Origin of the sequence: Paenibacillus taichungensis (genome assembly GCF_050994985.1) — a bacterium.
Classification (GTDB): Bacteria; Bacillota; Bacilli; order Paenibacillales; family Paenibacillaceae; genus Paenibacillus; species Paenibacillus taichungensis.
Genome location: NZ_CP194720.1, coordinates 3,056,054 through 3,171,396, shown reverse-complemented (window position 1 = coordinate 3,171,396; position 115,343 = coordinate 3,056,054). Strand labels below are relative to the sequence as shown.

Annotated in this window: 77 protein-coding genes, 2 pseudogenes and 1 other annotated feature (1 of these 80 cut by a window edge); of the genes and pseudogenes, 61 read left to right on the top strand and 18 right to left on the bottom strand. The window is 45.8% G+C overall.

Going from position 1 to position 115,343, the window contains the following annotated elements:
* Together ACR1R9_RS13985 and ACR1R9_RS13980 are read left to right on the top strand one after the other, a co-directional pair.
* A protein-coding gene (locus ACR1R9_RS13985; RefSeq protein ID WP_063563476.1) for an ABC-F family ATP-binding cassette domain-containing protein crosses the window boundary here: on the top strand, positions 1-1,040 show its 3' portion. The gene continues 517 nt to the left of window position 1, outside the view; 1,040 of the gene's 1,557 nt are visible here — the last part of the coding sequence; its start codon lies beyond the left edge, outside the window; it ends in the stop codon at positions 1,038-1,040.
* A 419-nt stretch (positions 1,041-1,459) separates the two neighbouring features.
* Positions 1,460-6,646: an S-layer homology domain-containing protein gene (locus ACR1R9_RS13980; protein WP_433923383.1), complete on the top strand. Its 5,187-nt coding sequence runs from the start codon at positions 1,460-1,462 to the stop codon at positions 6,644-6,646.
* A gap of 161 nt (positions 6,647-6,807) precedes the next feature.
* Here ACR1R9_RS13980 and ACR1R9_RS13975 read toward each other — a convergent pair whose 3' ends face one another.
* Complete coding sequence (locus tag ACR1R9_RS13975) at positions 6,808-7,368, bottom strand: NAD(P)H oxidoreductase (protein WP_063563477.1); 561 nt, start codon at positions 7,366-7,368, stop codon at positions 6,808-6,810.
* Between the two features lie 177 nt (positions 7,369-7,545).
* On the opposite strand from ACR1R9_RS13975, the gene ACR1R9_RS13970 reads away from it, so the two are divergent.
* The 4 genes from ACR1R9_RS13970 (at position 7,546) to ACR1R9_RS13955 (ending at position 12,693) form a co-directional block, all read left to right on the top strand.
* Complete coding sequence (locus ACR1R9_RS13970) at positions 7,546-7,935, top strand: winged helix-turn-helix transcriptional regulator (protein ID WP_099852609.1); 390 nt, start codon at positions 7,546-7,548, stop codon at positions 7,933-7,935.
* A 213-nt stretch (positions 7,936-8,148) separates the two neighbouring features.
* Positions 8,149-9,990: an assimilatory sulfite reductase (NADPH) flavoprotein subunit gene (locus tag ACR1R9_RS13965; RefSeq protein WP_433923713.1), complete on the top strand. Its 1,842-nt coding sequence runs from the start codon at positions 8,149-8,151 to the stop codon at positions 9,988-9,990.
* Between the two features lie 54 nt (positions 9,991-10,044).
* Positions 10,045-11,766 (top strand): assimilatory sulfite reductase (NADPH) hemoprotein subunit, encoded by a 1,722-nt coding sequence (gene cysI / locus ACR1R9_RS13960; RefSeq protein ID WP_099852601.1) that lies wholly within the window; start codon positions 10,045-10,047, stop codon positions 11,764-11,766.
* Positions 11,767-11,976: 210 nt separating this feature from the next.
* Positions 11,977-12,693: a YebC/PmpR family DNA-binding transcriptional regulator gene (locus tag ACR1R9_RS13955; protein ID WP_064640900.1), complete on the top strand. Its 717-nt coding sequence runs from the start codon at positions 11,977-11,979 to the stop codon at positions 12,691-12,693.
* An 85-nt stretch (positions 12,694-12,778) separates the two neighbouring features.
* Here the strand turns inward: ACR1R9_RS13955 and ACR1R9_RS13950 are convergent, their stop codons facing one another.
* From ACR1R9_RS13950 to ACR1R9_RS13935, 4 genes are all read right to left on the bottom strand, one after another.
* Positions 12,779-13,264, bottom strand: coding sequence for a DMT family transporter (locus ACR1R9_RS13950; RefSeq protein WP_433923714.1), 486 nt, complete (start codon positions 13,262-13,264; stop codon positions 12,779-12,781).
* Positions 13,265-13,282: 18 nt separating this feature from the next.
* Entirely contained in the window at positions 13,283-13,981 is a 699-nt protein-coding gene (locus ACR1R9_RS13945) for a Crp/Fnr family transcriptional regulator (protein ID WP_076291072.1), read from the bottom strand.
* Between the two features lie 34 nt (positions 13,982-14,015).
* Positions 14,016-14,441, bottom strand: a complete 426-nt coding sequence (locus ACR1R9_RS13940; RefSeq protein WP_024633836.1) for a DMT family transporter — start codon at positions 14,439-14,441, stop codon at positions 14,016-14,018.
* A gap of 159 nt (positions 14,442-14,600) precedes the next feature.
* Positions 14,601-15,398 (bottom strand): Nif3-like dinuclear metal center hexameric protein, encoded by a 798-nt coding sequence (locus ACR1R9_RS13935; protein ID WP_326064432.1) that lies wholly within the window; start codon positions 15,396-15,398, stop codon positions 14,601-14,603.
* Between the two features lie 335 nt (positions 15,399-15,733).
* On the opposite strand from ACR1R9_RS13935, the gene ACR1R9_RS13930 reads away from it, so the two are divergent.
* The 15 genes and pseudogenes from ACR1R9_RS13930 to ACR1R9_RS13860 all read left to right on the top strand — a co-directional run bounded on the left by ACR1R9_RS13930 (position 15,734) and on the right by ACR1R9_RS13860 (position 43,252).
* On the top strand, positions 15,734-16,339 hold the full coding sequence (locus ACR1R9_RS13930) for a biliverdin-producing heme oxygenase (RefSeq protein ID WP_326064431.1): 606 nt from the start codon (positions 15,734-15,736) through the stop codon (positions 16,337-16,339).
* A 46-nt stretch (positions 16,340-16,385) separates the two neighbouring features.
* On the top strand, positions 16,386-18,926 hold the full coding sequence (locus ACR1R9_RS13925; protein ID WP_433923384.1) for a diguanylate cyclase domain-containing protein: 2,541 nt from the start codon (positions 16,386-16,388) through the stop codon (positions 18,924-18,926).
* Positions 18,927-19,135: 209 nt separating this feature from the next.
* Entirely contained in the window at positions 19,136-20,719 is a 1,584-nt protein-coding gene (locus ACR1R9_RS13920) for a TerB N-terminal domain-containing protein (RefSeq protein WP_433948938.1), read from the top strand.
* 7 nt (positions 20,720-20,726) lie between these two features.
* Positions 20,727-22,067: an ATP-binding protein gene (locus ACR1R9_RS13915; protein WP_310852813.1), complete on the top strand. Its 1,341-nt coding sequence runs from the start codon at positions 20,727-20,729 to the stop codon at positions 22,065-22,067.
* Complete coding sequence (locus ACR1R9_RS13910; protein WP_433923386.1) at positions 22,064-24,277, top strand: DEAD/DEAH box helicase; 2,214 nt, start codon at positions 22,064-22,066, stop codon at positions 24,275-24,277. Before ACR1R9_RS13915 ends, ACR1R9_RS13910 begins: the two co-directional genes overlap by 4 nt.
* Before the next feature lie 336 nt (positions 24,278-24,613).
* On the top strand, positions 24,614-25,567 hold the full coding sequence (locus ACR1R9_RS13905; RefSeq protein ID WP_076291079.1) for an EamA family transporter: 954 nt from the start codon (positions 24,614-24,616) through the stop codon (positions 25,565-25,567).
* A gap of 203 nt (positions 25,568-25,770) precedes the next feature.
* A complete protein-coding gene (locus ACR1R9_RS13900; protein WP_076291080.1) occupies positions 25,771-26,196 on the top strand; it encodes a cupredoxin domain-containing protein in 426 nt (141 codons plus the stop codon).
* A gap of 97 nt (positions 26,197-26,293) precedes the next feature.
* On the top strand, positions 26,294-27,316 hold the full coding sequence (locus tag ACR1R9_RS13895; RefSeq protein ID WP_433923387.1) for an SDR family oxidoreductase: 1,023 nt from the start codon (positions 26,294-26,296) through the stop codon (positions 27,314-27,316).
* Between the two features lie 30 nt (positions 27,317-27,346).
* Positions 27,347-27,982 (top strand): prolyl oligopeptidase family serine peptidase, encoded by a 636-nt coding sequence (locus tag ACR1R9_RS13890; RefSeq protein WP_326101785.1) that lies wholly within the window; start codon positions 27,347-27,349, stop codon positions 27,980-27,982.
* Positions 27,983-28,154: 172 nt separating this feature from the next.
* Positions 28,155-35,684: a fibronectin type III domain-containing protein gene (locus tag ACR1R9_RS13885; RefSeq protein ID WP_433923388.1), complete on the top strand. Its 7,530-nt coding sequence runs from the start codon at positions 28,155-28,157 to the stop codon at positions 35,682-35,684.
* 120 nt (positions 35,685-35,804) lie between these two features.
* Positions 35,805-36,514: pseudogene (gene treR / locus ACR1R9_RS13880) on the top strand (trehalose operon repressor).
* A 362-nt stretch (positions 36,515-36,876) separates the two neighbouring features.
* On the top strand, positions 36,877-37,809 hold the full coding sequence (locus tag ACR1R9_RS13875; protein ID WP_433923715.1) for a glycoside hydrolase family 5 protein: 933 nt from the start codon (positions 36,877-36,879) through the stop codon (positions 37,807-37,809).
* A gap of 249 nt (positions 37,810-38,058) precedes the next feature.
* On the top strand, positions 38,059-40,128 hold the full coding sequence (locus ACR1R9_RS13870) for a bifunctional aldolase/short-chain dehydrogenase (RefSeq protein ID WP_175382638.1): 2,070 nt from the start codon (positions 38,059-38,061) through the stop codon (positions 40,126-40,128).
* 18 nt (positions 40,129-40,146) lie between these two features.
* Positions 40,147-41,418 (top strand): L-rhamnose isomerase, encoded by a 1,272-nt coding sequence (rhaA, locus tag ACR1R9_RS13865; protein ID WP_326064424.1) that lies wholly within the window; start codon positions 40,147-40,149, stop codon positions 41,416-41,418.
* A gap of 160 nt (positions 41,419-41,578) precedes the next feature.
* Entirely contained in the window at positions 41,579-43,252 is a 1,674-nt protein-coding gene (locus ACR1R9_RS13860) for a ribonuclease J (protein ID WP_433923389.1), read from the top strand.
* A 142-nt stretch (positions 43,253-43,394) separates the two neighbouring features.
* Here ACR1R9_RS13860 and ACR1R9_RS13855 read toward each other — a convergent pair whose 3' ends face one another.
* A complete protein-coding gene (locus ACR1R9_RS13855) occupies positions 43,395-44,477 on the bottom strand; it encodes a bifunctional 3-deoxy-7-phosphoheptulonate synthase/chorismate mutase (protein ID WP_076291089.1) in 1,083 nt (360 codons plus the stop codon).
* A 578-nt stretch (positions 44,478-45,055) separates the two neighbouring features.
* Here ACR1R9_RS13855 and ACR1R9_RS13850 point away from each other — a divergent pair.
* The 3 genes from ACR1R9_RS13850 to ACR1R9_RS13840 all read left to right on the top strand — a co-directional run bounded on the left by ACR1R9_RS13850 (position 45,056) and on the right by ACR1R9_RS13840 (position 49,678).
* The gene (locus tag ACR1R9_RS13850) at positions 45,056-46,039 is read left to right on the top strand and encodes a LacI family DNA-binding transcriptional regulator (protein WP_099854535.1); all 984 of its coding nucleotides are present in this window, start codon (positions 45,056-45,058) and stop codon (positions 46,037-46,039) included.
* A 169-nt stretch (positions 46,040-46,208) separates the two neighbouring features.
* Positions 46,209-47,684, top strand: a complete 1,476-nt coding sequence (locus tag ACR1R9_RS13845) for a glycoside hydrolase family 32 protein (protein WP_433923390.1) — start codon at positions 46,209-46,211, stop codon at positions 47,682-47,684.
* A 26-nt stretch (positions 47,685-47,710) separates the two neighbouring features.
* Entirely contained in the window at positions 47,711-49,678 is a 1,968-nt protein-coding gene (locus ACR1R9_RS13840; RefSeq protein ID WP_433923391.1) for a sucrose-specific PTS transporter subunit IIBC, read from the top strand.
* A gap of 105 nt (positions 49,679-49,783) precedes the next feature.
* Here ACR1R9_RS13840 and ACR1R9_RS13835 read toward each other — a convergent pair whose 3' ends face one another.
* Positions 49,784-50,230: a hypothetical protein gene (locus ACR1R9_RS13835; protein WP_076291093.1), complete on the bottom strand. Its 447-nt coding sequence runs from the start codon at positions 50,228-50,230 to the stop codon at positions 49,784-49,786.
* A gap of 420 nt (positions 50,231-50,650) precedes the next feature.
* Between ACR1R9_RS13835 and ACR1R9_RS13830 the strand changes: the two genes are divergently transcribed.
* Complete coding sequence (locus tag ACR1R9_RS13830) at positions 50,651-51,046, top strand: hypothetical protein (RefSeq protein ID WP_433948940.1); 396 nt, start codon at positions 50,651-50,653, stop codon at positions 51,044-51,046.
* Positions 51,047-51,183: 137 nt separating this feature from the next.
* Here ACR1R9_RS13830 and ACR1R9_RS13825 read toward each other — a convergent pair whose 3' ends face one another.
* On the bottom strand, positions 51,184-52,911 hold the full coding sequence (locus tag ACR1R9_RS13825) for a cellulase family glycosylhydrolase (protein ID WP_433923393.1): 1,728 nt from the start codon (positions 52,909-52,911) through the stop codon (positions 51,184-51,186).
* Between the two features lie 256 nt (positions 52,912-53,167).
* Positions 53,168-53,758 (bottom strand): TetR/AcrR family transcriptional regulator, encoded by a 591-nt coding sequence (locus ACR1R9_RS13820; protein ID WP_076291097.1) that lies wholly within the window; start codon positions 53,756-53,758, stop codon positions 53,168-53,170.
* Positions 53,759-53,933: 175 nt separating this feature from the next.
* On the opposite strand from ACR1R9_RS13820, the gene ACR1R9_RS13815 reads away from it, so the two are divergent.
* From ACR1R9_RS13815 to ACR1R9_RS13800, 4 genes are all read left to right on the top strand, one after another.
* A complete protein-coding gene (locus ACR1R9_RS13815; RefSeq protein WP_433923394.1) occupies positions 53,934-54,704 on the top strand; it encodes an SDR family NAD(P)-dependent oxidoreductase in 771 nt (256 codons plus the stop codon).
* A gap of 389 nt (positions 54,705-55,093) precedes the next feature.
* Entirely contained in the window at positions 55,094-56,536 is a 1,443-nt protein-coding gene (locus ACR1R9_RS13810; RefSeq protein ID WP_433923395.1) for a 6-phospho-beta-glucosidase, read from the top strand.
* A 286-nt stretch (positions 56,537-56,822) separates the two neighbouring features.
* Positions 56,823-57,653: a BglG family transcription antiterminator LicT gene (gene licT, locus ACR1R9_RS13805; RefSeq protein ID WP_433923716.1), complete on the top strand. Its 831-nt coding sequence runs from the start codon at positions 56,823-56,825 to the stop codon at positions 57,651-57,653.
* 214 nt (positions 57,654-57,867) lie between these two features.
* Entirely contained in the window at positions 57,868-59,757 is a 1,890-nt protein-coding gene (locus tag ACR1R9_RS13800) for a beta-glucoside-specific PTS transporter subunit IIABC (protein ID WP_433923396.1), read from the top strand.
* 70 nt (positions 59,758-59,827) lie between these two features.
* Here ACR1R9_RS13800 and ACR1R9_RS13795 read toward each other — a convergent pair whose 3' ends face one another.
* From ACR1R9_RS13795 to ACR1R9_RS13785, 3 genes are all read right to left on the bottom strand, one after another.
* Entirely contained in the window at positions 59,828-61,375 is a 1,548-nt protein-coding gene (locus ACR1R9_RS13795) for a helix-turn-helix domain-containing protein (protein ID WP_433923397.1), read from the bottom strand.
* 90 nt (positions 61,376-61,465) lie between these two features.
* Entirely contained in the window at positions 61,466-62,512 is a 1,047-nt protein-coding gene (locus ACR1R9_RS13790; protein WP_433956450.1) for an ABC transporter substrate-binding protein, read from the bottom strand.
* Positions 62,513-62,669: 157 nt separating this feature from the next.
* Positions 62,670-63,260: a biotin transporter BioY gene (locus tag ACR1R9_RS13785; RefSeq protein WP_072732639.1), complete on the bottom strand. Its 591-nt coding sequence runs from the start codon at positions 63,258-63,260 to the stop codon at positions 62,670-62,672.
* Between the two features lie 130 nt (positions 63,261-63,390).
* Between ACR1R9_RS13785 and ACR1R9_RS13780 the strand changes: the two genes are divergently transcribed.
* The 7 genes from ACR1R9_RS13780 (at position 63,391) to ACR1R9_RS13750 (ending at position 69,043) form a co-directional block, all read left to right on the top strand.
* Positions 63,391-64,236, top strand: coding sequence for an ATP-binding cassette domain-containing protein (locus ACR1R9_RS13780; protein WP_433923399.1), 846 nt, complete (start codon positions 63,391-63,393; stop codon positions 64,234-64,236).
* Positions 64,221-65,972, top strand: a complete 1,752-nt coding sequence (locus ACR1R9_RS13775; protein ID WP_433923400.1) for an ATP-binding cassette domain-containing protein — start codon at positions 64,221-64,223, stop codon at positions 65,970-65,972. Before ACR1R9_RS13780 ends, ACR1R9_RS13775 begins: the two co-directional genes overlap by 16 nt.
* Positions 65,973-66,069: 97 nt before the next feature.
* On the top strand, positions 66,070-66,375 hold the full coding sequence (locus ACR1R9_RS13770; RefSeq protein WP_076291104.1) for a hypothetical protein: 306 nt from the start codon (positions 66,070-66,072) through the stop codon (positions 66,373-66,375).
* A gap of 174 nt (positions 66,376-66,549) precedes the next feature.
* The gene (locus ACR1R9_RS13765; RefSeq protein ID WP_433923401.1) at positions 66,550-67,125 is read left to right on the top strand and encodes a GNAT family N-acetyltransferase; all 576 of its coding nucleotides are present in this window, start codon (positions 66,550-66,552) and stop codon (positions 67,123-67,125) included.
* An 82-nt stretch (positions 67,126-67,207) separates the two neighbouring features.
* Positions 67,208-67,756, top strand: a complete 549-nt coding sequence (locus ACR1R9_RS13760; protein WP_433923402.1) for a hypothetical protein — start codon at positions 67,208-67,210, stop codon at positions 67,754-67,756.
* Between the two features lie 65 nt (positions 67,757-67,821).
* Complete coding sequence (locus ACR1R9_RS13755) at positions 67,822-68,409, top strand: GNAT family N-acetyltransferase (protein WP_433923403.1); 588 nt, start codon at positions 67,822-67,824, stop codon at positions 68,407-68,409.
* A gap of 43 nt (positions 68,410-68,452) precedes the next feature.
* Complete coding sequence (locus ACR1R9_RS13750; protein WP_433923404.1) at positions 68,453-69,043, top strand: HAD-IA family hydrolase; 591 nt, start codon at positions 68,453-68,455, stop codon at positions 69,041-69,043.
* Between the two features lie 157 nt (positions 69,044-69,200).
* Here the strand turns inward: ACR1R9_RS13750 and ACR1R9_RS13745 are convergent, their stop codons facing one another.
* Both ACR1R9_RS13745 and ACR1R9_RS13740 read right to left on the bottom strand, forming a co-directional pair.
* Positions 69,201-70,718 carry a sensor histidine kinase gene (locus ACR1R9_RS13745; protein WP_433923405.1) on the bottom strand — a complete coding sequence of 506 codons (1,518 nt, stop codon included), beginning with the start codon at positions 70,716-70,718 and terminating at the stop codon, positions 69,201-69,203.
* Positions 70,718-71,401, bottom strand: a complete 684-nt coding sequence (locus ACR1R9_RS13740; protein ID WP_433923406.1) for a response regulator transcription factor — start codon at positions 71,399-71,401, stop codon at positions 70,718-70,720. The genes ACR1R9_RS13745 and ACR1R9_RS13740 overlap by 1 nt, the downstream gene beginning before the upstream one ends.
* Before the next feature lie 203 nt (positions 71,402-71,604).
* Between ACR1R9_RS13740 and ACR1R9_RS13735 the strand changes: the two genes are divergently transcribed.
* The 13 genes from ACR1R9_RS13735 (at position 71,605) to ACR1R9_RS13675 (ending at position 90,636) form a co-directional block, all read left to right on the top strand.
* Complete coding sequence (locus ACR1R9_RS13735) at positions 71,605-73,860, top strand: glycosyltransferase family 39 protein (RefSeq protein WP_433923407.1); 2,256 nt, start codon at positions 71,605-71,607, stop codon at positions 73,858-73,860.
* 33 nt (positions 73,861-73,893) lie between these two features.
* The gene (locus tag ACR1R9_RS13730; RefSeq protein ID WP_433923408.1) at positions 73,894-74,880 is read left to right on the top strand and encodes a glycosyltransferase family 2 protein; all 987 of its coding nucleotides are present in this window, start codon (positions 73,894-73,896) and stop codon (positions 74,878-74,880) included.
* Positions 74,873-75,310 carry a GtrA family protein gene (locus ACR1R9_RS13725; protein ID WP_433923409.1) on the top strand — a complete coding sequence of 146 codons (438 nt, stop codon included), beginning with the start codon at positions 74,873-74,875 and terminating at the stop codon, positions 75,308-75,310. The genes ACR1R9_RS13730 and ACR1R9_RS13725 overlap by 8 nt, the downstream gene beginning before the upstream one ends.
* Before the next feature lies 1 nt (position 75,311).
* Positions 75,312-76,184: a UTP--glucose-1-phosphate uridylyltransferase GalU gene (galU, locus tag ACR1R9_RS13720; RefSeq protein ID WP_433923410.1), complete on the top strand. Its 873-nt coding sequence runs from the start codon at positions 75,312-75,314 to the stop codon at positions 76,182-76,184.
* A 146-nt stretch (positions 76,185-76,330) separates the two neighbouring features.
* The gene (locus ACR1R9_RS13715) at positions 76,331-77,176 is read left to right on the top strand and encodes a class I SAM-dependent methyltransferase (protein WP_433923411.1); all 846 of its coding nucleotides are present in this window, start codon (positions 76,331-76,333) and stop codon (positions 77,174-77,176) included.
* A 191-nt stretch (positions 77,177-77,367) separates the two neighbouring features.
* Positions 77,368-77,649: a binding site (T-box leader), on the top strand.
* A gap of 117 nt (positions 77,650-77,766) precedes the next feature.
* Positions 77,767-78,852, top strand: a complete 1,086-nt coding sequence (asd, locus tag ACR1R9_RS13710; RefSeq protein ID WP_433923412.1) for an aspartate-semialdehyde dehydrogenase — start codon at positions 77,767-77,769, stop codon at positions 78,850-78,852.
* Between the two features lie 375 nt (positions 78,853-79,227).
* Positions 79,228-79,488: a hypothetical protein gene (locus tag ACR1R9_RS13705; protein WP_433923413.1), complete on the top strand. Its 261-nt coding sequence runs from the start codon at positions 79,228-79,230 to the stop codon at positions 79,486-79,488.
* A 295-nt stretch (positions 79,489-79,783) separates the two neighbouring features.
* Positions 79,784-80,656 (top strand): ABC transporter permease, encoded by an 873-nt coding sequence (locus ACR1R9_RS13700; protein WP_246318169.1) that lies wholly within the window; start codon positions 79,784-79,786, stop codon positions 80,654-80,656.
* A 30-nt stretch (positions 80,657-80,686) separates the two neighbouring features.
* Positions 80,687-81,574 (top strand): carbohydrate ABC transporter permease, encoded by an 888-nt coding sequence (locus tag ACR1R9_RS13695; RefSeq protein WP_076291116.1) that lies wholly within the window; start codon positions 80,687-80,689, stop codon positions 81,572-81,574.
* Positions 81,575-81,663: 89 nt separating this feature from the next.
* The gene (locus ACR1R9_RS13690; protein WP_310852842.1) at positions 81,664-83,382 is read left to right on the top strand and encodes an extracellular solute-binding protein; all 1,719 of its coding nucleotides are present in this window, start codon (positions 81,664-81,666) and stop codon (positions 83,380-83,382) included.
* 83 nt (positions 83,383-83,465) lie between these two features.
* Positions 83,466-85,040, top strand: coding sequence for a response regulator transcription factor (locus tag ACR1R9_RS13685; RefSeq protein ID WP_433923414.1), 1,575 nt, complete (start codon positions 83,466-83,468; stop codon positions 85,038-85,040).
* Between the two features lie 3 nt (positions 85,041-85,043).
* A complete protein-coding gene (locus ACR1R9_RS13680) occupies positions 85,044-86,792 on the top strand; it encodes a sensor histidine kinase (protein WP_433923415.1) in 1,749 nt (582 codons plus the stop codon).
* 145 nt (positions 86,793-86,937) lie between these two features.
* Positions 86,938-90,636 carry a discoidin domain-containing protein gene (locus ACR1R9_RS13675; RefSeq protein ID WP_433923416.1) on the top strand — a complete coding sequence of 1,233 codons (3,699 nt, stop codon included), beginning with the start codon at positions 86,938-86,940 and terminating at the stop codon, positions 90,634-90,636.
* Positions 90,637-90,742: 106 nt separating this feature from the next.
* On the opposite strand, the gene ACR1R9_RS13670 is transcribed toward ACR1R9_RS13675, so the two are convergent.
* The gene (locus ACR1R9_RS13670; protein ID WP_113052277.1) at positions 90,743-91,711 is read right to left on the bottom strand and encodes a bile acid:sodium symporter family protein; all 969 of its coding nucleotides are present in this window, start codon (positions 91,709-91,711) and stop codon (positions 90,743-90,745) included.
* A gap of 141 nt (positions 91,712-91,852) precedes the next feature.
* Here ACR1R9_RS13670 and ACR1R9_RS13665 point away from each other — a divergent pair, with 141 nt between their 5' ends.
* A complete protein-coding gene (locus tag ACR1R9_RS13665) occupies positions 91,853-92,329 on the top strand; it encodes a DUF6376 family protein (protein ID WP_433923417.1) in 477 nt (158 codons plus the stop codon).
* A 112-nt stretch (positions 92,330-92,441) separates the two neighbouring features.
* On the opposite strand, the gene ACR1R9_RS13660 is transcribed toward ACR1R9_RS13665, so the two are convergent.
* The gene (locus ACR1R9_RS13660; protein ID WP_180287060.1) at positions 92,442-92,879 is read right to left on the bottom strand and encodes a MarR family winged helix-turn-helix transcriptional regulator; all 438 of its coding nucleotides are present in this window, start codon (positions 92,877-92,879) and stop codon (positions 92,442-92,444) included.
* A gap of 209 nt (positions 92,880-93,088) precedes the next feature.
* On the opposite strand from ACR1R9_RS13660, the gene uvrA reads away from it, so the two are divergent.
* The 6 genes from uvrA to ACR1R9_RS13630 all read left to right on the top strand — a co-directional run bounded on the left by uvrA (position 93,089) and on the right by ACR1R9_RS13630 (position 104,651).
* On the top strand, positions 93,089-95,593 hold the full coding sequence (gene uvrA / locus ACR1R9_RS13655) for an excinuclease ABC subunit UvrA (RefSeq protein ID WP_433923418.1): 2,505 nt from the start codon (positions 93,089-93,091) through the stop codon (positions 95,591-95,593).
* A gap of 27 nt (positions 95,594-95,620) precedes the next feature.
* The gene (locus ACR1R9_RS13650; RefSeq protein ID WP_433923419.1) at positions 95,621-97,150 is read left to right on the top strand and encodes an MDR family MFS transporter; all 1,530 of its coding nucleotides are present in this window, start codon (positions 95,621-95,623) and stop codon (positions 97,148-97,150) included.
* Positions 97,151-97,216: 66 nt separating this feature from the next.
* Complete coding sequence (locus tag ACR1R9_RS13645; RefSeq protein WP_433923420.1) at positions 97,217-97,972, top strand: SDR family NAD(P)-dependent oxidoreductase; 756 nt, start codon at positions 97,217-97,219, stop codon at positions 97,970-97,972.
* 466 nt (positions 97,973-98,438) lie between these two features.
* Entirely contained in the window at positions 98,439-99,236 is a 798-nt protein-coding gene (locus ACR1R9_RS13640; RefSeq protein WP_433923421.1) for a sulfite exporter TauE/SafE family protein, read from the top strand.
* A gap of 189 nt (positions 99,237-99,425) precedes the next feature.
* Entirely contained in the window at positions 99,426-101,810 is a 2,385-nt protein-coding gene (locus tag ACR1R9_RS13635) for a polyprenyl synthetase family protein (protein WP_433948941.1), read from the top strand.
* A gap of 201 nt (positions 101,811-102,011) precedes the next feature.
* The gene (locus tag ACR1R9_RS13630; RefSeq protein WP_433923422.1) at positions 102,012-104,651 is read left to right on the top strand and encodes a PAS domain S-box protein; all 2,640 of its coding nucleotides are present in this window, start codon (positions 102,012-102,014) and stop codon (positions 104,649-104,651) included.
* Between the two features lie 105 nt (positions 104,652-104,756).
* Here ACR1R9_RS13630 and ACR1R9_RS13625 read toward each other — a convergent pair whose 3' ends face one another.
* Positions 104,757-106,523 (bottom strand): ABC transporter substrate-binding protein, encoded by a 1,767-nt coding sequence (locus ACR1R9_RS13625; RefSeq protein WP_433923423.1) that lies wholly within the window; start codon positions 106,521-106,523, stop codon positions 104,757-104,759.
* A gap of 148 nt (positions 106,524-106,671) precedes the next feature.
* Here ACR1R9_RS13625 and ACR1R9_RS13620 point away from each other — a divergent pair, with 148 nt between their 5' ends.
* The 4 genes from ACR1R9_RS13620 to ACR1R9_RS13605 all read left to right on the top strand — a co-directional run bounded on the left by ACR1R9_RS13620 (position 106,672) and on the right by ACR1R9_RS13605 (position 112,752).
* Positions 106,672-107,892 (top strand): MDR family MFS transporter, encoded by a 1,221-nt coding sequence (locus tag ACR1R9_RS13620; protein WP_433923424.1) that lies wholly within the window; start codon positions 106,672-106,674, stop codon positions 107,890-107,892.
* Between the two features lie 480 nt (positions 107,893-108,372).
* Entirely contained in the window at positions 108,373-109,104 is a 732-nt protein-coding gene (locus tag ACR1R9_RS13615) for a Stf0 family sulfotransferase (RefSeq protein WP_433923425.1), read from the top strand.
* Positions 109,105-109,240: 136 nt separating this feature from the next.
* A complete protein-coding gene (locus ACR1R9_RS13610) occupies positions 109,241-110,986 on the top strand; it encodes an ABC transporter ATP-binding protein (RefSeq protein ID WP_175382673.1) in 1,746 nt (581 codons plus the stop codon).
* Positions 110,983-112,752 carry an ABC transporter ATP-binding protein gene (locus ACR1R9_RS13605; RefSeq protein WP_433923426.1) on the top strand — a complete coding sequence of 590 codons (1,770 nt, stop codon included), beginning with the start codon at positions 110,983-110,985 and terminating at the stop codon, positions 112,750-112,752. The genes ACR1R9_RS13610 and ACR1R9_RS13605 overlap by 4 nt, the downstream gene beginning before the upstream one ends.
* Positions 112,753-112,856: 104 nt before the next feature.
* Here ACR1R9_RS13605 and cyoE read toward each other — a convergent pair whose 3' ends face one another.
* Positions 112,857-113,780 carry a heme o synthase gene (cyoE, locus tag ACR1R9_RS13600; RefSeq protein ID WP_373561693.1) on the bottom strand — a complete coding sequence of 308 codons (924 nt, stop codon included), beginning with the start codon at positions 113,778-113,780 and terminating at the stop codon, positions 112,857-112,859.
* Positions 113,781-114,177: 397 nt separating this feature from the next.
* Between cyoE and ACR1R9_RS13595 the strand changes: the two are divergent.
* Positions 114,178-115,107 (top strand): annotated as a pseudogene (locus tag ACR1R9_RS13595) (NAD(P)/FAD-dependent oxidoreductase).
* The last annotated feature ends 236 nt before the right edge of the window (positions 115,108-115,343 follow it).

Sequence of the window (115,343 nt, the reverse complement as noted above, 5' to 3'; positions counted from 1 at the left end):
TCGCCAAGCTGCTGCTTGAAAAACCGGATATTCTGCTCCTGGATGAGCCTACGAACTATCTGGATGAATTGCATATCGAATGGCTGAAACGCTATTTGCAGGAATATGAGAATGCCTTTATTCTGATCTCGCATGATATCCCGTTCCTGAACAGTGTAATTAACTTGATCTATCACATGGAAAATCAGGATCTCACCCGTTATGTGGGCGATTATAGTCATTTCCAGGAAGTTCATGAGATGAAAAAACAGCAGCTGGAGTCGGCGTATAAGCGTCAACAACAGGAAATTGCCGATCTTAAGGACTTTGTGGCCCGGAACAAGGCAAGTGTGGCTACACGCAACATGGCGATGTCCAGACAGAAGAAATTGGACAAGATGGATGTCATCGAAATCGCCAAGGAAAAACCGAAACCACAGTTTAACTTCCGTGATGCAAGAACGTCCGGCAAGCTTATTTTCGAAACAAAAGGCCTTGTCATTGGATACAATGAGCCGTTGTCGAGACCACTGGACCTGCGCATGGAGCGTGGACAGAAGATCGCCCTCGTTGGTGCAAACGGTATCGGTAAAACAACGTTGATGCGCAGCATTCTGGGGGAGATTCCAGCTTTGGAAGGAACCGTTCAGCGCGGTGAACATCTGGAGATTGGATATTTCCAACAAGAGATGAAGGATGCGAACTACAATACCTGTATCGAAGAGATCTGGCAGGAGTTCCCTTCCTATACCCAATTTGAAGTACGTGCTGCACTCGCAAAATGCGGATTGACGACCAAGCATATTGAGAGCAAGGTTGCCGTATTGAGTGGTGGCGAGAAAGCCAAAGTTCGTCTCTGTAAACTGATCAATAACGAAACAAATCTGCTCGTACTCGATGAGCCGACGAACCATTTGGACGTTGATGCGAAGGAAGAGTTGAAACGCGCACTCAAAGCATACAAAGGCAGCATTCTGCTGATCTCTCACGAACCTGAATTCTATCGTGATGTGGTTACGGAGACATGGAATTGTGAGTCGTGGACAACGAAGGTATTTTAAAGTAATATGGGCGAGTTTGCGAACAAACTCGAACGGTGATAGAAGACGCGTATTTTGCTTGCATAGCAGGCGGAATACGCGTTTTTTTTGCTTGTTACAGCGAAAAATGTCCGAGCTGAGTTAATGGTTGACAGCTTCAAATACGTAATCATATAATTCGAGAAAGCGATTACATTATATATAATATAAACCTGTTTCACGACATAGGGGCAAAGAAGACGAGGTATTCCGTTTTGGTATCATTGCACTTAGGAGAGAAGACGGGTCTTTTTTTGCTCTGTAATGAAACCGGTTTCATCAAAAAAAGGGAGGTGGAGCGCACTTTTCTACCGCATGCTCACTGCTGAGGACAGGTCGGATAACAACACCGCCTTCAAGAACCATGCTTTCATCTTCCATGTCAAAGGAGAGAATGAACATTGGATAAACTCAGGAAACCCTTGATATTCATGTTATCTGCTACGTTGGCATTGTCTTCAGGACCGTTGATGTTACCAAGCCATGCATATGCCGATGCGGATAGAATGCCTGCTACGTTGTTGCAGGACGATTTTTCTGACGGAGATTACACGGCATCGCCAGTGTGGGACGTAAGCTCAGGTAGTTGGGAGGTAATGGCGGACCCAACGGATACGTCCAACTCTACACTTTTTCAGAGCGATACTGGAGAAGGCATCATTTCAACCGGAGAGGTCATGACTGACATGACGGTTTCCATGCGATTTTACACGGGGGGCGGTCAGGGATTTCCGGGAATTCTATCGCGGTTTCAGGATAAGGGCAACTTTTATTATTTTCAAATGCAGGCCCCTAACAATAAACTTGTCTTTTCCAAGCGGGTAAACGGAACAGATATGACATTGAAATCGGTGGACTATGCGTTGGCCAAAAATACGTGGTATACGCTCAAAATGGTGCTGTCGGGTTCTTCCATTCGCGGGTACATCGCCGAAAACGGTTCGGATCGGTTAGTATTCGATTTGATCGATACTACATACGGGTCGGGTACAGTTGGCATTCGTAATAAGTGGCAGTCGGTACATATAGATGACGTTATCATTGCCGAGCAGCCACCAGGGAACGATCTCCAACTCTCCAACGATGAACAGACGGCGTCTTCGGTTTCACTGCAATGGACCGAGGCAGCAGGTGCAACAAGCTATCACCTGTACCGTTCCTCTACGCCTGATAGTGAATATTCCCTGATTACCAACACCGGGTCTTTGGGTTACGTGGATGAGGGGTTAAGTGCGGATATGGTGTATTATTACAAGCTCGCCTATGAATATGGGGGGATGACCGAATCGTTATGGTCTGCGCCGCTGGAGGTTCGGACGACAGCCGTTGCTCCACAGGGACCAGGCGAATTGAAGGCCTTGGCACTCGATGCCACGAGCGTGAAGCTGTCTTGGCCAGCCGTGGACAAGGCGGCTGGCTACCGTGTGGCTCGGGCTGAGGCTGGCAGCGACCAGTATAATCAGGTGTATGAAGGTACGGCGCTCAGTTACACAGATCAGGGGCTTGATCCCGGCAACAGCTATAGCTATCGCGTAACGGCCTTTAATGCTGCCGGAGAATCTGCGTTCACCGTTGCCGAGGCTACCACATACTCGATTGATTCCCCAGCAGGATTTGCTGCTACAGTCGTAACGGATACGTCGATTTCTCTAGGGTGGAACGAACTTTCTGGATCTGATGTAACATATACGGTGTCCCGTGCAACCAGTGCTGCAGGTACGTATCAGCAGGTGTACAGTGGCAATGAAAGTACGTTTATTGATAATGGTCTGACGATGGGCACGGGGTATTTTTACATGATCCAGGCAACCGTCGACGACATCGTTTCTCCTGCATCTGCACCGCTGGGCGTTGCCACCATTCGTACAAGATTTACGCCGGGGCAGTTATGGCCGGATCAGGACGGCAAGCCGATCGACGCACACGGCGCAGGATTTTTTTACGATGAACAGACTGAAAAGTATTATTGGTATGGCGAATACCATACGGGCGGATGGCCAGCCGCTGGTGTGCGCGTATATTCATCCAAGGATCTGCTGAACTGGACAGATGAAGGCATGGCACTGACGATGATTCAATCGATGGATGATTTCGACAAGAACCCGTTGATCGCCAAGTTGTATGAAGGTCGTGACGACAAGGTGGACATTTGGGCCGATATCCGCAAAGGTCGAATTATTGAACGACCGAAGGTCATCTATAATGACAAAACGAAAAAATATGTGATGTGGGCCCACATGGACGGAGACAAGGACCCCTACAACGATAATGCGAACTACGGTAAAGCGCGGGCCGGCTACGCAATCAGTGACTCCCCGACAGGGCCTTTCGTGTATCAGAAGAGTTACCGGATGGACAGAACTCCCGAAGGGGAGAAAGATTATTTCCCAAGCGATCGGGGCATGGCACGTGACATGACGTTGTTCAAGGACGACGATGGTACCGGATATCTGATCTACTCCAGCGAGGAAAACCTGACGCTGTATATCTCCAAACTGAATGAAGACTACAGTGACGTAACAGGGTGGCATAAGGAAGGACGAACGGATGACAAAGGCAATCCGGTACGTGATTCGACCTATCAGGCGGAATATGGCGTCGATTATGTGCGCGTGTTCCCAGGCGGACAGCGTGAAGCGCCCGCGATGTTCAAGTATCAGGGCAAATATTATATTCTGACCTCCGGCGCGTCCGGCTGGGCCCCTAACGAAAACAAAGTGACGGTGGCGGATAACATTTTTGGTCCTTGGTCAACGATGACCAATCCGTTCGTACGCACATTGCCGAGCGATCCCGATCCGGGTAAGGCGTTCGGTACGCAGACTACGTCGGTCATTCCAGTCGATCCGGAAAAAGGAAAATTCATTTACGTGGGAGACACGTGGAACGGCGGCAATTTCTCAAACGACGGGGCAAAATACGTTTTCTTGCCCATTGAGTTTGGGATAGGATCAGACATCGCTATAAAGTGGTATAACAGTTGGTCGCCTGATCTGCTGAATTCGATGGGCAAGGTAGACATCGTCGATCCGCTGCCGGAAGCTGTGCCGCTCGGGAAAGTACCTTCCCTGCCTACGACGGTCAATGTGCATGACGGAGGTACGCTTGTGTCAACCCCAGCGGTATGGACAGTGGATAACCGGGTCATGACGGCAGAAGATTTTGCGAAACCCGGACCAATCACCCTTCAGGTAACGACACCGGAGTTCGGTAACAAAAAGCAGGCAGTCCGAGTATATGTTATTCCGGAGAACGCACAGTATTTCGTGAACAGCGGTGGATACGAAACGGCTGATTATAAACTGATGGGTGCCTACATGAAAGGCACGCTCGTCAATTCGGATACGGCAGATCAGTTGTACGCTCCGGAGGAGGGACGGAATTGGGGTTATGTCAGCGCAGATGCGCTCGCTTCCGGTTCGAGCGGCGGGGATATTTTCTCGACCGTCCGTTATTTGAACGGCGGCAATGTCAGCAACTCGCCCAAAGGCAGTGATCTGACCTATACCTTCGATGTGCCGAACGGGACATACGATATATACGCCGGGTTCAACGATCCATGGACGAACACATCGCGGAAAGCGAACTTCCTCATCAATGGCACGAATACCGGTGCAGTTACTTATACACCCGCCAGTGTAAGAGCTCACACAGGCATTGTGGCATCTGGCAACAAGTTGGAATTAACGGTACGTAATACGGCATCACAGGACCCGCTGATCAGCTGGATTATAATCGCCAAGTCTGATGCGGTGCCACCTGCGGACGATAGCGCCGGTCTAAATGCTGATATGTCGGCTGCAACAAGTGCATCACTCCACTGGGATGCAATTCTTGGCGCAGCAAGCTACAAGCTCTATCGCTCCGATCGTGAGAAAGGAGAGTACAGTGTCGCCTACAACGGCAGTTTGCGGGAGTATACGGACAACGAACTGAGCCCCGGCACCAGTTATTATTACAAAGTGGAAGCTTTTGACGCGTCGGGGCATTCGATGCGCGGGTTGTCTTCCGCGTATCATGTGATTACGGCCCAACAGACCGCTGCCGATGTGGCTGCAAGCATTACGGTACTGGAGCAACCTTCTGCAGGTGCGAAGAGGTTGAAGTTGCCGACTGTGCCGCAAGGTTTTGCCGTGGAGATCGCTTCTAGTTCGGTGCCGACCGTCATTCAAACCGATGGAACGATCATCCCGTCATCGAAGGAAACATCGGTCATGCTGGAATTGGAGATTACTCGAATTTCTGATGAAAGCAAAGCGATGACTATACCGCTAATGGTAAAGGTACAAGGGTATACACCATCACCAGGCGGCTCGGGTTCCGATGGTTCGGCCGGCGGTAATTCGAGCAGCTCCGGAGGGCAATCAGGAAGTGGTACCCCAAGTACAGAGAATTCATCGCCACGACCAGTATCGCAAAAAGACCGTGCCGTTCTTGAGTTACAAGGTATTGTTGACCAGAAGGGTGTAGTACAGACGAAGGTGGATGCTTCAGCGATTGAAGAGGCATTGAGAGTCGCTCCTGCTAGTAAGAGTCACCTTCTGGTCGAACTTCGGCAGAAACCGGTTTCAGGAGCAAGTGCATATGAACTATTGCTGCCTGTCTCTGCGTTGGTGAGCCAAGGCGACGCACATGTATTCAATATCGTTACGGAATTGGGGACGTTAGAGCTTCCTGCCACACTTTCAATGAAAGACTTAGCAGGGTATGAGACTGTATCAGTGCAATTGATTCGAACTCAGCTGTCACAGACAGTTGCAGATCAACTCGGAACACAGCACGGGGTTCGATTGGAAATTGATCTGGACGGTGATGCTTGGCCAGCAGCAAGTGAACTGACGCTTCGTATGCCCTACGAAACATTGCAAAATGTACAACGGGATATAATCGTAGGGTTTGCCATAGATGCGAATCATGTGGCAACTCCGTTGCCCCAAAGCCGTTATGATCAGAATAGCAGAGAGGTCGTATTCACTGTTACGTCAGCAGTAGGAAATTATGCTGCCGTGTCTGTGCAGCAGACGTTCACTGATCTCGCGAATGTACCATGGGCTAAGAATGCCTTGGAGGCCTTGGCAGCCCGAGGAGTCTTTGATGAAGGTGCAAGCGAGGACTCCCGTCAGTTGTATCCGAAACAGGTGATGACGCGTGGTCAATACGTGCAGTGGCTGATGACCGCACTCAGCTTGAAAACGTTGCGCGGGAATGCGTTCTCCGATGTCAGCGCGGAGGCATCGTATTATGAAGCGGTAACCACGGCGCGTGCGCTTGGCATCACTGGTGGCACCGGGGACGGGCGCTTTATGCCTGAGGCAACCATCACCCGTCAGGAAATGATGACGCTGACCGTGAGGGCACTTGGAGCGGCCGGACTGGTCGAGCCGGAATCAGCTTCGGCGGATAGCCTTGTACAGTTCCGCGATGCTTCCACGATCCGCTCATATGCCCGCGATAGCGTAGCCTTGCTTGTAAAGCTGGGCATCGTCGGTGGATACAACGGAGAGGTGAAGCCTCTTGCCCAAGCGACTCGTGCCGAATCGGCAACGCTGCTGTATGCAATGATGAGTAAATTGGTTTGGCCTAACTGATGATAACAACCATTTTAGCGTAAGAAGAGAAGGCTTACTTCAACCTGGATTAAAGGATGAAGTAAGCCTTTTTCTTTTTGCTTATGCGCCCGGCATGGGGGATAACTGGACGGTGAAGTCCACTCTTAATGAGCCAGTAGCTTTCTTTCCGATTGCAGAGGTTACTTGTAATGTCTACCGATTTGATACGCTTGCTCCAGCAGGCCTTCAATATGCGTTTTGGATTCGGATATGGTTTCATAGAGAAACTCGACTCGGGATTCCTGCAATCCTGCATAACCGGCGATCCCATTATTCAGATAATTCGAAATCATGTTGTAATAATCGTATTTATGGAATGAAGCCTCCGTTCCTCCAGCTAGTGCAATCCAGAGTGCCTTTTTGGAGTTTGCTTTGTTCAGCAGCCCCATGTTCCATACCTTGTCCAGATAAGCTTTGAGCATGGAAGGAACGTTGTACCACCATACCGGGAAAATAAAGACAATGGCATCAGCCGCGAGCACGCGATCCAGCTCTTTGCGAATTACAGGGGCATGCTGCTTATCGGGATTTTGCCAATCTCGCTCATCTTCTACGCTATATAACGGATCGAATCCATCATGGTACAGATCAAGGATATCAATTTCATGGTGATTCTCCTTCAGACCTTCTATAAAACGATTCATCACGGCAAATGTTAGAGAATCCTGTCTTGGGTGAGTAACGACCAGTTTAATTTTCATGTATGAGTGACCATCCTTTTTCCTTCATTTTTTGGTTTAACGTTCTGACCAATGTTATTATAAGTTTCATGACATCTTATTGAGAAGTACGCACCTTCGAGTGCTGTAGATACTTTGAGGTTCTTCGGTTACTTTTAATAATGGGTATACATATATGTGATTTAAGGGGGATTCCCAGTGGAACAGGAACTGAAAAGATATGAGAGTGGTGTGCAGGCAATGTTAGAACTGGTCGGTGGAAAATGGAGGATTCTTATTCTACATCAACTGATATCAGGTAAAAAACGAACAAGCGAACTTCGCAGAGCTATCCCTGGCATTACTCAGAAGGTCCTTACCCAGCAGCTGCGTGATCTTGAAAAGAATGAAATCATCCATCGAATTATTCATCCCGAGATTCCGCCCAAGGTCGAGTATGAGCTGACCGAGTATGGCTTGACACTGCAGGCAATCATCGACCGCATCTGTCTGTGGGGAGAGAATCATCTGGACAGAGTATATGGTGATAAAAACAAAGTGCTGGAGAATCATTTTAGCGAATATATTCCGCTTTTGACTTCGAACTAAACTGCTTCCAGATTTAAAAAACAACAAAAACCTTCCTGAATTGAGGAGGAGGGTATTTGTTGTTTTTTTGTCCTTTATCAGTGAAACTGATAAATACCATAAAATCATCGAAATTGACCCCTACCATCGGGTATGGTAGCTTCAAGAGAGTAGAAATTAATATGATCATTTTAGTAGGAATTAAAATTGACGTAATGCGCGAGGTGGCAAATGGTGGAACTTCAAGTGACAAACAGCCCTTTTAATCAGGAACAGGTTGAGCTGCTCAATCGCCTTATTCCTACATTGAACGATGGACAGAAAACGTGGCTTAGCGGATATCTGACTGCCATTCAGGGATTTGCGGCTGTAGCTGCACCTGCTGGTGTGGAACAACAGCCTGCATCTTCAGCAAGTATTACTCCTGCAAGTGCACCTGCTTCGGTGTCCAGGGAAGTTACGGTACTCTTTGGATCACAAACCGGGAACTCCAGTGGACTATCCAAGAAACTGGCGAAAAAGCTGGAAGAGCAGGGTCTTCAGGTAACCCTGTCGTCAATGGGAGATTTCAAACCGAACGGACTGAAAAAAGTAGAGAATCTTCTCATTATTGTCAGCACACATGGAGAAGGCGAGCCGCCGGATAATGCGATTCCATTGCATGAATTCCTGCATAGCAAACGGGCTCCGAAGCTCGAGGGATTGCGTTACTCCGTATTGGCTTTGGGAGATACTTCGTATGAGTTCTTCTGTAAGACAGGAAAGGATTTTGACATTCGTTTGCAGGAACTTGGCGGTACAGCGCTTGTACCACGTGTGGACTGTGATGTTGATTTTGATGAAGCGGCTGCAGAGTGGATGAATGATGTGCTTGCTTCACTCAGCAGTACACCTGCTGCCGCGGGAGTAGTAACGAGTGAAGCGATTGGAGCCGCAGTAAGCAGCGGTGATTCCGAGTTCAACCGGACGAATCCATTCAAGGCAGAAGTGCTGGAAAATCTCAATCTGAACGGCAGAGGATCGGACCGAGAGACACGTCATATCGAATTGTCTCTGGAAGGTTCCAATCTGGACTACGAACCGGGCGACAGCCTCGGTGTATTCCCTGAGAATCATCCACGCCTGGTCGATGAGCTGATTGCAGCCATGGAATGGAATGCAGATGAGCGCGTTACGGTTAATAAAAGTGGAGACCAGGTTTCTGTACGTGAAGCATTATTGCGTTACTTCGAAATTACTGCTGTCACAAGACCCGTTGTGGAGCAGCTGGCAAAGCTGAGCCCGGGTAGCGGGTTGCCCGCTCTGCTTGCAGATGATTCGGAATTCCGCAAGGTCATGAACAGTTGTGATTTGCTGGATCTGGTACAGGATTATGGGCTTAAAGGTATTCCGACTGCATCGTTCGTAGCTGTGCTTCGCAAAATCCCGGCACGTCTGTATTCGATTGCAAGCAGTTCGAAATCTTTCCCGGAGGAAGTTCATCTTACCGTTCGAACAGTACGTTATGAATCACGTGGCAGAGAGCGCTATGGTGTGTGCTCTGTTCATCTGGCTGAACGAGTTGAACTAGGGGATACATTACCTGTATTTATTCAGCAAAATCCAAACTTCAAACTGCCGGAGAACCCGGATGCTCCAATCATCATGGTTGGACCAGGTACAGGTGTAGCTCCGTTCAGATCATTCCTTGGAGAGCGTGAAGAGACGGGTGCAGAAGGCAAAACGTGGCTGTTCTACGGCGATCAGCATTTCTCCACCGATTTCCTCTATCAGACCGAATGGCAGCGCTGGCTCAAGGACGGCGTTCTTACGAAGATGGATGTCGCTTTTTCCCGTGATGCAGAAGAGAAAGTATATGTGCAGCATCGGATGCTGGAGCATAGCAAAGAGCTGTATCAATGGTTACAGGAAGGTGCAGTTATATATATCTGTGGTGACGAGAAACGAATGGCACATGATGTTCATGCTGCACTCGCGACCATTCTTGAACAAGAGGGTGGCCTAACACCTGAACAGGCAGCGGAATATTTGACACGTTTGCAGCAGGAAAAACGGTATCAGCGGGATGTGTATTAATTACAGATCATATGCCGGATAAGGCATCCCGGAGATACGAGAGGAGAAAGCAGCATGACTTATAATAACTTACTTAACCCACAGCGCACGAACAGTGATGTGGAAGATATAAAGATCAAAAGTGACTACTTGCGTGGAAGTCTGACTGAAACGCTGGCGGATCGGATCAGTGGTGCGATTCCTGAGGACGATAACCGTCTGATGAAACATCACGGCAGTTATATGCAAGACGACCGTGACCTGCGTAATGAGCGGAATAAATCCAAGCTGGAGCCTGCTTATCAATTCATGTTGCGTGTGCGTGCTTCCGGAGGAATTGTTACACCCGAACAGTGGTTGATGATGGATCGTGTAGCGCATAAATATGCGAATGAGACCATTCGTCTGACCACGCGCCAGTCATTTCAACTGCATGGTGTGCTCAAATGGGATCTTAAAAATACCATTCGTGAAGTAAACGATTCGTTGCTCAGCACCCTAGCTGCTTGTGGCGACGTGAACCGGAACGTCATGTGTAATCCGAATCCAGACCAATCGGATATTCATGCTGAAGTATATGAATGGGCATGCCAGGTGAGTAATCACCTGGATCCACGCACTCGTGCTTATCATGAGTTGTGGCTGGATGGAGAGAAAATTATTGATTCACAGGACACGGATGAAGAAGTTGAACCGATTTATGGCAAAGTGTATTTGCCGCGTAAGTTCAAAATCGGGATTGCCGTTCCACCATCCAATGATGTAGATGTGTTTTCACAGGATCTCGGATTTATCGCTATTGTAGAGAACGGCAAGCTGCAAGGTTTTAACGTTTCTGTCGGTGGTGGTATGGGGATGTCTCATGGTGATCCGAAGACTTATCCGCAGGTGTCCAAAGTCATTGGTTTCTGTACACCAGAGCAAATGATTGATGTTGCGGAGAAGACGGTTATGATTCAGCGTGACTATGGGGATCGTGCAGTGCGTAAACATGCCCGCTTCAAATATACAATCGATGACCGTGGCCTTGCATGGTTCGTGGAAGAACTGACGAATCGTCTCGGCTGGAAACTGGATGCGGCGCGCCAGTTCCATTTTGAACATAATGGAGATCGTTACGGTTGGGTGAAAGGCAGTAACGGCAGATGGCATTACACCTTGTTCATTCAAAATGGACGTGTGAAGGATGTGGACGGTTATCCGCTCATGACAGGTCTTCGTGAAATTGCCAAAATTCATACCGGAGATTTTCGTCTCACAGCCAATCAGAATCTTATTATCGGGAACATCAGCAGCCAGAAGAAGAAAAAGATTGAGGCACTGATTGAGCAATACAATCTGACCGATGGTGCTCACTACTCGGCGCTTCGCAGAAGTTCTATGGCTTGTGTGGCGCTTCCGACTTGTGGTCTTGCAATGGCTGAATCCGAACGGTACCTGCCATCACTGATCGACAAGCTGGAGCCTGTGCTGGACGAAGCGGGACTGAGAGACGAAGAGATTGTCATTCGTATGACGGGTTGCCCGAACGGCTGTGCGAGACCGATGCTGGCTGAAATCTCGTTTATCGGGAAAGCTCCGGGAAAATACAATATGTACCTGGGTGGAAGTTTTACCGGACATCGCTTAAACAAATTGTACAAAGAAAATATTGGCGAAACCGAAATTTTGGATACATTGACTCCAATGGTGAATCAATATGCCAAAGAGCGCAATGATGGTGAGCATTTTGGAGATTTCGTCATTCGTGCCGGTTATGTGCCTGAAGTGCTGGATGGGCAGCAGTTTCATGCTTAATTAGATGGATTCGAGAAGAGAAGCATTCCTTAGGGAATTGCTTCTTTGACGTTTTTGGATCGTTTTTCTTTGGGATTTCGGAACGTGGCAAGGTGACATCAACTTGGCTTTTACCATTTTTTCGTGAGTCTAAACTTGTTGAAGTACGCCCAACAAGATATAATGACAAAGTAGAAAGCAGATTATATGTTGAAAGTGAGCGGAAACGATATGGGTCGTAAGTGGAATAATATTAAAGAAAAAAAAGCTTCAAAAGATGCAAATACTAGCCGGGTCTATGCTAAATTCGGCGTTGAGATTTATGTAGCTGCCAAGAAGGGCGAACCGGACCCGGAAGCGAACCGCGCACTGAAAGTCGTGCTGGAACGTGCCAAAACGTATAACGTACCCAAAGCAATTATTGACCGTGCCATGGAAAAGGCAAAAGGCAGCGGGGATGAGAACTATGAAGAGCTGCGTTATGAAGGCTTCGGACCGAATGGTGCGATGGTCATCGTGGATGCCCTCACTAATAATGTGAACCGTACTGCACCGGAAGTGCGCTCTGCTTTTAACAAAAACGCGGGTAATATGGGTGTGAGCGGATCTGTTGCTTATATGTTTGATCCTACAGCGGTAATCGGGGTAGAAGGCAAAAACTCCGAGGAAGTACTGGAACTTCTGCTTGAAGCAGATGTGGATGTACGTGATATCGTGGACGAAGACGATGCTGTGATCGTATATGCAGAACCGGATCAATTCCACGCTGTACAGGAAGCATTTAAAGCTGCCGGTGTTACTGAGTTCACAGTAGCCGAGCTGACGATGCTTGCGCAAAACCACATTGAACTTCCAGAGGATGCACAAGCTCAATTCGAAAAATTGATTGATGCCCTCGAAGATCTTGAAGATGTTCAGCAAGTGTACCATAACGTAGAGTTCGTTTAAGCGAATTAAGCGAAACGTGGTTCGATTGCCAAAAAGAGTGTCTAGCCAATCAACGGATTGGACAGACACTCTTTTTATTGTTCTCCTATGAGTCGGATTGCAATGCACCAGGAGATTTTTTCGATTTTGCAGATTTGCTACCGCCAAACTTGAATAACACAATACCGCCAACGATGACAAGAACGCCCAGAAGCTGGTTCCACGATAATGGGATCTGCTCCAGTCCAAGCCATCCCATGGAATCAAACAGCAAGGCGAAACTTAACTGGGATGTAAGTACGATAGAGATCGCAAATGTGGGACCGAGCAACTTCATGCCCTGAACGAGACAGAAGACTACCCCAACACCGATCGCTCCACTAAGCCAGTACCAGGGCTGCATATGTTGGAAGCTAAACGTATTTTTGCCCTCCACCATTAGAGAAATCAGAAACGATGCAATAAACCCGGTGAACAGCACCATCGTTGTCGTGGACCACGAGCCGGTACGTTCATTTACCTTACTATTAAAGATGGTCTGCAGACTGACAAGAGAACCTGCCAGTAACGCAAGCAAAATACCTGTAATGATCATAGGATAGAGATCTCCTTATTCATAGATGTTGTGACCCGCCACTTCTGCCAGACCTGCCCGATCTTTGACCATAATAAAGCCCTGATCCCGCATGATTAATCCATCTGCACACAGCTTCTGAATCACCCGATTCAAATGCCGATAACTCGTACCGATCAGATTTGCGATATCTGTCAAATTAAAGGCGTCCAGTTCTTCGTGGACAACAGTGCCCGCTTCTTCGGTAGAGATGGAGAGCAAATAGCTGGCTAATCGAACCTCGACCGGATACATCAGGTTGAAGTTGGAGAAGTTCGAATCAATGTAAAACTTGTGGGATATAATTTGGAGCAAAAATTTCAACAGGGGTGCGTAATCGCTGGCAAGTTCAGCTAACCATTGATAATGAATGCGCAGCATCACGACAGGTGAGACCGCCTGTACCGTGTTCACGATGTTACTCTCCCGAACGTACTCGATATCACCAACCACTTCAAGCGGTGTTTTGAAGCAAAGAACGAGTGTTTTATCCTGTGGTGAGGTCGTGAAGATTTTGACTTTCCCCTCGACCAGTACATATAAATATTCGGATGTTTCGCCTTCACGGCAGATTAATTCGCACTTCTCGAAGTGGCATAACGTCATATGCGGACGCAGGGGCTCGTGAAATACCGATTCGAGTTGATATTGTTTTAAATAGTGCAATAATTGATGCTCATTCTGAAACTCTTCCATAATGTATTTCACCCCCGACTTTATACTCGACCAGTTACAGCTTCATAATAATGACGCCCGTAACCATTAATGCTATACCCAGAAATTGCGGTAGTTTCATTTTCTGCTTCACAACACCAAACCATCCGTTACTGTCGACCAGAAAGGTCAGGAACAGCTGTGCAATCAACAGGGCGGAGATCGTAAAAGTTACCCCAATTTGCTGGATAGCCGTGACTTCGCTAAAAATAATTACTGCACCAAACGCGCCTCCTGCCAGGTACATGGGCTTGACTTGCTTCAACCCTTGCAGGTTGATGTCCCGCACGAATACAAGGATCAGAGCCGCCAGAATGAACCCCGTGAGTTGGGTAATGGTTGCGGCTTGCCAGGTTCCCATGTCCGTACTGATTCGGGTATTGGCAACGCCTTGCAGGGTAATGCATGCACCGCCTAATAGTGCAAAAATAATTCCTCTCATGGTTGTACTCTCCTTGTCGCGTCATTACTTCTTCGATTTCTATTAAATGATATATCCACTCAAAAAGCCAAGGACAAATGTCCTCAGCTCAGAAGTCATAGCATTTAGAGTACAATAAACCCTCCGCAAAATCCAGACAGAACCCAGGATGGCTCAAGATCACAATACTTGAAACACCGGTTGCTCACCAATAAAATGAACAGGCAATTCCGGGAAAGCTGTAGCCAATCTTTCTGACAAAAGCTTCATCCCGACAGCTTCACTCTCGGCATGACCGATCATAAGAAGTGCCTTTTGTTTTCCTTGCTGCACAGCATCACGTATGTACTCCGGTGTCTCCCATTCGAATCCTTCACCTGCGATAATCAGATCCAACTCTTCCTGTTGAAGTAAAGGAATGGTCAGATTGCCGTTGCCTCGAAAACCAACAAGCACTGCTGCTCGTCTGCATACCATCTTTGGATCACCAGCTAGGCGTACATATTCGATCCCAAGCGAACGTTTAATATGTTCCGCAATAAGCTGAACTGTCATTCCTTCCGGAAAGGATAGAATGTCAGCTTCCGGTTTACGCTGTACCACATAAGGGGACCATCCTAATGCCTGAACCAATCCCTCCGTAATGCCATCCGGGTGAAAGCGGTGAATTGCATCATGGCAGCGATAGATCGCAATTCCACCGTTATCGATTAGCTTTCTCTTGGTTTCATAAACTGGATCATCAGCCAGCCAATCGGTATGGCTATGATGATTATAGAAGGGAGGTTCATGAGCGATAATCAGATTAGCTCCACGCTGTATGGCATGCTCAATCACATGTTGTGTAGGCATAAAAGTTACAAAAACGCCTGTGATCGTTTGGTTGGGAGAACCCGTAATCAGTTGATCCACGGTGGTTTCTGGAAGTTCAACTTTGGCGGTAAGGTGATCTATTATGTGTTGAATGGTTATATTCATATACTTCATGCCTCCAAGAACAGGATATGCACAGTTTATCATGTTGATTGATGAACAGCATCATAGAATAGATATGGACTTTTTCCTGTTGAAAGAAAGATGGGCGGACAGCTGTGGAATCGATGATAGGTAGCTGGTTAATATAACAACGAACAATCGTATTCAAAATATAACGATGCTGGATTCATATAGTTTTCTCCTACAAGAAAAAGTATACTTACATAGAGTCTTTATCTAGATGAAATGGGTTATCCATTCAAACCTACACTGAACATTTAGTTAAGTATAAGTCTTAATTCTGATGAAGAGATCCGACATAGAAGGGCGATGATTACATGACAGCCAGTACCATTATGGAACGTCTGAAGAGTGAGACAGCTCATTATCACAGACAAGTGGAACAAAACGAGTATGCCAAGGCTATTATGAATCAAACCGTTAGCTTGGGAGAGTATAAGAAATATCTGGAGAAATTTTACGGGTTCCTGAAACCATTGGAAGATCAAGCTGTCCAGCAGCCTTTCTGGGAAAGCACGGGACTGGATATCGGGATTAGAGGAAAAGCGAACTTGCTTGAAAATGACCTGCGGAATCTTGGCGCCAGTGAAGAGGAAATCAGCCAGGTCCCTTTATGTAAGGATCTTCCGGATATCTCGACACCAGCAAGGTTGTTCGGTTATTTATACGTCATTGAAGGATCTACGAACGGAGGTCAGATCATGACCAAACGTTTGTCACAGTTCTTGCCGATTGATGCAGATCGGGGGCTGGAATATTTTAATGCTTATGGTACGGAAACCAGAACGAGATGGGCGGAGTTCACGGAACTACTGCGTCAATCCATCACAGCGGAAGAAGATCACGACATCATGGTGCACACGGCCTCGGAAACGTTCCGATTACTTGATCAATGGATCAATACAGATACAGATCAGTTGTAAGTTGAGAATAAGAGTTATCACATCATGAGAGGGGATTTTTCAGGCTATGCCCGAATCGAAGTCCAAGAAAGAAAATAATTTGCTTAACCGTACATTGCTTAATCAGGGTACGTACACCAATGATCCAATTGATCTAAACAATTGCGACAAAGAACCTATTCATATCCCCGGATTCATTCAACCTCATGGTGTGCTCTTGGCTGTGAGCACCAACAATATACCGACTATTGTACAATGCAGCCAAAATACGGAGGAACATCTCGGTCTTACTACGCAAGAGGTGCTGGGCCTTCCACTCGAACATCTGATTGGCAAGGATAATACAAGGCAGGTACTGGCACGCACCTTCAGTGCATCTGTAACATCAGACCTGCAATATATGGATCTCACGGTTACCGTTTCCGGACATGCTCAGGTCTTCACTTCTGTCATTCATGAAAGTGAAGGCCTGTTAATTTTGGAAATGGAGCCTTCCTATGAAAAAGGAAATATTGAAGTTAATGATTTTGAGTGGATTTCCAGCTTCTTCAGCCGGCTTAAAAGTACTGATAATCGGGTGGAAGCGAGTCAAATTGCAGCCGAGCAAGTGAAAGAAATGCTAGGTTATGATCGGGTCATGATCTATGAATTTGACGAACAATGGAATGGGAAGGTCATTGCAGAAGCGCGTGAGGAAGAGCTCGAGCCGTTTCTCGGCCACCATTATCCTGCGTCCGATATTCCCAAACAGGCAAGGGAATTGTACCTGCGAAATTGGTTGCGCACCATCGTGAATGTGAAATATACACCTGTCGAGATTGTTCCCCTGCTTCAACCTTTAACGGGCAAACCGCTTAATCTGAGCTTGTCGGTTCTGCGGAGTGTATCCCCTTTGCACATTGAGTATTTACAGAACATGGGTGTTGGTGCGACCGTAACCATCTCTCTGATCCATGACAACCAACTGTGGGGCCTGATTACATGTCATCACTATTCAGCCAGATATATACCCCATCGTATTCGTAACTTGTGTAACTTCCTGGGCTCCTTCTTCTCAAATGAACTGTTTCAACGGCAGCAGCTGGATGAATATCAGGCTGAGATCAGGTCACGTGAAGCGGCTACCCAAATTGCTAATATTTTTATTGGGAATACAAGTCCAGCGAGGATTATTGAAGAATTGCAGGGCGAAGAGCGGACCTTACTGAGTCTTATGGATGCTTCGGGAGCTGCGATCTGTTATCAGGATAAGCTGCTGCTATATGGCGATACGCCAGCAAAAGAGCAAGTACGGGAATTGGCTGCATGGCTGGCGGGCAAGTCGGAAGATTACAGTTATCACACCTCCAAGCTGAGTTTGGAGTATGATCCTGCTAAAGCCTACAAGGAAAAAGCATCGGGTATTGTTTATGTTGCCATATCCCCTGGGCAGCATCATTATATCATCTGGTTCCGGCCTGAAGTGGTTCAGCTTGTGGATTGGGCAGGTGATCCAGCCAAAGCGGTGATCAGAACCGATGATGGCATGCGTCTGTCTCCCCGGAAATCCTTCGAAAAATGGAGAGAGGTCGTCCAGTCTACCTCTTATCCGTGGACAACGAAGGAACTGAATGTGCTGCCATTGCTCAAAACCATCGTGCGTCGTCAGACGGAAAACCAGCTCGTTCAGGCGGAAGAGCAAGCGTTGCAAAATGCACGTATTTTACGACAAAATGAGCAGCGCTATTTGCAGTTGATGGAATTTTCACCGGTAGCCTTTTTTACGTTGACGGACGGGTTCATCATTTATTGCAATAACAAGGCAGCCGAACTGCTTGGTTATGAAAATTCCAAATCTCTCATCGGCAAGGATTTCAGGGGATTTGTGCCTGACAAGACGAAAACGATTTTGCAGCAAAACCTGGAGGAACTGAAGCTCAACAATACGCGTTTGTTTACCAACCAGACATACTTTACCACAGCAGCTGGCATGTCCTTACTGCTAGAGATCACACTGGCTTCTGTTACACATGCAGGCAAACCGTCAGTGATGGTGCTCCTGAACAGCGGGGCATCCCATAATGATCAGGAACATTATACGGAGACAACCAGTCAGCTCGAGAACTATCTCAACACAGATCCGTTAACAGACATGCCGCTTCAGACGATATTCAAATCCCAACTTCAGGATGATTGGAATGAATGTTTACAAGAGAAATGCAGTTTGGGACTGTTTATTATAGATATCGATGATTTCCGTTCATATAATGCATCTTATGGACTTCAAGGTGGCGATCTATGCCTCCAGTGGATTGGAGAAGTGCTGGCCGTTGTCAGTGAGCAGAATGATGCCATCATCTCCCGCCTTCGGGGAGGAACCTTCATGTTGAAACTGAAGAATGCAACATCGGAACGTTCAGCAGAGCTTGCCGAAGAAATCAGGCAACATGTGCTTGCACTTCAAATTCAGAGAGATCTGTCCAGTCCAAGTGATGTGGTCACCGTTAGCGTTGGCGGTGTGGTAATGGTACCTGAGGAGACGCTGATGATGTCGAATCTGATTGAAAAAGCCAGCCTAGCCCTTGCTCAAGCCAAGAGTGACGGGAAAAATCGGACGATCGTGGTTTGATATGAAGTTGGACTAACCTTGCTATAAAGGATGCAGATAGGTGTATAAGGGAAGGCATTTAAACTGGATATCAGTTTGAATGCCTCTCTTTTTTCTATCACAAAGGAAAGTATTATTTTCATCACCGCAGGCGCAGGACAAGTGTTATAATGATGAATATGGATACACTTGTTCGTATTCACACGGAGAGGACGGTGAAACGGAATTCAATGAAAGAGGATTCAAGACAACTGGAATTTATGGAGATAGATCTAAGCGAAGAGCCTATCACAGCGGCAGTCCCGGTTCCTGATCGTTCAACGATTGTCCGTGCTGATTTTGATATAAGATTACCTGGCGGCATATTGTCTTCTGAGAAAAGGTTTGTAGAGGAAGCAAGGCAACTCGTTGAAGTGGAAGGGGAGCAGGCTCCCTTTGTTCCTTTTATTAGTTATTGGCCGACTTATGGAGTAATGAACGAACCCCAGCGCCAGTGGTATATGTATTGGAGGACTGAAGTTCGGCAAGGACGTTTCCCTGACACGGATCTGTCCTATCTGTTTGTGCATATTTATGAGCTGATTAACGGAATTGGTTGGCAGGAACCACAGGAAGGCTTCAACCAATTAAAACAACTATGGATGAACTATCGTGAACGGCTTCCGCAGTTGGATGTGTACATGCAGGAATGGATTATTGATTATGATCTCGTACATGAGTTGAACATGTCATTATCCGAGATAGTGGAGCTTTCGAGTGGATTTCTGCCACCGGAGATTCTTGATAAGGAATTGCAACGGCTCTTGAGCAGCAATATATCGGATATCTCGCTAAAGCTGTTACAAAGATATTATGACTATGACATTACACTCAGCAAATTTTACAGAGATGGCGGCATGAAAGTTCTGGAACAGTACATTCCCCGAGTTATGGTTTTGGTGGATTCTTATATGCTGCGTACACGCATGGCAGGCATATTGGATCAGTTTGAGCTAAATCATGAAAGAACTATCGAACGTGCGCTGTTTCGAAAAGCCGTATATGACGAATCCATTTATGGAAAGTCGGTTCGAATGACATATGTTCCGATTGGAGAGCATGCAGATTTTATCCAGTTTGTAACTCGAGTTTTTCGATGCACGGAAAATAAATGCCGTGAACTGCTCGGCTTCAGAGGGCGACTTCGTGGAAAGACCCTTGAACCTGAGCTTGCAAACGTGATTGAACGTTATCTGGACAAGGCCTTTGCCGTCGAGCAAATGCCAGTAGTAGAGCAACCAATAGTTCGAATTGATGCGGAGAAACTTGCATCGCTGCAACAGGAAAGCGAATATGTGCGCAGAGCACTCATGATCGAGGAAAATCATACAACCGAAGATGAGGGTGCGAACAATGCGAGCAGCCAAGCTCCTATGGCGATTCAAAGTTCAACGGATGAAGCTGAAAGAGCTGAGGAGTCTAACCAACCGGAGGTTGGCTTTGAGGGAGCGCTTAAAACTGAAGGAGTTCAAGAAAATGGGAATAGCGAGCCATTATCATTACAATGGGAGGCGGATTTTTCTGCTGATCTGGATGAAGAGTGGATACAGTTCTCTGAAATGCTGTCTCCGCAGCATGTACAGGCAATTTATGCCTTGCTTGGTGTCAACCCGGATACGGAGCTGATGCGGGTGGCTGAGCAATATGGCACGATGCCTGCACTCCTGTTGGATGAAATTAATGATGTGGCCATGGAAACGATTGGTGACCTTCTGATTGATGGTGATCTTATAGTTTCGGATTATATGAATGTGTTTGAACATGTGAAGAGGTGATTGGGAAGTGGCAGAACTTAAAATACCGAAGCGGCTGACTACCGCACTAGTGAATTCGTTGACCGCAGGCGTTGTGCCACGAATCGGACTGGAGCAGATTGCTGTTGGTCGGAAGTCTGAAGTGGACGCGATTTTGCGAGATATGGACAATATTGCAGAAGGCGGGGCAGCGTTTAAGCTGATTACAGGAAGGTATGGGAGTGGGAAAAGTTTTCTGTTGCAGATGATTCGGAACTATGCGATGGATCGGGAATTCGTTGTGGCGGACGCCGACTTGTCACCTGAGCGCAGACTGGTGGGAACCAAAGGTCAAGGGCTCGCAACATATCGTGAGCTGATGACTCGTCTGTCTACTCGTACACGACCGGATGGCGGGGCACTGGAACCGATTTTGCAGAAATGGATCGCTGGTCTTCAGCAGCAAGCGATGCAAAGTCAGGGCTTGCGCCCGGATGATCCGGCCCTTCCTGCTGAAGTCGAAAAGCAGATCTATGCAGTGACAAACGAAATGCAGAATTTGGTGCATGGATTCGATTTTGCCAAGGTGCTAGCTTCGTACTGGAACGGCTATAAATTGGCGGATGATGACCGCAAACAAGCGGCTCTGCGCTGGTTGAGAGGGGAATTCGCAACCAAGACGGAAGCCAAGAAAGAGCTGGCTGTCGGCGTCATCATTGACGATGATAACTGGTATGACTACTTCAAATTATGGTCCGAATTTACAGCGCGGATCGGTTACAAAGGACTGCTGTTGTTCATAGATGAAGCGGTGAATCTGTATAAAATCACAAACAGCATATCCCGGCAAAGCAACTACGAGAAACTGCTTACCATGTTCAATGATACGATGCAGGGTAAAGCAGAACACCTCGGCATTTTTGTGGGCGGTACACCACAATTTGTGGAGGATGAAAGACGCGGACTATTCAGTTATGAAGCACTTCGCTCCAGACTCATCGATGGGCGGTATGCAGCAAGAGAATACGCGAATTATACCGGACCGATCCTGAAACTTTCGATGTTATCCCATGAAGAGATTTTGATTCTGTTGCAGAAGCTGCGTCAGATTCATGCCCTGCATTTTGGGTATAGTGCAAGTCTAACGGATGAGGATTTAGTTGATTTTATGCAAACAGCGGTCAATCGGCTCGGCGCGGATGAGTTACTGACCACACGTGAAGTGGTACGGGACTTCATGGATGTGCTGCATACACTCCATCAGAATCCTGAAGTGACCTATGCTCAATTGCTTGGTGAGCGAGCAGTCAAACCGGAGGAAACAGGAAAAGGAACGAACTCATCATCTACTGATGATCTGGATGATTTTCTAGCGGAGTTTGAATTATGAGTGAGAACCCTTTCTATCGACTGGCACCTTTTGTACAGGAATTTATTTATAAAAAAAGATGGGAATCGCTTCGGCCTGCCCAGATTGAAGCTTGCAACATTTGCTTTCATACCCCGCATCATATGCTGATTGCGGCAGGCACAGCATCCGGTAAGACGGAGGCGGCTTTTTTTCCTGCACTGACCGAGCTGCATGAACGGCCCTCCAAATCCGTGGGAATCTTGTACATCGGGCCGCTTAAGGCACTCATTAACGACCAATTCGAGCGACTAAAGGACTTGCTGTCCGAGGGCAATATTCCGGTATGGCACTGGCATGGAGATGTGCCTCAGGCAGAGAAAACACGTCTCATGCGAAGTCCATCCGGTGTGCTTCAAATTACGCCTGAATCGCTCGAAGGTCTATTGATGAATCGTCCCAATGCCATTCCGGCGTTATTTCATGATCTGCGGTATATCATTATTGACGAGGTTCATGCATTCATGGGAGCGGATCGCGGCATTCAGGTACTGAGTGAGTTGGCGCGAATTGAACGTATGGCTGGATGTAAACCGAGAAGAGTGGGATTATCTGCGACACTAAGTGATTATGATGCTGCTACAGCCTGGCTCGCTGCTGGAACTAACCAGGGGGTGGATGTGGTTTCTTCCCCCGGTGGCCGCAAGCTGCGTCTGCGGGTGGAGCATTTTTCGTTTCCGGATGCACGGGATGAAGAACAGGCGGAACATTTGCATAACGCACGTAAGGTCTATTACGACTTCATCTATGAGAGTACACATCGCAAAAAGGCTTTAATATTCACCAATAGCCGGACGGATGCCGAAGTCACTATACTTGAGATGCGGCGTGTCGCCGCACGGAGACAGGAGCGGGACGTATTCCATGTTCATCATGGGAGCATATCCGCGATGTTGAGAGAAGAGACCGAAGCCGCCTTACGAACCGGATCAGGGCCAGCAGTAGCTGCGGCTACCGTAACGTTGGAACTGGGCATTGACCTGGGTGAACTGGAGCGGGTTGTACAGCTTGGAGCACCTTATAGTGCATCGAGTTTTGTTCAGCGCCTTGGACGGTCAGGCAGGCGTGAGGATATGGCTTCCGAGATGCTTTTTGTATGTCCGGAAGAAGAGGATGAGGAAGCTCAATTGCCTGCTCGAATGCCATGGACACTCATGCGGGCTATTGCTGTTATTGAATTGTATGTAAAGACCAAGTGGGTTGAACCGCTTGAGGCCCGTAAGATGCCGATGGGTGTGCTCTATCATCAGACGATGAGCATGCTGAAAAGCATGGGGGAGGCTGAACCCAAAGAACTGGCGGAGGCTATACTTTCGCTCGCACCATTCGCGCAGATTCGTGTAGATCAATATCAGCTTTTTCTGAATTATCTGATTGAGACCGATCATCTGCAGTGGACAGAAGATCGGACGTTAATCATTGGGCTTACAGGTGAGAAAACCGTGAATAACTATCGCTTTTACGCGGTGTTCAAAGATGATGAAGAGCACAAAGTGCTGAACGGTTCCGAGGAGATCGGGTCGATTACAACCGTGCCGCCACCTGGATACTGTTTCTCTCTTGCCGGGAAACTGTGGAAAGTGGAAGAGGTCGATCATAAGCATAAATCTGTGTATGTGAAGGCGGCCAAAGGCAAAGTGGATACGTTGTGGCTGGGTGCGGGTGGGGACATTCATACGTCGGTTGTCCAGAAAATGCGTGAAGTACTATCAGACACGGTGATATATCCCTATCTGTCCCCGCAAGCGGTAAATCGATTGGAACGCGCCCGTCGACTTGCACGTGAAAGTGGTTTACTGAAGCAGGTTGTCATTCCAGCTGGAGGAGATTCCTTGTATGTATTACCTTGGGTGGGAAGCAAATCTTTCCGCACACTGGAACGTTTGATGAAGCACAATTTGTCTGACAAGCTCGCCTTGCGATCTGTTGTACCTATGGAGCCTTATTATTTTGTCGTGTCAGGCAAAGTGGATGGCCGCACACTTTTGGCCGAGATCATGAGTGAGTGTCGAGCAGCAGAAGACGCATCTGCGTTGCTTTCAGAAGATGAAGCGCCTTATCTTGGTAAATATGACGAATTTGTGGCTCCTCCTTTGATCCGAGAAGCCTTTGCAGTGGACGGATTGGATTTAAATGGTCTCAAAGAAGGGTTGCAGCAAACGTTAACATGGGATTCTTCATCTGTAAAATGACGCAATAACGCATGTTGTTTACTTTGAATTTGAATTAAAAAAATTTAAATTGTGAATCAGGGTTGACACCACCTCACCTCCCATGTAATATATGAAAAGTCGTCACACACGAATCGCAAACAACAAGTGCATATTTCATTTCGTATAACCTCGCAGGCCGAAAGTGTACACAGGGCGAGGGTCTCTACGGGAAGCCTATACTTCCTAACTACGATGCCAGGGAATCATTGTATTCCTTGCTCGTAGTTAGGATTTTTGCATTTGGATGGTGTCTGTGACCTTGGCATGGATCAAACATGCAGACGCATTTTTCGATCATCAGGAGGTTTATCTACAATGAAATATTATCTGTCCGTTCTCGCAGGAGCGATGAGCTATGGCATATTATCCACAATTGTGGTTCTGGCTTACGGCGAAGGGTACAAACTTGGAGAGGTCGTGGGCACACAGCTGATCACGGGCTTCATCCTGTCCTGGATGCTGGCATTATACTCGAAGTTTAGAATGAAACGGAAGTCACAGGCAGATGGAAAACCATCAGCAGCCGTGGCAAAAGCTCTTCAGAAATTAACGTGGAAGCAGCGTCTGCTATTGATGGCTGCAGGGACGCCAACGGTCATTACCGGTCTTGTCTATTATCAGTCTTTGCGGTATATCCCCGCGTCACTGGCTATTATTCTTTTGTTCCAATTCACTTGGATTAGTGTATTGATCCAGGCTGTGAGCAAACGTCAGCGTCCTGACAAGGTAACATTCCTGACTTTGATTATCCTGTTTGGCGGCACATTGCTGGCAGCTGGTTTTCTGGAACAGGGACTCGGAGAGTTTAACGGCTTGGGCATAGCGCTTGGCTTGATGGCGGCTGTAAGTTACTCCCTGTTTGTAATGTTCAGTGGTAAAGCGGTTCCATCAGCACATCCAGCGTTTCGCAGTGCCTGGATGGTTACTGGGGGTCTGATCTTGCTGTGCATCCTGTTCCCACCGACATTCCTATTTAACGGATTGATTTGGAGTCAACTGCTTGTCTTCGGATTGTTGCTTGGCTTCTTCGGAGCTTTTATCCCACCAGTACTGTTCGCAGTAGGTGTGCCTCATATTGGTGGAGACATGGCCGGAATTCTTGGTGCAGTTGAGCTTCCAATCGCGGTGCTGCTCTCATCCATTGTTCTTCACGAGCATGTGAGCCCATTGCAATGGATCGGGGTTATTGTAGTGCTCATTGGTGTAGCGTTGCCAGAGATTTATAAGTTACGGATGAGGCGAAGTCGAAATACACCTATATATTCCTGATTGGCGAATAGATAGAACTATAAAGACAATAACTATAGCTGAAAGAGCCTGAGTGATTCAGGCTCTTTTTTGATGAATATATTTATTGGACTAAGTGGCGTCTCGTCGATATGGCCCATTCGAGTCATTTTCAATTTTAACCGGATGGGGTATGCTGAAGAAGAGTTGCAATTGAATGGGAACATAGACAGAGGAGCGTTGAGATGAAAAGCTGGATTAGCAAAACCTGGCCTTGGCTTACGCTGGGAATTACTGTAGTTGTGCTGCTTGGATCTTTTATGGTGTATTTTATGGGCAAGGACATGTCCCCAGGTTCAGGAAGTGCTGTAACGGCCAAAGCCGAGACGCCGGAGGACTTGAAGGGATATGAAGTTATTGATGTTAATGTAAGTAACGACGGCTTTGAGCCTAATGTTATTGAAGTTAAAGCCGGGGTTCCAACCAAAATTAACTTTATCCTTACTCGTAAGGTTACGCATGTTAAATCGGTAGCGGCTGACAAACTGGGCATGGATCTTTACATGCAAAAAGGAAACAACTATTACACTGTAGACAAGGATGTCCAACCTGGTGAATATGAACTGCACTGCGGTATGTACATGATTTACGGAACAATTAAGGTCATATAATGGACAGGAGCAAAGATTCTTCAATTGAATCTTTGCTCCTCTTTTGTGTGCATGATATCATGGACTAGTGATCAATTTCATCTGGAGGTGGCCAAATATGAAAGCGCTATTTATTGGAGGAACAGGTACCATCAGCACAGCAATTACCGATCAGCTTGCTAAGCAAGGCTATGAACTGTATTTGATCAACCGGGGAAATCAAAATGATAATTTGCCTGCGCAAATCAAAGTGCTGCAAGCCGACATTCACGATGAAGCAAGAGTTGCGGAGCTGATTGCCGACCTGGAGTTCGATGTTGTCGCAGACTTTATCGCATTTGTACCGTCTCAGCTGGAGAGAGATTACCGTTTGTTTAAGGACAAAACGAAGCAGTTTATATTTATCAGTTCGGCATCTGCCTACCAGACACCACTTGCTGATTATCGGATCACGGAAGGTACGCCATTATCCAATCCGTATTGGGAATATTCGCGCAACAAAATTGCATGTGAAGACTATTTGATGAAACAGTATCGTGAAGAAGGATTTCCGGTGACCATTGTGCGTCCAAGCCATACGTATAATGAACGTTCTGTACCTCTTGGTGTGCATGGGGCAGAGGGAAGCTGGCAGGTCCTCAAGCGCATACGTGAAAATAAACCCGTACTTATTCATGGAGATGGCACATCTCTCTGGACCATAACGCATAACCGTGATTTTGCCAAAGGATTTATTGGCCTTATGGGCAACATTCATGCCATTGGTGAATCGGTACATATTACCTCGGACGAGTCAGTAACCTGGAATCAGATCTATGAGATTATCGCAGGAGTGCTTGGTGTCAAACTTCATGCGGTTCATGTATCTTCCGAGTTTTTGGCGGCGTGCAGTGATCAGGATCTTCGAGGCGGTCTGCTGGGAGACAAGGCGAATACAGTTGTATTTGATAACAGTAAATTAAAAAGGCTTGTTCCGGAATTTGTGGCAACGATCAGGGCCGATCAAGGAATCCGCAATACCATAGAATATATTCTTGCACATCCTGAATTGCAGACCGAAGATCCCGAATTTGATGCATGGTGTGACAAGGTGGTCGGAGTATTGGACGAGGCGTTGTTGAAAATTAGAGATGAGAAGTGAGGCGAGCATATGTCCCAAACCGGGCATCGAATGGTAAAGGAAATCACCAAAACCGTCACTTTGGACTATTTGCTGCACATTCCCGAGACGGCGGAACCGCTTGCTGCGGACCAGAAATGGCCTGTCATTTTATTTCTTCATGGTGCTGGAGAACGCGGTAATGATCTGGAAATGCTTAAAGCAAACGGAGTTCCGCTTATTGCTGGTCAGGACAAGAGTTTCCCATTTATCGTGATTTCACCGCAATGTCCGGTGGACGAATTTTGGGGTATGCATCGCGAAGCTGTTATGGCCCTTCTGGAACATGTTTTGGAAAACGAAGCTGCTGACCCGAACCGGGTGTATCTTACAGGTCTGAGTATGGGCGGGTATGGTGCTTGGGATCTGCCACTGTTTTACCCCAATACATTTGCTGCATTGGCACCTGTGTGTGGGGGAGCTGACCCTTCCAAAGCGGAAGAATTGCGTAATATACCGATCTGGGCGTTTCATGGGGCCAAGGATGATGTCGTTTATGTGACGGAATCCGAGAAGATTGTTCATGCGCTTGAAGCGTTGAACGCGGATGTGAAGCTGACGATATACCCTGAAGGCGATCATGATGCTTGGACCGAAACGTATGACAACCCGGAATTGTACAAATGGTTTCTCAGCCATTCGTTATAATCAATCAATCGTAAATTGACAATATTCAGCATTCTTAAGTATTTACTTTCGTTATTTGAATCGTTATAATCAAGAAAAAATGACACTTGTTAGGGGAGGCACCCCAACAGAGGACTTTGTTCCTTTGTTGGGGTGCCTCCTTTTTTTGGTGTGTAGAAAAGGAGAGCAGACGTTGAAGAAATCTGAGAAACGTATTAAAAAACAGGCCGAGCAGCTTACCAAAGTGGTGCTGGCATTTGCCCTGTTGTCACCCCAAGCCTTGTTGGTCGAATGGGGTTCAACGGCCGTTATGGCTGAAGCTGTGGAAACCATCAGTATTGTATCCGATACTTCCAGCATGAAGGCTGTTCAATCCTCCAAGGTGAAAGTGGAGATGAATAGTGATGGCAAATATAGAATTGTGCTGCTTCCAAATACAAACGTATTCTACGGTGGCGATACCGGGAATGTATCCACCATTATTGATCATAATGGAACGCCCGTTAATTTTAAGTCACTACCCCTTAATTATTATCGAATCAATAATAATGTAATCGAAATGTCCAGGCAGAAAGACAACGTTGAGTATATTTTGCGCGTGTCTATCGTTAATGCCACATCTCAGGGCGGTTATATGAAGGTGGAGCTGGAGGCTGTTAATCGCAGCGGCTCTACGCTGAATCTGGGAGGTACGTTCTATTGGGATACGATGGTGAACGGCAACGATGCTTCTCCGTTTGAAGTGATTGAGAACGGCTGGCGCAATTACAGTGGAGGTGTTCAGGTAACCGCTTTTTATGCCAACACGTATAACGTTGTGGACGCAGATCGCATTTTCATGGGGCAGTACAATAGCCCAGACAATGCACAGCTGACAGGTGGTTCCTCTCCGTCTTCCTTTACGCCAGGGCAGACCGTTACCGCAACGGATACCGCTGCGCAGTTCTGGTGGAACGGCAAAGCAACCGCGAACCAGGCTTCACGCAAATTTTCGACGATTGTGGGGATTGGTCCCAAAAATGCACCGCCTTCATTTTCACTATCGGCTCCGTCTTCGGGTCAAACCTATTACAAAGGGGAACAGCTCCAAATTTCCGGTACAACCCGGGATACGGATGTGGGAGATCTTCTGACTGTCAAATGGTCGATCGACGGAGGCTCTGAAAACATTCTGACACAGATGACGGCTACAGGTTCCAATCAGTCATTTAATACGAATTACACATTGCCGGATACACTCTCAGATGGTGCACATACGTTGCAAGTGTGGGTTATGGATGACAAGGGAGGAGTCTCCTCAGCGGGCACTGTCAACTTTACGGTGAAAAGTTTCGTTGTTCCGGGAACACCGTCATTTACATCAGTCAACAATAATAATCTGACGGTCAACTGGGACAAAAAGGCGAATGATGCTTCCGTGACGTATGAACTGAAAAATGTAACGACGAATCAAACGTTTGATACGGGTACAACAAATAGTCGGCAAGTGACCGGCCTTACACCGAATACTCAATATTCTTTTGCTGTACGCGCCAAAAATACAGTCGGTTCGTATACGGGATATTCAAGTTCAACTAGTAAATTTACACTAGCAAATGCACCAAGCGATGCTGCTGTGAGCCAGTCAGGTAACTCCGTTACGGCTAGTTGGAACAATAATGGCAATCCTGCGGGAACGAATTACAAAACGGAAATACGTAACTCCGTCGGACAAGTGCTTGCATCGGGTACAACTTCATCAACTCGTACTGAACTTGCGTTAACTGGACTTGCTGACGGATTATATAACGTATATGTAGCAGCAGTGAATGGAGAAGGCATACAGACTGCATTTACCTCTGCAGGTCAGATCACAAAGGACACGACCGGTCCCACCGCTCCCTCTATAGCAGCGGATCCTTCTTCTTGGACCAAGGAAGATGTCCTGGTTACGATTACAGCAGGCTCGGATGCCTTAAGTGGTGTACAGAAGACGGAGTACAAGCTGGGGATTGGGGGAGAATGGAAGGAATACACTGCTCCCATTACGGTTAATTCTGAAGGAAATACACTCATTATTGCACGCAGCATAGATGCATTTGGCAATACAGGACAGGAGGCTTCGGTTACAGCGCGAGTGGACCGTACAGCTCCGACACCTCCCGTCATCTCGTTAAATCCGACGGAGTGGACCCATTCGGCAGTAACGGTAACGTTAACGGCAGGTATGGATGAAGCAAGTGGAGTGGATCTTACGCAATATAGACTTGGAGGTGAAGGAACTTGGGTCGATTATCGAGAGCCATTTACCATCAATACGGAAGGAACAACCGAGATTCAGGCGCGAAGTGTGGATCGGGCCTCTAATGTCAGTGCATCAACCTCAGCCAATGCCCGGATCGACAAGACAGGGCCTGATGAGCCAAAGGTTACACTCAGTGATGATGAATGGACGAATCAGGATGTATCCTTTGAAATAACCAGCGGTGAAGATACAGGCAGTGGACTTGCCAAAAGCCAATATCGTTTAAACGAACAAGGCCCCTGGATCGATTACACTGGAGAAGTGAAGGTTACCAAAGAAGGACAAACCACAGTATATGCGCGCTCGCTTGACCAGGTAGGGAATGTAAGTACTGTTGCGAAAGCAATCATTCGATTGGATAAGACCGCTCCAACAGAACCGGTTATTACATTAAGTCAGTCTGGCTGGAGCAAGGAAGCAGTGCAATTTACGATTGCTGGCAGCATAGACGAACATGCCATTTCGTATGAATATAGTTTGAACGGCGCCCCATATATTGCAGGAAACTCAGGAGCAGTGAGTTCAAACGGTCCCAACGTAATTCGAGCCAGAGCGAGAGACGCTGTCGGAAATGTTAGCATGGAAATCAGTCGTACGGCTTATGTCGATCAGGTTGCTCCAACGATTACATTTACACCGAATGGACAGGGCTGGAGTGACACTAGTATATCTGCTACCGTTCAATATGAAGATCATGATTCAGGTATCAATGAGATTTCACGATTGTATAGTGTGACGAGCAGTACCGTATCGCCAGACAACTGGAATGAAGCCCGCTCGAATGAGTCTGTAATTTCAATTGAATCCGAAGGCATTTGGTATATCCATGCCAAAACAATGGATGTGGCAGGGAATACATATGAGACCGTATCAGCACCTTATCAGATCCAGCACAAGCCACAGCAGCCGGGAAATGCGAGCGTTACACAGATCAGTGAGACCTCAGCAGAACTTACATGGGATTTGCCGACAGGAGAATGGTATACCGACGGGTATCAGTATGAAATTATAAACCAAACGACGGGCCAGTCGTGGACACTAGATTATCCTAAACATACGCTCATTGATCATTCCCTGAGTGGTGGGCAAGTCTATGATTACGAAGTGAGAGTTCGAAACCATACTGGTATAAGTGATGCAGTATCTGTCCGTGCACTGACAATCCCCGCGGCCCCGGGATCATTACAAGTTCGAAAAGTCGATTCCCAGCCTGAACTGGCAGAAGTGCATTTCGATTCGGTTCAAGGTGCTACTGCGTACCGTATCACGGCAGCAACTTCGGATGGAAGTATTGTTTTTGACCAGATGATCTCCGATTCTTCCAATATTCCGTATATGACCAATCTGGTCCCGGGGAGCATTCATACGATTTCGGTCACAGCACTGAATGAGAGTGGCGCGGGAGAAAGCAGCAGGGTGGGATTCCTGACATTGCCTGCAGCACCTGGTGAATTTGCGGCAGTGCAGATTCGGGAGCATGAGATCTCTCTGGGATGGGAGACGGTAACTTCAGCTACGTATTACAGCCTTTCACGCAGTGGAGCTGGAGTCTACGAAGGATTGGAAACGGAGTATGTGGACGCAGGTCTGGATAGTGGAACAGAGTATAGCTATGAATTGCTGGCCGCAAACGAGACAGGAGAAGGTCCAGTAACAAGTTTGCAGAAGCTGCTGACATTGCCGGGGGCCATTGAAAGCTTGAGTATAGATAATGCTACAACAACGAGCATGCATCTCAGTTGGGATCCTGTAAGAGGCGCGGAGCGATACGAAGTCTTTGTGAATGGGGAGAAGCGGGAGACGCTGCTTGCTGGAACCCATGAATATCTGCTAACGGGATTAACTGCGGGAACGTTGGTTCAGGTGGACGTTCAGGCAGGCAATGGAAGTGGACAAGGTCAATCCAATCGAGTATCTGGAACGACGCTTCCCGAGAGTCCTTCAGGTCTTCACTTTGTTCAGCCGACTGAAACAGGAGCAACACTTAGATGGGATGCAGTCCCCGGAGCGACGAAGTACCGGATCGTTCTTGAGGGGCAGAGTTATGAGATTTCAGATACACAGATTGAAGTCCATCAGTTATCAGGCAGCCGCCACTATACGTATCAGGTGGAGGCCGGAAATGCTGCCGGTTACGGTGCACCCACAAGTGGTAAACTGCTTACTTTGCCAACCAGACCTGAAGGGCTCAAAGTAACACGTACGGATGAAACAAGTATTGGAGTAGAATGGGAATCTGTAAATACAGCCGAATCCTATATTGTTAGTATCAATGGGACGGAAGTGGGTCGGACTTCGGGACTTGCCTATAGGGCTGAAGAATTGTTGCCAGGCATGGAGTATTTAGTGGAAGTACAGGCCGTGAACACATCTGGAATCGGTAAGTCTGCCAGCTTGATTCGATTATCCAAACCAGCATCGCCTTCAGAAATTGTAGTTGAACCAGGGGTACATAATGCCAACTTGTCATGGGCGGCTGTAGCCGGTGCATCAGAGTATGTAATTCAACAGGGGAACAAAGAAATTTATCGTGGAACAGAGCTAACGAACCTTATTTCAGGACTTGAGGATGGAACGATGCATCATTACACACTTGTTGCAGTGAACAGACAAGGGACCCCATCCGAAGCGACGGGTATATCCATACTGACATTGCCTGAAAAACCAGTTGAGATTAAGGCATCGGAAGTGTCGGAAAACAGTCTTAGTCTGGATTTTACCAAAACAGGGGTAAAGGGTGCAGACGAATACATCATTGAACGAAATGGGCGAGAGATTGCTCGTGTGGATGCGAGTGAAACCCGATTCGTAGATGAGAATTTGTCGCCAGGCACGAAATATACATATACGATCCGGGCGGTTAATGAAAGTGGTTCGGGTGCTTCCCTTGTCTATGGAATAACAACTCAAACTCTGCCACTATCACCAGATGGGATTACAGTGATCAAGGGAACGCACACGTTTGATCTGGCGTGGGAAGCAGTACAGGGAGCAACCGCATATGAAATTCGCAATCAGACAACGGGGCAAGTTCAGACTGTGTCCGAACCATCGGTACATCTTGTCAGTTTATTGGATGGCACAACGTATGCGTTTGAACTTATTGTTATGAATGAGGATGGTCACCGTTCTTCTCCTGTTCAGGTTATTTTAATGACCAAACCCATATCCCCACAAACAGCAAGTATTGCTGCCGTAACCGATCAATCCGCAAAGCTGGATCTGAGTGGCAGCGCCACACGAGGCGCAGAACAACTGATCATTTTGCGAGATGGTATTGAAATTGATCGTATTCCGGCTGACAGTAATTCTTATGAAGACAATGACCTGACGCCGGGGGAGAGATACACCTATACGGTTAAGACTTCGAATGCTTCCGGCGATAGCGATGCGGGATTTGATGTTCAATTACGCACGTTTCCTGCAACAATTACGGAAACTTTGCATCCAGATGTGATTGAAGAGACGAAGGCAGTGATTAAGTGGGAAAAGGTTCAAGGGGCAGAGGGTTACATTGTAATGATAGCGGAAGATGAATTCACAACCATTACAGAGAATGATTTGACTGAGGTTACCCTTAATGGTCTTACCAGCGCAGCTCGATATGATCAAGTACAGATCATTCCTTATAATACAGCGGGTAATGGAATTCCAATGTTCGTTGCTCCATTTTTCACGTTGCCTCATGTCGATTCTATTGAGATGAAGTTATATCCGGAGACGGATCATGCCAGACTGGAGTGGGATTTCTCTTATTTAAACGAAACGTTTGTGGTTCTAATGGATGGTATCGAGCTGTATAAAGGCAAACAAAAAGAATATGTCGTAAAGGAACTGCAGGGTGGAACGAACTACTCCATCGAACTGTATACCGAGAACGAGCAAGGGGATACATCATATAAGTTTGAGTATACGTTGTTGACCAAACCGGAAGCTCCCAAGGAAGTGGAATATCGTTCGACACAGGATAGCATACAACTTCAATTCGAAAAGAGCCATGTCAAGGGGGCCGAACAATTCATCATTGAACGTGACGGTGCGGAGATCGGCCGAGTGTCTGTTGACGAGCCTTATTACGAAGCCCATGGGCTTGAGCCAGGTGTGAGTTATGTGTTTACCATCAAAACCGTAAATGCTTCGGGTAAGAGCGAGGTTGGCTTCAATCTAACAGCAGTAACACTACCAGGCAAAATTCCTTCTTCACCTCAAGTGGAAGAACGTACTCAGCATGGTGCAGATATTGTATGGGATATGATTCCTGGAGCAGCAGGCTATCGCATCTATCAGAAAGACGAGTTGATTGCGACAACAATGGAAACGTCGATACATGTAACTGAATTGAAAAGTGCCCAGCACTATTCTGACTTTTCTATTGTGCCTTTTAATGAGGCGGGAGACGGAGAGACAGTTAATGTACCTGAGTTCGAGACATTGCCATCAGAAGAATTCACTATTTCAGCGATCTCTCAGAGCACAAGCAGCATTGCGTTGAGTTGGAAGTTGGAATCTTTAAATGAAACGATCGTACTTTCCAGTAGTGGACGGGAGATTTATCGCGGAAAGGAACGAAGCTACATCTGGACAGGACTAACGGGCGGGCAGCGTTATGATGTCATATTGTGGACTGAAAATTCAGCCGGGGAAAAAAGTGAAAGCCAACAGGCCACGGCTGTGACTATGCCATATCCACCTCCAAGCGGAAGTGGAGCTGGTTCACCTGTAACATCCTCCAAACCGGAGGATGTTCAGTCCGGAGTATCCCAGCCTGAGCAAAGTGACAAAGTAGAAGAAAAAGCCAAGAAAGAGATCAAGTTCATTGATATTGGTCAAACATTCAATAAAGATCAGATTATATGGCTGGCAGAGCAAAACATCATTCAAGGTGTGAGTGAAACCCGCTTCGAACCCCGTCGTCCCATTACAAGAGCTGAATTCACAGCACTTATTGTGCGATTAATGGGTGTAGACACATCTGCCGAATATCAGAATGCTTTTCGGGATGTGAACGATCAGGATTGGTTTGCTCCTGAGATCGAAGCAGCCGTAAGTCGTGGTATGGTACATGGCATGGGGAATGGCAAATTTGCTCCTTATGCGCTGGTAACCCGGGAACAGGCATCAAAGATCATTGCGAATGTTATTCGCAAAATTAAGCCGGAACCCGCAACTTCACGTCGTGCCTTTACGGATCAGATGGATGTGTCCGATTGGGCCAAAGAAGAGGTTGAAGAGCTTGCTGGAATGTACATGCTTACCGGGTACGAAGACGGCAGTTTCCGTCCCATGCAGCATCTGAGCAGATCCGAGGCGGCAGCCCTGATCTTCCGACTGAACAAACTGATCCGTATTATTGAAGAAAACCAAATTGTGGGGGACGATGGACCGAGTATAGACGCTAAGACTAAGACTTCAAAATCGGAAGTGAACGATATAGATTGAATTAAATGTTAATTCATCATTTCATCCTCCTCAGCAACCACATTATCCGTTATTCGACTTTTAATGTTATAATAGGTTGCCAATATGATAAAAAAGGGTAATGGACAGTGGTGATGAATGATGAATAATAAATTTATCCGAATCTATGAAGATATTGCAGCTCGTATTCGGACTGGAGAAATTGAAGCAGGTACGTTGCTTCCCTCGGAACTTGATTTATCGGAAAGTTATCAAACGTCTAGAGAGACGATTCGCAAAGCGCTGAAAATGCTGTCTGAAGAAGGTTATATTCAGAAAATTCAAGGTAAGGGCTCCATTGTGCTGGATATACGTAAAATTGATTTTCCTATTTCAGGCCTCGTTAGCTTCAAGGAACTGGCTAAAAAAATGGGACATCGGGCCAAAACGTACGTTAAAGTTTTTGAAGAAAAAAAGGTTGATCAAGCCTTGTTCAAGAAAATCAATTTTGGTCTGAATGAAAAGGTCTGGGAGATCAGACGTGTACGGAAAGTGGATGGCGAACATGTCATTCTGGATAAGGACCATATAAGCCAGAAGCTTATCCCTGGTTTGAGCAAGGAAATATGTAATGACTCCATCTTTGAGTACATTGAGGAGGAGCTCGGGCTGACCATCTCTTTTGCCAAAAGGAAATTTTGGTGGAGGAGCCTACCGCTGAGGATAGGGAATTGCTTGATCTCGAAGGGTTCCACAATGTAGTTGTGGTTAGGAGCCAGGTTTACCTGGAGGATGCCAGTCAATTCCAGTTCACAGAGGCAAGGCATCGCCCGGACAAGTTCAGATTTGTGGACTTTGCCCGGCGTAGATGATATCCATTGACCATGCATATGAAACAGAGAGTACCTATTCACTTCTTTTAGGGGTGAACGAGGTGCTCTCTTTGTTTTGAACAAAATAAATTCCTTATCATGGTAAAAATAACTTGACCAGTAAGCGTTTTCATTTTATTATATGTCCATAACCTTAACGATTAAGTAAATAAAATTAAATTATGTGTATTACATAAAGTTATTTATTTATAATAATAACTTTACAAAATTATGATTTACTTTTGATTTTAGTTAACTTATTGCCTTGAGCAGGGTTAATTGAAATAAACAAAAAATGTAGGAGGTTCTAACGAATGGTCAAGTTGCAAAAGTGTACAGTCTTTACCGTAATTGCTGCACTTATGTTGGTGATTCTGGGGAGTGCTGCCCCCAAAGCGTCTGCTGCTACAGGATTTTATGTAAACGGAGGCAAATTGTACGATTCCACTGGCAAGGCATTTGTTATGAGAGGTGTCAATCATGGACATTCATGGTTTAAGAACGACCTGAACACGGCGATTCCTGCGATTGCCAAAACAGGTGCCAACACCGTACGGATTGTGCTCTCCAATGGCGTGCAGTACACGAAAGACGATCTGAACTCTGTTAAGAACATCATTAATGTTGTAAGCGCAAACAAAATGATTGCGGTGCTTGAAGTACATGATGCAACAGGTAAGGATGACTATAATTCGTTGGATGCAGCAGTGAATTACTGGATTAGCATCAAGGAAGCACTCATTGGTAAAGAAGACAGAGTTATCGTAAATATCGCGAACGAATGGTATGGAACATGGAATGGTAGTGCCTGGGCTGACGGATACAAAAAAGCAATTCTGAAGCTGAGAAATGCCGGTATTAACAATACATTGATCGTGGATGCAGCGGGCTGGGGGCAGTACCCGCAATCCATCGTGGATTATGGACAAAGTGTATTTGCAGCCGATTCGCAGAAAAACACCGTATTCTCGATTCACATGTATGAATATGCCGGTAAAGATGCGGCAACCGTTAAATCCAACATGGAAAGCGTATTGAACAAAGGTCTGGCCCTGATCATCGGTGAGTTCGGTGGATACCACACGAATGGGGACGTCGATGAATATGCGATCATGAAATATGGTCAGGAAAAAGGGGTAGGCTGGCTCGCATGGTCCTGGTATGGCAACAGCTCTGATTTGAACTATTTGGACTTGGCTACGGGTCCTAACGGAAGTTTGACATCCTTTGGAAACACAGTGGTTAACGATACTTATGGAATTAAAAACACTTCAAAAAAAGCAGGGATCTACTAGGATATATAGGGTCTAGCTTTTCGAAAAAGATTCATCCAATCAACTAGCGATATTAAGCTTATTCTGACCCAAAAATCTCTTCCAAACACTCTGACCAACACGTCAGGGTGTTTTTTATTGAAAGAAAAATCATTAAAACAGAACTCTTTTGAATTTTTCCGTTTATATTTAAAATCTTTTGTTTTCAAAACAAAACAAAGATGATAAACTCTGATTAGGAATAAAACAAACATTATCGGAGGGGAACAAATGGTACAGAGTTTATGGAATTCATCACAGGCTTCGGAGAAAACAACCGGACTGGAGCAACTGGTCTACCGATCCAATTTGATTGGGTCAGATCGTCGTGTATGTAACATTTTCGGAGGCAACACGTCTACCAAAACGACGGTGAAAGATTTTCGCGGCCGTGATATAGAAGTGATGTATGTAAAAGGCAGTGGATCTGACCTGGCTTCCATGCAGGCGAAACATTTTACAGGCCTTGGACTCGAAGATATTCGTCCATTAATCGAACGTGAATCCATGTCGGATGAAGAGATGGTCGAATACCTGGGTCATTGCATGATCGATTCCAAACACCCGCGTGCATCCATTGAGACGTTGCTGCATGCATTCCTTCCATATAAACATGTGGACCATACCCATCCGGATGCGATTATTAGTCTGTGTTGTGCAGATAACGGAAAAGAACTGGCGAAAGAGATTTACGGGGATCGATTTGTTTGGGTTCCTTATGTGCGTCCCGGATTCACACTATCCAAGATGATTGCTGAAAGCGTATTCTCGAATCCGAATGCCGAACTGGTTTTGATGGAGAAGCACGGACTGGTGACTTGGGGAGAAACATCAGAAGAATGTTACGCGCAGACGATCAAAATTATTAATGAAGCGGAAGCTTTCATTGAAGCACGTGTTGACGAAGGAAGCCTGTTTGGCGGAGAGAAGCATCCTGCGCTTGAGGCAGAAGTTCGTCGCCAGATCGTATCCAAAGTAATGCCAACCATTCGGGGAGCGGTATCCGATAGCAAAAAAATGATTTTGTCCTTTGACGATCAGGAGGATGTGCTTGCCTTTGTTGGTGGAGTCGATTCGCCGAAGTTGTCACAGGTAGGTGCGGCGTGCCCGGATCATTTGGTGCATACCAAAGTGGTACCTCTATTCATCGATTGGACACCGGACGCGGAGGATATTGAAGGGCTGAAATCCAAGCTGGTGGAAGGCGTGGCCGCCTACAAAGAACAATATCAACAATATTTTGAGAGCAACAAAAATGATGGCGACGTAATGTTTGAAGCCGCACCTCGCGTCATTCTTATCCCAGGTGTGGGCATGATCAACACAGGCAAGAGCTGGGCACTATCCCAGGTAAGCGGTGCATTGTATCATAGAGCCATTGCCGTGATGCGCGGTGCGACAAGTCTGGGCCAATTCGTATCCCTCAGCGCCAATGAATCCTATAATGTGGAGTACTGGCCACTTGAGCTTTACAAATTATCTCTGGCTCCGGCGGAGACTGAGTTTTCCCGCAAAGTGGCGTTTATTACTGGGGGTGCCGGTGGAATTGGAAGTGAAACTGCACGCAGATTAGTATCCGAAGGGGCACATGTCGTTCTTGCGGACCTTAACCTTGAAGGGGCTCAGAAGGTAGCTCAGGAAATTAACGATCAATATGGTGCTAATCGCGCATATGCATTGAAGATGGATGTAACGGATGAGGAAGCTGTGCAATCTGCGTATGCGGAAGTTGCCGTACAATATGGCGGCGTGGATATTATCGTGAACAATGCAGGCCTGGCTACCTCCAGTCCATTTGACGAAACATCGTTGAAGGAGTGGAACTTGAACATGAACGTGCTGGGTACGGGGTACTTCCTCGTGGCGCGTGAAGCCTTCAAGTTGATGAAACAGCAGGGGATTGGCGGTAGTATGGTATTTATCGGATCCAAAAACTCAGTCTATGCAGGAAAAAGCGCCTCAGCTTACAGCTCAGCCAAAGCACTCGAGGCTCATTTGGCCCGCTGCATTGCGGCTGAAGGTGGGGAATACGGCATTCGTGTAAATACGATTCTCCCCGATGCCATCCTGCAAGGTTCAGCGATCTGGAACGGCTCATGGAGAAATGAACGTGCAGCAGCCTATGGTATCGAACCGGACCAACTGGAAGAGTACTATCGTAAACGTACAACTTTGCTCGTCAATATTTATCCGAGAGATATTGCGGAAGGCATCGCCTTTTTTGCCTCTTCCAAATCGGAAAAAACAACAGGTTGCATGATGACGATTGATGGCGGTGTTCCAGCAGCATTTACACGATAATAAGGAGGGTTCTCGCACATGGAAAATCAGGTCAAGCAAGCATATGAAGCAGCCAAATCATTATATGCCCAGCATGGAATTGATACGGATGAAGTGCTGAAGAAACTCGCGGAGATCAAAGTGTCTGTACACTGTTGGCAAGGGGACGATGTGAAAGGTTTTCTGAATAAAGACGGTGAACTTACGGGCGGAATATCCGTTACAGGTCAATATCCGGGGGCTGCAACGACACCTGCAGAGCTTCGGGCAGATCTGGAGCAAGCCTTCTCGATGATACCCGGCAAACATAAGGTCAATTTGCATGCCATCTATGCGGATACGGACGAACAAGTGGAGCTGGATCGAATTGAGCCGAAGCATTATGAGAACTGGGTGAAATGGGCCAAAGAACAGGGGCTCGGTCTGGATTTTAATCCAACCTGCTTTTCACATGAAAAATCAAGTGACGGCTTCACGCTAAGTCATTCCGATCCGGAGATTCGCAAGTTCTGGATTGATCATTGCAAAGCATCCCGCCGCATTGGCGCATACTTTGGTGAGCAGCTGGGTCAGACCTGTGTAACCAATGTGTGGGTACCAGACGGGTTCAAGGATAATCCGGTTGATCGGATGACACCGCGGAAGCGGTTGAAAGATTCACTTGATGAAGTGTTTGCCGAGAAGCTTGATCCGAAGTATCATCTGGATGCGGTCGAGAGTAAGCTGTTTGGCCTCGGTTCCGAAGCGTATGTCGTTGGTTCTCATGAATTCTATATGGGATATGGACTGCAAAATGATACGTTAATCTGCCTCGATGCCGGACATTTTCATCCAACGGAAGTCATATCCAACAAACTATCTTCACTGGCCCTGTTTACCAATGGCATTCTTCTGCATGTCAGCCGTCCAATGCGTTGGGACAGTGACCATGTTGTCATTATGGATGATGAGTTGCTGGAAATTGCCCGCGAATTGGTACGTCATGATCTGCTTCCAACGACACATATCGGACTCGATTTCTTTGATGGAAGCATCAACCGGGTTGCTGCGTGGGTAGTTGGCACACGCAACACGATTAAAGCACTGCTGCGTGCGATGTTGGAACCTGTGGATGCTCTGAAATCAGCCGAGCTGCAAGGGGATTACACCCTTCGCCTGGCTTTGACAGAAGAGTTTAAGTCCTATCCTTTCGGCGCGATCTGGGATTATTATTGCGCCCAGCAGAAGGTACCTGTACGTGAACAGTGGATCGCTGAGATCAAAACCTATGAGCAGGAAGTTTTGCTTCAACGAGATAAATCTTTCGTATAGGATGATGCTGGCCACAGTGGAGAAGTTCTCCGCTGTGGCTTTTTTGCATGGAAACAGCTCAGAAATGCATAACTGCGGTCAGAATTTCCATACTAAAAATACATAGAAAAATGCAAAGTATCAATGCTATTACTGCAACGCAGAGGAGGATGCATCCGATTTGAATCTCGCCCACAACAAATTGTACATTGCGGCACTTGGCGGTTTGAATGAAATAGGCAAGAACATGTATCTTATCCAATATAATCAGGACATCATTGTCATCGACTGTGGCTCCAAATTCCCGGATGAAACCCTGCCGGGCATTGATCTCATCATTCCGGATGTGACGTATCTGCTGGAAAATCAGGACAAGGTAAGGGCGCTTGTGGTTACTCATGGACATGAAGACCACATTGGCGGCATTCCTTATCTGTTAAAACAAATCAATATCCCGGTGTATGCATCCAGACTGACACGAGGATTAATTGAACTAAAACTGAAAGAACATGGGCTGCTGCGCAAAGCAGATCTGCATACGGTTGATTCCAAATCCAGCATTACGCTGGGTGGAATTCAGGTTTCATTTTTTGCGACGAGTCACAGCATACCGGATTGCTTGGGTATTTTTTTTCAGACACCTGGGGGAAATGTCGTCCATACCGGGGATTTCAAGTTTGATATGTCACCTGTAAATGGGCCGTATCCCGATCTGCATCGTATGGCCGAGATTGGCAAACAAGGTGTACATGTGCTGTTGTCCGAGAGCACCAATGCAGAGAGACCCGGGTTCACCCCTTCAGAGCGTGTTGTAGGTGACCATATATTGGACGCGTTTATTCGTTCCAAACAAAAAGTGTTTATTTCAACCTTTGCGTCCAACGTAAGCAGGGTTCAACAAATTGTAAATGCAGCATTCGAGACGGGGCGCAAGCTGGCTCTGCTGGGCAGAAGCATGATTAATGTAGTGTCCGTAGCCAGTGAACTGGGATATCTGGATGTACCTGAGGGGCTGCTCATTGAGGCCATTGATTCGGACCAGTTTCCACCTGATGAGGTCGTTGTGCTCTGTACGGGAAGTCAGGGTGAAACGATGGCTGCTTTATCCCGTTTGGCCGCCTCCAAACATCCTCATGTGAAAATCGCACCTGGAGATACCGTTATTATTGCAGCTGGGGCGATCCCGGGGAACGAACGCAATCTTGCGCATGTCATAGATAATCTGTATGTGCTCGGAGCACGTGTCATTTACGGTTCAAGTGGCGCAGCAGGTATGCATGTATCAGGACACGGCAGCCAGGAAGAACTCAAACTGATGCTGACCCTGATGAAGCCTGATTACCTGATTCCAGTTCACGGTGAGTTCCGCATGCTGTATCAGCATAGACAATTGGCGGAGTCCGTAGGGATCGAACGGGATCACGTATTCATCGTGAACAATGGGGATATGATTCAGTACAAAGACGGCGTGGCTTCTCCTGGTCCCAAAATTGCTTCAGGCAACAGTCTGGTCGACGGTCTGATCATGGGCGATGTCGGGAATATCGTGCTGCGTGATCGACGGCAGCTGTCATCTGATGGAATGCTGGTGATTGTCACTACGTTGAGCAAAACAGAGAAACATATGGTGACAGCACCTGAGATTATTTCCAGAGGTTTTGTGTTTGTGAAGGATGCCGAAGAATTCATGAAAGAGATTCATGAGCTGGTTCAGAACAAGATGGATGAGTTAACCGGAAGCGGAGCGAATCAGTGGAATGTGATCAAAAGAAAGCTGAAAGACGAGATCGGTCATTACATCTACGCTCAGACGAAGCGAAGACCGATGATCCTGCCCATTATTATTGAGGTTTGAGTAAGTGGAGCAGAGTCGATGTATAGCGATTAAGATGAGAATTAAAATTAAGATTATGATGTTCAAAAGCCTGAGAAATGTAGGATCATACCGTTTTTCGTATGAACCACACATTTCAGTCAGGCTTTTATTGTTAATTAACCTATTGATCCTTAAGCAATCCAGATTGTCTCACAGAGGAGAGGAACTGATGGAACTGCTCAATGTTTAATTGCTGTGCGCTATCCGAGAGGGCTACCGCCGGATTTGGATGAACCTCAACCATAACACCATCTGCACCTGCTGCAAGAGCTGCCTTGGCACATGGGGCAAGGATATCTTTACGCCCGGTAGAGTGGGTGACATCCACAAGCACAGGCAAATGGGTTTCTTGTTTCAGAATCGGTACAGCAGAGATGTCTAGTGTGTTTCGTGTTGCTTTTTCATAGGTGCGAATGCCGCGTTCAATCAGCATAACCTGTTTGTTTCCCCGGGAGACAACGTACTCCGCAGCATGAACGAATTCATCAATGGTTGCCGCCAAACCACGTTTCAGCAGAATAGGAATCTTAACATCCCCGGCAGCCTTGAGCAGTTCAAAGTTTTGCATGTTACGGGCACCAATCTGGATGACATCAATATACTGGCCAGCCAGTTCAATATGACTTGGATGCACAATCTCACTAATGGTCTTCAATCCGAACTCGTCGGCAACTTCCTTCAGAATTTTCAATCCTTCGATTCCAAGTCCCTGGAAGTCATATGGGGAAGTACGAGGTTTAAATGCTCCTCCGCGCATCACGGTAATGCCGGCTTCTTTCAGTGCTGCTGCGACCTCGCGTACCTGCTCATAACTTTCAACCGAGCATGGGCCAGCAATCATAATGGGTTTGCCTGCGCCAACCTTGACGTTTCCGATGGAAACGACAGTATCTTCTTGCTGATTTTTGCGGCTAACGAGCAGCTGTTTCTTGTGTTCGTCAACCTGAAGGTTCAGGGAAGCCTGGAAAATCTGTTTGAACAGAAGTTTGATGGCATCGTCTTGGAAAGGCCCCGGATTAGCGGCAGTTAGTTCCTCCAGCATTTCTTTTTCGCGAACCGGATCAAACTTGGGTACACCTTGTTTTTCCTTGATTTGACCAATTTCCTGTGTAATTTGGGCACGTTCTGACAACAAGTGCAGGAGGTTATGATTAATTTCACTCAATCGGCCTCTTAATTGTTCCAAGTTCTTGCTTTGATCCATACTGATCTACTCCTTCAATTTAGATTTATGAAAAAACACAAAAAGGCCCTTCATCCGTAAGGGACGAAGAAGCCGTGGTACCACCCTAATTAGAAACGGTCTGCTGATTGAATACAGCTGATCTGTTTCTCACTTTGACCTTTTAACGCAAGGAACGGATTGTCCTAGAAGCTATATCCAAGAGGAGCAGCTCTTCAGCAATCGGCTCGGGAGTGAACTTCGGCGGCGTGTTCCTTTCGGGTGCTCTCAGTCTTTGGCACCGCGTCCCTGTAATGAACGATAACTCCGCGTACTCTTTCCGTCATAGCCTGTATGAATAATGATGTTCTGTTCTGTATTTCATGATGCACGTTATGAATTGAAGTTATACTAGCATCTCATGTTCCTTGTCTGCAAGAAGCTGAATTAATGCCATGCATCAATAACGCTTTACCGTGACGCATTATCCATGTGCTTCCAGTGTTCTGTGAGATTTACTAATGACTTCATGGGAATAGTATTCGCAAGGGTTTGCCATTCGAAGTATAATATAAGGTAATATAAGTGAATTCAAGCGAATGAGAATAAGAGGAGAAGTTATGAATAAAACGATTTCGGATATCGCCCAAATGGCAGGCGTGGCGAAGAGCACAGTCTCTCGTTTCCTGAATGGTGGTTCTGTTAGCGACGATACACGGGAAAAAATTGAGCGCATTATTAAACAATACAATTACGTACCCAATACGTTTGCACAGAGTCTCAAGGCCAAAAAAACCAGTATTATTGGAACGGTTGTTCCTCGTCTGGATTCCTTTGCAACCTCTCAGACATTGATCGGTATCGATGAAGAATTAAGAAATAATCAGTACCAGATGCTGATCGCGAATACGAGCCAGGATATGCAGCGCGAGATCGACGCCATATATGACTTTGCCAGACAGAAGGTATCCGGTATTATTCTGCTTGCCGCAGAAGTGACGGATGCACATCTGAAAGCTGTTGAAGACATCGGAATTCCGGTGCTATTGGTAGGACAGCAGCATGAACAACTGCACAGTCTGGTTCATAATGATGATCAGGCAGGGTATGAGATGGGTAAGCATGTTGTGGAAAAGGGCCACCGGAAAATTGTCTATATTGGCGTTACCGAGAGAGATCAGGCGGTGGGTATCCATCGCAAACAGGGGTTCAAGCGTGCGATCGACGAATGTGGCGGATGTGATGTGACGTATTATGAGACAAGCTTCAAAATGTCCGAGGCGATCATTACCGCAGAAGCGATTTTGAAAGAAAGCAAACCGACCATTATTGTGGGCGCAACAGATAACATCGCACTGGGTGTGATGAAGATTGCTTTTTCCAATAAGATACAAATTCCTCAGGAATTATCGGTTACCGGATTTGGCGGTTATGAAATTACCGAGATGATTCATCCTACACTAACGACAGTAAAATATCATTATTTTGAGGCAGGTCAAGTGGCGGCCCAGCACATTATTCGTCTGGTAAAAGGCGAGCCAGTGGAGCAGTGCACGATCCTTGATGTGGAGATTATTCCACGAGAAAGCGTTGACAAGATATAAATGAATCCTTTATGATAATTCCATCGAACCGGTTCCACACCAGATGTCCACTACGGATATGGGAACACGGTGGCAGGCGAAAAGCCATATGGAATTATTTTTTTGAGTTTGTTGGAACCGGTTCCTCTGATTTGGGTTTTACTTTTAGCTAGGATGGAGAACACTTTTTATGAAAATGACTAGAGAGCAACGCTACAGACGAATCGAGCAGGCAGAGCCTGGAGAAATAGGCAAGCTGGAAGCTTTGATCTCTGCTTGTCCATGGAGACAGCATTACCATATCCAGCCGATAACCGGACTGCTTAATGATCCTAACGGATTCTCCTATTACCAGGGATATTATCATCTGTTCTATCAGTGGTTCCCGCTCGGCACCGAGCATGGAATGAAGTATTGGTACCATACCCGTTCAACGGATCTGGTGCATTGGGAAGAAGTCGGAATCGGAATCCAGCCGGGCGACACATATGATTCACACGGGGCATATTCGGGCAGTGCTATTGAAAAAGATGGCCAACTCCATCTGCTATACACGGGCAATACAAGAGATGAGGACTGGATCAGACATCCGTATCAGTGTCTGGCGATTATGGATGAAAGCGGTTCAATAACCAAAGTGCATCAACCTGTGATCACAGAAGTACCTTCTGGCTACACGGAACATTTCAGAGACCCCAAGGTTTGGCAGCAGGGTGACACGTATTATTGTGTGATTGGAGCACAGCGTGTAGATGAAACGGGATGCACGGTATTATATCGCTCGTCAGATCTCAAAAACTGGACGTTTCTTGGTGAGATTCATACTGGGCTACCTAACTTTGGCTACATGTGGGAGTGCCCCGATTATCTGGAGATGCAGGGTCAAGGTGTACTGATCTTTTCGCCACAAGGAATAGAGAGTCATGAAGATGAGTATCAGAATATTTTTCAGTCGGGCTATCTGATTGGCGAACCACTGGATCTTCAGACAAGGCAATTCGAACATGGTTCATTTCATGAGATGGATCGGGGATTCGACTTTTATGCCCCACAGACGATGCAGGCGTCGGATGGAAGACGAATTTTGGTGGGCTGGATGGGACTTCCCGATTTGGAGTATCCGACAGATAAGAGTGGATGGGCACATTGCCTGACGATTCCGCGGCAGTTGTCACTCCGGGAGGGTAAGTTAATTCAGCAGCCAGTCTCTGAAATGGTGAAGCTGCGTGGGGATTCTGAGGGGAATCATATGGAATTCACAATGAATCATGAGACTCGATCTTTCGCAGACTTTGCTGGATTGGCTTATGAATTGGAATGTGAGATCCGTGATTTTGACGCAGAGGTTGTAGGCATTGAATTGCGGGCGAGTTTAGAGGAGAAAACCGTGTTGCAGTATGATCGGTTGGCACAGAAAGTAACCCTGGATCGCTCGCAGTCAGGCGCCACGCTCGCGGATCAGAACGGGAATGTACGGCGCTGCGCATTGAATGCAGACGTGCTGAAGTTCCATATCTTTGTGGATTCTTCTTCTGTTGAGATCTTTGTCAACGATGGAGCAGAGGTATTTACAAGCCGTATCTTTCCAAGCAAGGATAGTACGGAGATTCGCTTCTTTGCACTTGGAGGTAAGGCAGGATTTAAGGCATCAAAATGGGATTATTAGATATAACGTGAGAGGAATGAAGGACCATGTCGGATAATCAGCAGATTGCCCAGGACGTTATTCGTGCCATCGGGGGCAAAGAAAATATCGCATCATTTGCACACTGTGCAACACGTCTTCGGATCATGGTGAATGACAAGGACAAGATCGATCAGAAGCAGGTCGAGAACATCGACAAAGTTAAAGGAGCCTTTTTCAACTCTGGCCAGTATCAGATCATTTTTGGAACAGGAACGGTGAACCGGATATTTGAAGAGGTCGAGAAGCTGGGCATCGAAGGGTCTTCCAAGGAAGATGTGAAGAGTCAGGGCAAGAAGGAAGGCAATGCTTTTCAACGGGCCATTCGCACGTTCGGTGATGTTTTTGTACCAATTATCCCTGTGCTGGTAGCAACGGGGCTGTTCATGGGTTTGCGAGGGCTGCTCACTCAAAATGAAATTTTATCACTTTTTGGTGCAACACCGGAGGACATTTCACCCAATTTCCTCTTATTTACTCAGATCCTGACGGACACAGCATTTGCATTTCTGCCTGCACTCGTAGCCTGGTCTGCATTCCGTGTGTTTGGCGGGAGTCCGGTTCTCGGCATCGTTTTGGGTCTGATGCTTGTGAATCCGGCGCTGCCGAATGCATACGCTGTGGCCGATGGATCAGCACAACCGCTGCACATGTTCGGATTCATCCCGGTAGTCGGATATCAGGGTTCCGTGCTGCCTGCGTTCTTCGTCGGATTGATCGGAGCGAAGTTTGAGAAGCTTCTGAGAAGACGCGTACCAGAGGCGCTTGACTTAATTCTTACCCCTTTTATTACACTGACGGTTATGATTACGCTGGGCCTTTTCGCAATTGGTCCGGTATTCCATTCTCTAGAGGAGTGGGTGCTGCATGGAACGACAGCCGTATTGGGACTTCCATTTGGTATTGCGGGCATTATTATTGGTTTCTTCCATCAAATTATTGTTGTTACCGGTGTACATCACATCTTTAACTTTCTGGAGATTCAATTGCTGGAGAAAACGGGCTTTAATCCGTTCAACGCGATTATTACATGTGCTATGGCTGCGCAAGGAGCAGCTTGTCTGGCAGTGGGGTTGAAGACCAAAAATACAAAGCTGAAAGCACTCGCACTGCCTTCGTCATTCTCTGCATTTCTAGGGATTACTGAACCTGCAATCTTCGGGGTTAACTTGCGATACATGAAACCGTTCATCATGGGTCTCGTCGGGGGTGCTGTCGGTGGATTTATCGCATCTTTGTTCCATTTGCAAGGTACAGGTATGGCGGTGACGGTTATTCCGGGCACGCTGCTGTATTTGAATAGCCAATTGCCTTTATACATTTTGTCCAACGTGGTAGCAATGGGTATTGCATTTGCACTTACCTGGTTCTTCGGATATAAGGATCAGCCGGTTGCGGAGGAAGTTCCGAGCAATGCAGGAGATGAGAGCAAGACGGAAGTTCTGTCGCAAAATTCAAACTCATCTGCCAGCCAGGCCGTTAACCATCGCACCAAGGTAGATATGTTGGAAATTGCATCACCGATCACTGGTACAGCTGTTGCTTTGGAGCAGGTTCCTGATCCTGCATTCTCGGAAAAGCATATGGGAGAAGGGATCGCTATCGAGCCTTCTGAGGGTAAAGTATTTGCACCTTTTGATGGTGTCATCGCTCATGTGATGAATAAGAGCAAACATGCGGTAATCCTGGAACATGAAACCGGCGTTCAAATGCTTGTCCATATTGGGATTAATACCGTTGGACTGAAGGGGGAGGGGTTTACCGCATATGTGAATAGCGGAGACACCGTAACCGCAGGACAACTGTTAATTGAATTTGATATGGAAGCGATCCAGGCTGCCGGACTGCCATTGATTACACCTGTGCTCATCCCGAATGGGAACGAAAGCATTGAACAGGTGATGCCAACTATGACAGGCCCAGTTCAAGCTAATGGAGAAGCACTAATCGTTGTGAAATTTACTGAACCACAATAAGCGTAAACTTTTGAACAAGACAGGTCGGAAAATGCAAAGAGACCCGGTGTATATCACCAGGGTTTCTTTGCACTTTTATGTATCTTTTCTACTTAACGGAAGGTGTCAAAAAGAATAATACGTCAGCGCGTATTGCATCAGAAAGGCACGAATTTCTTCCCGGTTTAACATCACATCAGATGTGCTGCCTTGCTCCAGGTTGAGAAGCAAATTACTGACGGCTTCATGCAGGAACAGCTTGCGTTCATTTCCCCACAACTCTTGATGCTGCTGGATAAATTGCGTGACCTGCGACAGCTCCATACCTTTTAAAACTCTGAACACCGAAGCCCATTTTACCAGATCAGAGGGATGGGAGCCTACAGGCAATTCAAATTCGGCAAAACCATGAACATTCCCGCATGAGATTTTGAACAATCCACAGTAACAGGATGAATGTTCCCGCGCTATGAAGGGTAATTTTCGCATATCGTACCGAATAATTTCCATGGAACTAATTCGGGTATCAACACGAATCTCCGTTCGAATTTCCACATCACAGTCTGCAATCACACAATTCAACCTCCATAGGCAAAATCACCTTATCGTTTCTATTGTTTTTGTTATCCTGCCGATTATATTACGACTGAACACAGCTCAAGTAAAATCTACCGGAATGGATATACGCCTGATTTTCCGATTTTTGGTTTGGAATTCATACATGTAAGCGATTAACAAGAGATATATCTTCGTTTTGGACTCGAATAACTCGATTTTTTCTTCCGTTCATGACAGACCGAGTAACATGCCGCATGACAGCGTAAAGAGGAAATTAGTCAAGAAATCCTCACCTGGATTGTCTGGAATCGATCAGAACGGTGCAGAAATCGAATACCGTTCAATTGCAGAGATGTAGACAGAGGACTATGATTCGCACATAACGTACTCCAGATGGCATTTGCAGGATCTGATGTGAAGGCGAGGTTGGCGGCAATGGATGAAGTAATGATGGTGGTTTCGACAGGACACGGTGCGGCGGGAATGAATTTTGTGGATGTATTACTGAAGAGGGGATTTGCAGTTGTCGTGCTTGTACACAGTGAAGAAGAGGGGGAACAACTTCAATCTCTTGGTGCTGTTACTGTGCGTTACATTCAGGAAATGGCAGACCGTAACCAGCTTCCGCTTGAATTTGTAGTAAAAAGCGCCTTTGTATTCGAAAATAGCTTGCCGCAGTGCTGTCAGGACATTGAGCTGTGTCGCAGCTTGTGTCCGCAACAACTCTATGTCGTTTCCAACAACAGGGCTCCTGTTGGGCTTGTTTATAAAGGTCTGGGAGCAACTTATGTCATTCACAGCCGGAGTGGAGATGTTTCATTTTTAGTGTAAAGGCACTGATAGTGGGTCCTCGTCGCCAGTCAGATTAACCAAGTATAATAATGAAAAACGTTCTGCCCAGAGCCTCTTGCCCTGGACAGAACGTTTCGTGAATTCCAATATGCTGTAGATTGAGTTGTAAAATCCAATTATGAAGAGATTCCTACTACACTGGAACCATTCTTTGTAATTTTGTACGTAATGACGTCTCCGCTCCAGAAGTGGAACTTGAGAATGACTTCGCCATTATTCGTTTCGTTGAAGAAGTTTTGTTTCAGTTCAATCACGTTGCTGCTATAATTCGGACTGAAGGTGTAGGAAAATTCTTTAAATGAAGTCCAGTTTTGCGGACCTGCGTTTCCGCCACTTGTATAAGTGGCTTCCATGGTGGCCAGTTGATTGCCATTAAAGGTAGTCGGAATCGCAAACGAGCTCGTTGTGCCCGTTACATTGCTCAGTTTAGGTGTATCATACTTGATGATATTCAGGTTCCAGTTTGCGCCTTTGTTGAATTTGACGGTCAACTTGGCATTAACCCCAAGATTGCCGGAAGTGGTCAGTCTGGTTAACAGGCTTGATTTTAACGTAAGCACATCACCGTTGATCGTGTAATCTGTATTTTTAACAAGGGTAGTGCTGCCATTAGCAAGAGAACTAAATGTATTGCCATTGAGATTCAGTTTTACGGTTTTATCCTGAATTGCAGCACCTTTTTTCAGATAAACCAGATCGGATTCAGCTGTGGAGGAACGACCTGTCCAACTTGCTTTCATTGTGTTATACAGATCCTGATCAGACCATGTGAAGCTGGTACGGCCGAAATGCTGTCCATTATCCCATAACATGGTGGTCATCTGTTTCTGACGCAGGTATTGGCCGATAAATTCGAAGAATTTCAGCTTCTCACCTTGCTCGATGACACCTGTGTGCTGATCAAATCCGAGCAAGCCATACTCACCGACGATAACCGGAATACCTTTGGCTGTGAATGCATTGTAGACTCGGTCAAATGTATCGGTAATATCCTGTTGCACTTCAGCATTATATTTGGTGTACCCTGCGATATTCACGCTGAATGGCCAGAAACCATAGTAGTGAACGGTAGCGATAATGTTAGGGTCATTCAATTTTGCGATTGTCTGGGATAATGCATCGAGATCTGGTTGAGCGGAAGAGGTATGCATCGTTGGGAGAACCAATGGACGTGTTGCATTGTTACCGCCGGATGCTCTCACGATGTTATGAAAAGATACATTCAACTCTTCCAGCAAAGCGTATGCTGTAGCGGTATTCGTTGTACCACCTTCGGTGAAGCGTGGTTCATTTACACTTTCGAACATCAGCTTAGTGGATGAGTTTTTGAATTTGTTTGCAATTTGAGTCCAGGCAGAGTTGTAACGAGCAAGAACATTGGCATGGTCATTCTCCATATAGCTGATCCACTGCCATGAATCGTGATGAATATTAATCATGACATATAGATTGGCATCCAGGGCCCAGTTTACAACCTGTTGAACGCGATTCATGTAAGCGGTATCAATAGTGTAGTTGGGTGCTCCTCCTATATGAGCTTGCCAGGTCACTGGAATACGAATGCTTTTGTAGCCTTGATTGGCGATATTTTGAATCAGTTGCTGAGTGATCAGCGGGTTTCCCCAGGCCGTTTCATCTGCACCAACAGCGTCCAGCGAGTTACCCAGATTCCAGCCCGGCTCCATCGCAGTAACATAGGACTGAATATTGGTTGGAGCAGCGGCGGTTGCATTTGCCTGAATCGAGTCATCTGAAGCAGCAGAAGCGATGGCTGATGAGAACAGGGATAGGATCATTGCCGTTACGATAGTGAGCGAGAGGGCCGATTTGCGGTTTTTGTTCATTAACATATTCTCCTTTGTAAATATAATTGTTGAACTAAAAATATAGCGATTACAAAATTGGCGATTTAAGTTCAGCATAGAACAAGATCCTAAATTAATTTAAATAGAATCACCACCAAATTATGTATTGAAAACGTTTTCTGAAATGCAAATATATCATGATTTATTCAAAGAAAATACCATGATAATTGGATAATAATTCATGTCAAAATTAGTGATTATGACAATTATGGAATATCGCAGGGGGTGGTGTGGATTACTCTTTTACATGAAAAACTTCTGTGGATATCAGCATTAATTCTACAATTTGTGTGTTCATATATTGCGGAGACGTTGGGAAATCTTCTTCAATCCAGCGAATCAAAAGACCTGCGACTCCATGAGCCCGATAGATGTATAACCATTTTGGATCAATTACGGACCCTTCCTCAAGCTCATAATCGTATTCTGCTACAAAAAGATCCTCAATGACTCTCGCCATTTGGTAGCGAAAATCCACCTGGATATGATCACTCAATAACAATTTGTATAGTGCAGCTTGTTCTTTCAAGTATGTAAACAGCGTGATATCTTCGGCATGCATTTCTTTTAAATTGACTTTGGTGATGTATCTGTATGGATTCTTGATCTGTTGAACAAATTCGACTAGAACCTCCTGAATAATCTCACGTAACAAATCCTCTTTGGTTGCGAAATTGGCATAAAATGTGCCCCGATTATAATTGGCCTCCCGGACAATTTCAGATATGGAGATCTGTTGAAAAGGCTTTTGTGAAAGCAAGCGTAGAAAAGTTTCTTTGATATCCGACTTGGAACGCAAAATGCGTTTGTCAATTCGATCTGTCATGAATAGTTCACCTCGTTTACAGTATCGTTCATGTCACTTAATTCTGCAACTTGGTGTACAAAATACGATCAAGTGTACAGTAACGTACAATTCCAGGCATATTACGGATTGAATAAGGTCAATGATATAGATATATTGAGGATTGTTTAAAATTAATATTAATGGAGGTATTCATATGACATTTCCCGTATTGGAAGGTAAAGTGGCCATTGTAACAGGGGCAGCGATGGGCATGGGTGAAGCAACTGCTCAACTTTTTGCCGCAGCCAAAGCAAAGGTAATCGTTGCAGATTTTAACGAAGAGAAAGGACAGGCTGTCGTTGAATCCATTCGTGCGGCTGGTGGTGAATCCGCTTTCGTGAAAGTCGATATTTCCAAATCGGAAGAAGTACAAGCGATGGTGAAGTTTGCAGTTGAGACTTATGGACAACTGGACGTGGCCGTTAATAATGCCGCACTCACGCCAGATGACAAACCAGCAGCTGAATTTGACGAAGCCTACTGGCATCGCCTGATTTCAGTTGACCTGACAGGTACTGCATTGTGTATGAAATATGAACTTAAGCAAATGCTGAAACAAGGCAAAGGCGGTTCCATTATTAACATTTCATCGGTGAGTGGATTCCGTCCTCAACCCAATAACATTGCTTATGTAGCTGCTAAGCATGGCGTGGTTGGTATGACCAAAGTAGCTGCAATGGAAAACGGACCACACAACATTCGGGTTAACTCGGTTGCTCCAGGAGCAATCGATACACCTATGCTGCGTGGTGCCTTGGATCAATTCGGTTTCACGGCAGAGGAGTATGCTCCGCAGTTGAGCTTGCTTAATCGTTTTGGACAACCTAATGAAATTGCACAAGCAAGTCTCTGGTTAGCATCTGACGCTGCTTCTTATATCACAGGCACTACGATTCACGCGGATGCAGGATACACATCTCGTTAATTATTAAAACGAAGAATTTGAAAGATCTAATCCGACTATCCAGTCACAATAAAATTGACAATTCAGCTATTCCTTGCTAAAGTTTTATCCAATCCGCATAATTGTGATCTGGGAATGTTACCGATATGGGCATAACCTGAGCTGGCTTGTATACACTGCAACGTGTATCCGGGCTGGTTCGGGTTTTTTGTATTTAAGTTGAACGAACAAACGATTTTACATTGGACACTGCGCTGCCAGAACAATCTTCCGATCGCAGTTATCCCCAGATTTTTTCTGTCCTATCCGTTTATGATGTAAATGTGTAGTTCAACTTAAAAATTTTGTCTTGTAATGTTTCATGCGATTTGAGCGGATAACAGAATTACATATTTGGAAGGAGAATACAGATGACTAATTTTAAGTTTCCCAAAGACTTTTTGTGGGGTGGTGCCATCGCTGCCAATCAGGCAGAGGGTGCTTATCAGGAAGGTGGCAAAGGGCTGAGCATTGTTGACTTGCTGCCGACAGGAGAGAATCGTAGAAGCATCATGAAGGGTAATGTCCCTGCATTAACCCCGCTGGAAACCGAGTTTTATCCTTCGCATGAAGCAATTGATTTCTATCACCGTTATCCCGAAGATATCGCGCTGTTTGCCGAAATGGGATTCAAAGCGCTGCGTGTATCCATAGCCTGGGCGCGGATTTTCCCAACCGGAGAAGATGCACAGCCGAATGAAGCGGGTTTGCAATTTTATGATCAATTATTCGATGAACTGTTGAAGCATGGTATCGAGCCTGTGGTTACGCTTGCTCACTTCGATGTACCGGTCAATCTGATTGAGAAATATGGCAGTTGGAGAAGTCGTGAGTTAGTGACTCTGTTCGAAACCTACGCAAAAACCGTATTTAACCGTTACAAGGAAAAGGTTAAATATTGGATGACGTTCAACGAAATTAATATGCTGCTGCATCTGCCATTCCTTGGTGCGGGTTTGGTCTTCAAGGATGGTGATCATGTGAAAGAGATTCAGTATCAGGCAGCACATCATCAATTGGTGGCAAGTGCACTGGCGGTTAAAGCTTGTCATGAGATTATCCCAGGCGCAATGATCGGCTGTATGCTTGCGGCAGGAAGCTTTTATCCTTATACCTGTAATCCGGAAGACGTATTCCAGGGCATGGAGAAAGACAGAGAGTCTTACTTCTTCATTGATGTTCAGTCGCGTGGAGAGTACCCAGGTTATGCCAAACGTTTCTTCAAGGATCATGGATTGAATATTAACATGCAGCCAGGTGATGCGGAAATTCTGAAAAACCATACGGTTGATTATATCGGATTTAGCTATTATTCAAGTCGTACAACCTCCACCGACCCGGAAGTCGTCAAAAACATGACGAGCGGCAATGTGTTTGGTTCTGTGGCCAATCCATATTTGGCAAAATCGGAGTGGGGCTGGACGATTGATCCCAAAGGCATCCGTATTACAGCCAATCAACTGCACGACCGATATCAAAAACCGCTTTTTGTTGTAGAAAATGGATTTGGAGCCAATGACGTGGTTACCCCTGAAGGTGAAGTTGATGATGCGTACCGGATTGATTATCTGAAACGCCATGTTGCCGAGATGGGTGAAGCTTTACAGGATGGCGTAGAGATCATCGGTTATACTAGCTGGGGGCCCATCGATATTGTCAGCGCTTCTTCAGGAGAGATGAGAAAACGCTATGGTTATATCTATGTCGACCGTGACAATGAAGGTAAGGGTGATTTGAAGCGGATCAAGAAAAAGAGCTTCCAATGGTACAAAAATGTGATTGAATCAGATGGCAGCAATTTAGAATTGGAATAAGCAGGGGATGATGAGGGACATTCTCCATGATCATATCGGAAGGACCACTCTTCATGGAACTTCCGATTGCTCCCTCGTTGAAAGCGTTGACATATGTGTCTCTTCGCGCTATACTTGACGCAATTATATCGTTTTGGGATTGTTACTACTTGAAGTAGGCAAAACCTAAGCACCAAAAAAACAGACGCACATGTCTTGTTTATTTTGTGATGCTTCAGGTTTTTTTTGTATGCCCAAAAGGCGATATATGACTGCCAAGAGAGTGGATCGTGACGGGGGGATTGAAGTGAAAATAGCAAAGGTTATCAACAATAACGTCATTAGCATCTATCAGGCGGATGGAGCAGAGCTTGTAGTGATGGGGCGTGGGATTGCCTTTAAGAAAAAGCCGGGGGATAAAGTAGACGAGACCCGTATCCAGAAAGTATTTGCGCTTAAAAACAAGCAGACATCCGACAATTTTAAAATGCTTCTGCGTGAAGTGCCCATGGAACTAATCGAAATTGTGGAAGAAATTATTACCTACGCCAGAAAGAATCTGGGCCGTAACCTGAATGAAAATATTTATGTTTCTCTGACAGATCATATTAACTTTGCGATTGAACGATATCGTGAAGGGGTTGAAATCAAGAATGCACTGATGTGGGAAATCAAACAGCTGTACAAGGCTGAGTTCGGACTGGGTCTGAAAACGCTGGAGCAGATCAAGTCCAGACTTCATATCGAGCTTCCACCGGATGAAGCAGCGTATATTGCCCTGCATATTGTCAATGCGGAGATGAATGAAGAAGTTATTACAACAATGAACATCACGAAGTTTATTCAGCAGATTATTAATATAGCGAAATATCACTTCAAGATGGAATTCGATGAAGAGTCTCTCAGCTATTTTCGTTTCATTACGCATCTGAAGTTCTTCTCCCAGAGGGTATTAAGCGGCACGCATTATGACAATAATTATGACCACTTTTACGACATGATCAAAGAGAAGCACCCGGAAGCGGCGGCATGTACGGAGAAAATCGAAATGTTCGTCAACAAGGAATATAACCATCAGCTTACCAACGAAGAGAAATTGTATCTGACCGTCCACATTGAACGGGTCGTTAATCGATAATAATTAAAATGTTGACAAATTTGGTTAAATCATAATAATATGAGATTAACAGGAATTGAATACGATTTAACTGGGATTGTTACTGGTTATGCAGGCAAAACCTAAGTCATGAGAAGGCAGGACCAATGTGTCCAAACCTTACTCAAGGCTTAGGTTTTTTGCGTGCAAAAAAATCGGTAAGGTGCGTGTTTTAGTAAATATGGGGGTGCACATCATGAGTCAGGAAAAACTCGCAAAAGAGATCGTCGAGCTGGTCGGCGGCGAAAAGAATGTGGTATCACTGGTACATTGCGCAACACGTTTGCGGTTTGTATTGAAGGATGATGCCAAGGCAGACAAAGCCAAGCTGGAAAAGACAGAAGGAATCATTGCAGTCAAGGAAAACGGGGGTCAGTTCCAGGTGGTCGTTGGCAATAAGGTGCCTGAGGTTTACAACGCCATTGGTCAGATCAGCAACATTTTGGATGATTCTTCCGAAAAGGAAAAGCCGAAGAAGTCCGCAAAAGGCTTAGGCGGCATCATCGATGTGATTTCTAGTATTTTCGCACCGCTATTAGGGGTTATGGCGGGAGCAGGTATCTTGAAAGGGCTGCTGCTCATTGCAAGCAATGTCGGCTGGCTGGAAACAACGGAAAGCACGTATAAAATCCTATTTGCAGCAGCAGACAGCCTGTTTTATTTCTTACCTTTGCTGTTAGCGGTTACAACTGCTCGCAAATTCCAGGGTAACATGTTTGTAGCAATGACCATTGCAGGCGCATTAATCTATCCTTCCATCGTCACGCTCAAGGCGGAGGGAACGCCAACCGATTTCTTCGGTATTCCTGTGATTTTGATGAATTATTCATCTACCGTTATCCCTATTATTCTGGCAGTTATCGCCATGAGCAAATTGGAGAAATTCTTCAATAAAGTTCTTCACGAAAGTGTGAAAAATTTTGTCACTCCATTATTTTTGCTTGTCATTATGGTACCTCTTACTTTGCTTGTATTCGGTCCATTTGGAGTATATGTAGGTAATGCCATTGCATCAGGACTTGTGGCCGCCTTCGGATTCAGTCCGTTATTGGCAGGAGCCGTTATGGGTGCAAGCTGGCAGCTGCTCGTTATTTTCGGAATTCACTGGGGTCTTATTCCCGTTTTTATCAACAACGTTGCTGTGTATGGACGTGATGGCGTCAAACCGGCTGCGACGGCTTCCATCTTTGCACAGACCGGAGCTGCATTCGGCGTTATGCTGAAAACCAAAAATAAAAAGCTGAAAACGCTGGCGGGTTCATCGACGTTGACAGCCTTGTTCGGGATTACCGAGCCGGCCATCTATGGTGTCACTCTGCCACTCAAACGTCCATTCATCGCAGGAGTGATCGGGGGTGCTGTTGGTGGGGCCATCATTGGTCAGGCGGGTACTCAGGCATTCGCTTCGGGCGCTCCAGGATTACTGACTTTGCCGATCTTCTATGGACCGGGTGGAGAGGGCTTCCCTGGACTGATTCTTGGGATCTGCGTATCCTTTGTTGTTTCGGCTGCATTGACGTACATTATGGGATTCAAAGATCCGGTTGAAGAGGAAGAACAAGAAAAAAGCACGGAATCTACCAATCCATCAATAAGAACAGCGGATTCCGTGGATCAAGAAGTTCTTAGTCCGATTGAGGGGACCATTGTTGAACTGACTGAGGTGCCAGATCCGGCATTTTCATCCGGTGCGATGGGCAAAGGCATTGCGATCGAGCCGGCAGTTGGCCGAGTCGTTGCTCCTTTTGACGGTACCATTACCGTGGCTTTCAAAAAGAAACATGCGCTGGCTGTTGTATCGGATACAGGTGCGGAGATATTGGTCCATGTCGGGGTAGATACCGTCAAGCTCGATGGTCAGCACTTTACATCACATATTCAGGAAGGTGATCGGGTTAAAGCAGGAGATTTGCTGCTGGAATTCGATATCGCTGCAATCAAGGCCGCTGGTTATCATACGGTAACCCCTATTATTGTAACGAATTCTGCAAACTATGAGGAAGTGGTTCCTTTGACTACAGGAGAAGTTCGGGTTCAAGAGCCTTTACTTACCCTGTATGGTGGAAAGGGACAGGAACAAGAGTAGAAATAACAAAAGCCGTGTCCGACGTGGAACAGAATGTTTTCTGTTTACGTGGACACGGCTTTTTTTGCTGTTACCCAATCAAATTCATCAGATCCTGAACCTGTCCCATCATGGAGATTGGATCTTCCCGAAGCCAGTCCTCCGTCATACGGTAAACCTGACCGTTCTGCACTGCCGGAAGCTGCTGCCAATACTTGCTGCGTTCAAGCTGTTCAAACTGTCGGATGGATTCCGGGTCGCCCGACACAACGATAAAGAGATGATCACCCGCATACTTATGCAATTGATCCAAAGGAATATCTTCTTTGAACGGATGAGATTTATTTTGCTGGGCTGCCAGCACCGGAGCAGGTGGTTTTAATTGCAAATCACGATATAACACACCTACGTCGTAGTAGACCTGGAAGGTAGCGGGAAGTCCTCTCATCCAGAAGAATGAAACTGTTTGGTCACCATCTTGAAGAGGAGACAAGACTCTTTGGGTTTCCTTGATCTTGTTCATATAGCTTTCCATCCAGGCTTCTGCCACAGATGTCCTTCCAGTCAATTCCGCAATAAGACGAAAGCGTTCAAAGAAGGGCAGGGACCAGGGAACATCCAGTGTAGGAGCAATTTTGGAGTATTCGGCATAATGATGCCCGTTAAAAGTCACGATGAGATCGGGTTTCAGCTCCGATATCTTATCCATATATGGCGTTACCACGGAATTTCCAATCGAAGGAACACCTCGCACATGACCCTGGTAATAACGGCAGTCTAGCAATTGGTAAGGTGCACCAATCGGTGTTATGCCGAGCGCCAGCAGCTCACCCAGGAACTGAAAGGAGGCGACACGCATTGTATGCTTTCTTAGATGAATATATAAACGCGGCGATACACCGGTATATTGCTTGAAGCTACGACTGAAATGAAAAGGATCGCGGAATCCGATGTGTCCTGCAATTTCCTGAATCGAATCATTTGATTCCAGCAGACGTTTTTTGGCACGATTCATTCGCAAGGCATTCAAATATTTGATGGGACTCTGTCCGGTGTGCTCACGAAAAAGACGTGAAAAATGGCGTGTGGATAGCCCAGTCTCTGCGGCAAGTTGATCCAAAGTATAGTCAAGTGTAACGGATTGTTCCAACCGTTGAAGGAGTGTATCCACGGCCTGTATGCTGCGATGCTCTTTATCCATCGTGTCGGCTTTCATGGCTAGTAAAATCAATTCCTGAAACAGCACATGTTTGCTGTAGTTTTCCTTTTCATCGCAAAGATCCTCCACGGGATGCAGCAAGTGTACCAATTGAATCATGCGAGAAACATGTTCAGGGTATACTTGTCCTTGCGCTAATGCAGCCATTCGGGGCGTACCCTGAACAGTCACGGGCAGAGGTTCGAATTCAACGCTATATACTTGCAGAGGAAGATCTGATAGACTCTCAAGCTGCACTTCCATACCGGGATGAAATAGAAAGCAGTTTCCTGGCATAACCTCAGTCTGTTTACCCATGGAATGGACTTTACCACGCCCTTCGGTGATAATCATCAATGTATGACGGTGTATTGATTTTGTACACGGACCGGATATCGCATCGCAGTATGTCCCTGTAAGTATATAGACCAGCGAAATCATGGTATCCCTCCTCAAAAGCTGAAAAGAAGCTCTTCAGGCAGGATCGCTGAAGAACTTCTCCTCTATTGTATATGATGTGATTAATATCTTTTATTTGGTGAGCAATTGAACGGCATCATCCAATTGAGCACTGAGAGACATCACGTCGTAAGAGAACCATAGGCTCTCATCAACCACGTAAACTTTATTATTTTTGACGGCAGGCAGTGAGTGCCACAACTGGCTATCATCCACCTCTTTCAGGAAATCAGGATCATTATCGAATCTTACCACAAACAGTCGATCTGCTGAAGCATATTCCGGCAGTTTCTCAAGAGAGATGTTGATGCCGAGTTCATGATTCCCTTTTGCCCATTCCTCTTTGACGGTATCCGTCATGTTGAACTTCAGAGCATCATATAAGGTATAACCGACATTAGCGTTCCCGTACACTCTGAGTTGACCTTTTTCAAATCCGCCAATAACCACAACGCCGAATGTCTCATCTGGTGAAACGAAGGAAGAAAGCTTGGTCCGTGCCTCTTCGGATTTCTGATTAAATACTTGAATCCATTCCTGTGCCTGTTCGCTTCTGCCAATAACGTCAGCCACTGACTTGAAATGTTGGAATGCATCGGCACCTTCCCATTGAACAACAACCGTAGGGGCAATCTTGGACAGCTGCTCCAATTGATCCTCATTCCACTCTGCAGCAATGATGAGGTCCGGCTGCAGTTCGAGTGCCTTTTCCAAATTCAGCTTATTGGAGACCCCGATATCTTCGATCCCTTCCAATTGATCTTGAATCGAGACATAGTTGTTAAGCAGATGTGATGCTGCCCCAGCGGGCTTAAGTCCTGCTGCCAGCATTTCCGGTAAATATTGTGTAGTGAGAACACGTTGGGGATGGGCTGGAATCGTTACCTCACGGCCCAGAGCATCCTTATATACGCGAGTTGCCGATTCTAAGGCAGTATCGGTTGACGTTTCTGTCTGCTGTGCAGAATTACCTTCAGTAGAAGGTGATGATGTTTGTTTCCCTTGACCGCAAGCGGAGAGAAGCAAGGTTAGCACAAGGATAATGCACGAAAGCTGGAGTTTATTTGGATGACGCAACATAATAATGAAATCCCCTTTTTCTTTTATAATGATAATCATTATCAATTATTATAGTCAAGACTTCTTTTGAAGAACATGTTGAATATGGACTTGAAGCATGGAAAATATGGACATGACGTTCTGGCACAAAAGAAAATACCTCCAAAAATTAATTTTGGAGGCATTTGTTTCGTTTTATTCACGATCCAATGATGTCCTAAGAATCTGCTCGCACAACCGTTGAGTTCATATTGCCTGTCAGTCGTTGCGGAGGGAAGACCATGCGCACAGGTGCGATGATGATCGCAGCGAACAAGGCTTTGATTAGATCACCGATGATGTAGGGATAGAACCCTTGTATCATGGCTTCGGGTAATGACATTTTGTAGGCATAGGCCAACCAGGGCACGCCCGAAACATAGATCAACATTGAACCAAATACCTCAAATACGATAAAGGCCAGGAAATAACCAACGAATCCGTTCAGTTTGATTCTGCTGAGTAATAACCCAATGAGCAATGCGGAGAAGGGCCACATCATGACATATCCCCCGGTAGGCCCAAGGAGTACTGCAAGTCCGCCTGCGCCATGCAGAAGCGGGAAGCCAATCGCAGTCAGGACTACGACCAAAGCGACACTTAGAAAACCATATAATGGGCCAAGCAGTCCTCCTGCCAGCATAACCGCAAGAGTTTGCAGTGTAATCGGCACAGGAGAGAAACCAATGGGAATACTTATGTAACCAAAAAGAACAAGTATGGCTGCCATCAGTGCGCTGAATACAATACCTCGCAAAGATAATTTCATGTTTGAACATTCCTTTCAATTTTGGTAATCTTATTGTTAACCGATCAAACGAATGTGGTTAACGATTTGGATCGTACCACAAAAGATTCAAAAGGGAAAGGACCAATTTGCGATGCAAGACGTTACACCTTTGATAAAACTAGAAAATGTCCGTGTTCATTATGCTTCCGAGTCAGGACGTGTTCGTAAGGCAGTGGATGGGGTTTCGTTGGATTTAGCTCCCGGTGAATGGATAAGTATTGTGGGAGCCAATGGTAGCGGCAAAAGTACGCTAGCTGGACTGCTGATTGGATTCACGCCACTATCTGGAGGAGAAAGAATGGCTGCTCCAGAACTGGTTGTGCGTGGAGTCCTCCAGCAGCCTGATGCCCAGGTACTTGGAGATACCATTGAGGAGGAATTTCATTTTGCCTTATCCTCACTGCTGGAATCTCCTGATGAACAATTACGTCGGAGAGAGCACGCATTACATACGGTAGGACTTGAACACCCGCCACAGGCGGCAATATCGATGCTGTCTGGAGGGCAGAAGCAGTTGCTTAATATCGCGGTAGCGCTGGCGGCCAAGCCGGATGTACTCATTTTGGACGAACCTACGGCCATGCTTGATCCGGGAGCCAGAGATCGAATGGAAGCTGTAGTTCAAACTATTGTCCAGCAGGGGACGGCGGTAATCTGGATTACGCATCATTTGGAGGAAGCGACTCTTTGCAATCGAATTATTGCCATGGAACAGGGACGCTGTGTTTATGATGGAGCGCCTGCGGCTTTCTTCTATGGAAAAGATAAGGAAGAGATAACGGCTGACGCTGGAAAAGGAGCACAACAACCATCACCCTGCGAACAGCTTGGGCTTGCTCCACCTTTTACAGTGCAGACGGCTCTACTCCTGAAACGGAAAGGTTTGCTGCATCATGCAACTCCTCTGCGACCAGAGCAGTTGGTTAAGGAGGTAGCCCTTTGGCAATCGAATTAGAACATGTAGGTATAGCTTCATCACAACCTGACAAAAAAGCGCTGCTTCAAGATATCACTGTCCGACTGAACCGTGGCGAAATCACTTTATTATTAGGCTGCACAGGATCAGGCAAAACTACACTGCTGCAAACGATCGCTGGCCTGAAACCTCCAGATGAGGGTAGCCTCAAGCTGGACGGAGAGCTTTTCTGGCAGAACGGGAAAGTGCCACAGTCCATTCTGTTACAAATGGGGTTGGTCTTTCAATTCCCAGAGCAGCAGCTGTTTGCCCGAAGTATTGGGCGTGAATTTGCTTATTCTCTGCGTCCATATCGGCTACCGGATGAACAAAAGAAAAAGCAGATTTCCGAAGCACTTGAGCGCTGGGACTCTCCAGCGGGTCAGGGAGAGGAAGAACGATTCCATTCGGACAGATCCCCCTTTGCACTAAGCGGGGGAGAACGGAGAAGATTGGGGCTTGCCCTGGGTACTGCTACGCAGCCTTCATGGTTATTGCTCGATGAACCCAGCGCTGGATTGGAAGCCCAAAGTGTGCTCATGCTGCTAGATGCTTTGAACCAGCATCGAACTGCAGGTGAGGGAGCCATTGTGGCTACACACGACCTGGACACATTTTTACCGCATGCGGATCGGGTTCTGTTGTTGAAGGATGGGCGTCTGGTTGCTGATCTCAAACCACGGGAGCTTCACACAAGACCAGATCTGCTGGAGCTTGCCGGAATTGGTCTGCCACCCTCTATGCAACTGGCACAACAATTTGCGGCTGCGGGCATTCATTTTCCTACTACTGCGTTGACCCCGGAGGAAATGGCTGAAGGTATTGTTCAGTCCGTCAATGAGCCTTTAGAGCGGAAGGTTGATGTTATTGGTAATGAGGATCAATTCAGAGATGAAGCGAAGCTTGCCTTTTCAAGCTCCGACACTTCGAGAGGAGAAGGCACGCAGGAGGGCATATACACCCACGCAGAATCAGGATCCAACAGAGGATTGTATGGTGCCATGGACCCGCGTCTGAAATGGATTTTATACATTTTGCTCGTGACCGCGACGATGCTTCAACATCACTGGTTAGGTCTCTCTCTTACGTTGATGCCAGTCATCTTGGCACTTGTTTTGCTGCCACGTCAGGCTCTGATGGGATGCTTGAAATTAATGAAGCCGCTCGTATTGTTCTTTCTCGTATCAACCGCGTTGTCGGGCACAACTCTTTCTACAGAAGGTGGCAGCCTACAGTTTGGATTTTCCTTGATACAGGCGGAGGGGACGTTACTGAATGTATACCGTTTGTTTATCATTACGTTGGCAAGTCTTTGGTTTTCACTGACTACGCCATATGGGCGTATGGTTGAGGGACTGAATTGGGTGCTTGGTGTTGGGAAAAAAATTAAACTGCCCGTGTCGTCGTTCGCACTCGCCGTGTCCTTAATCTTTCGTTTTATCCCGATGATCTGGAGTGAATGGCAGCGATTCTCGCTGATCGTCCGGGCACGCGGCAAAGCTGCATTACGACCGAATACGGTACGTGTGCGTGATCTTGGTCCAATGGTTATTCCCTTGCTCATGGCGCTGTTTCAGCGTGCAGAAGATATGACGATTGCGATGGAAATGCGGAAAATTAGAGAGAATTCCTTGCTTGGAGCACGTTCCTCCTTATTGGTATGGTCCAAACGAGATACATGGATCTGCATGATTGGACTTATTGTTTTTGTATTTTATATCTGGATCAGAGACTGAAACGCATTGTTTGCCATGAATCATGCATAAATCCTTACATTTCCGTTCAAAATAAACATGCTTTGATCACCACGAAGCAGATATGGAGGGACGAACGATGAAGGATAAATTTTTGCAAGAAGAAAGACAAGAATATACCGATGTATCCACGGTGGAGTCGCAGCGAAATGATATCACACTCGAAGAGTTCCCAGAAGGTCCTTACGGCTCATCTCTAATGTCTGAATCACTTGGCAAAAGCTCGCCGTGGCGAGTGGATCAAAGGACCGCACACCGTTTCGATTATGAAAATCATGAGCTGCACGAAGGGGAAGTTCGGGATTATCCCGGTCAGGACGTCTACGATGAAACGGTCCCCGATAATGTAACCAAGCCTCAATACCCGGAAGAAGAAGAAGCATAATGACGTATTATATAAAATAGATGATAGCCTTCGGCAGGATCTTCCTGTCCGGGGGCTATTTTTAGTTGTATCGTTTATGAAAACAAATCTCCTCAAATTCCACAATATGGGTTATTATAGGCGTAGCTCGTATTAAAATGATAAACAATTCATGGTCAAGCGGGGGTTATCAGAATGAGAGAGATTAACTATAGCGATTATTTTTGGCAGGATGATAAGGTCAGATTACGTGCTTTGCGTGAGGAAGATTGGGAGGATCATTATTATAACCGGTTTGATACACCTGCTCGTCGTTTACTGGAATGTGCAGTAGAGCTGCCACCTACGAATGCTGAGGCGAAGAAATTTACGGAAGACTTTTCTGATTTCTCTCTAGAAAGAGGACGAATCATGTTCACGATTGAAAATATGGATGGTGAGAATGTTGGGGGCGTGAACCTGAACAGCATCGATGAGCGGAATGGTACCTTTAGCATTGGAATTCAAATCGACAGGGACCATCGCGGAAAAGGATACGGGACGAGAGCCATTCGAATTTTGCTCAAATATGCCTTTTTCGAGCGCAGGCTTAATAAATTCAATGATTATGTTCTGGAAGGAAATGAGCCTTCTGCAGCCATGATGAGAAAGCTTGGATGTGTGCAGGAGGGCGTGCGTCGTCAGGTGATTTATACCGATGGGAAATATCAGGATCTGATCCTGTTTGGGTTAACCAAAGACGAGTTTATGGATAAGGAAGGACTTGAGTGAGTCTCATTTTAAATCAGAGCGGCCCGATGTTTATGATCTGCCAATGTTAGTTTGGTAACTGACAATGTGCAAGGGGTGAAATATGAGGAAGCTGTTATGGATAGGTTCGTGCTTTATTGTATGTGTATTGGTTAGTGTTACTGCATTCTTCTGGAATGATATTTTTGGATATAAAACGTTAGAGAAGGCTGTTCAGTCTACTTGGAAATACCCCCTTCAAGTGGTTAATGTAGATCAGCAAAATGAACTGGTTTTGTCACTGGACCAAACACAATATGTTTTCGCTGCTTATGAACATAAGAATGGGAGATATCACTATGATACGGATAGTGAATCAGGTTGGACAGCGAGTTCAGATGTGGGGCCCGCCTTTTTGGTACAAGCGGAACCGAAGAACAACAAAGGAAATTTTATATGGGGCGCTTTATATTCCGATATGCCTGTACACAAGTTTAAGATTGAATACACAAACGGTGAGACTCAGGAGGTTGAGTCAAGCAATAATACGTTTATGATGAGAATGCCGGAAGCTTACCAGAGTGAAGACAAAATGATGTTAATGACAACGTTCACGAATGTGTATGCTCTTGATGAAGAGAACAACGTAATACAAGCTTTTAATCTGAATTGATTTTTGGTTATCGAGCTTTAAAGTGAAACGCAAAAGGGTAGATAAGATGTACACCAGGAGGCATTATGAAACAAATTATGAAACAAACCAACCAAAGTGATGAATTAATCATTGATTGCAAAGATATATATTTGCGCGAGTATCGACTTGAGGATTTGGAGAAATTGCAGGAAATCACCTGGCAACCTGAGGTATACGAATTTTTGCCAGGATGGAATGCTGCGGTTGAAGAGAGAGTACTTTGGCTGACTCAATACGAAATCCCTGAGAATCAGAATTTTAAACAAGCTGTTTTGGCGGGAGGAGACATCAGAGACCTCTATTTACGGTTGGCTATCGTGCTCAAAGAAAATGATGAGTTTATTGGATGGTGCTGTTCGGGGATCAAGGATGAACTGCCAGCGCCCAATCGGGAGATTATGTACGGCATTTCGAAACACTTCCGGAACCGTGGCTATACAACGCAGGCAGTAAAAGGAATAACACAGTATTTATTTGAAAATACAAACGTTGAAATATTGAATGCCATTGCTTTATTAACGAATCAGGCATCCAACAAGGTAATACAGAAATGCAATTTTGAATATCTGAATATGATTGAAATCGAAAATGAACCTTACAACCATTACCAATTGTTGAAGTACCAACAATAACCCTACTGTAATTGGCTCAAGATGACTGCACAGGAGTGATACCATGGATTCCAAACCCCAACTTGTTTTAGATCTGGCCGGTGTGCTGATCACCAATCTTTCCTCTTCATTCTGGCAGGAGCTTGCAAGCTATGCAGGTACTCCTTTTCCTGTATTAATCGAGCAATTGAGTGGTATACGCAAGGACTTGTGGACAGGAAGCATGACAGAGGAACAGTTCTGGATCTGGATGCAAACCCAATATCCCAATATGGATAAGATGTATGCTTATGAATTGCTTGAAAAAACAACAGAGTTGTTACCTGCCATGCATCGTCTTGAACGATGGAGCGAGCAGGCAGAACTTCATCTCTTAAGTAATCATTGTCAAGAATGGATTCAACCCATTTTGCCGTTGGTCCAACCGTATTGCAAGAGCATTACCATTTCCAATCAGGTCGGATATTGCAAGCCCAATATAGAAATATATGAACTTGTACAATCTCATCTAGCCAGGGATGTACGTATTATATATGTGGATGATCAGGCTAAAAATTTGAAGCCTGCTGCTGAGCTAGGATGGGAAACATTACTTGCGGATGAGCAGCATCAATGGATTGCTGAACTTGACGAATGGCTCGCAGACCAACGATAACTTCCGATACAGATTGACCTTGTACAAATAAACCAATTCGATACTAAACAAATACCCCTATCATTTCTCTGCAGAAATGATAGGGGTATTTGTCATATGATAAGAGCCGCAATACAACGAAAAAGCTGTATCTTGCGAGCCTCAATCTGCGTAGCCTTCACTTGACCAAAGGCAGCAAAATCGTAAATTCCGTTCCTACACCTAATTGGCTGCGCACTGTGATTTTCCCGCCATACGATTCCACAATCGAACGGGTAATGGCAAGGCCTAGGCCCGCGCCCCCTTGTTTTCTTGAACGGGAAGAGCTTGTGCGATAGAAGCGTTCAAAGATATGAGGGAGATGTTCCGGTTCAATCCCAGAGCCGTTATCTTTGACGGTTAACTCAGCTTTATGCTGAGCGGCATATAAAGTAATGCTGATGGCTCCTCGATCTGAATCGGTGTGCTGAACTGCATTGTGGAACAGATTAAGTACAACCTGTTTCAATTTGTGAGCATCGGCCATTACATGTACTTCAGCGGTCAGGTCGAGATGAACCTGTCTTTCCTGAGCCATCATGATCAGCTGTGGCTGCATTTCAAGCAGCAGACTGTCAAGTTGAATGACTTCCTGCTCTTGCTGAGGGGCCTGATCCAGCTTCGTCAGCATCAGCAGGTCCTCTACAAGTTTGTTAATCCGCATCGATTCACCATACATGCTGTTCAAAGCACTATATAATTGTTCGCTGTTGGAAGCTGCGCCGCGCTTGAGCACCTCAATGAATCCGTGAATGGAGGTAAGAGGGGTACGCAGTTCATGGGAAGCATCAGACAGAAAACGCTGCATCTGTTCTTTTGACTCCCGTTCTGCTTCAAACGAGTCTTCAAGCCTCTCAAGCATGCCGTTAAATGAAAGCGCCAGCTGATCCACTTCCTGTTGTCCCTGGACAGAAGGAAGACGTTCAGCCAAGCTGCCTGCATCGATTCGTTGCACAGTATCTACCATACTGGACAATGGAATTAACGTCCGGCGAAGTGCTTTGGCGTATAGAACGAGTCCAGCCACCATAGCCAGCAGGGATAACATCAAGAAGATCAGAAGCTGTTTCACGATCAGATCTTTTAGCGGTTTCGTAGCCGTACCCATCTGTACCATGGGTAAGCCGCGATTACGCGGTCCAGGTGAAGAGAAGACAATTAGCTGCTCATTGCCTTTATTATCCGTTACAATCCGGTACGGAACATGTTGTTTATCGTTGATCCGATCTGTAATGTTCTGATATTCAACTGACGTCAAGCGAGGAGCGGTCAGACCGTCTTCACCAAAAATATCCTCAAAGCCACTTTGATTATCAAATAAAGCCAGTGAACGATCAGGAATGTATAAGAAACGATTGCCTGATCCTCTTGGATCTGATCCGGATTGCCCGCCAAAAGGATTATTTGTCGCACCACTTCGTGAAGACGATCCGAGCCACACAGGAGGCATAGACATGAGCTGCTCTTCCATGGTTTTCGCCTGGTTGCGATACAGAAAGCTTTCCATAATCCAGAATTGAAGAATGCCAATTAACAATAGCAGAGCAGCCAGAATGAACAAGGAGCGTGCGAGTAATTGAGAACGGAGCGAACGTGGCGATATCCATTGATGAAGCCAAGTCCAAAGATGTTTATCTTTCTTTAATAGAGAGACCATCAGAGATCCACCCTGTATCCGACACCTCGAAGTGTACGAATGAGCTTATGTTCTTTATCCCCCAGTTTGTCACGCAAGGAGCGGACGTACACCTCCACAATATTCTCTTCTCCACCAAAATCGTATCCCCACACGCGGTTCAGAATGGTCGCTTTACTCAGGACAATACCATGATTGAGAACGATGAATTTTAATAGTTCATATTCGGTTGGAGATAACTCCAGAATCTGATCGTGATAGGTAATCTCTTTGCGTTGATCATCAATTCGGTATGGGCCATGAGTCACTGCCCCTATTAATAAAGGAAACTGGTTACGCAGCCTTGCCTGAATCCGTGCAAGCAGTTCATCGAACGCAAAAGGCTTAATCATATAATCGTCAGCACCAAGCCATAGGCCTTTTACCCGATTCTCGACTTCATCTTTGGCTGTCAGCATGATCACCCCGACCTGGGCCCCGCTCTTGCGCAGACGCTCAACAACCTCAAACCCATCCATCTCGGGCATCATGACATCCAGAATGGCCATATGTGGACGAAAGTCTAGTGCTAATTCAAGCGCAGCGGCTCCATCCGGGGCCGTACGTACGTCAAATCCTTCGTTGCTTAGTCCTAGCTCCAGAAATTGCAAAATATGTGGTTCATCATCGGCCAATAGTATTTTAATGCCAGTACTTAGCTTCATAAGCAGGCGTTCCCTCCCGTTAAATCCATCAATTACATATCCTCAATTCTAGAGGTCTATATGCTGTATTATCGCTCGCCAAACTGAAAATTAGCTGAAAAATTTGCAAGTTATCCTCAGGCAACATTCAGCGGGCACTCATCCCAGTTTTACTTTGGCCTGTCACAATAGTAGACATGAAGAACTTGAAGGAGTGATTGAGATTGAATAACGCCAAACGAAGGATTGACCTTGTCCTTCTGCCGATTGTTTTACTGGCGGCATTTCTGAACGGGTATGGCATCTGGAACGACCAATATGCCAATTCCTATTATACGACCGCCGTCGGGAGCATGCTGAGGAATTTCCATAACTTTTTCTATGCATCGCTTGACTCGGCTGGTTCCGTAACCGTAGACAAACCACCGGTTGTCTTCTGGATTCAAACCGCTTTTGCTTACGTTTTTGGATTGCATGGATGGAGTGTTATTTTACCGCAAGCGTTAGCGGGGATCGGTTCGGTGCTGCTGATATATTTCATGGTCAAGCCTACATTTGGTCTTGCCGCAGCGCGAATCTCGGCACTTGCGATGGCGACTGTTCCTGTTGTGGCAGCGGTCAGCCGTACCAACAATATTGACAGCATGCTGGTATTCACATTGCTGCTGGGTTCATGGTTTTTGTTCAAGGGAAGCAAGCAAGGCAGTACGTGGCGTATCCTGGTTGCCTTTGCACTCATTGGGCTTGCTTTTAATATGAAAATGCTGCAAGCCTATATGATTCTTCCGGCTTTCTACTTGTTCTATCTGCTTGCATTCAATGCAAAGTGGAGAAGAAAAATCATCCTGCTGATCGGAAGTACGGCGGTGCTGGCAGTCGTTTCTTTATCCTGGGCAGTTACCGTGGATTCAATACCTACAGATGAACGGCCTTATATCGGCAGCAGTGAAACCAATTCAGTGCTGGAGCTGGCTTTTGGATATAACGGCTTATCCCGTCTCACAGGGCAACAGAACAGATCAGCGAATGCAGGCATGCCAAACGCCTCTGATGAAGGCAAGGTCCGTGGCAACGCAACTTCCCAGACATCAGCATCCGATCAGTCGGGCAGCGGCTCGGCTCCAACAGGCAATGCACCGGGAAATGGTGAAATGGGTGGCATGAACGGAATGACTTTCCCGGGCGGTCAGATGCCAAACGGTGGCGAGATGCCTAATGGAAGGAATTTCGGAGGCAGTAATGGCGGCGGTGGAGGCATGGGTGGCATGTTTGGTACGGGGGAAAAAGGTCCTCTGCGCTTATTCCAGACCGAACTGTCCGGCCAGGCCAGTTGGCTTTTGCCGATGGTATTACTTGGCTGCATCGCGATTTTTGCAGGATTAAGACGGAGAAATATAACAGATAAGCACAAGGAAGCTTTGTTCTGGCTGGTCTGGCTGCTTCCGGTAGCTGCTTTCTTTAGTGTGGCAGGCTTCTTCCATCAATATTATCTGATTATGCTCGCCCCTCCAGTAGCTGCATTAACCGGAGCAGGATTTGCAGCCATGTGGACGGCATATCGTGAACGCAATGGCTGGCAAGCCTGGCTGCTTCCGTTATCTGTGCTGCTTACGACCACCTTCGGCTGGTATATCATGCAGGTGTATAACGAAACTATCGGGGCAGGTTGGTCTATAAGTGAATTAATTGCAGGCATTCTGATCACGATTATCCTGATTGTGATGCTTAATCGTTCACATCCATGGAAACAGGGTTTGATAATTGCAGGCTTCATGGTCATGCTGATCGGTCCGACCTATTGGGCATTCACACCTATCACGTATGGAGGCAACAGCATGATCCCTGCCGCCGGGCCTACAGGTTCCAATGGAATGTTCGGTGGAATGGGCATGGCAATGGGAGATAGACAAGGTGATCGCAATGGTGGCGGTATGGGTATGGCTCAGCCAAATACATCAAATGACACCGACACCGATCAGGCTTTCCCATCGTCCGATGAAGCTGACCCAAACAATGCGGGCATGGGAACACCTCCGAATTCAGGCGGAAACATGAATGGCGGCGGAGGCATGCCGACGACAGGTGGTCGAGGTGGCGCGGGAAACCGCAACGAAGAAGTGGACACCACAACACTGAATTATCTGAGAGAGCATAACACAGGTGAAACCTATCTCTTTGCAACGACGGACTATAACCAGGCAGCTCCATATATCATCGATGAAAATGAAGCAGTCATTACGCTTGGCGGGTTCTCGGGTTCAGATCCGGTGTATAGCACGGAAAAATTGGAACAACTCGTGAAGAGTGGGCAAGTGAAATACTTCATGGTAGGTGGCATGGGCGGCCGAGGTGGCAGTTCTGATATTGGCGACTGGATCAAGGAGCATGGTATCGAAATTTCAACGTCAGAGTGGAAGACGGGTACGGACAGCGGTTCAGGTTTCGGCGGTCAATCCACTCTATATGAAGTGAAATTATAAGCGTGATCGAATGGTATAAGGGAGGGAACGAACATGGCTCAAAAGTGCCGTTATAGCATTATCATTCCGATGTATAACGAAGAAGCGGTGATTGAGGAGACCTATCGGCGTCTCAAAAAAGTCATGGGCAGTACAGGAGAGAGTTACGAGCTTCTCTTTGTCAACGACGGTAGCGTGGACCAAAGTGCACAGATGATCCGTGACTACGCCCGTTGGGACGAAAGTGTGAAGCTGATAGATTTTGCGCGCAACTTCGGTCACCAGATCGCAATTACGGCAGGGATGGATTATGCAGCAGGCGATGCCGTCGTCATTATTGATGCGGATCTTCAGGACCCTCCCGAGCTGATATTGGACATGATCGCCAAGTGGAAAGAGGGCTATGAGGTTGTCTATGCCCGTCGAACCAGACGAAGCGGGGAGACACGCTTCAAGAAATGGTCGGCAAGCATGTTCTATCGCGTACTGCGTGCGTCGACGGATACGGAAATTCCAGTGGATACGGGGGATTTCCGACTGATTGATCGCAAGGTGTGTGATGAGATGAAACGTCTTCCGGAAAAAAATCGATTTGTTCGCGGACTGGTCAGTTGGGTGGGGTTCCGTCAGACGGCCATTGAATATGAACGGGATGAGCGCTTGGCAGGGGAGACAAAATACCCGCTGAAACGTATGTTGAAGCTGAGTTTGGACGGAATTACCTCATTCTCACACAAACCGCTCAAGCTTGCAGGTTACGTAGGAGCTATTCTATCCATCGGCGGCTTCATCTATATGCTTAGTGTCATTGCTTCAGCGATATTTACAGATTCTACGATCAAAGGATGGCCTTCGATGGTCAGCATCATGCTGATTTTTAACGGCTTCATATTGATCATGCTGGGCATTCTTGGCGAGTATGTCGGCCGAATCTATGATGAGACGAAGGCGCGTCCGCTCTATATCGTAAGAGATGTGTATCAGGTGGAGAGTCAGTCAAGTCAGTCACGGTTATCGGGCAGAGTTGCTCATCATGACTAATCGGTTGGTCACTATATTTAAGTTCGGAATTGTGGGTGTCCTGAATACTGCAGTGGATGCATTGGTATTCACGTTGCTCGCTGCCGCTGGCGCACCTGCTCTAATTGGCCAGGTGATCTCGTATAGCTGTGGGGTCGTGAATAGTTACTGGTGGAACGGCAGATGGACCTTCCAGGATGCGGGAAGACAGGGCAAAAAAAATGAAATCATGCGTTTTGTAATCACCAATCTGGTGGTTCTTGCGTTATCTTCTCTGATTTTGTACATCTGCAATAGCATATTAGGTTGGAGCGTTGTAATGAGTAAAATACTGGCAACTCTCTCGGGCATGGTTATAAATTATATCGCCAGTCGGTATTGGGTGTTCCGGGCAGAGCCCATTCAAGGATCTGACCCTTCATCTGATGCTAATGAAAGGAGTACTTCATGATATGAGAATTAAAAAAGCAGTCATTCCGGCAGCGGGGCTAGGCACCCGATTTTTGCCGGCAACCAAAGCACAACCCAAAGAAATGCTGCCAATAGTGGACAAACCGGCGATTCAATACATTGTGGAAGAAGCAGTACAATCGGGCATTGAAAATATCATCATCGTAACCGGACGCAATAAAAAATCGATCGAAGATCATTTTGACAAATCGGTTGAATTGGAGCATTCCCTGTACGCCAAGGGCAAGCAAGCACTACTGGAAGAGGTACAAGCGATCAGCGAAATGGCAAGTATTCATTTTATCCGGCAAAAAGAGCCGCTTGGATTGGGCCATGCGATTGGATGTGCTCGTCAGTTTGTGGGAGATGATCCATTCGCCGTACTGCTTGGAGATGATATTATGGTGTCAGATCCACCAGCACTTGCACAGATGATTCATTTATATGAAAAAACAGGCAGCCAGATTGTTGGCGTGCGGCAGGTGCAACCTGCTGACGTGAGTAAATACGGGATTATCGATTCACAAGGGGCAGATGATCGGGTTCACCTGATCACCAATCTGGTAGAAAAACCTTCCATTGCAGAAGCGCCTTCTCGAACAGCTGTGATGGGACGTTACATTCTGAAACCTTCCATCTTTCCCATTCTGGATCGAATCGAGAGAGGTGCTGGAGGAGAATATCAGCTAACGGATGCGCTAAAAGAAGTAAGCCAGGTGGAAGAGCTGCTGGCCCTTGAACTGGAAGGACGCCGCTACGATATTGGTGATCAGTTCGGATATATTCAGGCGATCTTGGAGATCGGACTGATGCGTAAGGAACTACAGCCCATGCTGACACCATATCTTCAGAAGCTTGCAACGCAGTGGGCCTAGGGAGATATGTAGCAGAGGTTTAGATCTGCTTTTAGGAGGGGCTCCTTCGTGCTATGGTCCTGTCATAGACTCCAGCATTGTACAATGGTGCCTGTCACGCTACAATGAGCAAGAAGTTCAAGTTGCTCTTTGAGGAGTGAGGAATCATGAGTCAGACTATCATCAGGGATCTTATTCAGTATATGGACGTGGAGGACAACGCCGCCATTCAATACATTCAGACCGAGCATCGGTTGAAACTGGGACTCTTTTGGGGAATCAAGGAAGGCAGCCGCGTTCTGGAAATCGGTTGTGGTCAGGGAGATACAACGGCCGTGCTTGCACATCTGGTGGGGGAGCATGGGTACGTTCATGGTGTAGATATTGCACCAGAGGATTATGGTGCACCACTGACCGTAGGTGAAGCGGCAGCCAAGCTGCTGAAATCTCCGCTGGGTGACCGAATTCGAATGGATTATGAGTTTGACATCCTAAGTGATCAGGCTCAATTCGCCGAGAATGAGTTTGATGTGATCGTACTTTCCCATTGTTCATGGTACCTGAAATCGTTTGACGAACTCGCCCAGATTCTTAGCAAGGTTAGGTCGTGGGGACATCAGCTATGTTTCGCCGAATGGGATACACGAGTTACAGATGTGAGCCAGCTCTCACATTGGTTATCCGTTCTGATTCAGTCCCAGATCGAATGTTACAAGGAGAACAGCTTTTCCAATGTGCGCACGCTCTTTACACCGGAGGATATCCAAGAGCTTGTCTCTGCGGCGGGGTGGACCATTAAGGAAGAGATTTCAATCCATTCTCCCGAACTGCAGGACGGTCGTTGGGAAACCGAAATGACACTGGCAGAAGCGCCTGTGGAACTGCAAATGCTTCCGATCCCGGACAAAGTAAAAACACTTCTACTTTCCGAACTGAAATTACTTCGGACACATCATGCGACGGGGCCTGGGAGTCCACTGGGAACGTATGCGATTGTTGCCAAAAAGCAGTAAAAAAATAGCCATTTGCAGCAATTTATAAGAAAAACGTCTATCGACGTACTTTCACAGAAGACAGACCGCATTTAGTTGAAGTTTTTCTTGCGATAATTGAATCATTCAGCTCCGCTGAGAACGTATAAATTCCATGATCTAAAAAAATGTGTTTACTTCACGATGGTAATTTTGATATTATAATCGCAATATCAAATGCGATGAAGAGATGAGTAGATAAAAGGTTTCTTTCACAGAGAGCTCCGGCAGCTGAAAAGGGGTAAAGAATTTTTTGTTGAATAAAGACTCAGAGCAGCACATCGGAACTTTCAGGATTGAGGGATGGTGTGACAGGAGCTCCTGTTACAGAGCGAGAGTATATGCGGATTACGGCATAATTGAATGCAGTTATCCTTAATAACTCGAAGAGGCTGGTATGGCGACATATTGGCGAATCTGGGTGGTACCACGAGTGTAACAATCTCGTCCCTGAGACTTTTGTCTTGGGGATGGGATTTTTTGGTTTTTCCGGGATGTTGGCTACACGCTTTGGAAACGCCTGAATAGTGTTTAATAAGAGGAAACTCACACCGAAAGGAAATGATGATTTTATGTCAGCAAAATTGAAAGTCGGTATCGTCGGAGGAACGGGGATGGTAGGTCAGCGTTTTGTGGATCTGCTCAATGAACACCCATGGTTTGAAGTAACGGCTATTTCAGCAAGTGCTAACTCGGCAGGCAAAACATACGAAGAATCCGTACAAGGCAGATGGAAGCTCGCTGCTCCGATTCCGGAAGCAGTGAAAAACATTGTTGTGCAGGACGCTTCCCAAGTTGAAGCTTTTGCGAGTCAGGTTGATTTTATATTCTGTGCTGTAGATATGAAAAAGAATGAAATTCAAGCGCTCGAAGAGGCTTATGCCAAAACGGGAACTCCGGTTGTTTCCAACAACTCGGCTCACCGCTGGACAGCGGATGTACCCATGGTCATTCCGGAAATTAACCCGGGACATCTGGACGTGATTGAAGCTCAACGCAAACGTCTCGGAACCAAAACCGGATTCATCGCAGTTAAACCCAACTGCTCGATTCAGAGCTATGTGCCTGCACTCCACGCGTTGCGCGAGTTCAATCCAACTCAAGTGGTGGCTTCCACATACCAAGCCATCTCTGGAGCAGGTAAAAACTTTACGGACTGGCCAGATATGCTCGATAATGTCATTCCATACATCGGTGGAGAAGAAGAGAAGAGTGAGCAGGAACCACTGCGGATCTGGGGAAGCATTCAAAATAATGAGATTGTAAAAGCGTCCTCCCCATTAATTACAACACAATGTATTCGTGTACCGGTAACGGATGGGCATCTGGCAACCGTGTTTGTGAACTTCGAGAAAAAACCAAGCAAAGACGAAATTCTGGAGCGTTGGTTGCAGTTCAAAGGTCGCCCACAGGAGCTGTCTCTGCCAAGTGCACCAAAACAGTTCATTACGTACTTCGAAGAAGAGAACAGACCACAGACGAAGCTGGATCGTGATATCGAGCGCGGTATGGGCGTTTCAACGGGCAGACTGCGTGAGGACTCCTTGTATGATTACAAGTTTGTAGGACTGTCTCACAACACACTGCGCGGAGCAGCAGGCGGTGCTGTATTGATCGCTGAATTGCTCAAAGCTGAAGGATATATTCAGCCGAAATAAATAGTTAGTGTAAATAGGAATAGAAGTAATAGAATATCACTGACAGGTAACCCCTTTTAGTAGACAAGAGTATGAGCATCTGAGAAGATGAATTTATTTTTGTTGAACAGAGGGGTATTTTAAATTCAAACCGTTTTGCTTCGGTATTTGGATGACATCGTTACTAAACATATCCGTTACTAGGGAAGAAGGGATCTGCTCATGTCGTTACAATCATCATTCTATGAAGGGCAAAACCAATATGGTAAATATTACATTGTAAATTCATGAGAATTCAGGTATTTTTATTAATGGCAAACTTTTCTTTTATAAAGTAAAAGTGGATTGTCTTAGCAGGTAGCAATTGAAATGAAGAAGAAAGGAGGAAGAAATATTATGTCAGAAGTTGCTAGTCAAAGAGTACATAAGCCAGGACCACAGCCAGTAAGTTTCGGTAGTTGGATGCTCACATTGTTCCTTATGATGATTCCGCTTGTAAACATTATTATGTTGTTTGTTTGGGCATTTGGAGATTCCAACCCTTCGAAAGCCAATTATGCCAAAGCATCATTGCTGTGGGCAGCGATCGGAATTGTTGTGTATGTTCTTGTGTTCGTACTTATTATTGGAGCTGGAATTTCACTCTCAGATTACTAGGTTTATGAATACGTAGCTTGATAAAGTTTCAACTCGAACGCCGACAATAATGTCGGCGTTTTTTAATTTTGTTTTTTCTCATGTTCGTTGATTAGGTACACATTTCGTTAGTTGTAGTTCTATTCCATGAAGAGGATTGGGATTACGATAGAAATATCAAGCGACGAAGTGGGTGATGAGGAAAATGAAGAAAGTAAATGTGCCAGACCACCCACAATTGTTGGGAAAGGGAGTTACGCAGACCAAATCGGTTTCAGGGTGGAAAAGGTTTATAGGACAGTGGGAGTTTCAGGTTATGATCTGGCCTGCTCTGTTATTCTTGCTGATCTTCAGCTATGGACCCATGTGGGGGATTTTTATTGCGTTCCAGGATTACAATTTGTTTGCAGGAGTGAAGAATAGTCCGTGGGTTGGATTCATGCATTTTCGCATGTTCTTTGAATCTCCGGAATTCTGGAGCGTGATGCGAAATACATTTGCCATCAGTTTGCTTAAGCTGTGTATCGGTTTTCCCGCGCCGATCATCTTGGCCCTGATGTTAAATGAAGTGGCAGGCAAGTTCAAACGAGTCGTTCAGACAGTCACTTATGTTCCTCATTTTATGTCATGGATCGTAATCTCTGGGCTCGTATTCTCTATGCTTGCGGTGGATAATGGGGCGGTTAATGAGCTTCTGATCGCACTAAATCTCATTCATGAGCCGGTTAACTGGATGTCCACACCCGAGTATTTCTGGGGAATCCTTGTATCCTTAAATGTCTGGAAAGAGATTGGCTTCGGTTCGATTGTCTACCTAGCGGCCATTATCGGCATTGATCCCGCCCAATATGAATCTGCTTCCATCGATGGAGCGAGCCGTTTCCAACAGATCTTTCGAATTACAATCCCGAATATTATGCCGATTATGATGATCTTTCTGATTTTGGGGATTGGTAACATTCTAAATGCAGGGTATGAAGATATTCTGGTACTAACAAAAAACCTGAGTAATGGCATCGTTCTTCCCGTTGCGGATGTAATCGACACCTATGTCTATCAGATGGGGATTGTTAATCAACGATTCTCCTATGCAACCGCGGCAGGATTATTCAAATCGTTATTAAGTGTAACATTGTTGGTTGTAGCGAACACATTGGCAAGAAAGTTTGGAAAAACAAGCTTGTGGTAAAACCGCGAGTGAAAGAGTGGGAGATCGTCTATGAAACTGTCTGCAGGAGATCGTATTCTCAAAATTGTGATCTATGCGCTGTTGAGCATTCTGGCATTTATTACTTTTTATCCGTTCTGGAATTCCCTTGTCTTGTCGTTGAACGTAGGTTCCGATACCTCCTCAGGTGGGATCACCTTTTGGCCAAGACAATTTACGTTGGAGAATTATGCAGTTGTGTTCCAAGAAAAAAATATCTACAATGCGTATCTCATCACGATTCTTCGGACAGTAATTGGCACGGTATGTGCACTGCTTTTTACATCTTTATTCGCTTATGCGATGTCCAAAAAAGGGATTATGTTCAAGAAAACCTACATGATTCTTGCCGTAATAACCATGTTCTTCAGCGGAGGAATTATTCCGTACTTTATCCTTGTCTATCACCTTCAATTATATGATACGTTCTTATTCCTCGTGCTTCATGGCATGGTTAACGTGTATAACATGATCATCTTCCGTACCTTTTTTATGGAACTTCCGGATGGGCTGGAGGAATCGGCCAAAATGGACGGATGCAGCAATTTTGGTGTATTTTTTCGAATTGTGCTGCCTGTATCCGGCCCCGTGATGGCGACCCTAGGACTTTTTACTGCTGTATTTTTGTGGAATGACTGGTTTATCCCGGCGGTATTCATCAGCAATCAAAATTTGATCCCTCTGCAAACGTTGCTGGTCCAGATTATCAACGCAGGAACAACGGCTTCGCTGATGACCAATCTGAACAGTTATGCGCAAAGTATGGTGCAAAATACGGTTACCGTAAAATCCTTGCAGATGGCTACGATGATGGTGGCCACGCTACCTATTCTCATGATCTATCCATTTTTACAAAAGTATTTTGTGAAAGGTGTTCTGGTAGGCTCACTTAAAGAGTAGTTTGCTCGCAAAATGGTTATGAAGCCTTCTTGTCTGACGGACAGGAAGACGTGTAACATACAACTGTATAAGAGAGGGGCAAGGCAACTATGGAACAAAAACAACAAAAACGACGTAAATCACTGTACTGGCTTCACCTTTCGGCATTAAGTGCAGTACTAATGATCAGTGGATGTACAGGAGGCGAGAAGGGGGCAAGTCCAACTGTAAATGAAAGCGTAAACACCAAGGAACAGATAAAGACAGGTGAAACCGTCTCTCCAAATGCGGATGCAAAATCAAAAGTAAGACCAGTCAGCTTCACCCAATTTGTCAATTATGACTGGTACACAGCTCCAACATGGGAAGAACGCCCACATGGCAAATGGATAACAGACGAGCTTGGTGTTGTGATGGAACCTGTACAATCCAACGGAGCGGCTGCGACCAAACTCAATTCCATGATTGTTGCCAAAAAACTTCCTGATGCCATAGTACTTGACCGAGGCAAAGACGTGGAACGACTAGTCAGTGCAGGTCAGCTTGTAGCACTTGACCCTTATCTGGAGAAGTATCCTGAGTTTGTAAAGACAATCGGGGAAGAGACGATAAATATGCTCCGCAGTGCGGACGGTAAGTTATACCAAATTCCGAACTGGTTTATTAGTGGTGATAACGGAAATGGCAATGCAGCCTATCTTGTGAATCGTAAAATTTACAAGGAATTGGGATCACCGAAGGTGGAAACCTGGAGCGAGCTTGAGGCTTATCTGAAGCAGGTAAAGGAGCGGTATAACGGCAGTATCGTTCCGATTGATTTTGGGGAAATGCGTGACAGTGAATCTCAGATGATCAGCATGCTCTATAGTGGAGCAGCGGAAGATCGCACAGGTGGATTTATTTCACCGGGTTCTGGAGGTGTATTTGGTGTACCGCAGGGGGATCAGCTAAGTTCTATTTACATAGATCCTGCTTTTGAACAAACCGTCATGTATGCAAGTCGTTTATTCCGTGAGGGATTAACTTCTAAAGATGCGTTTACCCAGACACGTGATCAAATTTTGGAAAAACTGAAAAATGGTAAAGTCGCTGTATTCAGTGCCTTTGATTCGGTGGTCGAAGGGATAGGGCGTGAAGCTAACAACCATCTGCAAGCTGCCGACCCGGAAGCGGGATATGATGTCATCTGGCCGGTGCATGCTGATGGCGTTGACAAAAACAAGGTGTATCCGAGTGGATACAATACGCTCGGCTGGAACGTGAATGTCATTACGAAGAATGCCAAGGATCCGGAAGCCATTTTTGCTTATATGAACTGGGCGATCAGTGAAGAAGGCCAGCAAGTCCTCTTTTTTGGGCCGAAAGGATTGTTCTATGATGAGGTTAAAGACGGCGTTCCGATCCCGAATGAAGCCTATGTTAACCGTGATCCGAAGAAATATGACGAAATGAAGATCGGAGAGTTTAACTGGTACGGTAACACAAGTTACGTCGACGTGGTCAAAGCCAAACGGGAAGAACTTCTGCCCGAAGAAGCACAAGACTGGACAACGGTTGCCCAGTCCACCGTTTCCTTTAAAACGTCCAAAAACATGACTGAATTCTCCAATCTGGATCCTCTTGCAACTTCGGAAGAAGGGATTATTCTTCAAAGGTTGAAAGATTATTATAAGCAGGTCATTCCTCGTCTTGTATTCGCCGGAAATGATGAAGAAGTAAAGAGTATTCTGGCGGAGGCTCAGGCGGAATCTGTGAAGCTTGGGTATGACAAAGTGCTGAAATGGAAAACCGCCAAATGGCAGGAGAATCTTAAAATTATGGGGAAATGATAATAGAACCAAGCTATAAGATGTCAAAACGGTGGGTGTGCTGAGGCACGCCCTTTTATTCTCTATTAAGGAGTCGAACGATCATGTATAAAGCAGCGTTGGTCGATGACGAAAATTACGATCTGGTCGGTATGCGTGAACTTATTCCCTGGGACGAACTTAATATTGAGATCGCTTTCATGGGGAACAAACCACTTGCCGCATTGCATTACCTTCAGAATCATGATGTGGACATTCTCGTTACCGATATTAAAATGCCCGTAATGTCTGGCTTGGAGCTTGCCCGAATGGCACTTCAGAAACAGCCGGAGCTTAAAATCATATTTATCAGCGGTTATGAGGACTTTGATTATGCGAAACAGGCTATTCATTTGAAAGCAGATGGCTATATCCTGAAACCGGTGGATGACGATGAAATTAAGACAACTCTGCAAAAAATCGTTCATGTTCTGAGAGAAGAGAATGCCAGATTGGAGACAAACAATGGGAGCGATGCACTTGAGCATTTTGATTTTGTGAAACAGGATTTCTTGAAGCATCTCATGGAAGGTAGTATTGATGCGCCAACCTTGCAGTCCTTCACCCGGCTTTATCCGCTTCCTCTACGAACGGAGACGGCCCATGCCGTTATTATAGAAATGGATCATATGCAGCACTTGTTCACAGATGAAGAATATGAACGATGGCATGAGCTGACTTTCCGCCAAATTACGTCATGGATTGAAACTAAAAATTGGGGGGCATGGTGCCGATTGTCTACGGACCGAATTGGACTCATGTATTCCTATGATGCTGGGGATATAGAATTGAATCTGAACGAACTTATCCATTACATACGTGATCGTTCCCGCTTTACTATTACGGTCAGCTTTGGACAAAAAACGAATTGGGTTACCAAACTGCCGGTATCCTTTGATGAAGCGCGAAATTTAATCGGATGCAAAATGTTTCTTGGTAAAAATCGGCTTATCTCTCCAGGAGAGGTGCATGTTCCGCTTGTAAGAGATGTACTAGACGTAAATAGTCAGCTGGATCGGCTATTTACAGCGATGTCCACATATGATCTCGTCACAATCTGTGATGCCGTGGAGGAGCTGTTTGAGCATGTGCGGGCCTTTTCCGATTCGTCCAAAGTACACCATTTCTCTACTCATGTCCTGTCACGGCTCGAAGGATATTTGAATGCAGAGGCACAAGATGATTTTCCTCACTTTGCAAAGTGGAAATCGGAAGGATTTGAGACCGTTCAGCAGTTCGACACGGTGGATGATATTAAATCCTGGCTAAGACGAACCGTGTTCGAATGGTCGGAACATATCTACTTGCGCAAGCAAAAGTCCAATTGGAAGTTATTCTCCGATATTGAACATTATGTTGGGCAGCGTCTGTCACAAGACGTAACTCTAAAGGATCTGGCTGCCCATTTCTCGTATTCTCCGAATCACCTTGGATTTCTGTTCAAGGATAAGGTGGGGGTCAATTTTAGTGATTATGTTGCTGCCCGGCGGCTTGAACATGCCAGGCATCTGCTGCAGACTACTAATCTCAAAATCTATGAGATCGCCGATCAGGTTGGTTATCGAAGTCTCACCTATTTCAGCCGATTGTTCAGAGAAACTTTTGGCATGAAGCCCGGCGATTTTAGAAAGCAGAGTTGATGCATGATACAACACAGCAATCGACGACGCTTCCTGCCCATTTTATATAAATTACTTATATCCAATCTGGCACTTGTAATTATCCCGATTATAGTCATTGGTTGTTATGCCTATATATCCTCAGCACGTTCAGTGGAGGAACATACACGAAATAACCTTGAGGTAGCAGTGAGTCAGATTCAAAGCAATGTGGAATACAGGGTAGGGGAGATTATTCGCAGTTCAGATGAAATCTATCAGGACCAGGGGTTATCAACGTTGCTTTCGGGCTATTATCTGGACTGGGAGAAGTATCAGGTGACAACGCAATATGTGATGCCAAGACTTGAATCGGCTACCAATCTGCCCAAATCCAAAATCAAGCTCTCCCTGTATTTGCATGCACCTACCATCAGTGAATTTTACTACAATGAAACGGAGCAGTCACTGATCGCTGGAGAAAGACAGTATGAGATTTTGCATACCAGCCGGATTGTGGATAAGGCATGGTACCAAAATCTGCGCATCGGTTACGACGAAATGAAATGGCAGCAAATTGAGAACGATGCCGAATACGGATATATCTCTTTGTTAAGACATGCCATTAATTACGAAACGTTTCAGTCCATTGGCCTTATTCGAGCTTCCGTTAAGTTGAAAGATATTTTTGAAGATGTTGACTTCAATCAATTAGGGGAAGGGACGAAGCTGTTTGTACTCGATCAGGATGAACAGCTCCTCTATTCGAGTTCGCCTGGCGGTTCCTTGCCTTATACTGCCGAGGAGTTGAATGAATCCCGTGAGTATCTGAAAATCTCCAAACCGATTCACAATATTCCTGTTCAGATCGTTGCACTGGTCCCCAATGCATCCTTTAAGGACAATTCTCAGAAAGTTCGGAACGTGACCATCATCATATGTGTCATCAGCATTCTTGTCATGACCCTTGTCAGTTTCATTATGGCACGTATGTTCTCCAGCCGCCTCTCCAAACTCGTAGTATCACTTGAAGCTTTCAAAGAAGGGGAACTACAACGGCGAATTCAATACACAGGTAATGATGAGTTTGCCATTATTGCGGAGTCCTTTAACGAAATGGCTTCCACTACAGAGCAATTGATTGATGAAGTCTATACGAGCAAGCTGGAGAAGAAGGAAGCAGAACTGCAAATTTTGCATTCAAAAATAAATCCTCACTTTTTATACAACACGTTTTCTTCGATTAGCCGCATGGCAAAGCTTGGGGAAATTGATAAGCTGCATGAGATGATTCGTGCGCTGGCGAAGTTTTATCGTCTTACCCTAAACAAGGGAGAAATGCTGATTCAAGTCGAGAAAGAGCTTCACATTGTTAGAACGTATCTTGATATTCAAAATATTAAATATGCAGAACGAATTCATTATCAGTTGGAAGCTGAACCGGAAACTTTAGGGCTGGAAACAGTTAAATTCATACTGCAACCGTTTGTCGAAAATGTGCTGGAACATGCCTGGTATGACGATGAGATCAAGATTCATATTAAGGTAAAAAAGCAGGCAGAACATGTACACATTGAAGTGCACGATAATGGACTTGGGATGAAACAGGAGATTATAGACGCAATTTTCACCGAAGGAGCAGGTGGTATAGGATACGGAATACGCAACGTGGACCAGAGGATCAAACTTCATTATGGCAAGGACTATGGCGTGAGTATTCGTAGTGAAGTGGGAACAGGTACGGTAGTTACGATTGTTTTTCCGGTTAAGTCTCCGCCTTCCAGACAGGAGTAGTTCCGTGCAAAGTTACACTTATCGTTGCTCGGTATAGTATTTTTTGTAAGCGTACCCAATTTAAAATGAAAAGGAGCCGATACATCTTCATATTCCACATCATGACTTCGGTACCTATCACCCATTGAAGGGGGTATTTTAAGACATGGCATCAAGAAGTAAAAGAAGAGCATTTGCTGGCAAAGGATTGGCGATTGCATTGATCGCTGCATTATTTACCACCTTGTTTCCGGGCTTTGTCCCGTCCAAAGCTCAGGCTGAACCTGCATCCTATCTATTGTCTAGCAATCGACCAGCTTATGCTTCATCAACTGAAGGGAATAATACGCCGAATCTCGCCGTTGACGGTTCCAGTGGCACCAGATGGTCGAGTGCCTGGGGCAAAGATCCACAGTGGCTGTATGTAGATCTGGGTGACACTGCTACGATTGACAAAGTACGCATCCAATGGGAGGGGGCATATGCCAAGGCTTATCAAGTTCAGGTTTCAACCGATGAAGTGAACTGGACTGACATCTACAATACAGCTACAGGCAATGGCGGGACTGATGAGCTCACCGTTAATGGAAGCGGCCGCTACGTACGCATATTAGGGACAGAAAGGGCCCTCGCCAACTATGGTTACTCGATCATTGAATTGGAAGTGTACGGAACGGGTAGAACCGGTGTACCACCTGTTACATATGGACCGGATGTGGCTCAGGGTAAGCAAGTTACCGTCTCTTCCTATGAACAATCCGATTATCTGCCCCCTGGGGCAACACTTCCAGAGAATGCAGTCGATGGGAATTCCTCTACCCGATGGGGTTCGAATCATACGGATGACGAATGGATCTATGTGGATTTGGGCAGCAAGCGGAACATTGGACGAGTGGTTCTGAACTGGGAAGGGGCTGCAGGACGTGCCTTTGATCTGCAAATCTCCGATGATGCCACTGCCTGGACTACCGTGTACCGGGAGCTGCATGGCAATGGAGGGAAACAGGATATTTCGATGTATGCATCCGGACGCTATGTCAAAATGCAAGGCATCGGAAGAGCAACCAATTTTGGCTACTCTCTGTTTGATTTTGAAGTATACGACTATGTAGACGGAACGCCGAAGCCATCCTACCCTATCCCTGAATTGCCAAGTCCCAGCACGGTTCAGGTAGGGAAGGGCAGTTATCTGACGAATGACATCCGTATGCCTCAGCCCAAATATCCTTCCTATAAAACGGATAATGTTCAGGCACCTATCGCGTCTAATGACTGGTGGCAATCCCTGCTTATTAAGCCGCTCAGCGATTCCATTATTACACTGCCACTCAAATCCAAGTTCTACCCCCAAGGGCTCGGCCTTTTGAACCCAGGGGAAGGATGGATTAATGGAGATGGAAGTGCAGTGAATGCAGACGGCAACCCGGATTTGTATTTTATGTCCACCAATATTAATGCCAATAATATGGAAACCCGAGTGAGCGGGTACAGCGATTATGCGGTAGATACGATTTTGAGTGACGATGCTTCAGCAAAAATGAAAACGACCTTTGTAAAGGGTTCACCATATGTATTTATGGAATTCAACAATCCTAACACAGCCGAAATCTTTTCTTCACTCATTACCAAAGTCGTGAATGGTAATGGAGAAACGGTATTGCAATCGGATGGTGATACCTTTACGGGGGATCATATTGGCATTCAGTTGGAGAATCAAAGTGGCGATCCGGCTGGGGGAAAAGAGGAACGGTACTACGGAATATTTGCCCCAGAAGGAACTGTATTCAAAAAAGCGGGAGCCAAGATCAAACTCCAGCTTGGAGGCGGGAAAGGTTATCTATCCGCAGCGACAATGCCATCTTTAACGGATCTAAATCAATTCCATGAGCACGCTTATGCCTTTGTAACGAACACAGAGGTTACTTATAACTATAACGAGCAAACGTCTACCGTTACGACCAACTTCAAAGCCGAGACCGAAGTGAAGCGTCCAGGGTTCTCACCGAACACATTGCAGGCCCTATATCCACATCAATGGAAAATTACGAATTCTCCACTTACTTCGCTCACATATCCGTCCATTCGTGGAACGTTGAAAGTGCGGGAAGGAAACCAGTTTACGGTGGAGGATCATTTCTACGGCATGGTTCCCCAGTTCACAGAACCTACCAATGCAGAATACAACCGAGAAGAGATGGTAGCCTATCTCGAAATGCTCAAAACGGAGACAGACAACAATCTGATGGCTGCTGACGCTTACTGGCAAGGCAAAAAACTTCATCCTCTTGCCATGGGTGTACTTGCAGCGAACGAAATGGGAGAGACCGTCTACCGTGACCTGTTCCTTTCCCGCATGAAAGAGATTCTGGTCGATTGGTATACGTACACAGCAGGTGAACCTGATTATTTCCTCTATTACAATGATGATTGGGGAACGATGTACTACAAGACAAGTGAGTTTGGTGCTAACTATGGAATTACAGATCATCATTTCACTTATGGGTATTATGTATTTGCATCAGCGGTTCTGGCTACTTTTGATAAACAGTTCCGGGCAGATTATGGTGGTATGGTGGATCATCTTATTCGGGATTATGGCAATCCGTCCAAGAACGATCCGTTGTATCCGTCTTTCCGCAGTTTTGATCCTTATCAGGGCCATTCCTGGGCAGGAGGCTATGCAGATAATGATAGTGGCAACAATCAGGAAGCTGCTGGTGAATCCCTCTTTGGCTGGGTAGGGCAGTATATGTGGAGCTTGTTAACCAAAGATCAGGATTTCCGAGATGCTGCGATTTACGGATTCACAACTGAACTGAAGGCAATTGAGCAATACTGGTTCAACTATGATGAAGATAATTGGCTCGATGAATGGAAACACGCTTCTGTAGGGCAAGTCTATGGAAGTTCATATTTCTTTGGTACCTTTTTCAGCGGTGAACCGGTTCATATTTATGGTATTCACTGGCTGCCAACCAGTGAATATCTGACCAGTTATGGTCTGGACAAAACGAAGGCTGCTGGCTTGTATAACGGATTTGTTGCCGATAACGGTGGACCTGAACGAGAATGGCAGCATATTGTATGGCCTATTCAGGCGCTAAGTGATCCGGCTGCAGTGCTTGCCAAGTGGAATGCTTCATCGATGCAAAAAAATGAAGTTTTTAATACGTACTGGTTCGTAAATAGTACGGCAACACTTGGTGAACGGACGAAAGACATCTGGGCCACCGGATGGAGCAGTGCAACCGTCTACAAGAAAAATGGAACATATACTGCACAAATCTGGAATCCGACAGATGAGAGTGTAACGGTCACTTTCAAAAATGCATCTGGGACCACTGGAAAAGCTGTTGTTGGGCCTAAGTCTCTGGTAAGAGTCGATCCAACCCAAAATACGCAAGTTTCTGATTCCTGGATTCCCTGGAACGGAGAAAACGGAGGAAATGAAGGTGGAGAAGATGGAGGGGATACGAACGTTAATTTTGCACTTAACAAAAATGTGACCGTTTCTTCAACGGAAGAGCCTTTTGTTGGCAATAATGCAGTCGATGGCAATCCCGAGACACGTTGGAGTTCCGGATTTGGAGATACCCCGGAGTGGATTACAATTGATCTGGGAGAGGCCAAGCAAGTAAAACGCATCAAGCTGAATTGGGAAGCAGCCTATGCTTCAGCTTATCGTATTGACGTATCGGAAGATGGTACCGTTTGGAAGGAAGTGTATCATACGCAAGAGGGGAAAGGTGGTCTGGAAGAACTTGCGGTGAACGGAAAAGGCAAATATGTGCGACTCACGGGAGAGAAACGAGCCACCCAATATGGGTACTCACTCTATGAAGTGGAAGTGTATGGTAGAGACTAGACGTTCACAATGTTCTAGACACGGGAACAGCAGATCAGTATATTCTGATCTGCTGTTTGTGTTTAGAGCATATTTAAGATAAAACGGTACAATGGCGGATTCGCATTTAGGCTGCAGACGTCTTATCAGTATTGTGAAGAGTCTGCGAGCGACGCCCAAGCAGATATCCTGCAAGCGAGGCTAACATCTGCTGGAATACCATGCCGAGTACAACCGGGACGGCAACTGGTGGAGGGAAATAAGATACGGCAAGTACCGCTCCCGCACTAATATTGCGCATGCCTCCGTTGAACACAAGTGCAACCTGATCGGCTTCATTCCAACCGAGTAATCGGGCAACGAAGTAGCTTAGAGCATAGCCAAATGAGGCCAGAAAAATAATGATGGCTGCTAGACCAGCGAGCTGCCAGTTAAAGTCAGCCAAATAGGGAGCAACAACAGAACCATTAATCGCGACAACCGCTGCCATGAACAATTTGGAGAACGGATTCAGTCTGGGCCCCCAGACCGGAACAATGGCCCCTTTGGTCCATTCATTCAAAAGCATTCCGAGCAAGGAGGGGACAACGATCATCCAGAACAGACTGCTCATCATGGCTGCAATATCCAACGATACGCTAGTGCCAATCAGCAAGGATAACACACCGGGTACCACGAAAGGAGCAAGCATGGTGTCAATCAGGATAATCGACAGCGTCAGAGCGATATTGCCCCGATAGATGCTGACCCAGATAAAACTGCTCACACCTGTCGGAATAACGGCAGCAAGAACAAGGCCCGTTATCGTGTAGGCATCCGTTGGGAAGACCAGGTGCCCCATGCCTAGAGCAATGAGAGGCATCGCCAGATGCAGAATAAACAGACAAACAAACAGTGGAAAAGGCTTCTTCAGCACGTTCACAAAATCCCGTATCCCGAGACTGATGCTTCCGGCAAACGTCATGAACGCAAAGAGCCATGGTGACAAAAAGGTATAAGAAGAAAGAAGACTCCCGCAAAGAACGCCAATAATAATGCTGATTGGGGTAATCAGTGGCATGATGCGGTTCAAGCGTACATTTAAGGCCTGAAGCATATTCATGACATCCCTTTACCGTATGATTCTTTTATTATACATGTTAATAACGCTGAGTGCAGACCCATTTGCAATGTAGCATACGGAGCAGTTATCATAAATCTGGAAGAAACACTTCAAGTTGAAGAAGGGGAGATAGTCATGATTAAAGGGAAAAGAAAACACACATTGATGATGGCAGGCCTCATTGCGTCAAGTATTCTTGTGATATCCGCCTGTTCTGTTGTAGAACAAGCGAATCAAAGTTTGAATTACGTTAGTGGGGCTACTGATTATATAGAGCAAGTATCGAACGCTGGAGCCGAACTGCAAGAACTTGCATCTGGAGCGGTGAATAACCCGGAAATAACAACTCAGGTACAGGAGAAAATAGATCAGATTCAGGCGGAAGCCAGCGAATTCTCTCAGCTTACAGCACCAGTGATAGGGGAAACCATTCATGCAAATCTGGTCAGTTACAACAATCAATTAACCGAAGTGGTGGGTCAATTTGAGAATACGCTTGCAGAGCAGGGCTTTACGGCAGAAAACTGGGAGAAGACAGGGATTCCTGAATTGATCACCAATATTAATGGTTTAAAAGATCCGTTAAGCGGTCTTGGAATCGAAGCCAATTAAGATTTAAACAGTCTACGCCTTGAGCATTAGCAGGTTCATCTCATGGAAAAGGACGATATACCGGAGTGATGTTGATCACTTGTGGATATCGTCCTTTTTGTTTTTTCCAATATTAAGATGATGATTTGCCACGAATTTTGGAACTTAGATCATCAATCTGTTCATCCAGTACATTTCCTGCTTTACTTAGAAACCCTGTAATAAGCTCCAGCTCTTCCTCAGTGTAAGTGGAAGCCAGTTTAACCATAGCTGCGTGAAGGGTGAGGTACGTGCTGCTGACCTCTTCCTTGTTTTCGTACAAAGGCACAATGATGACTTTACGGCGGTCATTGGGGTCATTTTCCCGGCGAACAAAGCCGTTCTTCTCAAGCCTGTCAATTAATGTCGTGACACTCCCTGTGGCCAGACCGGTAAGTTTTGACAGCTCACCTGCAGTGATTGGACCTTTCTCGCGCAGGATATCCACGGATATGAAATCGTTATTGTACAAGCCTAAAGAGGCAGCCACATGCTGCTGATATAAAACGGTTCGTGTACCCAGGCTCCGCATGCGCAACGTAAAATTCTCCTGTAATTCGGTAGGTTGTTGTTCATGTTCTCTTGACAAAAGATAACCCTCCTCTTAAGATGACATATATCTTGATTATCGAGATATTAGATTAACAAGATAATAAATTTTGGAGATACTAGATTGACGTATGATTAATTTCAACTTATTTTAACGAACTCTGTACTTATTTGCAAAGGGGACGATCGATTTTGAGAGACACAATGATGATTAAAGGTGCACGGGAGAACAACCTGAAGAATATTTCACTTTCGATTCCGAAGTATAAATTGGTTGTTCTAACGGGTCCGTCCGGCTCCGGCAAATCCACGCTGGCAATGGATACCCTTCAGCGAGAATGCCAGAGACAATACATGGAATCGATGGGATTAACATCGGATTCGATCAGCAAACCAAAGGTGGAGTCGATCACAGGTCTTTCTCCATCCATCAGCGTAGGACAGCACATTACTAATCGGAATCCACGCTCAACAGTAGGAACAGTGACAGACATTTACACTTACGTTCGTTTCATTTTTTCCAGACTAGGAGAGCGTATATGTCCATCCTGTAATGGCACCATTTCGCCATCGTGGGAAGCGGCTGGTCATCTAACTGAGGAAGACGAATACATGGGACATCAGACTATACTTTGTCCCCATTGCAATACCGAGCTGGAGAAGCTGGGTATGTCACACTTTTCGTTCAATAAACCGGAGGGTGCTTGTGATATATGTAGTGGACTGGGTCATGTGGCATCAATCAACGAAGCGGCTGTATTCAATCCTGAGCTTAGTGTGCGGGATGGAGGTGTAGCTTCGTTAAATGGTGTGCATCGGGATATTCAGATCCGAATTCTAGTTGCAGCTGGAAAGCATTTTGGATTCGGATTCGATCCGGATCGGCCATTGAAGGACCTTGGTGAAATCGAGCGTGATTTGCTGTACTACGGCGTCGATAGCGAAGAATTCAAGCAGCATTACCCTAATATCAAACCCATCCAGGGAACCAAGTTCGAAGGTGTAATCCCCGGATTGTGGCGACGCTATAAGGAAAAGGAAGGAGAAGGTGGCGGAACGGAAAAAGACGGACGTTTTTTTCATCAACAGCAGTGTCCTGAATGTCAGGGAGCTCGCTTGAAAAAAGAAATTCTTTCGGTAAGCGTAGCTGGCGCATCCATCTCCGACGTCACCAACTGGTCATTCAGTAAAGTGTTGGAATGGACAGTAGGACTACAAGAAGTGATTTCACCCGAGGCACATCACTTGCTTGATCCAATTCTTCATGATCTGCCCACCAAATTGAAGCGCATTATGGATGTTGGACTTGGCTATCTCTCCATGGATCGTCAGACCGTAACTTTATCTGGTGGTGAAGCTCAGCGATTACGACTTGCATCGCTTCTAGGCTCTGGTTTAACGGGCGTATTGTATATTCTGGACGAACCGACAACAGGGCTTCATCCGAAAGATACCATTGGCCTGATTCGTGTGCTTCAGGAGCTTCGTGATCTGGGCAATACGATCCTCGTTATTGAACACGATATTGAGATGATGCGTGCTGCCGATCATGTGATCGACATTGGACCTGGTGCTGGAGTCAATGGAGGGATAGTTGTTGGTGAAGGGAGCCTGGAGGATTTAATGGCAAGTGAGCTTTCGGTTACGGGAGCTTATCTGAGAAATGAATCTTTGACTAGTCCTTCTTATAACCGAAGAACAGGTACGGGGCAGCATCTTGCCATTCGGGGAGCGCATTTGCGCAACATCGATATTCCGGTTGTATCTTTTCCATTAGGAACACTGATCTCCGTAACGGGTGTTTCGGGGTCCGGCAAATCTACGCTTGTATTTGATATCCTCGCACAGGGTATGGAGTCAGGTCTGATACCAACAGGTTGTAAAGAGATAACAGGCTTGGAGCACGTAGGTGATATCGTTATTTTTGACCAAACGCCGATGGGCAGAATGCAACGGTCGAATGTGGCCACCTACACCGATGTATTTACGCACCTGCGTCAGCTGTTCGCTGGTTTGCCAGATGCCAAGGCACGAAAGCTAACTGCGAAGCACTTCTCGTTTAATACACCCGGAGGGCGCTGTGAAACCTGTCAAGGTCTTGGGGTATTGTCTGTAGACATGAACTTCCTGCCTGATCTGGAGGTAACTTGTCATGATTGCAAGGGCAGACGGTTCGTGGATGAGGTGTTACAGGTTCAATACGAAGGCTTCTCGATATCTGATGTACTGAATATGTCAGTGGCCGAAAGTCTGCCTGTCCTGAAGAGTCAGACCAAAATCGCCGATCTTGTAGAGATGTTGTGTGAAGTTGGACTGGGTTACCTCCAATGGGGTCAATCCGTCAAAACATTGTCAGGTGGTGAGGGCCAACGGATCAGGCTGGCAAAAGAGCTGAGTAAAAAGACCAAAAAACACACGCTCTATCTGTTGGATGAGCCAACAACCGGCCTTCATCCGTCAGACATCAAGCAACTCCATATTTTGCTGGATAAGCTGGTTGAGTCGGGGAATACCGTTGTCGTTGTAGAGCACAGTCTGGAATTGATTCGGGAATCCGATTGGGTTATTGACATTGGCCCAGAAGGTGGCGCAGCGGGTGGCGAACTGGTAGCCGAAGGTACGCCAGAGCAGGTGGCGGAAGTCAGAGCCTCCCATACAGGACAATTTTTGAAGCGTATATTAGCCGAAGGGCTTTAATCAGAATGGATAAGGGGAAAAATAATCATGGTAAAAAGCAATAAATTAGGCGTTATTCTTGCAGGCTTGCTGCTTGCCATTCTCATGGCTTCGATGGATAACACCATCGTTGCCACTGCAATTGGTACCATCGTAGGTGATCTTGGTGGATTTGATAAATTAATGTGGGTCACCTCTGCCTATATGGTTGCAGAGATGGCGGGTATGCCGATCTTCGGTAAACTATCGGATATGTATGGCCGCAAGCGATTTTTCATTTTTGGAATCATTGTATTTATGATTGGTTCTGCATTATGCGGGACGGCGGATTCCATCATTCAGCTCAGTATTTATCGTGCGATTCAGGGAATCGGCGGCGGGGCGTTGATGCCGATCGCATTTACCATTATGTTTGATGTCGTTCCCGTAGACAAACGGGGTAAAGTGGGGGGACTATTCGGTGCAGTCTTTGGTTTATCCAGTATTTTCGGACCTCTTCTCGGAGCCTATCTGACCGATTACATTCATTGGTCCTGGATTTTCTATATCAACCTGCCACTTGGTCTGATCGCCTTTGTCATGATTGCATTCTTCTATAAAGAATCCGTGGAGCATTCCAAACAGAAAATTGACTATTTTGGCGCATTCACACTGGTAGCTTCCATCGTATGCCTCATGTTTGCACTTGAACTTGGAGGCAAGGAATACGCATGGAATTCCAGCATGATCGTGGGTTTGTTTGCTGCGTTCGCCGTGCTGATGACTGCATTTGTGTTCATAGAGCGCCGAGTGGCAGAACCAATTATTACATTTAGCATGTTCAAAAACCGGCTGTATTCCACCAGCAATCTGATGGCCATATTTAGTGGTGCAGCCTTTATTACAGCTTCCATCTATATCCCCATTTATATTCAGGGTGTACTTGGTGGATCGGCCACCAATTCCGGTCTTGTTCTTCTGCCGATGATGCTTGGATCGGTTGTGACAGCTGCGGGTGGAGGAGCCATGCTTACCAAGCTCAGATACCGCTCCATCATGTTACCTACACTCGCGCTGCTAGTTATTGGTATTGCCTTGCTGACAACGTTAACGACAGATTCCTCCCGATTTATGGTGACTATCTTCATGATTCTGGTTGGTCTGGGCATTGGGTCTTCGTTCTCTGTATTGAGCAATGCAGCCATTCACGGTTTCTCAGCAAGACAGCGTGGTTCGGCCAGTTCAACACTTAACTTCAATAGGGAACTCGGTATGACGTTGGGAATCACGGTATTTGGTATCGTACAAAGTCACGTATTTACGAGTAAATTGGTCTCCTTCTTTGGAAATAGTAATGGTAGTGAGCAGGGTGGTGGCGTAAATCTGAGTGATCCTAGCTTAGTCCTAAAACCGGACACTCGTGCTGATATTCCTGCGTCAATGTTGGATAAGATTACAGAAGCATTGTCCTCATCCATCGTTCATACGTTTGCCTGGGCCATCATTCCGGCCGTTATTGCTCTATTGGCTGCTTGGTTTATGAGTAAGGAAAAATTTGACCCTGCATCCGAGTCAGATGAATATTTAGCTTCACACTAGCAAGACTATGTAATGGATTTGTGTGCACGATATGACAATATGTTCTTATCAAAGGAGACCTGCGTTATGTCTGAACAAAATGGAAAAGTAATCATTATCACCGGCGGAGCGAGTGGTATTGGTAAAGAAACAGCGCTTCAGCTTTCGGATCTGGGTGCAACGATTGTCTTAGCAGACTATAACGAAGAGGGTGCGAGAAAGCTTGCATCGGAGATTGAAGCAGGTGGCGGCACAGCCGGGGCATACAAAGTGGACGTTTCCAAAGGAGACGAGATCAAAGCTCTGATCGATTGGACCGTAGAGAAATACGGAACATTGAGCGGTATTTTCAACAACGCAGGTATTGGACTCGTGAAGCCATTTCTGGAGATGGACCCGGAATCCTATCATAGAGTAATCGATGTTGACCAACACAGTGTGTATTACGGCATGTATTATGGCGCCAAAAAAATGGTTGAACTGAATGTACAGGGTACCATTGTTAATACAGCTTCGATCTATGGCAGTATTGCTGCGGTGGGAAGCTTTAACTACAATGCAGCCAAGGCAGCTGTCGTAATGATGTCCAAATCCGGTGCCTTGGAACTTGCTGAACATGGCATTCGTGTGGTTGGTGTAGCGCCAGGCTTCATTGAGACACCGATTCTGGGTGATGACAAAGCGATGAAGGATGCACTTGCCACGCAACATATGCGGGGAGAGCTCATTCAACCGGAGAAAGTTGCGAGTGTGGTTACCTTCTTGTTCAGTGATGCTGCAAGTGCAGTGAATGGTTCAACGATTGCAGTCGATGATGGATTCCTCAGCTTCAAAACAAAATAAGATTTGGACAGTAAGGTAGTGCAGTCCGTTTCTGAAAAATAAAAAAAGGTGCAGAACGAAAAAATCGTTCTGCACCTTTTTTTGCAATCCATATAAGAAGAGTATTTATTATGAAAATAATTCTATATAGTCATCCCGGTAGTTCAGAGATCATGATACAATAAGCAGGCATGCGTCTTTTATCATTTTGTGGTGTCATAGACAATACGCACACCGAGAGAGCCATAGCTCTCTTCTTTATAGTGACATTGGGAGCATGTTTTTGTAGCGCATAACGCATCACTGTGAACTTGTAATTTTTCGTTGCATAGTGGGCATTTATTTTCAAAAAGAGTCTTCAACACGTTAAACATGCTTAATCACTCATTTCGGATTAATTTACTTGGTTTTTATTATAGCCGATTATTTTAACTGCGTATACTGTTTTTTGCATCTGTTTTACACCGCAAGAAAGGAAGAAAAACCGATGGATACTCTGCTTTTTGTCATCATGTTTATACTGGGTCTGATCGGTTCCTTCTTCTCGGGTTTGTTGGGTATAGGTGGAGCCATAATTAATTACCCACTGTTGTTGTATATTCCTTCTCTCATGGGGCTGGAACCATTCTCGGCACATGAGGTGTCGTCGATCAGCATGTTTCAGGTGTTTTTTGCTTCACTCGCTGGTGTGATTGCCTACATTAGGAGAACAAGGAAAGGGGAGAAGAGTGAAGCTCTTATTCATAAAGGTCTGGTGGCTTATATGGGCTCCAGTATTCTTGTCGGCAGTCTGATTGGCGGCTTCATATCTGGTCATTTGAATGGAGAAGTCATCAATCTGATCTATGGCATTCTCGCCATTATCGCGATTGTACTTATGCTGATTCCCGGTAAGGGAACAGAAGGCTCGGCTCGACAGCTGACATTTAACACATATGTTGCCACAGGATCGGCTCTTGCCGTGGGAATCGTCTCGGGAATTGTTGGTGCGGGTGGTGCTTTTATATTGATTCCGATCATGCTCACCGTGCTTAAGATCCCTACCCGGACGACCATTGCTTCTTCGCTTGCGATCGTGTTCATCTCCGCCATTGGTGGGGTGGTGGGAAAGATTATGGGTGGAGACATTCCGCTTGAGCCCATCATATATACGGTTATCGGGAGTCTGCTTGGTGCTTCACTCGGTTCCAAAGTGAGTTCAATGATTAATGTGAGACTGCTTCGGTATGGACTGATGGTTCTTATCGCCATTACAGCAGTGAAGGTATGGTCTTCGATTTTGTAAAACCACATAGGATTGCAGCGTCCATGACGATTTCGTAACCAAACGGATGGAATGCCGTATAAAGGGTATGAACATGAGCTGGCGAATTTGTTGTTGCATGAATTCACATCAGTTTTCGTCCATGGAGCACCCTCAAACTCCTTTCATGGATACATGTTTAACATTATGAGAAGTTGAGGTATCCATCTTATGAATAACGTACTCACAGATCAGGCTGATGCAGGATATCGGCTGGCTGAGCAGAAGGCGGCTCAGTATTTTACTTCTCTTCAAGAACAACTTCTGAATAACACGTATACCACTGCACTTACACAAGATATTCACTTGTGGCAAAAGAAACATATCCAACCGTTTTCCTGGTTATCTTTTTTATCACCAAGTCAAAGAAAACCGGATTCCCGGGATGCTCATAGATATATCCATTGGCTTAATGTTACAGGCAAACTGGATGATTACCTGGATCGCAGTATTTCTTACATTTATATGCGAGATCTGGGCAAAGCACTGGATTCCTCGGATACCCAGGCACGCATTCAGCGTGTCGCTCAGGCTACCAAAGCGTATTTTATACGTTCAAATACAACCCATCACAAGGGAAGTCCGGATTATATTAGTCTGGCCGCCTTGTATCGATGGGCTCAGAAGGAGAACGTGGAAAAAGCTGTTATCTGGATCATCAGCAAATTAAAAAATGTCGCTTCCAATATCCCCAAAGAACTGGATGCAGAACAGGCGCAGCGCAAACTGCTCAAGATCATTCTTGGCGTTGTTCTGCATGTGAACGATGATATGAATGATGAGACTCCCCAGGCAGAACGTTCCGAGAGGCTGGATGCTGCGATTCGGCTTGGTTATTCTTACGGACTGACCTATCCATTTATTGATGACCTGCTGGATTCGCAGGCGTTGACTGCGCAAGAGAAGGAACAGTATTCTCTCTTGATCCGGAATGCGCTTCTCACAGGGATCGTGCCGGATATCGGCGAATGGAAGGGAGCGAATCTTCAAGTCATTCAATATGTTCATGGTGAGCTGCGTGATGCGTTTGAGTACATCAAGGACTACCAGCGCCCTGAGATGCAGCGCACGTTCTTCGAGCAATCTTATGTATTCTTTCAGTCTCAGGAAATAGATCGGGCCAAGAAACTGTCCAACGCGAATTATTCCAATGAAGAACTTTATATTCCGATTATTATTAAATCCTCATCCTCCAGACTCATTGTTCGCTCTGTGCTCAGTGCATCTGTGGATGAAGGTTTTGATCTGCGGACATTCTACTATGGCATATATAATCAGCTCGCGGACGATTTCGCTGATATGTTTGACGATATGGAGGAAGGGGCAGTGACCCCGTATACCTACTATCTGAAGTATCGTGACCTGCGGCCTGATCTGATCAATCCGTATGAGCTATACTGGGCGGTTATCTCTTATCTGATTCATGAGGTGTACCATTTGGATGCGAAGACCCGGGAGGTCATATTGGATCGGGCTATTAATGGTTTAAAGCGTTGTAGAGAACGTTTGGGTCAAGAACAATACTATGAAGTGATGAACATCTTTGCCTCCGGACAACCGGAATTCAATCGCCTCATTCAGCAAATGGTGCGAAAAGCCGATGATGTGGATTTCTTGGATAAATTGCTGCGGGATCAAGTTATCCTCCAATTGCAGAATGACAAGCGTGAAAAACAGGATTTTCTGGATACGATTCGTACGGTTCGTGAACAGATCAATATTGAATTACAGATATCCAAACCGGGTGGACTTCCGGAGATGAAAGGCACGCTTATTGATGCAGCGAATTACAGTTTGCAAGGAGATGGAAAACGGCTAAGGCCGATCCTAACCTGGGTGATGGGTGTACGTGAATATGGACTACATGAATCGTCTATCATTCCTCTTCTGAGATCACTGGAATACATGCATACAGCTTCACTGATCTTTGATGATCTGCCGACCCAGGATAATGCTTCGACCCGCCGAGGCCGTTCGACCTTACATCAGGTGCATAACAGCGCAACAGCGGAGTTGACAGGATTATTTCTCATCCAGAAGGCCATTGGCGAGCAATCTTCCCTTAATCAGTTTGATGCCGCAACCGTGCTTACCCTGATTCAATATTCCGCTGAAAAAGCAGAGGATATGTGTATGGGGCAGGCGATGGATCTGAATGCCAAAGGAAAAACGCTCACTTTGGAACAATTGAACATGATCTGTTTCTACAAAACGGGTATTGCTTTCGAGGCTGCACTTGTGATGCCAGCTATTCTGGCTCAGGTGAAGGAACTGGAGATTGCCTCCTTAAAGAAGTTTGCGTATCATGCAGGTATCGCCTTTCAAATTAAGGATGACCTGCTGGATCTGGAAGGGGATTATCAGGTACTCGGTAAGCCGGCAGGACAGGATGCGCGGAACAACAGCTCAACCTTTGTATCCATTCTGGGCGAGGATGGCGCGAAGAAAGAGATGTGGGAGCACTATTGTCTGGCTACCGAGGCGCTCAACGAAATGCCAAAGCCGATTTCTTTTCTGAGACATTTGTTGGATTACATCATTGGACGGGAGCGTTAAAATCTTCCCTGACTAATCCCATTCCCATGTTCAGCATGGTTAAATATGAAATAATACAAAGTTGCCTGGATTCGAATACAAATAGAATCCAGGCCTTGTTTTGCTTATTGACACAAACTTTTAGGAAATGATATGTTTCAACAATTGAAAAATCGGGTATTAAGCAAATATTGTGTTTATACACCAAAAGGAGAGCTTAAGATGCAGGTTCAAAAGGTCGATCATCACGAATTGTTTGAGCAGATTTATAATCAAGCACCTATTGGGATTGCACTTGTTGCTCCAACAGGACAGTGGATGAAAGTGAATCCTGCTTTTTGCAGTATGCTGGGTTATACAGCTCAAGAATTAATCCATCTTCATTACCAGGAGATCACCCATCACGATGATTTTGCACAGGATCTGAAGTACGAAAGCGCACTGTGTGAAGGCAAATCGCAAGAGTACAGGTACGAAAAGCGTTATATTCAGAAAAATGGAGATATTTTATGGATATCAATGCATGTATCATTGGCTCGGAACGAGGTCAGCGGTGAACCGTTGTATTTTATCTGCCACGTTGTAGATATTACGGAACATAAAACAACCGAACTAAAGCTGCTTCAAACGGAAGAAATGTTCAAACTTATTTCCGATAATGCACAGGAAATCATCTATATTGCAACTTTTGACGGTATTTGCCGCTATTGTTCTCCTTCCATTTATAATCTGCTTGGTTATACGCCAGAAGAAGTGGTGGGCAATAACAATACCGCTATTTTTCACCCGCAGGACCTGGAACGTGTCTCCCAGATCGATTTGAGCACAGGTCATATGTTGAATATGCAGGTTCATCATAAAGATGGACATCGTCTTTGGTTTGAAACCACCTATAAGGTTATCGGGGAGCCTGGGCAAGAACAACAAATCCTTGCCATTGGTCGAGATATATCGGAGAGAAAGAAACATGAGGAAATTAGTGCAGAAGCTGAACGGATAGCCATGATCGGCAGTTGGGAGTGGAACATGCTGAGTGGCCATGTTTCCTTGTCTGATCAGATATTCGAGATTTTTGGCTTAGATCAAAACAAGCTGTATAAGGCCAGCGATATCTATTCATTCATGGAACCGACAGAGGGGCAGCGATTGAAGGCATGTATTGAATGGGTGAAAACGGGTCAACCGCTTGATTTTGAATATCGACATCTGGGCTCTGATGGTAAAGAAAAGTACCTTCATCTGCGAGGATTAATTACCTTTGATGAAGATCAACAACCGATACAGTTAAACGGAACTTTGCAGGATATTACTGAGCGTAAACTCGTCGAATTCAAACTTCAGGAATCGGTGGAACGATATACTTCACTCAAAAAATATAATCATGATGCCATCATTTCTTTTGATATGGACGGTAATATCATAAATGCCAACCCGGTAGCTATGAAAATGACCGGATGCCCGGTTGTGGAAATGATCGGAACCAGTATATGCAGGTTTATCGGACCGTATCATCTTGGACTTATTCTTAATAGCCAGTATGAGATGGCTGAAAAAGAAATCAATGCCATTCAGCACGTAAATGGTTCTGAGACAGAAGTTTTGGCAACGCTTGCGCCTATCATTATTAATGAGAAAAACGTAGGGTTCTACCTGATTGCCAAGGATATTACGGAACAGAAAAAGCTTCTTGTAGCCAAAGAGACTGCCGAACGAATGAATAAAGCCAAAAGTGAGTTTTTGGCAATGATGAGTCATGAGATCCGTACACCCATGAACGGCGTAATTGGGATGACGGATTTGCTTCTGGATACGCCTGGACTTAGCGGAGAACAAAAGGAATATATTGAGATTATTCAAAAGAGCGGGGATTCACTGCTTGCGATTATCAATGATATTCTGGACTTTTCCAAAATAGAGTCGGGTAAAACCGATCTGGTGGATGAGCCGTTTGATCTTAAGGAGATTGTGACAGAGACGGTTAAGATCGTAACACCAATGATTCGGGAGAAACAGTTGGATCTTCGTTTAAGCCTGGATGACGCCATTCCTGTTCCCTTGTTTGGGGATGCTTACCGTCTAAAACAGGTCCTAACCAACATCATTGGTAATGCAGTAAAGTTCACCCCGGAAGGCAGTATTGAGATCGAGGTGAAGGTTATCGGACAAGAATACAATGACGTTCAATTTCAGTTTAAGGTGAAGGATACAGGGATAGGAATTCCAGTGGAGAAAAGAAAGCATTTATTCGAAGCCTTCTACCAATTGGAGAATTTCATGACGCGTAAGCCTCAAGGTACTGGACTTGGACTGGCTATCAGTAAGAAGCTTGTAGAACTTATGCAGGGTGATATCTGGATTGAGGATTCGGACGATCCGGGGACCACATTTATGTTTACAGCATCGTTTAAAGCCAGCAACATGGAGGAATTCAACAGATTCGATCTACAACAGAAAAAGAATAAAACAGATCAACTTCGAATTCTAATTGCCGAGGACAATGAGGTGAACCAACTTGTTCTGCGCCGGATGATTGAGAAGAAAGGACATCTTGTCGATTATGTAGTGGATGGAATAGAGGCAGTGGAAGCTGTCAAACGAAGTGCGTACGATATTGTGTTCATGGATGTGCACATGCCTCGGCTGAACGGATTCGAAGCGACCAAAGCGATTAAGGAATTAATGCGGCCAGAGGCATGCCCTTATATTGTTGCAGTTACTGCGAACGCAGTTAGAGGGGATATGGACAAATGTCTGAAGGCTGGAATGGATGCGTATGTTAGCAAACCCATTAAAAGTGAATCCATTATGCAAGTGATGGAGGAGTTTTACAAAATAAAGAAATATCCCACTGCATACAATTGATTTCCATATTCCGTAGAAACGGATTTTTGAATGGCAATGGAGCCGCTCCCTTATCGATGATAAGGGAGCGGCTTTTTTTGCACGTTCATATCTCAGAATGCTAAACTACTGATTTTTGATCCATAGTTTGGAGATATCCATGAACCCAAACTCAGCGGTATGAAGGCCAAAGAGACTTTGATTAAGTAATGCTTTTTTATTCATATGGCAGCCGTACAATATCCAGCAGTTATCGCGAAGCAAATCCTCTGCTTCATTGAGCAGCGACGACCTTTGCTCTTCATTTTGCTGAAGGAAATTTTCCATTTTTTGATAAAATACGGACTGTAAATCGGGAGATAAACAAATATGAAAATAGTTACGTTTGTTGATGAAGAAATTAATCATGCCAAATTGCCAGTCATCTTCCAAAACTTCTTCTGCGATAATTAGGTCGGCTTCGCTTGTTTCTCTCACATTGGGAAATTCAACGAAGGGTTGCAACTCAATACATAAACCGATGCTGGATCCGCGCTGTTTAAGCCATTCTGCTTCTTTTTGGTCTTTAGCTACAGTATACGCAAGTATGATTTTTTCTCCCCGGTATCCGCTGCTGTACAGGAGCTCACGGGCATCCTCAAGTGAAGACTCGCGCCAGACATGCTCTGCGCTTTTCCAGGGAAGAAAGCTGTTTGCCGGTGTAATTCGATTGCTGCCAAGTTCCCTCACCAAAGCGACTGGATCGAAAACAATGCGCATGGCTTGCCGAAATTCCAGTTGATGGTGAATACCGGTTTTACGAAAATTAATCAGCATATATCGGCATCCTGTTGCTGGATAATCAACACTGTTGCTCCCCGTATCGTCTGTAGCCAATTTAAGTCGGTCTGTTCCTGGTAACTCATAATGACGTTCATAAGGACCCAGATTGGGCACAAACCAGATATCTACTCGATCCAGATGAGGACGGATTCCATAATAGGCATCGAATGCGCTTATGATCAACACCGTTTCATTTATTTCATTGATCCGAAAAGGTCCGGTACCGATTAATTGTTGGGTTACATCGACATCATAGGGGAGAATCGTCATTGAGACACAACTAAGCAAGTTCAGGAAAAAACGATTAGGCCGACTTAGATAAAAGCGAATGCAGTAATCCCCGACAACTTCGGTACGCTCAATATCCCGGTATAGCCAAATGAATGGACTGTCTACAGTGCGCAAGCGCTCTAATGTAGCTTGGACATCTTGGGATGTCATTACCCGACCATGGTGGAATCGCACACCTTTGCGCAGATAGAAAACCCAAACTCTGTGATCCTCGTTGTACTCCCACATATGCGCCAGATCCGGCAGGAAAGTTCCTGTTTTGGCGTCATAGGTGATTAGCGTGCTGCATACCTGCCCAAGCAGATAGGTTTCAAAAGCAGTATACACAAAAGCAGGGTCCAGCTCTGCCAATCTTCGTGACCTTACCATGCGAAGCACGTCCTGACCGGAAGAGCTCTCGGCATGACTGTGGAATCCCATCTGTTTATTTAACGAATTCAGCAGCCGCTCCCGGAGAGCATCATTCTTCTCTGTGCTGCCAATCAACTCGATTGCTTCCTTCATTTTGCCTCTGCCCATGAGCTCCAAAAAGCTCTCTTCGAGCGCCTCATTCACACTGCGCAGCAATGTCATCTCAGAATGATGACCCCGGCCACGCCCGGGCTGCCAGTGAATAAAGCTTTGTTCTTCCAGCTTGCGCAGAATAAACTTCACGTTTCGTGGAGTGCAGCATAGGGCAGCCGAAAGGCTTTCGATCGTTACCGGAACCGCTTCATGAAATTGAAGAGAAAGTTCTTTTGCTGTGGCGAGACGCAGATAGTGGGTTGTTGCTGTATCCATATGAATGTGCTCCTTCATAAAAGGTGAAATGTGCGCATGTTTTCTTACACTTTTATTTCCCCCTTTGATCCATACAATTATACATAAAGGGATAGGGCAAAGGTAGCCCATCTGAGACAAAAACATCTAGAACAGGAGAACCATACGCATGAAGCAGCATTTACGTCAAATTCACCCTTTAGCCTGGACCATCATTGTTGGAACGATGTTTGGACGTCTTGTTACGTCCATGAGCATCCCGTTTTTATCCATTTATCTGACTCAGGTACTGGGAGCTACACCCACACAGACTGGAATTACCGTCGCGGTCAGTTCTCTGGCGGGGGTTATGGTCAGCTTTTATGGAGGTTATATTTCCGATCGAATCGGCCGCAAAGTGGTCATGATGGTCTCCGTATTTGGCTGGGCCTGTGTTTTCTTCATCTTTTCAGCAGCTGAGCATCTGTGGGTATTTTTTGTGGCCAATACGTTAAACGGTTTATGCCGCGCCGTGTTTGAGCCCACGTCACGTGCACTTCTATCGGATATTACTCCACCACAAAATAAACTGCTTGTCTTCAACCTCAGATATGCGGCCATTAATCTAGGTGTCGTGTTTGGACCGATTATCGGTCTTCAGCTTGGATCAGCGGAGTCTACATTTCCGTTCATGATCTCCGGGTTGGTATATATCGTTTACGGCTTGGTTTTGTTCCTGCAATTTCGATTGCAGCGTGCAAATCTGCCGGAACATGTTCAGGTCGCAGCACCTCGTTTACGAGATGCACTGGCTACTACGGGACGCGACCGTGTATTTTTGCCAGTACTTATCGGAACTACGTTTTGCGTACTCGGGTATGGGCACTTTAGCTCGACCTTGGCTCAGTATGTGGCCCAGAATCCTCTCTTTGAACATGGAAGTCAAGTGTTTTCCTATATGCTTTCACTCAATGCGTTGACTGTGCTTGTAATCCAATTCCCGATTGTGCGAGTGGCCAGCAAATTCCCGCCGGTTGTACCCCTCATACTTGGAAACGTGCTGGTCGCAACAAGTCTGTTCCTGTTTGGCATAGCTGAAGGTGTTATGTTGCTGATGATCAGTGTCATTCTGTTCACCATTGGGGAAGTGCTCATGTTCACCATGATGGATATGCTGATTGACCGTATTGCCAAACCTGAATGGAAAGGGACCTACTTTGGCACGATTGGATTCAATAACTTGGGGAGCGTCATGGCACCGATTCTTGGAGGGCTCCTATTAACCCAATTTGGGACGGGGAATGGTCTGTTCGTTTTTGTACCGCTGGCACTGACCACTGCACTTGGACTGCCTTTTCTTATCGTAGCGCATAAGCGTCTTGTCGTCAGGGAGAGGAAGGTTAATGTTTAATCTCAGAGAAATTCCCTATCTGGGTTATGATCGTTGAAATCGCCGCATAAGATGTTCAGTGGCATGAAGGAAATAACAATTGAGTTAATATTATCTTGACGGATTACAGTAGAGCGAATACAATAAACAACAAATATGTGTGACGGGTGGTTAAGATGAACATGTTCCAGACAGGGCGCATTCTGAATCGATAACTGAATACGCATGAGCAAGTGACTTAACCAATTTTTTTGTGTTGGCGTTTAGACAGTCATGTTTGTGCACCCCTGTCGTGGACGCTCATCATTATTGCGTGCAGAGGAGAAATCCGGAAACGCTTCTTATTTCATATGATTCTCTTATTGTTACAAGCTGTAGATGACATTAGTTCATCTATGGCTTTTTTGCATGCATTCCACCCAATTTGTTGCACATAGAAGGGAGATGTTGTAGTACTTTTTGGCGGGAAATCACCCCAAGGGGAGAAAGAGAGGCAACGATATGAAACGACCTAATCAAAGTTATACCATTTGGTTTTCCCAACGAACCGGCAGTACTCTGCTGGGTGAAGCCTTAAGTTCTACGGGTGTGGCAGGATATCCGAGCGAGTGGCTGCATTATCAGCATAAGAGCCCAGACACATTAAAGCGTGAAGATCTGGAGCAGATCTGGGATCAGGGAACAACATCGAACGGAGTATTCGGAATCAAAATTAATTTTGAACAACGATGGATTGACGCATTCCGAAGTCTCTATAGTCTGCCAACAACGTTATCGCGGGCTGAGGTATGGAGTACGGGCTTCCCTAATTGCACCAAGCATATTTACATGACGCGTCGCAACAAAGTCAGATTGGCTGTGTCATGGTGGAGAGCCATTGTCTCGGGTGAATGGCACCGCAAGCACGGAGACAGCCCTCAGGTACAAGATATTGCAGATCAATATAACTTTGATGCGATTAAACATCTGCTTGTGGAGAGTAATATGTGCGAAGCAGCAATTGAAGATTTCCTGTCCGAGTCAGGTATTGTGCCGTTGACGATTGTTTATGAGGATTTTATACAGGATTACGAAGGGACCGTCATGAAAGTGCTAGCGTTTTTGGATGTTCAAACTGACGGTGTGACCGTTTCGCCCCCTTTCTTTGACCCGATCGCAGACGAGATTTCTGAACAATGGGTGCAAAGATTTCGGGAAGAATGCCAGAGGGATTGGGAGAATGTTAAATGGTAAACACACTAGATAAGATTCATCCACGAGTTGGAAATGTTGCATTTATTGTTGTTATGTATGATTCATCTTAGTGAGGGAGCAAAATGCTTTGAATCACCACAATGAAAAGAAATGTTATACGAAGGGGTGAGGGGTTATGCCCAAAACAGAGAAACGCTCCATGTCCTGGCTGCTGCAATATCTAAAACCAGTCAAAGGCCGATTGGCCATACTTATGGTGATGTTGCTAACGTCAACAGGGCTGCAGCTCCTGAATCCACAGATTATCAAACGATTCATTGATACAGCGGCAAGTGGGGGAATCCTTTCTAACCTGATCCAGCTTGCCGGATTGTTTCTAATTGTTGCCGTCGTAAATCAATTGATTACAGTAGCCGTGAGTTATCTGGGGAATGATGTGGCCTGGCGAGCAACGAACCGGTTACGGGGAGATCTCCTGAAGCATTGTCTGCGTCTGGATATGCGGTTTCATAATGTGAAGACGCCGGGAGAGATGATAGAACGGGTGGATGGTGATGTGACGAGTATCTCCAACTTCTTCGCGATGTTCATTGTGCAGGTGGTGGGGAGCTTTGTCTTGCTTGCCGGAATTCTCGGATTTATGTTCACTGTAAACGTACCGATTGCGATCGTCATGACGGTGTTTACATTATTATCGATTCTATTTATGGTGTTCATTCGGAACCTGGGAGTAAACTCTTCCAAAAATGAGCGGGAAGCGAGTGCATCCTTGTTCGGATTAATTGAAGAGCGTATTGCGGGAATTGAAGATGTTCAAGCGAACGGGCATGTCCCGTATGTGATGAATCGCTTTTATCGTACGATGCGTGTTGTATTTCAAAAAGGAAGGAAAGCCTGGCTGCTTCGGGTGATTCCATGGAATACGACGGTCATTCTGTTCGCACTTGCAGTCACGGCAGTACTTCTGCTCGGTGTTCATTATTACATGCAAGGCATCATCAGCATCGGAACCCTGTTTCTGATATATCAATACACACAGATGCTTAATGATCCGATTGAGATGCTGGGCGATCAGGTTCAAGAGTTTCAGAAGGCGAAATCAGGTATGCTTCGATCAAGAGAACTGTTGTCTTTACGCAGCGAGATCGAGAACGGAAGAGAAGATCAGCTACCAGAAGGGCCGCTTGGTCTGGAATTCAAACAGGTGAACTTCAGTTATAACGAAGATAAACCTGTATTGCAGAATATTAACTTTGCCATTAAACCTGGCGAACGACTTGGCATTATCGGTCGTACCGGTAGCGGAAAATCAAGTCTCAGTCGGGTACTTCTGCGCCTGTACAATCTGGATAGCGGAACAATTCGTGTGGGTGGCAAAGATATTACAGAGCTTACCTTGCCTGCACTTTACCGCAGGGTTGGTATGGTTACTCAGGATGTACAGCTGTTCGACGGTACGTTGCGAGACAATTTAACGCTGTTCAATCAGGATGTCTCGGATCAGATCATTAAGGAGACAACGGATCGACTTGGATTAAGTCATTGGATTGAATCACAACCGGCAGGGTTGGACACCCATCTGAAGGCAGGTGGTTCTTCATTGTCCGCTGGGGAAGCTCAATTGTTTGCCTTGACGCGAGTATTTCTGACTGAACCAAGTCTGGTTATTCTCGATGAGCCTTCCTCACGGCTGGATGCTGCTACAGAGAGCATGCTTCAGTCTGCCATTGATCAGTTAATGAAGCAATGTACGGGAATTATTATTGCACATCGCCTGGCTACTCTGGAGAAGGTCGATCAGATTATGGTATTGGGTGATGGCAAGGTACTGGAATTCGGAGCCAGAGAAGTGCTCGCCAGCGATCCGGCGTCACATTATGCCAGATTGCTGATTACAGGGCGAGAGGAGGAATTGGCGTGAATGTAACAGGATTCATAGGCCGTTTATTTCGATTCAGGCCTTTTCTATTTTTGATCAACGGATTGTCATGGTGCATATTCCATTCTTTGCCGTTGGCAATAGGGATCGGGATGCAGTGGTTCTTTGACCGGGCAACGGCGGGTTCCAGTGATTATATGTGGCTGGCAGCTCCGCTGATCTTCATTGCTTTGATCAGAGCGGTAAGAGTAGGGACGTTTTTTGCCGCATTCTATGCATGGATCACGTACATTTACCATATTCAAGCCATTCTGCGTACCAATATGCTCGCTGGGATTATGCGCTGGCCAGGACGTAATCTGCCGGCTTCACCGGGGGAGGCGATGAGTCGCTTTCGGGATGATGTGGATGAAGTGGTTGAGTACGTAGAATCCTGGGTGGATTTTTGGGGAAGGCTCGTGTTCGCTATTGTATCCATCGTCATCATGGCGAACATTAATTGGAAAATCACTTTGGTAGCTGTGTTGCCACTGGTAATCGTAACGTTGCTGAATAACTTGTCTGGTAATCGGGCTCGTCGATATGCACAGGTCAATCGTGAGTCGACAGGACGAATCACCAGTTTCATTGCTGAAACCTTTGGGGCTGTGCAGGCACTGAAACTTGGGCAGGCAGAAGAGCATGTCTCTACTCGCTTTAACAAACTCAATGAAGAACGTCGTCAAGCTGCACTCCGGGATAATCTGTTCAAACAGTGGATGAGATCACTTAATCAGCATGTGCTCAGTATCTGTACAGGTCTCATTCTCCTGATGTGTGCGGCCGAGATGAAATCCGGCAATTTCACCGTAGGTAATTTTGCCTTGTTCACCAGTTATCTTGCCAATATTGGCTTTAGCATTTCATTGTTTGGCTATATGGTATTCCAGCATAAACGGCTCAAAGTATCTTTTGACCGCATGCGAACCCTGTTTCGTCCTGGGGAGGAAGACCGGATCATGGATTTCAGAGAGACGTATCTGAATGAAGATCCGCCTGAGCTACCTAATGAACAGAGAGATCCCAAAGAGAAGCTAAGAGAGCTGGAAATCAGCAATCTGGCGTACCAATATCCTCATTCTGCAAATGGAATAGAGGATATCAGCTTCCGTGTGAAGCGGGGACAATTTCTGGTCATCACTGGACGGATCGGTTCTGGCAAGTCGACTCTGGTCCGCACACTTCTGGGACTGCTGCCCAAACAGGAGGGTACGATTCGCTGGAATGGCAAAGATGTCGATCCCGCTACCTTCCTGATGCCGCCTAGAGCAGCATATACGCCGCAAGTACCTCGATTGTTCAGTGATACGCTGAAAGAGAATATTGTTCAGGGCAAACAGGGTCGTACGGAAGTCGCACTTGCAAAAGCCATTCGATTGGCTGTTATGGATAAGGATATTCAAAACCTGGATCAAGGACTCGAAACGTCCGTAGGTCCAAGAGGTGTCATGCTGTCAGGCGGTCAAATTCAGCGCGCGGCTACCGGACGTATGCTTATGACGGAAGCAGACCTCTTCATCTTCGATGATCTGTCCAGTGCGCTGGATGTGGAAACCGAGCAACAGGTCTGGGAAGGTTTGTTCGAGGAGCCAGATGTCACATGTATTGCGGTATCTCACCGCAGAGCAGCACTTGCGAAGGCAGATCATATCATCATCATGAAGGATGGACGAATTGAGGCCGAGGGCAGCTTATCAGATTTGCTTGCTACTAATGAAGAGATGCAGCTACTTTGGCAAGGTGAGCAAACACCGGTTAAAGTGGGATAGGATAAGATATACGATTTATAACAAATGAAAAAAGCCGTACAGACAACTCTTTTTGAAAGAGTTAAGATCTGTACGGCTTTTATTATTGCTCATTTGGTCAATCTTTATTTGATCAGCGGTGCAATCAATGAATACGCAATGATGACCAGGAAGATAATCGTGATGTGATTAATGGAGAAAATAAACATTTTATGCGACCATTTCTTGGTTTCTTTCTTATCGAAAGTTGCCACACTAAGAATAAGCCAAGCCAAACTTACCAGAAACGCAACAATGGCAATGAACGGACTCATCGGCCAGAACAAGAAGCTGGAGAACAACAACAATACCAGATAAACATTTGTCTGGATGTATGTCCGTCTGATACCTTTTACAACAGGAAGCATCGGAACGCCAGCCGCTTTGTATTCATCAAATCTCCGGATGGCAATGCCATAGAAGTGAGGCATCTGCCACAACAGCATGGTAACAACCAAAGCCCAAATTTCATAATGACCCAGTTCTGGCGAAATGGCTGCCCAACCAATGAGTGGAGGAACAGCGCCTGAAAGACTTCCTACTTCCGTATTGTATACCGTTGTTCGTTTGGTCCACATCGTATAAGGGAACACGTACAACAACAGTCCCAATATGCCAAATACGGCAGCCGAAGGGGAAGCGATATACAACATGATGCCCCCGATAATCGTAATGGCAATACCGAGGATCAAACCTGTTTTGGTATCTACACGACCAGTTACCGTTGGGCGTGTTTTGGTGCGTTCCATGATCGCATCGATATCCCGATCATACAAATTGTTAAACACCCCGGCCGCTCCAATAATCAGGGAAGACCCGATAACAGAGAGGATAATGGGTACAATATTTGCTAAAATAGATGCATCAAATACATACAAAGCCAAACTTAAACCGGCAAACATGGCGATCAGATTGGATTTGATGATTCCGATCTTGATCGTATCAAAAAATACTTTCGGAATCGAGCTAGTATACTCCAGGCTGATTTCGGGTCGTGCCCCTTTATTCAATGTTTTCAAGAACTCACTTCCTATATCTATACTTATATATCTCGTGGTTTTATTATAGCACTCAATACAGTATGTGAATTAATTAACGATTTAGTATTTAAAATAATGTCATTTGATTGTGAACAATTTAAAAACAAGGTTTTTTTTAATTGTTAAAAATGATTTTCTGTGATACAGGTCATTGAAACCAAATAGCAGGGATAACAAGAGAAGCATATTTTTCTTGCATGTTGAGCATTATTTGTTTATTGTAGATATAAGAGATCTTTAATGGTATTAAGTGATCTCGTCTTGCATTGTTTCTATTAAAGAACAGCTGCTGGAGACAAGATGTAATCAGTATAGGGCTTTTTTTGTAACGATAAAGGATATTAAATATCTGGAAAGGGTGTTAAATATGGATCAAAAGATGGATGTATTAATTATAGGCGGAGGACCAGCGGGTCTTAATGCTGCACTTGTACTAGGACGAGCTCGCAAACATGTTGTGGTCATAGATGATGAACGCCCACGTAATTGGGTTACGCGTGAAACACACGGTTTCCTGACGAGAGATGGTGCAAGTCCACGTGAATTTCGGAAGGTTGCGAAAGAACAGATTAGCGCTTACCCGTCCGTTCATTTTGCAGGGGACACAGCGACTTCAGTGACAGGAACAGATGGTGATTTTCAAGTTACAACGGCCCAAGGAGAAGTCTATCGCACAAAGAAAATTTTGTTTGCAGTTGGAAAAAAAGACCTTCCTCTAGATATTAACGGGTTGAAAGAGGTATATGGCAAGAGTGCTTTTGTCTGCCCTTATTGCGATGGTTGGGAATTAAGAGATCAACGGCTTGTCATCATTGTGAATGGAGCCAAGGCATTTCATATGGCCAAGACGATCTCGGGCTGGACAAGCGAGTTTACCATTTGCACGAATGGACCTGATGAATTGACGGATGAGCAGAGGGAGGAATTGAAGCAGCATGGTGTCCCGATATGGGGCTCTCCAATTCAATCTATTGAATCAAGCGATGGTATGGTGCAGCAAGTGGTGTTAGAAGATGGTACCGAAATCTCGTGCACCGGGATTTTCTTTGGACCGAAACTAACGGCTTGATCAGAACTTCCGCAGACGATAGGCTGTGAGGTTACGGATGCGGGTACAGTCGTTGTAGATGATTTCGGCAAAACAACCGTACCGGGTCTGTTCAGCGCTGGAGATGCAGCATCGGAGTTGTACCAGGCCATTACTGCGGCGTCCCTTGGTGCATTAACCGCTGTAACGATTAACAGTGAACTTAATATGGAAGCCTGGGATGAGCGCGGTAAACATTTAAACCCGTAGAATTACGATGTACAATTTCTTGTCCAGTACTTTGCACAAACGATAAGTCAACAAAATAGATCTGATCAAAAAGGGAATGCAAAAAAGCAATTCCCTTTTTGTGTTTAATCATCTTTTAGTAGATCTTTATTAGTTCTTCTCCATCGATAAGTGGACTAGTTCCGACCGTTTTTGTCATAAACCCAATATTTGATTTTCATTTGTTTTCGGTTTATTATTGTATCAAATGATAGATG

What these genes read in the sequence shown, in the direction of transcription:
- ACR1R9_RS13975 (WP_063563477.1), bottom strand. Translation starts at nt 7,368, where the DNA reads ATGAAAATTAAACTGGTCGTTACTCACCCAAGACAGGATTCTCTAACA.
- cysI (WP_099852601.1), top strand. Translation starts at nt 10,045, where the DNA reads ATGACTTATAATAACTTACTTAACCCACAGCGCACGAACAGTGATGTG.
- ACR1R9_RS13955 (WP_064640900.1), top strand. Translation starts at nt 11,977, where the DNA reads ATGGGTCGTAAGTGGAATAATATTAAAGAAAAAAAAGCTTCAAAAGAT.
- ACR1R9_RS13945 (WP_076291072.1), bottom strand. Translation starts at nt 13,981, where the DNA reads ATGGAAGAGTTTCAGAATGAGCATCAATTATTGCACTATTTAAAACAA.
- ACR1R9_RS13940 (WP_024633836.1), bottom strand. Translation starts at nt 14,441, where the DNA reads ATGAGAGGAATTATTTTTGCACTATTAGGCGGTGCATGCATTACCCTG.
- ACR1R9_RS13935 (WP_326064432.1), bottom strand. Translation starts at nt 15,398, where the DNA reads ATGAATATAACCATTCAACACATAATAGATCACCTTACCGCCAAAGTT.
- ACR1R9_RS13930 (WP_326064431.1), top strand. Translation starts at nt 15,734, where the DNA reads ATGACAGCCAGTACCATTATGGAACGTCTGAAGAGTGAGACAGCTCAT.
- ACR1R9_RS13925 (WP_433923384.1), top strand. Translation starts at nt 16,386, where the DNA reads ATGCCCGAATCGAAGTCCAAGAAAGAAAATAATTTGCTTAACCGTACA.
- ACR1R9_RS13920 (WP_433948938.1), top strand. Translation starts at nt 19,136, where the DNA reads ATGAAAGAGGATTCAAGACAACTGGAATTTATGGAGATAGATCTAAGC.
- ACR1R9_RS13910 (WP_433923386.1), top strand. Translation starts at nt 22,064, where the DNA reads ATGAGTGAGAACCCTTTCTATCGACTGGCACCTTTTGTACAGGAATTT.
- ACR1R9_RS13905 (WP_076291079.1), top strand. Translation starts at nt 24,614, where the DNA reads ATGAAATATTATCTGTCCGTTCTCGCAGGAGCGATGAGCTATGGCATA.
- ACR1R9_RS13900 (WP_076291080.1), top strand. Translation starts at nt 25,771, where the DNA reads ATGAAAAGCTGGATTAGCAAAACCTGGCCTTGGCTTACGCTGGGAATT.
- ACR1R9_RS13895 (WP_433923387.1), top strand. Translation starts at nt 26,294, where the DNA reads ATGAAAGCGCTATTTATTGGAGGAACAGGTACCATCAGCACAGCAATT.
- ACR1R9_RS13890 (WP_326101785.1), top strand. Translation starts at nt 27,347, where the DNA reads ATGGTAAAGGAAATCACCAAAACCGTCACTTTGGACTATTTGCTGCAC.
- ACR1R9_RS13875 (WP_433923715.1), top strand. Translation starts at nt 36,877, where the DNA reads ATGTTGGTGATTCTGGGGAGTGCTGCCCCCAAAGCGTCTGCTGCTACA.
- ACR1R9_RS13870 (WP_175382638.1), top strand. Translation starts at nt 38,059, where the DNA reads ATGGTACAGAGTTTATGGAATTCATCACAGGCTTCGGAGAAAACAACC.
- rhaA (WP_326064424.1), top strand. Translation starts at nt 40,147, where the DNA reads ATGGAAAATCAGGTCAAGCAAGCATATGAAGCAGCCAAATCATTATAT.
- ACR1R9_RS13855 (WP_076291089.1), bottom strand. Translation starts at nt 44,477, where the DNA reads ATGGATCAAAGCAAGAACTTGGAACAATTAAGAGGCCGATTGAGTGAA.
- ACR1R9_RS13850 (WP_099854535.1), top strand. Translation starts at nt 45,056, where the DNA reads ATGAATAAAACGATTTCGGATATCGCCCAAATGGCAGGCGTGGCGAAG.
- ACR1R9_RS13845 (WP_433923390.1), top strand. Translation starts at nt 46,209, where the DNA reads ATGAAAATGACTAGAGAGCAACGCTACAGACGAATCGAGCAGGCAGAG.
- ACR1R9_RS13840 (WP_433923391.1), top strand. Translation starts at nt 47,711, where the DNA reads ATGTCGGATAATCAGCAGATTGCCCAGGACGTTATTCGTGCCATCGGG.
- ACR1R9_RS13830 (WP_433948940.1), top strand. Translation starts at nt 50,651, where the DNA reads ATGGATGAAGTAATGATGGTGGTTTCGACAGGACACGGTGCGGCGGGA.
- ACR1R9_RS13825 (WP_433923393.1), bottom strand. Translation starts at nt 52,911, where the DNA reads ATGAACAAAAACCGCAAATCGGCCCTCTCGCTCACTATCGTAACGGCA.
- ACR1R9_RS13820 (WP_076291097.1), bottom strand. Translation starts at nt 53,758, where the DNA reads ATGACAGATCGAATTGACAAACGCATTTTGCGTTCCAAGTCGGATATC.
- ACR1R9_RS13815 (WP_433923394.1), top strand. Translation starts at nt 53,934, where the DNA reads ATGACATTTCCCGTATTGGAAGGTAAAGTGGCCATTGTAACAGGGGCA.
- ACR1R9_RS13810 (WP_433923395.1), top strand. Translation starts at nt 55,094, where the DNA reads ATGACTAATTTTAAGTTTCCCAAAGACTTTTTGTGGGGTGGTGCCATC.
- ACR1R9_RS13800 (WP_433923396.1), top strand. Translation starts at nt 57,868, where the DNA reads ATGAGTCAGGAAAAACTCGCAAAAGAGATCGTCGAGCTGGTCGGCGGC.
- ACR1R9_RS13795 (WP_433923397.1), bottom strand. Translation starts at nt 61,375, where the DNA reads ATGATTTCGCTGGTCTATATACTTACAGGGACATACTGCGATGCGATA.
- ACR1R9_RS13790 (WP_433956450.1), bottom strand. Translation starts at nt 62,512, where the DNA reads ATGATTATCATTATAAAAGAAAAAGGGGATTTCATTATTATGTTGCGT.
- ACR1R9_RS13785 (WP_072732639.1), bottom strand. Translation starts at nt 63,260, where the DNA reads ATGAAATTATCTTTGCGAGGTATTGTATTCAGCGCACTGATGGCAGCC.
- ACR1R9_RS13770 (WP_076291104.1), top strand. Translation starts at nt 66,070, where the DNA reads ATGAAGGATAAATTTTTGCAAGAAGAAAGACAAGAATATACCGATGTA.
- ACR1R9_RS13765 (WP_433923401.1), top strand. Translation starts at nt 66,550, where the DNA reads ATGAGAGAGATTAACTATAGCGATTATTTTTGGCAGGATGATAAGGTC.
- ACR1R9_RS13760 (WP_433923402.1), top strand. Translation starts at nt 67,208, where the DNA reads ATGAGGAAGCTGTTATGGATAGGTTCGTGCTTTATTGTATGTGTATTG.
- ACR1R9_RS13755 (WP_433923403.1), top strand. Translation starts at nt 67,822, where the DNA reads ATGAAACAAATTATGAAACAAACCAACCAAAGTGATGAATTAATCATT.
- ACR1R9_RS13750 (WP_433923404.1), top strand. Translation starts at nt 68,453, where the DNA reads ATGGATTCCAAACCCCAACTTGTTTTAGATCTGGCCGGTGTGCTGATC.
- ACR1R9_RS13745 (WP_433923405.1), bottom strand. Translation starts at nt 70,718, where the DNA reads ATGGTCTCTCTATTAAAGAAAGATAAACATCTTTGGACTTGGCTTCAT.
- ACR1R9_RS13740 (WP_433923406.1), bottom strand. Translation starts at nt 71,401, where the DNA reads ATGAAGCTAAGTACTGGCATTAAAATACTATTGGCCGATGATGAACCA.
- ACR1R9_RS13730 (WP_433923408.1), top strand. Translation starts at nt 73,894, where the DNA reads ATGGCTCAAAAGTGCCGTTATAGCATTATCATTCCGATGTATAACGAA.
- ACR1R9_RS13725 (WP_433923409.1), top strand. Translation starts at nt 74,873, where the DNA reads ATGACTAATCGGTTGGTCACTATATTTAAGTTCGGAATTGTGGGTGTC.
- galU (WP_433923410.1), top strand. Translation starts at nt 75,312, where the DNA reads ATGAGAATTAAAAAAGCAGTCATTCCGGCAGCGGGGCTAGGCACCCGA.
- ACR1R9_RS13715 (WP_433923411.1), top strand. Translation starts at nt 76,331, where the DNA reads ATGAGTCAGACTATCATCAGGGATCTTATTCAGTATATGGACGTGGAG.
- asd (WP_433923412.1), top strand. Translation starts at nt 77,767, where the DNA reads ATGTCAGCAAAATTGAAAGTCGGTATCGTCGGAGGAACGGGGATGGTA.
- ACR1R9_RS13705 (WP_433923413.1), top strand. Translation starts at nt 79,228, where the DNA reads ATGTCAGAAGTTGCTAGTCAAAGAGTACATAAGCCAGGACCACAGCCA.
- ACR1R9_RS13700 (WP_246318169.1), top strand. Translation starts at nt 79,784, where the DNA reads ATGATCTGGCCTGCTCTGTTATTCTTGCTGATCTTCAGCTATGGACCC.
- ACR1R9_RS13695 (WP_076291116.1), top strand. Translation starts at nt 80,687, where the DNA reads ATGAAACTGTCTGCAGGAGATCGTATTCTCAAAATTGTGATCTATGCG.
- ACR1R9_RS13690 (WP_310852842.1), top strand. Translation starts at nt 81,664, where the DNA reads ATGGAACAAAAACAACAAAAACGACGTAAATCACTGTACTGGCTTCAC.
- ACR1R9_RS13685 (WP_433923414.1), top strand. Translation starts at nt 83,466, where the DNA reads ATGTATAAAGCAGCGTTGGTCGATGACGAAAATTACGATCTGGTCGGT.
- ACR1R9_RS13680 (WP_433923415.1), top strand. Translation starts at nt 85,044, where the DNA reads ATGATACAACACAGCAATCGACGACGCTTCCTGCCCATTTTATATAAA.
- ACR1R9_RS13675 (WP_433923416.1), top strand. Translation starts at nt 86,938, where the DNA reads ATGGCATCAAGAAGTAAAAGAAGAGCATTTGCTGGCAAAGGATTGGCG.
- ACR1R9_RS13670 (WP_113052277.1), bottom strand. Translation starts at nt 91,711, where the DNA reads ATGCTTCAGGCCTTAAATGTACGCTTGAACCGCATCATGCCACTGATT.
- ACR1R9_RS13665 (WP_433923417.1), top strand. Translation starts at nt 91,853, where the DNA reads ATGATTAAAGGGAAAAGAAAACACACATTGATGATGGCAGGCCTCATT.
- ACR1R9_RS13660 (WP_180287060.1), bottom strand. Translation starts at nt 92,879, where the DNA reads ATGCGGAGCCTGGGTACACGAACCGTTTTATATCAGCAGCATGTGGCT.
- ACR1R9_RS13650 (WP_433923419.1), top strand. Translation starts at nt 95,621, where the DNA reads ATGGTAAAAAGCAATAAATTAGGCGTTATTCTTGCAGGCTTGCTGCTT.
- ACR1R9_RS13645 (WP_433923420.1), top strand. Translation starts at nt 97,217, where the DNA reads ATGTCTGAACAAAATGGAAAAGTAATCATTATCACCGGCGGAGCGAGT.
- ACR1R9_RS13640 (WP_433923421.1), top strand. Translation starts at nt 98,439, where the DNA reads ATGGATACTCTGCTTTTTGTCATCATGTTTATACTGGGTCTGATCGGT.
- ACR1R9_RS13635 (WP_433948941.1), top strand. Translation starts at nt 99,426, where the DNA reads ATGAATAACGTACTCACAGATCAGGCTGATGCAGGATATCGGCTGGCT.
- ACR1R9_RS13630 (WP_433923422.1), top strand. Translation starts at nt 102,012, where the DNA reads ATGCAGGTTCAAAAGGTCGATCATCACGAATTGTTTGAGCAGATTTAT.
- ACR1R9_RS13625 (WP_433923423.1), bottom strand. Translation starts at nt 106,523, where the DNA reads ATGGATACAGCAACAACCCACTATCTGCGTCTCGCCACAGCAAAAGAA.
- ACR1R9_RS13620 (WP_433923424.1), top strand. Translation starts at nt 106,672, where the DNA reads ATGAAGCAGCATTTACGTCAAATTCACCCTTTAGCCTGGACCATCATT.
- ACR1R9_RS13615 (WP_433923425.1), top strand. Translation starts at nt 108,373, where the DNA reads ATGAAACGACCTAATCAAAGTTATACCATTTGGTTTTCCCAACGAACC.
- ACR1R9_RS13610 (WP_175382673.1), top strand. Translation starts at nt 109,241, where the DNA reads ATGCCCAAAACAGAGAAACGCTCCATGTCCTGGCTGCTGCAATATCTA.